The organism is Flavobacterium marginilacus (assembly GCF_026870155.1).
GTDB lineage: Bacteria > Bacteroidota > Bacteroidia > Flavobacteriales > Flavobacteriaceae > Flavobacterium > Flavobacterium marginilacus.
In genome coordinates this window covers 3,863,986-3,979,328 of the sequence record NZ_CP113975.1, presented here as the reverse complement: position 1 = coordinate 3,979,328, position 115,343 = coordinate 3,863,986, and the positions used below count along the sequence as shown (strand labels likewise).

Genomic DNA, 115,343 nt, shown 5'->3' with positions numbered 1-115,343 from the left:
GATAGAAAAATTATTGATTGACTCTTATATTTCGTCCAAAAACTATAAGGAAGCATTGGTTTTATTAGAAAAAAATAAAACTTCCGAAAATAGAGCAGTTTACCAAAAAGTAGCTTTTTACAGAGGATTGGAATTGTATACTAATAGTGATTATTTTGGTTCTATTGCAATGTTCGAAAAAGGATTGAAAGAACAGAAAGATGCTGTAATTACTGCCCGCACCACTTTCTGGAAAGCCGAATCCGAATATAATTTGGAAAATTTCAAAGACGCTTTAGCAAGTTATCAGCAGTTTGTGGATTTGCCAAAAGCGAAAGAAACGGCTGAGTTCAAAAACATTAATTACAATATTGCCTACGCCAATTTCAAATTGAAAGAATATGATACCGCAGGTGATTTTTTCCAAAAACAAATAGAAAACAACAAGGCAGATAAATTTCGTCTGAATGATTCGTATCTGCGCTTGGCCGATTGCCGATTTGTAACGACTAAATATCAGGTGGCTTTGGATGCCTACATTAAGGTAATTGAATCTAAAAGTGTCGATGCCGATTATGCGTATTTTCAAAAAGCGCTTTGCTATGGTTTCCTTTTGAAAAACAGTAAAAAGATCGAAGAACTGAATGCTTTTTTGACATTATATCCAAAATCAGATTATCAGGACGATGTTTTATTTGAACTTGGAAATACGTATGTAGCCGAGAACAAACAAGACTTGGCGATTAAGGCTTATGATAAATTAATTACAGGTTTTAAAAGCAGTTCTTATACGTCAAAATCTATTTTGCGTCAGGGATTGATTTATTATAATTCGGATAAAGATGATCTGGCTATTGCCAAATTTAAAAAGGTAGCTTCTGAATTTCCAAAAACTCCCGAAGCCTATGAGGCCGTTGCTACAGCCCGCTTAATTTATGTAGATAATGGTAAAGTAGATGAATACGCTAGTTGGGTAAGAACATTGGATTTTGTCGCCGTTACCGATTTGGAATTGGATAACGATACTTTTGAGGCGTCCGAAAAACAGCTTGGGCTGGGGAATAACAAACAGGCGATTTCGGGATACAGTGGTTATATTTCCAAATTTCCAAATGGAGTCAATATACTGAAAGCTAATTTTCAATTGGCACAGCTGTATTTTACTGAAGGTTCAGAGAGCAAATCGATTCCTAATTATGAATATGTAATCAGTCAGCCACGATGCGAATACACCGAACAGTCTTTGGTGCGATTGGCGCAGATTTTTTTGAAAGCTAAAAATTGCGACAAAACTATTTCTGTTTTGACCCGTATTGAAAATGAAGCCGATTTTCCGCAGAATAAAACTTTTGCGCAGGCGAACTTGATGAAGTGTTATTACGAAACCAAGAATTATACAAATTCAGTGGTATATGCTGATAAAGTTCTGGCTAATCCAAAAGCGGAAGAAAATGTAAAAAGCGACGCTCAGATTATTGTGGCACGTTCAGCAATGCAGACAGGTGATGAAGCGAAAGCCAAAACCGCTTACGCAAAATTAATGACCGTAAGCAAAGGAGAATTATCTGCAGAAGCATTGTATTATGACGCTTATTTTAAAAACAAAGACGGGAAATTTGAACTTTCGAATACTGCGATTCAAAAATTAGCCAAAAATTATTCGAGTTACCGTTATTATGGAGCCAAAGGTTTGATCTTGATGGCAAAAAATTACTATGGCTTGAAAGATAGTTATCAGGCAACTTATGTTTTGGACAATGTAATCGAAAATTTCACTGATTATCCGGATGTGGTTGAAGAAGCAAAAACAGAATTGAATAAAATAAAAGCAGAGGAGTCCAAAACAAATTCATCAATAACAAAATAGAAAGCAGTATGAAATTACCCTTTTATATAGTAGATGTTTTTGCTGAGGGAAAATATGTTGGGAATCAACTGGCAGTTTTTTTGAATGCCGATGGTCTGGATGCCGAAACGATGCAGAAAATTGCCCGCGAAATAAACTTTGCCGAAAGCACTTTTATCACTGCCATTCAGCCCGAAATGAGCAGTGCATCGATCCGTATTTTCACTCCTGAAAATGAAATGCAGTTTGCAGGCCATCCGGTTATAGGTACTTCTTGGGTTTTGATGAACAAAATAATAAAAGACCAGCCCCGTAATCTGAAACTAAAAGTTCCTATCGGTGAGATTCCAGTCCAGCAGTCCGGAGAATTGGTTTGGCTTCAGGCAGCACAGCCTCAGTTTTGGGATGTTTTCCCTAAAGAAGGACTGCTGTCATTCTGTAATTTAAGCCTTGAAGATTTTAATGATACATTACAAGTTCAGGAAGTGACCACGGGAAGCGCGTTTGTAATTGTGCCTCTCAAGAGTAAAAAAGCATTGGAAAATTTAAATCTGGAATTAATTAAAATGAAAGAATGGCTCTTGGCAAACTGCAGGACAAATCATAGATCACTGTATTTCTATTGTTTTGACGAAGGAAAGATTTTTAGCAGGATGCTTTGTATAGAAAATAATCAGATTACGGAAGATGCAGCTACTGGAAGCGCCAGTACCTGTCTGCAGGCTTACCTTTTGAAATATCATTTGCCGAAAATCAAAATTGTCAATCATCAGGGAGATTTTATAAGCAGACCTTCGAGTATTTATTTTGACGGGGAATTGTCGGGAGATTATTTTGATATTAAAATTGGAGGTAAGACCCAATATATTGCAAAAGGAGAATGGGAAGTCTAGGGACGAAAGCAGAATTCAGAAGTTAGAAATTAGAAAATACAAAAGATGAAAATCAGAAACATAAAAACATTCATAAATAAATTATCAGCGTCCTTAACTCCCTCCCCTTCGGGGAGTGCTGGGGTTGGGCTTCTTTTTTTATTACTTACTCAATTTTCATTTGCTCAGGATAAAAAGGATAATATTGGCACAGAAGTCGTGAATGTAGTAAAACCATATACGCCTACAATTTCGGATGCTTTCAAGGTAAAAGAAGTTCCAGCGAGCATTAATACTGATGAAAATGCTAAAAAAGAAAATGTAAATTATTCGATTCTGCCTTTTCCGGTTGCTTCGACATTTGCTCCCGCCAAAGGAAATGCACAAGGCGTGGAAAAAGGAAAACAGGAACGTTTGTTTAAGAATTATGCAACGCTTGGTATTGGAAATTATGGGCGTTTGAATGCAGAATTATACGTAAATGAAGATCTTAATAACAATGAATATGTAAGCGGAATGTTTCGCCATAATTCATCTCAAGGAGATATTAAAGATGTGCTTCTTGACAATTTCTATTATGATACCAAAATTGATTTGATGTATGGTTCTGATGAACAGGATATGACATGGAATATAAAAGCAGGCTATCAAAATCAGATTTACAATTGGTATGGATTACCTGCTAATTTCGGAAGTACTTTGACACCGCCGGCAGATATGGCTCTGATTTATGGCATAAAACCGCAACAATCTTATAATACATTAACTGCAGGCGGTTCCATGGCTTTTGAAAATGGAATTCTAAATGATGTGACTATTGATTTTACACATTTTACAGATGATTTTAGTTCAGCCGAGAATCGTTTTTTGCTGGCTCCGACTTTTAAGTTTGACGTTATGGACGAAGCCATAAAAACAAAGATTTTTGTCGATTATATTGACGGAAGTTTCAAGAAGGATTATTCGGGAACTAATACTGCCGATATTAAATATGGCTTTACTAATTTAGGAATAGTACCGAGTTTCGTGATGAAAAGAGATGATTGGACGATTGATATTGGTGCAGGCTTAGTATATAGTGCGGGGAAAGATAACACCAGCAGTAAGTTTTATGTTTATCCGTCAGTTAAAGCTTCGTATAATGTAGTGAGTGATTTGATGATATTTTACGCGAATGCAATTGGTAATTTACAGCAGAACACCTATAAAGATTTTGTAGATGATAACCCTTATGTTTCGCCTACGTTGAATATTAAACCAACGAATGAGCTGTTTGATATTCAGGCGGGGTTAAAGGGAAAATTGGCGAGTACTGTGAGTTATGACGTAAAAGCATCCTATATACATGATGAAAATAAAGCATTGTTTAGAAGTAATAATTATACTGAAAAGGACACGAACGCTAATTATGGATTCGGAAACTCATTTAAAGTAGTGTATGATGATTTGACAACAATGCGTTTTTATGGCGAAATAAAAGCCGATTTAGCCAAAGGTGTAACCGTTGAAGCTGATGTAACAGTGAGCAGTTATACGAAAAAGTCAGAGCAGGAAGCATGGAATTTACCAGAACTTCAATTGAATGGTAAAGCAGATTTTATGATTACTGATAAATGGTTTGCAGGTGTGAATCTGTTTTATGTTGGCGAGCGTAAAGATTATCAGCTGAATACCGATATTGTTTATGTTACTGCTCCAAGCCCAATTACACTTGATGGTTATTTTGATTTGAATGCCAATGTGCGATACAAACATAATGACAGATTTACTGCCTTTTTGAAAGCCAATAATATTTTGAATAATGACTATCAAAAATGGCTAAATTATCAAGTTCAGGGCTTTCAGGTAATGGTTGGAGGAAATTATAAATTTGATTTTTAAACTTTTTAACCACTAAGTAATCACTAAGGTCACAGAAATTAATTTTAAAACTTTGTGAACCTTCTGCTTTCTTTGTGCATCTTTGTGTTTAACTTTTTTAAAGATTAAATAAAAATCTGCGGAAATCAGTTTAATCCGTGTTATCCGCGTGCCATCATTATGACTTTCAAACAAAAAATACACCAATATTACCTACAACTAGTTCAGGATCGAATCGATGCTTTTTGCGACATGATTGTCGAATTGACCGAAGATTCTAAGAATGATGCTAAAGGCTCAGCAGGCGATAAACACGAAACGGCTTTGTCGATGATGCACATTGAGCAGGAAAAAATCAATCACAAACTGAAAGAAGTTTTGGCTCAAAAAAAAGTTCTGGACAAAATTGATCCTGCTACAATTGCCAAAACCATTATCGTCGGAAGTTTGGTCAAAGCCAACGGAATTTATTTGTATCTGTCTTTGGCTTTGCCAAAAATCAATATTGAAGGAATTAATGTCATTGCACTTTCTCCGCAATCTCCGCTGGGAAATAAGTTAATGGGGAATACTGTTGGTTTTACTTTTGAAATTAACGGAACGAAGTATTTGATTGAGAGTGTTGAATAAAATCAGCTTTAAATCTCAGTTGTTTAAAATCATAATTTGCGACCCGAGCGATAGCTAATAGGCAAAGCAATTTGCGGTGAAAAAATAATAACCGCGAATTCGCAAATGTTTTTATATGTTTCTTTAATATTTTGGCATTTTGCTCGGAATATTTCACAACACCATCATATATTATAACAAAATTAAACATAATGTTAAATCGATGTGTTCTTTCGTAGAAAACCGTTCAATTCATTAAAAAATAGAAATCCCTAAAAAAACTTTTTGTAATTTCGCGAGCTTAAAAGTTTGACTTTAAAACTACGTAAAATTATGAGTAAAATAATGACAGTCGACATCTTGTCGAGTATTAAGGGAGCACAGCCTTCGGAGAGCGTGAACAAATTATTTGATGTGATTAAAAATGCAAATTCATCAAATGATAATTCCTTAAATAATGTCAATCGTAATTGTGTGTCAGTAAATAATTTAAGAGAAGATGTTGTGATAGAGAGTTCGGCTATTGAGAAACAGATTATTTTAGAAAATTTCCCGAACAAGAAAAATGGTTTTTTAGTGGTTGCAAAAGTTATAGAAGGATAAAATGGATTCTCAGATAAAAAAAATACACCAGCAATTGGTGTCAAAACAGATAAGCTGTACGGCTCTTGTACAGGAAAAATTAGACTTACTTAAGCAAAATACATACAACTCTGTAAACTCAGTTTTAGATACTTTGGCGCTGGAATTAGCTTCTAAAGTAGATGCTAAAATTGCAAACGGAGAAACAATTGGTCTGCTCGAAGGGATTCCTTTTGGTATTAAAGATGTATTTATGGTGCAGGGAACTTATACGACTGCAAGTTCTGATTTGCTAAAAAATTATAAATCACCATACACAGCTACAGCTATTCAAAAATTATTGGATGCGGGTGCTATTCCGTTGGTAAAAGAAAACTGCGACAGTTTTGGTCACGGATCATCTAGTGAAAATACTATTTTCGGTGCTGTAAAAAATGCAGTTGATCCGGCTTTAGTTGCCGGTGGTTCAAGTGGAGGTTCTGCGGTAAATGTTGCCAAAGAATATACTGTTTTCTCAATTGGCGGTGATACTGGAGGTTCTGTTCGTCAGCCTGCCGGTTACAATCATATTTATGGTTTGAAACCAACTTATGGAAGAATTTCAAGATATGGTTTGATGGCGTACGCTTCTTCTACAGATTGTGTTGGTCCATTGGCAAAATCAATTGAAGACATCCGAATCGTGCTGAATGTAATGAGCGGAAAAGATCCAAAAGATCAAACTTCTATTGCTTCAAACGAAATTAGTGAAGAAGCAATCGCAACTTCAACTGTGAAAAAGGTAGGTTATTTTAAAAACTTTATCGAAAGCGAAGCAATTAATCCTGAAATAAAAGCCGATTTCTTAGCAAGTATCGAAAAGATAAAAGCTAAAGGAATCGCCGTAAAGGAATTGGATTTCTTTAAATCAGATATTTTGGTTTCGACTTATTATACTTTGGCAATGGCCGAAACAGCTTCGAATTTATCCCGCCTTGACGGAACAAATTATGGTAACCGAATTGAAGCAGAAAACTTAATTGAAACCTATGCAGTAACGCGTTCTGAAAACTTTTCGGAAGAGACGAAACGCAGAATTGTTGGTGGAAACCAAGTATTGTCTCAAGGTTTTTCAGATGAAATCTATTTGAAAGGACTGGCTTTGAGAGATCAGATTTCGGAGAACTTCAGTAAAGATTTCGAAGAAGTAGATATTATTTTATCTCCGGTTACGCCAGCATCTCCTCCGAAAATTGGAGACAGTTTAAAAGATCCGCACGCAATGTATTTGTCGGATGCTTATACGGTTGGTTTTAGTTTAGGACAATTGCCAACTTTAACAGTGCCACAAGGGACAATTACAGGACTTCAGGTTACTGGAGCAAAAAATAATGACGAATTAGTGATGCAGTTTGCTAACTTCTTAAAAGATACAATATAATGGAATTGGAACAATTAACATCGGCTTTAAAAGCCCACGATTTAGAATTGGTAATCGGACTGGAAACTCACGTTCGATTGAATACCAAAACCAAGTTGTTTTGTTCTTGTCCAAATCAAGAAATTGAAACACCTAACCAAAATATATGTTCGGTTTGTACCGGACAAATGGGGGTTCTGCCTGCCGTAAATAAAGAAGCAATTACAAAAGCGATTTATTTTGGAAAAGCGGTTGATTCGTCATTCAGCAATGAAATTATCTCTTGGGACAGAAAGCACTACGAATATCCGGATAACCCGAAAAATATTCAGATTACGCAGTTTCACAACCCGATAATTCCTGACGGACACGTTTCCTGCTACCGAAATGACGGTACGCAGTTTACGGTAAATTTAACTCAGGTTCATATCGAGGAAGATGCAGCCAAATTGATGCACGAAAAAAAGATTTCGTTAGTCGATTTTAACAAAGCGGGAGTGCCGCTGATTGAAATTGTAACAGAACCTTGTATTCGTAATATTGAGGATGCGTCAACTTATGCGCAGTACATTCAGCGTATTGTTCAGAACTTGGGAATCTCAGAAGCTAATTTGGAGAAAGGGGAATTCAAATCGGATGTTTCTGTGTCTTTGCGCAAAAAACACAGTTATGATTTGAATCCAAGAACGGAAATCAAAAACTTGAACTCGTTTAAGTTTATGGTGGAAGCTTTAAAAGAAGAAGTGGAGAAGCAATTTAATTACTTTATAGAAAACAAAGAGTTTCGACCTGATCAAACGACGGTGCTTTGGGATGCTGATTTGAAGCAGACTAAAACAATGCGTAAAAAAGAATTTGAAGCGGATTACCGTTTTATTTCGGAACCAGATTTACCTTTTGTAAACATTAAAGCCGAAATTGAAGCGATTAAAGTAGATACAAGTGCTTTGCCTTTTGCAGTGGAATCCATTCTGATTAATGGAGGTGTATTGCCACAGGATGCTAAATTTTTTACTGCAGATGCGATACGTTCCAAAACATTTGTAGAAATAAATAGCGAAATTAAAGACCCTTCGTTTGTTGCTAAAACTTTGGCTAATAATATAAAGGCTGAAGAGTATGCTGAAATTCATAGTGTTGCTCAGTTAACCGATATTTTTAAATTATTTAAAGCTGAAAAAATTACAGCGGTTTTAGTCCAAAATGCGATTACTGGTTATTTAAAAGATCGAACTTTTGATTACAACAAGTATTTTGAAGAAAACACGATTTCCGAAGATAAAATTCAGGAAGTTATTGCTAAAGTAATTGCAGAAAATGAGGCTGTTGCCAATGATATTGCTGCAGGAGATCAAGGAAAAGCAGGTATTTTGGTTGGTAAAGTTTTAGGGATTATTGGAAAAGGAGCTAACGGAAAAGTAATCCGCCAGATTATTTTAGATAAATTATCTGCAGGGACAAATCGCGATTTGTCCGTGGATACAGCAGGGACAAGTCGCGACTTGTCCGTACCATCATCCATATCAAATTCAGAATCGAAAGGAATTCAGGAAGAGGTTTTGCCTGAAATTCCGATTATTGTAAAAGATATTTACAGAACGCATAAAATCTCGCAATTATCAGAAGAGAGCATCAGTCAGGAAGTGATGTTGTCCGGATGGGTGGCGAGTGTTCGTGATCACGGTGAATTGATGTTCATTGATTTGCGTGATTCAAGTTATGAAATTTTTCAGGTTCGTATTAGTAGAGAATCGTTTCCCAATATTGACGAGCTGGTGAAATTAAAACCGGAATCGGTGATTTCTGTAACCGGTAAAGTGGTTGGACGTAATGAAGACGACTACAATGCAGGATTGCGTACAGGTAAAATTGAATTAGAAACTTCGGTATTGGAGATTTTAAACCTGTCTAAAACATTACCTTTTGAAATTAAAAGAGCGGCAAAAACAAATGAAACAGTTCGTTTTCAATACAAGTTTTTGGATCACAGAAATGATGAGGTAAGAAGAGCGATCGTGAATCGTCATAAAGTAATCAAGTTATTGCGAGACATTCTTGATGAAGAAGAATTCTTGGAAATCGAAACTCCAATTTTGAGCGCAGGAACCGATGAAGGTGCACGTGAATTTATTGTTCCGTCGCGTAAGCAGGCTGGAGCATTTTACACGCTGCCACAAGCGCCGCAGCAGTTCAAACAGATGCTGATGGTAAGCGGTTATGAGAAATATTTCCAAGTAGCACGCTGCTTCAGAGATGAAGATTCCCGTGGAGACCGTCAGCCGGAATTTACGCAATTGGATATTGAAATGGCCTACGCAAGTATGCAGCAGATTATCGATTTGAACACTAAAATGTTTAATGAAGTAGTTAAAAAGATATACGGAAATAAATGGGTTTTGAAACCATTTGAAGTGATTACCTATAAAGAAGCAATGGATTTCTACGGCTGTGACCGGCCAGATTTGCGTTACGGTTTAAAAATGCAGGATATTACCGATATTGTAAAAGATACTACTTTCCAAGTATTCAGCAAGCCAATTGAAGAAGGCGGAATCGTAAAATGTATTAAGGTTTCGGCCAAAGAGCAAGGCAATAAGCGTATGTCTAAGGGGCAGATCGAAAACCTTACCGCGATTGCACAACAGCACGGTTTGGGAGGGTTGGCTTATATTATTGTAAACGAAGATGAATTACAGTCGCCAATTATTAAATTCTTAGGTGAAGATATCGCTGCCGGAATAATAAAAGCGACCAATGCAGAAGTGGGAGATATTGTATTCTTCTCGGCAGCAGATTATGCAACAGCTAACAAAGCGTTGGATGCTGTTCGTCAGGAAATGGGTAAAATGTTACATTTGATTAATTCAAAGGAATTGCGTCCGGCTTGGGTGGTTGATTTCCCAATGTTTGAAAGAACTGACGAAGGAAGATGGACATTTACACACAATCCGTTCTCTATGCCGGCTGTTTATGATTTGGAAAAACATATGAAAGGTGATGACAGCGAAATAGGAACGATTATCGCACAGCAGTATGATTTAATTCTGAACGGCTACGAAATTGGTGGAGGGTCAGTTCGTGCACACAAATCGGAAATTCTGGAAGCAACTTATAGAAATATGGGGTACAACAAAGAAGAAATGATCAAAAGTGTTGGAACCATGTATAAAGCATTTCAGTACGGCGCACCGCCACACGGAGGAATCGCTTGGGGTATCGATCGTTTAATGATGATTTTGGAGAAAAAGACGTCTATTAGAGAAGTTATGGCTTTCCCGAAAACCGGAACCAGCGACGACTTATTATTTGGAGCGCCAACACTGCTTTCGGATAAAAAAGTGGAAGAAATGAATGTTAGAATTATTAGATAGTTTTTAATCTATATATTTTTTAAAAAGGGTTTGTATTGAAAAATACAAACCCTTTTTTTATGGCTTGAGACCTGACAGGTTTTTAAAACCTGTCAGGTCTGATTTAGACAGCTACATTTACTGGAAAAAAAGCAAAAATGTTGATTTTTAGCCCCGATAGAAACGAAAATCCTTGTGGACTGGGGTTTAGTCCACAAGATTGAAGTGAATAGCGGGAGGATTCTTGTAAGAAAGTACAATGTTCTGCTTCAAAAAAGAATAATCAGACTTAGGCTGTTGGGCAGAAATTGCATTTTGGGTTTGATTTTTGTAATTGAATCTGGTTTTTTTGTTGATACTGGAATTTAAACAGATATTTTCGTCTTTTTGTTAATAACTTAACAACTTAATATGTGATTTTAACCATTAAATCCTTTATGGTTTCTTATATTTGTTGTTAGACGAAAAACACATTTTTTAGATTAAATTATATGAGCGAAGAAATTAAGAAGGGCAATTATTCAGCAGACAGTATCCAAGCTTTAGAGGGAATGGAGCACGTGAGAATGCGTCCATCGATGTACATTGGAGATGTAGGTGTAAGAGGGTTACATCATTTAGTTTATGAAGTAGTAGATAACTCTATTGATGAGGCAATGGGAGGACATTGCGATTCAATCCGTGTTGATATCAATGAAGATGGTTCTATTACAGTTGAAGATAACGGCCGTGGTATTCCGGTAGATTTACATAAAAAAGAAGGGGTTTCTGCACTTGAGGTTGTAATGACTAAAATTGGTGCGGGAGGTAAATTTGATAAGGATTCTTATAAAGTTTCCGGAGGGCTTCACGGAGTTGGGGTTTCCTGCGTAAACGCGCTTTCGGTTCATATGAAATCGACTGTTTTTAGAGAAGGCAAGATCTATGAGCAGGAATACGAAAGAGGAAAGGCAATGTATCCGGTAAAACAAATCGGTGAAACTGATAAAAGAGGTACGCAGCAGACTTTTTACCCTGACCCGATTATTTTTACGCAGACAACAGAGTTTTCATACGATACGCTTTCGGCCCGTATGCGTGAGCTGGCTTTCCTGAATAAAGGAATCACTATTGTTTTTACGGATAAAAGAGAAAAAGATAAAGAGGGTAACTTCGTTTCTGAAACATTTCACTCTACAGAAGGTTTAAAAGAATACATCAGATATTTAGACGGAAACCGTGAGCCGATTATTGCTCATGTGATTTCTATGGATCACGAAAAGGGAGAGATTCCTGTTGAAGTGGCTTTGATTTATAATACCAGTTATGGAGAAAACATTTTCTCTTATGTAAATAACATCAATACGCACGAGGGAGGAACACACCTGCAGGGTTTTAGGACTGGTCTTACAAGATCATTGAAGAAATATGCGGATTCATCAGGGATGCTGGATAAATTAAAGTTCGATATTTCCGGAGATGATTTCCGTGAAGGTCTTACTGCGATTATTTCGGTAAAAGTTGCCGAGCCTCAATTTGAGGGGCAAACCAAAACGAAACTTGGAAACCGGGAAGTGGTTTCTCCGGTGAGTCAGGCGGTGAGTGAAATGATTGAAAATTATCTGGAAGAAAATCCAAATGATGCCCGAATTATTGTTCAAAAAGTAATTTTGGCTGCGCAGGCCCGTCATGCGGCTAAGAAAGCGCGTGAGATGGTACAGCGTAAAACTGTAATGGGCGGCGGTGGACTTCCAGGGAAATTATCAGATTGTTCTGAGCAGGATCCTGCAAAATGTGAGGTGTATCTTGTCGAGGGAGATTCGGCAGGCGGAACGGCTAAGCAAGGTCGTGACCGTGCTTTTCAGGCTATTCTGCCATTGCGTGGTAAGATTTTGAACGTTGAAAAAGCGATGCATCACAAAGTTTTTGAAAACGAAGAAATTCGAAATATTTTCACGGCACTTGGTGTAACTGTTGGGACAGAAGAAGATAGTAAAGCTTTGAATATTTCAAAATTACGTTACCATAAAGTGATTATCATGTGTGATGCCGATGTCGATGGCAGCCACATTTCAACTTTGATTTTGACATTCTTCTTCCGTTTTATGAAGGAATTGATTGAAGAAGGACACGTATATATTGCCGCTCCTCCTTTATATTTAGTTAAAAAAGGAACGAAGAAAGAATATGCCTGGACAGATGTACAGCGCGATCAGGCGAACGAAAGAATGGGCGGCAGTGCTGCTATACAAAGATATAAAGGTCTTGGAGAGATGAACGCGGAGCAATTGTGGGAAACTACAATGGATCCGAATTTCAGAACACTGAGACAGGTTACGATAGACAGTTTGGTTGAAGCAGACAGAGTTTTTTCTATGTTAATGGGTGATGAAGTGCCTCCAAGGAGAGAGTTTATCGAGAAAAATGCAGTTTACGCAAATATCGATGCGTAGTTTTTAGAATGAGCTGTATTTTTCGTTTTTTGATTTGAAATTAATAAAAAAACAAATAAAAATGAAAGTTACCATTGTAGGAGCAGGGAATGTGGGAGCATCCTGTGCAGATTCAATTTCTTATAGAGGAATTGCAAGTGAAGTAGTATTATTGGATATCAGAGAAGGTTTTGCCGAGGGTAAAGCTATGGATATCATGCAATGTGCTACAAACACTGGTTTTAATACCAATGTTTCTGGGGTTACCAATGATTATTCTAAAACAGCTAATAGTGATGTGGTTGTGATTACTTCGGGAATTCCAAGAAAACCTGGAATGACTAGAGAAGAATTAATCGGAATTAATGCAGGAATTGTTAAAACTGTTGCAGAGAATGTATTGGCTCATTCACCAAATTGTATTGTAGTTGTAGTTTCTAATCCGATGGATACAATGACATATTTGACATTGAAATCCACTGGTTTGCCAAAAAACAGAATTATCGGAATGGGCGGTGCTTTAGACAGCTCCCGTTTTAGATATTATTTATCTAAAGCATTGGACAAACCGTCTAATGATATTTCGGCAATGGTTATTGGCGGACACGGAGATACTACGATGATTCCTTTAACAAGATTGGCTGCTTATAATGGTATACCGGTATCTCAGTTTTTATCTCAGGAAGAATTAGATAAAGTTGCTGCGGCTACTATGGTTGGCGGAGCAACGCTTACGGGTTTATTAGGAACTTCGGCTTGGTATGCTCCAGGAGCTTCTGTTGCTTATTTGGTTGACAGTATTTTGAATGATCAAAAGAAAATGATTGCTTGTTCTGTTCTTGTAGAAGGAGAATATGGTCAAAATGATATTTGTATTGGAGTACCTTGTATTATAGGTAAAAACGGTGTAGAGCAAATTGTTGATATCGAATTGAATGATGCTGAGAAAGCAGCTTTTGCTAAAAGTGCTGAGGCAGTTAGAAACATGAATGCTGATTTGAAATCAGTTTTGGTATAATAATTTTCATAGGAAAAAAAGAAGACTGCAATTTTGCAGTCTTTTTTTTGATTTTAATTAATAAATTAATTGGTTAATCTTTCCGTTAATTATATATTTGCTCGGTTTAAAAAAAATGATATAAATCGTGAATCTCTTTTTTGTTTTTCAAAAATGACGTAATGGCTTATTTTATAGGGTTTAAAGCAAAAAATAATAAATAAAAATAATTAATTTTTAGTAGTAATGCAGAATAAAGGACTTATTAAATTTTTCGCAATTCTATTTGCATTGGTAAGTATTTACCAACTTTCTTTCACTTTTGTCTCGAGTAAAGTTAAAAGTGATGCAAAAACTTTTGCTGGCGGAAACCCGGAAAAAGAAGTAAAATATTTGGATTCAATTGGTAAAGAAAAAGTGTTTAGCTTAGGTTTTACTGATTTTACATTCAATGAGGTAAAAGATAAACAAATCAATAAAGGTCTTGACTTAGAAGGGGGAATCAACGTAACTCTTCAGATTTCTGTTAAAGACATTTTGAAAGGATTATCAAATAATTCGAAAAATCCAGTTTTTAATAAATCTTTGGCGGATGCTACTAAAAATCAACAAGGAAATCAGACCTATATAGATGCCTTCTTTGAAGCTTTTGAAGCGAATTCTAAAGGTTCTGTAAAATTAGCATCTCCAGAAATTTTTGCAAACAGAAGTCTGCAGGGTGACGGCGGTGTTACTTTTCAAATGTCAGATGCTCAGGTTCAAAAAGTAATCAAAAGAAAAGTTGATGAGTCTGTTGAAAGTGCTTTTAAAGTATTAAGAGAGCGTATAGACAAGTTTGGTGTTACACAGCCAAATATTCAAAAATTAGGTGAGTCAGGAAGAATTCTTGTAGAGCTTCCAGGTGCTAAAGATATTGACAGAATTAAAAAATTATTGCAGAGTACAGCTCAATTAGAGTTTTGGGAAACATATAAAATTGAAGAAATTGGTAATTTCATCATGGCAGCTAATGAGGCTTTGAAGAAAACTGAAGTTGCTAAAACTCAAACTAAAACTGTTGCAAAAGATTCATTAAGTGCTTTATTGACTGATGCAAAAGATTCTACCGCTACTAAAAAAGGAAATAATCCTATTATAGATAAAATTATTGCTCAAGGCGGAGGACCGGTTTTAGGTCTTTTCTCTCCAAAAGATACTGCTGTAATTAATTCTTATTTTAAAAGAGCTGATATCAGAATTTTGTTAGCCGGTGATCAGCGTTATGCAAAATTTGTTTGGGGAAAACCAACTACTATTAAAGATGCAAAAGAAAAAGAGGTTGAAGCTGTTGAATTATATGCTTTAAAAGGTAATAGGGATAACGTTGCCTCAATGGGTGGCGGAGTTGTAACAGATGCCAGCGATACATTTGACCAATTAGGAAAACCAGCGGTTTCTATGCAGATGAGCAACACTGGTGCAAAAGAATGGGAAGAATTAACAGGAAAAGCATATACTCAAAAAAGTAATATCGCTATCGTTCTTGATGATATTGTATATTCTGCTCCAGGTGTTTCCAGCGGACCAATTGCTGGGGGAAGATCTGAGATTTCTGGAAATTTTGATGTTACAGAAACTAAAGATTTAGCGAATGTATTAAGAGCTGGTAAATTACCGGCAGCAGCTGAAATTATCCAATCTGAAGTGGTAGGACCATCCTTGGGTCAGGAAGCTATTGATAATGGTACTAATTCTGCAGTTATTGGATTGCTTTTAGTATCTCTTTGGATGATTATCTATTATGGTAAAGCAGGCTGGTATGCAAATATTGCTTTGGCAGTCAACTTATTATTTATGTTTGGTATTTTATCAAGCTTGGGTGCTGTGCTTACATTGCCTGGTATTGCGGGTATCGTTTTAACAATGGGTACTGCGGTGGATGCGAATATCATTATATATGAAAGAGCAAAAGAAGAATTAAGGGCCGGGAAAACTTTAGACGAAGCAGTGAAAGCTTCTTACAGCTGGACTGGAGCTATGCGTTCTATCGTTGATGCAAACGTAACCCACATTTTGACTGGAGCCGTGTTATTCATCTTTGGGTCTGGACCAATCAAAGGATTTGCTACTACTTTATTAATTGGTATTATTACCTCTTTATTTACTTCTATTTTTATTGCCAGAATTTTTATTGATAAAAATATTGCAGGTAAAAACGATTTGTCTTTCGTGACTAATTTCTCGAAAAACTTCTTTACTAATTTCCACTTTGATTTCTTGGGAATCAAAAAATGGACTTATCTTTTCTCTATTATTGTTACTATTGTAAGTATTGTATCAATTGCTACACATGGTTTTGATCAAGGCGTGGATTTCGTAGGAGGAAGAACTTTCCAAGTTCGTTTTGCTAAATCTATGGAGCCTGAAGAGGTTAAAGCTGAGTTAACCGCTGTATTTGGCAGTGCCGAAGCTAAAATATTTGGTAAAGACGATCAGTTAAAAATTACGACCAAATATAAAATTCAGGAAACAGGAAGTGCAGTTGACGAAGAGGTGAACAAAATGTTGTACCAGACTTTGAAAAAACATTATGCTGCTGATATGACTTATGATAAATTTGTAAAGACTTTTGACGGTAAAAAATTAGGTATTGTACAAGCTTCAAAAGTTGGACCAACAGTTGCAGAAGATATTAAAACAAATGCTTACTGGGCCGTTTTAGGAGCAATGCTTATTGTAGGTTTATATTTAGTAATCAGTTTCAGAAAATGGCAATATAGTTTAGGAGCTATCGCTGCTGTTGCGCATGACGTTATCTTTGTATTAGGAGTTTATTCATTACTTTGGAAATACATGCCTTTCGGAATGGAAATTGATCAGCACTTTATCGCTGCTATCCTGACAGTTATTGGTTACTCGATGAATGATACTGTAATTGTATATGACAGGGTACGTGAATTCTTGGATGGTAAAACAAAAGGAACTTTTGGAGAAATCGTTAACAAATCGATAAACTCTACAATGTCTAGAACAATCAATACTTCATTAACAATGATTTTTGTATTGCTGATTATGTTTGTTTTTGGTGGAGAGTCTATCAGAGGATTTATCTTTGCAATGCTTATCGGTATTATCATTGGTACATATTCTTCATTATTTATTGCTACTCCTGTTTTGGTTGATACCATTTCTAAGGATGAGAAACATGATGTAGAAGTGAAACATCAGCAGGCATAATAAAACACTAAAGATTAATTATAAAAAAAAGATTCAGTGAAAACTGAATCTTTTTTTTGCTCATTACTGAAAAGTTTATATGTTGTCTTTTTGATAAAAAGCGCCTACATTATTTTTGTAAAAGTATCTTTTATCAATTGTATTTCATTTGTATAAATAGTTTTCTTTTTGCTGGCAAAGTAGAGTGTGTTTTTTAAAGGAGTTTTGCCTTCCCATAGAAGTTTTATTTTTCCGCTTTCTAATTCTGACTTACATAAGAAATCTGGAATTACTGCCAGTCCGGTGCTGTTGCTTAAACAGCGTACTATGGAGTTTAAATTTGGAACAATGTAATTTGGTCTGAAATCGGCATGTTTGTTGAAATTAAGCTGCCAAAAACGTCTTAAATGCTCCATGTCTCCTGTAGTACCATACCATCTTTGCTTTTTTAGCCATTCTTCGATTTTTATGGGATCATTTTGTTTTTTTAAAATATCAAAATCATTCGAATCAGTTTCACTGCCTGCAATTAGAATTATGGTTTCCGATGAGAAAGCCTGATACTCGATAGCATTTTTAGAAATCATCTGCGGCGTGATGATTAAGTCCAAAATACCTTTGTCGAGGTTTTCAATCATTTCCGGATATTCCCCAAATTGAATAATCACATTAAACGGAAAGGTTGCCAAATAGGGTTCTAACGTAATTTGAAAAGTTTCAAAACACATTCCGATGCTGATAGTCGGGGTGTTTTTTTCAGTACTTCGCTGGAAATTTTTTTCGGCTTCTTCCAGTTTGCAAAGTGCATCGGTTATAAAGTTGTAAAGTACTTTTCCTTTTTCGGTTGGAACCATTTTTCGGCTGGTTCTGTCAAATAGTTTATAACCGACATAGCTTTCAAGCGAACTCAAATGCAGACTGACTCCCGGCTGTGAAATAAATAATGCTTCTGCCGCGCCAGTTAAGGTTCCTGTTTTGTAAACATATTTGAAAGTTCGATACCATTCTAGATTTACCATTTCATGCAGTTATTATAATTATGATACAAAGGTATGAATTATGTTATTTTAATAATACTTATTAGTGCCGTAAATTTGTTTCATCGAATTAAATCTAATAAAAATGAAAAAGATATTTATAATAAACGGAGGTCAGAAATTTGGCCATTCAGGTGGAAAATTTAATCGGACAATTGCAAATGCAACTGCAGAATTTTTTCTAAATAATAAAGATTTTGAAGTAAGAAGCACAGATGTAAACGATGAATATGATCCTGCTCAAGAAGTAGAAAAATTTGTCTGGGCAGATGTTATCATTTATCATACGCCGATTTGGTGGTTTCAATTGCCACATGCTTTCAAGAAATATATAGATGTTGTTTTCACCGAAGGTCATGATAATGGTATTTACAAAAGTGATGGGCGTTCCTCTAAAAATCCTGCAGTCAATTACGGAACAGGAGGACTGCTGCACGGCAGAAAATACATGGTAACTTCATCTTGGAATGCGCCGAAGGAAGCTTTTACACTGCCAGGAGAATTCTTTGGAGAAACAAGCGTTGATGATGGAGTATTATTTGGTTTCCACAGAATGAATGCTTTTACAGGAATGGAGCCATTGGAAAGCTTACATTTCCATGATGTCATGAAAGGAGCTAATTTAAACAGCGATTTAGAGATGTATAGAAATCATTTAACGGAAGTTTTTTTGAACTAATTATGGAAATAAATTTGACGGTAATTATTAAAAGTAAATCTGAAAAGAGAGAAGAATTAAAAACAATCTTACTGAATTTGGTAGAGAATTCCAGAAAAGAGGCTGCCTGTCTACAATATGATCTGCATCAAAATATAGAAAATCCTAATGTTTTTATTTTTCATGAGATTTGGGAAAATAAAGAAGGATTGGATCTGCATATGAAACAATTATATTTCGTAAAATTTAGTGAGGTTTCTGATCTGTATTTAGATGGGGAAATGACAGTTTATAGCACTTCAAAATTAGGATAGCTATAAAAAATAAACAGCCACTGAATTTTCAGTGGCTGTTTATAAATTATTATTGAACGTGATTTATATTTCATTCGTCTTTTTTGCAGTAAATACAAAATACAATCCAACTAGTATAAACGGAATACTCAGCCATTGTCCTGTTGATAATACGTTTCCTAAATCGCTTTCAAAGCCTCCCTGGCTCTCTTTTACCGATTCGACTACAATACGTACCGTGAATAAAAGAACTAAAAATAATCCAAATAAAAATCCTGATTTTTTTCTTGCATCTGTTTTCCAATAAAGGAAAAATAATGCGGCAAATACAAAGATATAACAGAATGCCTCATATAACTGCGCCGGATGCTTTGCGGGAACCTGTTGAAGTAAATTTGCAAATTGAGGATTAGCAGCAATAGCGTCGTAGGCATCTTTTGGTGTTGGAAGCTGGGTTGCATTGACTGCCTCTCTTGGACTAAATTGGTCTCTAACAAAACGAACTCCAAATGCAGATGTAGTTTCTTTACCTACGATTTCAGAATTGAAAAAATTTCCTAATCTTACAAAAATAGCACCGCTGGCACAAGGGATAACCACTCTGTCTAATATCCATAAAACAGGTTTGTGGAGTACTTTTTTGCTGAAAAAATACATCGCCGCGATAATTGAAATGGTAGCTCCGTGACTTGCCAGTCCTTGATATCCCGTAAATTGAAATTTGGGAGTGAAACGGAAAGGTAATATTATTTCGGCTAAATTGTTGCGGTAATATTCCCAGTCGTAAAAGAAAACGTGTCCCAAACGCGCACCGACCAAAGTAGCTAACACTGTCCAAACAAATAAAGAATCTAATTTATCGATGGAAATATTCTCTCTTTCAAAAATATGTTTCATGATATACCAGCCCAATCCAAAAGCGATTACAAACATCAGACTGTAATAGCGAATAATGAAAAAACCTAAGTCAATACCTTCAGAAGGATTCCAGATAATGTTTAAAGCGTGTGTCATTTATTTTTTATTTTTTTTGTGAAAATATTACTTTCATTTAAATCGTTGTGTTAACAAAAAGGTAAGATTTTTATTTTTAATGATTATGCTTACATTCTTTGTTTTCTTTCTCCTTCTCCTTTGGAGAAGGCTGGGGAGAGGATGGCACCGGATCATAACCTTTTCCGCCCCAAGGATGACATCTCAATATTCTTCTTATACCCAAATAGCTTCCATAAAACAATCCGTGAATCTGCAGAGCCTGAATCATATAACTCGAACAAGTTGGCTCAAAGCGACAGGATGCAGGGGTAAAAGGCGAGATGGCTCCTTGATAAAACCGAACGAGTAAAATAAAAGGAGCTGTTAGAAATTTCATGATTTTTTGAAGTCAAAAATTGTTAATCAACAATCTAAAATCAATTTATACTAAAAGTTGTTCCTTCCTTTCCGTCTTTCAGCTGAATACCTAATGTTATTAATTGATCACGGATTTGGTCAGACATTGCAAAATCTTTATTGTCTCTTGCTTGTTTACGCATGCCGATAAGCATGTTCACGACACCTTCTAATTTATCAGTATTGCCATTTGATTTTTCTTCTTCCAATCCCAAAACATCAAATACAAAAGCCTGCATTGTTATGGTAAATAGTTTCAAATCTGCTGGATTTAAAGTTTCTTTTTCGTCTTTCAGTAAATTAATAAAACGAACGCCTTCAAATAACTGCGCAATAAGAATCGGCGTATTGAAATCATCATTCATCGCATCGTAGCACAATTGTTTCCAGCCAGAAATATCTAGTGAGCTGGTTTCTTTTGCCGAAATGGCTTTCAAAGTTTCCATCGCGTCCATCAGCCTTTTATATCCTTTTTCAGCAGCGATAATAGCTTCGTCAGAGAAATCAAGAATGCTTCTGTAATGTGCCTGTAACATAAAGAAACGCGCTACTGAAGCCGAAAAAGCTTTGCTTAAAAAAGCATTGTCGCCTGTTAAAATTTCTCCCGGCAGAATATTATTTCCAGTTGATTTTGCCATTTTTTTACCGTTCAAAGTCAGCATATTGGCATGCATCCAGTAATTTACGGGAGTATGACCTGTGCAGGCTTCGTTTTGTGCAATTTCGCACTCATGATGCGGGAATTTCAAATCCATTCCGCCACCGTGAATATCAAAATGGTTTCCAAGGTATTTGGTGCTCATTGCTGTACATTCCAAATGCCAGCCTGGAAAACCGTCGCTCCAAGGCGAAGGCCAGCGCATGATATGCTGTGGTTCGGCTTTTTTCCAAAGTGCAAAATCCTGCGGGTTTCTTTTGTCCGACTGTCCGTCAAGATCACGGGTATTGGCAAGCATGTCTTCGATGTTTCGACCGCTTAATACACCGTAATTGTTAGTTTCATTGAATTTAACCACATCAAAATAAACTGATCCATTGGCCACATAACCAATTCCTTTATCGATAATGGTTTTTATGATTTCGATTTGCTCGATAATATGTCCGGTTGCTGTTGGTTCGATACTTGGAGGTAAAAAGTTAAAAGCATTCAGGATATCATGAAAATCTACAGTATATCTCTGAACCACTTCCATCGGTTCCAATTGTTCCAAACGCGCTTTTTTGGCAATTTTGTCCTCGCCTTCATCTACATCGTCTACAATATGTCCAACATCAGTAATGTTTCGAACATAGCGTACTTTATAATCCAAATGCTGTAAGTATCTAAAGATTACGTCAAAAGACATAAAAGTTCTCACATTCCCAAGATGCACATTGCTGTAAACTGTAGGCCCGCATACATACATCCCCACATTTCCTTCGTTGATTGGCGTAAATGTTTCTTTTTCTCCCGAAAGAGAATTGTATATTTTTAAGGTTTGACTTTTATATAATGGCATTGTCTTATAATTAGGAAATGTGATAATTAGAAAATGTGATAATTAGAAAATTAAAGGCTTAAAAAGAATTAAGAATTTCAAGCCTTAATTTCCTTAATATCTTAATGGTTAAATTTTAAAATTAATTGTTTGAATTAATTAGAAACTAGTGTTCAATTTGATATAATCCAAAAACTCTCTTTTCGTTTGAGGATCTTTAAATTTTCCACCAAATTCAGAAGTTACCGTACTGCTTTCGATATCTTTGATTCCTCTAGAATTCACGCAAAGGTGCTTAGCGTCAATAACGCAGGCAACATCTTCCGTCCCTAAGGCCTGCTGAAGCTCCTGAACAATCTGCATTGTCAAACGTTCCTGAACTTGAGGTCTCTTAGCATAATGTTCTACAATTCGGTTCATTTTTGAAAGACCAATAACCCTTCCGCTCGAAATGTAAGCCACATGTGCTCTTCCGATAATTGGCAATAAATGATGTTCGCAGGTAGAGTAAAGCGTAATGTTTTTTTCAACCAGCATTTCGCCGTATTTGTAATTGTTTTCAAAAGTCGAAGCTTTTGGTTTTTTATCAGGATTCAATCCTCCAAAAATTTCTTTTACAAACATTTTGGCAACACGATTTGGAGTTCCTTTAAGGCTGTCGTCCGTTAAATCCATTCCCAGCGTCAAAAGGATATTTTCGACGTCTTTTTTTATTTTTTCAATCTTTTCGTCATCTGTAATCGCAAAAGCATCGTCTCTTACAGGGTTTTTAGCATTTGTACTAATATGATTGTTTCCTATTTCGTCCTGAAATTCTTCGTTGTTTATCATTAAAAGGTACTGTTATTATGATTGTCTATTTTTGAGGGGTAAAGATAATTAATAAAAAGGAAACATTTTCTATCAATTTCGGCTTTTAATTCTATCAATAAATAGGTATTTATTATTGTTTTTAGGAGCAGAACATTTGGCATTTTATAACAACATTTCTCCCGCTTTTCGTTACAATCTTGTATGCCGAACCCCGGCATACAAGTATTTTCACTGCAATCGGGGCTAAAGAACAACATTTTGTTTCATCAGAAATAAAAATCAAGAACTGAAATAACATTCTGTGATTCAGACCTAACAGGTTTTCAAAACCTGTTAGGTCTCTGCCGAAAAGCTAAACTTTATCCATTAATTACGTTTTACCATTCTAATATTCCACAATCTTGTCATTCCGTAGGAATCTCAGGTTGGTTACTCACGTCGCGTGAGATTGCTTCGCCAATTTGGTCTCGCTGGTGTCCTACGCAATGGCAATCTTGCGTAAATAATTTGCAAATTTGCGGTAAAACCTGTTTATCATAAAACAAAAAAAGCAATACCCTTAATTGATATTGCTTTTTGATATTTAAGATAAATGCTTTCTATTTCGAATTATAAACGCTAATTGCCTCTTTCAAAATTCGAACAGCATTAATCAAATCTTCTTTTTTCAAAACATAAGCGATACGAACCTGATTCAAACCAACACCCGGAGTCGAATAAAATCCTGCAGCAGGAGCAATCATTACCGTTTCACCATTCAGTTCGTATTTTTCCAAAAGCCATTGTGCAAAATCATCGGCATTATCAATAGGCAATTGGGCAATACAGTAAAAAGAAGCTTTCGGAGTCTTAACGATTACGCCGTCTATTTTGTTCAATTCGCTGATTAAAATATCTCTTCGTTCCTTGTATTCAACGATTACTTCGTCAAAATAACTTTGAGGCGTGTCAATAGCTGCTTCGCAGGCGATTTGTTCGATTGTAGGCGGACATAAACGAGCCTGTGCAAATTTCATAGCGGCAGCGATAACTTCTCTGTTCTTAGTAATCATACAGCCAATACGTGCGCCGCACATGCTGTATCTTTTGGAAACAGAATCAATCATGATCACATTCTGCTCGATTCCTTTCAGGTTCATTACCGAAAAGTGGTGATCTCTTTCATCATAGATAAATTCACGATACACTTCATCAGCAATCAAAAATAAATCGTGTTTTTTAACCAATTCTCCCAGCTGTTTAATTTCGGATTCCGAATATAAATAGCCTGTTGGGTTATTTGGGTTACAGATTAAGATCGCTTTTGATTTTGGCGTAATAGCTCTTTCAAATTCTTCAATCGTTGGCAGTGTGAAACCGCTTTCGATGTTAGAAATTACAGGAACCACTTTTGCGCTTGACTCTTCCGAGAAGGCACTGTAATTGGCATAAAAAGGCTCAGGAATGATAACTTCATCTCCTGGATCCATGATACTTCCAAGAGCAAATAAAAGTGCTTCAGAACCTCCTGTTGTTATCATTATATCTTCATAACCAACTTTTACATCCTGTTTAGTGTAAAATTTGGCCAGTTTTTTTCGGTAGCTTTCGTATCCGGCTGAAGGACCGTACTCGATGATAGCTAAATCTATATTTTTAATAGCATTTATTGCAACTTCCGGACTCTTTATATCGGGTTGTCCAATGTTTAAATGATAAACCTTATGACCCTTTTTTTTAGCTTGGTCAGCATAAGGAGCCAATTTTCGGATTGGCGATTCCGGCATTCTCCGGCCTCTGATTGAAATTTCAGGCATGATTATAAATTTGAGGTGCAAATTTGCAATTTATTTTCCATAATAACTGTAAACAATATGTCTATTTTGTTGTTTTTGATACATTATTATTGTATAATTGGGTAACAATATAGAAATATAACTAAATGAAGAAAAAAAGTGTATTTTTTCTTTTATTACTGACAATAATGCCTGTTTTTGCTCAGGAGGGTTTTGTATTTGATAAAGGAATTGAGAAAGTTACTGTTCCAATAGTTTTAATTAATAATTTAGTTTTTATACCTATAAAAGTAAATGGAGTAGAACTGAACTTTCTTTTGGATACAGGAGTTGAGGAAACTATTCTTTTTAGTCTGGAAGATAATCCGGAGGTTAGTTTTTTTAATTCCGAAAAAATAAGTCTGCGTGGTTTGGGAAGCGAAGAAGCTATTGAAGGATTGAAAACAACCAATAATATTTTGGAATTAGACGGGGTTAAAGCAACCCGACAGCTTATTTACGTAATTCTCGACCAGAGTTTCAATCTTTCTTCGCAAATAGGCGTTCCAGTAAATGGAATTATAGGATGTCAGTTTTTTAGAGAGAATTTGGTTCGTATTGATTATGCGAATAAAAAAGTTATCGTTTATAAAAATCTTGAAGCAAATCGGAAAAAAATAGAGAAAAGATTTGACAGGGTGCCAATCACAATTGAAAAATATAAACCTTATATAGTAGGAACAGTTGATATTGAGAACTCTAAAGTTCAGACTAAAATGTTATTGGATACCGGAAACAGCGATTCGGTATGGCTTTTTCAAAATTTATCGAGTGAAATTAAAGTCCCGTCTAAAAATTTTGATGATTTTTTAGGGAAAGGTTTTAGCGGTGAAATTGAAGGGAAAAGAGCCAGAGTTGCTAGTTATTCATTTGGTAATTATACTTTTAAGTCACCAATTGTAGCTTTTCCAGATTCTAGTTCTATAAAAAATGTTCGTATGGTTAAAGATCGGGCAGGATCGCTTGGGGGAGAAATATTGAAGCGTTTTTCGGTAGTTTTCGATTATAAAAACGAAAGCCTTTTCTTGAAGAAAAATTCAGGTTTTGGCGAACCTTTTAGTTATAATAAAAGCGGTATCGAAATAAAACACAATGGAATACAGTGGGTGAAAGAAACTGTCAAGCTGGAGACAGTGCCTTTGTCCGGCAGTGTCAGTTTTAATAGTGAGGGAAGAAATATCACGAATGATTTTAAATATAAATTTGAGCTCAAACCAATTTATGAAATAGCTAATGTTCGAAAAAATTCGCCAGCGGCAAAAAGCGGTCTTCAGACTGGAGATATAATTATTACGATTAATAAAGTGCCGGTTTATCATTATTCATTGCAAAAGCTAAATGAATTGTTTAAATCGGAAGAGGATAAAAAGTTTTATATGGAGGTTGAAAGAAATGGTAAGCCTTTTAAATTTTCATTTCATTTGACAGATGATTTGTAAAAAAAAACGCTTTTAAAAGCGTTTTTTTTGTAAATAGGTTGTCTAGTTTGTAAGGACTTCTCCTTTAATTTTGAGAGGAACACGGCCACCGTCATAATTTACGGCATTAGTTTCCAGTGTAATGGTTTTGCGTATCGGACCTGGCACCATATTGTATTTTATTTCAATTTTGTCTGATTTTCCAGGAGCAATAGGCTGATTAGGTTTGTACAGTATAGTGAAACTGGCAGTAGACTGGATTCCGGTTATGCTTAATGGTGCATCGCCGTTATTGGTAAATGTAAAGTTCCGGATTCCATTATCGGAAGACTTATTTACTTGTCCGTAATCAATAGTGTTGTTAGATTGCTGTATTTCAATCTTAGGACCATTTTGAGCAAATCCTATATAGCTTATAAAAAGCAGGACGATAAGTGCTGTAATTTTTTTCATTTTCTTTGGTTTTTTAGTAGGTATAGTAAATGTACTACCTTATTAATTAATGCACAATTTTTTATTTCGCTTTTTATACTGTGCTTAATTATTTACTTTTGCCGTTATATATAACATCAAAAATCAAACCAAAGCTTTTGCTGTTGATTTGTTTGACCGTTTAATCGTCAATTTGATTTGAAACACGATTAAACGAATCAACAATTCAACGAATCAACAATTCAACGAATCCATATAAAAATGACAATTCCTGCACAATTTGACGCTAAAACTATTGAAAATAAATGGTATGATTACTGGATGAAGAATAATTATTTTCATTCGGAGCCTGACCATAGAACACCTTATTCTATTGTAATTCCGCCACCCAATGTGACTGGAGTATTGCACATGGGACACATGCTTAATAATACTATTCAAGATGTTTTAATTAGAAGAGCACGTTTGAAAGGTTTTAATGCTTGCTGGGTACCTGGAACCGATCACGCTTCGATTGCAACAGAGGCAAAAGTAGTTGCCAAATTAAAATCGGAAGGAATCAATAAATCGGATTTGACCCGTGAGGAGTTTTTAAAACACGCTTACGATTGGACAGATAAATACGGAGGAACAATCTTAGAACAGTTGAAACAATTGGGCTGTTCCTGTGATTGGGAAAGAACCAAATTCACGATGGATCCAGATATGTCGGCATCTGTAATTAAATCTTTTGTGGATTTATACAACAAAGGATTGATTTACCGCGGTTACCGAATGGTAAACTGGGATCCAGAAGCCAAAACCACTTTGTCTGATGAAGAAGTTATTTATGAAGAACAACAAGGAAAATTATTTTTCCTAAAATATAAAATCGAAGGTTCAGAAGATTTCTTGACTGTCGCAACAACTCGTCCGGAAACTATTTTTGGAGATACTGCCATTTGCATTAATCCAAATGACGAGCGTTTCACTCATTTGAAAGGAAAGAAAGCGATTGTGCCAATTTGCGGTCGTGTTATTCCAATTATCGAAGATGAATATGTAGATGTAGAGTTTGGAACAGGCTGTTTGAAAGTAACGCCTGCTCATGATGTAAATGATAAAACATTAGGGGAGAAGCACAATCTGGAAATCATTGACATTTTCAATGAAGATGCTACTTTGAACAGTTTTGGATTGCATTACCAAGGGAAAGATCGTTTTGTGGTTCGTGCCGAAATTGCAAAAGAATTAGAAGAATCTGGAGCTTTGGTAAAAACCGAAATCCACTTAAATAAAGTAGGAACTTCTGAAAGAACAAAAGCGGTAATCGAACCACGTTTGTCCGATCAATGGTTTTTGAAAATGGATGATTTGGTAAAACCAGCTATTAAATCGGTTTTGGAAGACGGTGATATTAAACTGCATCCAAAACGTTTTGACAATACCTATGCACATTGGTTAAATAATATCCGTGATTGGAATATTTCCCGTCAATTGTGGTGGGGACAGCAGATTCCGGCTTATTATTATGGCGATGGAAAAGAGGATTTTGTAGTTGCTGAAACTATTGAAGAAGCTTTAGCTTTAGCTAAAGAAAGAACCAACAACCAGCAACTGACAACCGACAACCTTACTCAAGATGCCGATGCACTTGATACTTGGTTTTCTTCGTGGTTGTGGCCAATGTCTGTTTTTGGTGGAATTATGGATCCTGAAAACGAAGATTTCAAATATTATTATCCAACCAATGATTTAGTTACGGGTCCGGATATTTTGTTTTTCTGGGTGGCGAGAATGATTATTGCAGGTTATGAATATGCAGGAGAAAAACCATTCTCGAATGTGTATTTAACAGGTTTGGTTCGTGACAAACAAAGACGTAAAATGTCTAAATCGTTGGGTAATTCACCAGAACCTTTAGAATTAATTGAAAAATTTGGTGCTGATGGTGTTCGTGTAGGATTGCTTTTGAGCGCTTCTGCAGGGAATGATATTATGTTTGACGAAGAATTGTGCAATCAAGGAAAAGGTTTTACCAATAAAATCTGGAATGCCTTCAAATTGATCAAAGGCTGGGAAGTTTCAGATTCAATTACACAGCCGGAATCTTCAAAAGTGGCGATTGAATGGTACGAAGCCAAATTACAGCAGACACTTTTGGAAATCGAGGATAATTTCGAAAAATATAGAATTTCTGATGCCTTGATGGGAATTTACAAATTGGTTTGGGACGATTTCTGTTCTTGGTTTTTGGAAATGATAAAACCAGCGTACCAACAGCCGATTGACAGCGTTACTTTTGCGAAAGCAATAGAAATGCTGGAAAATAATTTGAAATTATTACATCCATTTATGCCATTTTTGACAGAAGAAATTTGGCAGCATATTGCAGAAAGAACTCCTGAAGAAGCTTTAATTGTTTCAACTTGGCCAGAATTGAAACCGTTCGATGCCAAATTAATTACTGATTTTGAAAATTCAATCGAGGTGATTTCTGGAATCAGAACCATTCGTAAAGACAAGAATATTCCATTTAAGGATGCGATTGAATTGAAAGTAGTAAACAATGACAAAGCTTCTGTTTATTTTGATTCGGTTGTAGCCAAATTAGGAAACATTACATCTTTAGAATATGTTTCGGATAAAGTGGACGGAGCGTTGTCTTTCCGTGTGAAATCAAATGAATATTTCATTCCGATTACCGGAAATATTGATGTTGAAGCCGAAATAACAAAGCTGACTGAAGAGTTAACTTATATTCAAGGATTCTTGAAATCGGTGCAGGTGAAGCTGTCAAACGAAAAGTTTGTAGCCAATGCAAAACCCGAAATTATCGAAAACGAACGCAAAAAAGAAGCCGATGCGCTTTCTAAAATTGCTACAATTGAGCAGAGTCTGGCTGGATTGAAATAAGTAAATTATCTTAAAAAATGAATCCCAATTCTGATACTGTTTCAGAATTGGGATTTTTTGTTTTCAGTCAAAAAAATGGTTTTATTTCTTGATTTAGTGTTTTGAAATTATATAATTTTAGTACGATTTTTACACTTTGATAAAATCCCTATTTCTATGAGAAAAATTGTTTTGTTTGCCTTTGTTTCTGTTTTGTTTTTGTCTTGTTCCAAAAAAGAAAATAAAGTAGAAAATGTTGAAAGAGCTTTTTATTACTGGAAAAGCAATACTTCTTTTGATGATGAATCCATTGAGAAAATTAACAAATTGCAGGTCAAAAAAGTCTATGTCAAATTTTTTGAAGTAGATTATAATGAAACGATGGGCAATTTTCCGTATGAAAAAAATAGGCCAAGAGAGTATGAATTTCGCAAGTTAGATTCGTTAACTATTGTACCTGCAGTTTTTATTAAAAACGAAATCTTTCAATACAATACTGAAAAATCGCTGGACAAATTAGCAGATAATATTGTTTTTCTGATTGACAGATATCATAAAGATTACAGTGATAAAAACATTTTTGAGTATTCGGAAATTCAGATTGACTGCGATTGGACTAAATCGACCAAAGAGAAGTATTTCTATTTGCTGAAAAAAATAAAAGAATTATCCAATAAGGAAATCAGCTGTACTCTTCGCCTTTATCCTTATAAATATCCAGATATTATGGGAGTTCCGCCTGTGGACAAAGCGATGCTGATGTGTTATAATCTTATAAAGCCTTTGTCCCAAAAAGATAAAAACTCTATTTTGGACATTGCCGAATTGGAATCCTATTTGGATGAAAGACGCAGTTATCCTATGCATTTAGATGTGGCACTACCTGTATTTTACTGGACCCAATGGTATGAAAACAATCGTTTTTCGGGATTGTTAAATATGAATTCGTCAGATATTGCCGGATTTACAAAACCAGTCAAGCCATTGTGGTACGAGGTGACAAAAGACAGCACTTATCAGTATGATACTTTTTTCAAAAAAGGAGACCAAATAAAATGCGAAGAAGTGAGTGCAGAAACAATCAGTAAGGCAATTTCGATAATAAAAAAGAATGTAGAATTAGATTCCAATGCAACTATTTCTTTATTCCATTTAGATGACAGCACTTTTAAAAAATACAGTAATGAAGAGATTTCTAGTTTTTATAGTTCTTTTAGTAAGTAGTTTTTACAAGGGAATCGCATGTGGTTATTCGCCTTATGGTGAGGATATTCGGTATTGTTTATTAAGACCCGAATATTTCAAATATTCACACTATATGGCATTTTACTATAATGCCAATTTATGGGGATTTGATTATGATCTAAATCCAAATAGTTACAAAACTAGTGTGGAAGCCAATATTTTGGATTGGTATAATTTTGCCAATAGAAAGGTTAGTATTGAATCTATTGAAGATTTTAATAACAATTTGACGCTGACTGATATTAACCCCAAATCCAATAATGATTTTATCCAATATCTTTATAAAAACAATAAACAAGATGCGATTGCCTATTTGAAAACAGCAAAGAACTGTGAAATCATTAATGGTTTTTTCGAACAGGATGTTTGGGAAAGAAATGAGGCTGTGAACACAAATAAGAGAGGTGATTTCCTGGATAAATTAGTTAGAATTACACAACAAGAACACAATCCCTATTTTAAACGCAAATATGCTTTTTTGGCAACTCGATTGGCTTATTATGCTGGAAAAACGGATGTTATAAAAACTGTTTTTGAGGATAATTTCAATGGAAACAAAAAAGATTATCTATATTATTGGAGTTTGTTTTTCTATAATTTTACAAAATCAGGTGGTGAATCTATGCTGAATACAGCTAACTTAATGGCTGACTGCCCTGAAAAAACATACGCTAGTTATTATTATTTTCACGATGGATTTAAAATTTCAGAAGCTTTAAAACATGCCAGAAGCAAAGAGGAAATTGCTAATGTTTATGCGTATGCTTCTGTTCAAAAAGTAGATAAAAATCTAGATTATCTAAAAGAAATTTATAAAAATAATCCAAAATCAGAGATTCTTGGTTTTTTGCTTTTGCGCGAGATAAATAAAATTGAAGATTGGGTTTATACACCTTATTATTCCAATTATTTGCCTTCAACGCAATTTGATTATTGGAGTGAAGATAATGATAAAATTACTACTGAAATATTAAGAGACCGTTCTGAAAAAGACCGATTCTATGCTCTGGAAGTTTTGGATTTTGTAGTATCAATTGATTTGAAAGCGATACAAAACCCTTTGGTTTGGGAAGCTTCTCAAATTAATCTGCTGTTTATGACCCGAAAATATGATGATTGTTTACAACAAATAGCTTCATTTGAAAAAAAGTTTAAAAACGATAAGTCTTTAGAAGAGATTGAAAAAATAAAAGCAATTTGTATTACGGCGAATCAAGAAAATGGGAAAGCAATTATCAAGCCTGAGATCCAAAATGTGATTTTGAAATACAAAAAAGACGTGCGTTTTATTTTTGCTTTGGGAAGAGAATTGGAATTTAAAGGAAATATTACTGATGGAATTGCTTTAATTTCTTTATTGGAATCAAATTTTGATAATGGTTATGATATTAGCGATGTTGAATGGCAAGGCAACCGCATTCAAACCTCGGGGAATTTGGAAGTGTTTTATACTTATTTCGACTATTTGGATTTTGTGTATTCGGCCAAGTATCTGCAGATTATTGTCAATAAACTGAAAGTAGGAAATTTAAGTCAATTCGAAAAAGCGATTTATGCCAAATTGCTAAAAGATAATGATTATTTGAAGGATTTATTGGGAACAAAATACATTCGGGAAAATCAATTGAGTAATGCTTTAATTACTTTTAAATCGATAGATGAAAGATACTGGGAAGACAATTATAATGCTTGGGAAAGAGGGAATTATGGCGACGATTATACTTTTGACCAGAATCCGTTTTATGATTTTAAACATACCGAAAACTTTATTGAACATAAAGAAAGGTTTTTGGTTACCAAACTTTCCATCACTGAACATTTGATAAAATACACCAATCTAGCCAATAATCCGAAAATCAAAAATAGAGATTATTACTATTTTCTTTTGGCAAACTGTTATTACAATATGTCAGATTATGGTAATTCATGGATGATGCGCCGTTATTCCAGCAGTACTTCTTATTTTGACCAAAACTATGAAAATGAGTCCTATATAGACGAAATAGAATACCGAAATAAACTCAAGGCAGTAGCCTATTACAAATTAGCTTTTCAAAATGCCAAAACAGCAAAATTCAAAGCGCTTTGTCTGAGGATGATGGATTATGCAGAAGAGAATGTATATAGTGATTCAAAAAGGGTTGCCACACAATTTCCGGAATATAGTGGTGATTTGTCGGGTTGTGAAAATCTAGCAGACTATTTTAAATCCAGAAGGTAAAAAAATCCCAATTCTGAAATTTTTCGGAATTGGGATTTTTTATTTGTAGGAGTAATGTCCCATTGCTGAAACTACATAAACTGTGACGATATCTTCATCAACTTTATAAACCAATCGGTCTTTTTGATTTATTCTTCTTGACCAATAACCACTAAATTGATGTTTTAGTTTTTCGGGTTTACCAATTCCTTGATAGGGTGTGTTCTCAAGTTCAAGTATTATTTTTCGAATAGTGTTTATGTTTGATTTATTGCCGGATTTAAAATGTTTAGCCAAATCTTTTTCGGCTTCTTGGGTTATTTCAATCCTAAACTTCCCCATACATCATTCGGATCAATAGTTTTGGTTTTTCCCTCTTTTATGTTTTTTTCGGCCTTCATTATTTTTTCAACAAATTCAGGGGCGTATGTGCTTTCCTCATTTATTTCCACACCTTTATTTGTAAGCGATAATAATTTTGCCAGTTCAAGCAATGCTTTGCCTGCCTTTGTACGCTCATTAATGGTTATGGTTGTCATGGTTTTATTTTTTGATAATTACAAAGATACAAAAAAAATTTGTCCAGATTTTGGACAAAACTTTTTCCACTTTAAAAGAAAATCCCAATTCTGATACTATTTCAGAATTGGGATTTTTTATGTTTTACAAATTCGCTTTAATTTTTTCGATTACCTCGGTATATTCGGCATCGGTTAAATACGTTTTCTGCGGGTTCATTTCGAATACCGTTCCAAAGCCGTAACCTTCTTTGTATTTTGGTACGATGTGAACGTGCAGGTGTGATAAAGTGTCGCTATAGGCGCCATAATTAACTTTGTCTGGATTAAAAGCTTTGGCAATTGCTCTTCCAACATTGGCAACATCTTCAAAGAATAAATTGCGCTGTTCGTCGCTTAACTCGTAAAGTTCTACACCATGATCTTTATAAACTACGTTACATCGTCCAGAATACGATTGTTCTTTGAAAAGGAAAAGCTGTGATACTTTTAAATCGCCTATTTTAATCATTAATTGGTTTAAAGTGTCATTGTTTTGGCAATACAGACATTCTGAAACTGGAGATGGCATATTTATTTTGGGGTTTGTTAGTTAAATTTAAAATGAATCCTGTAAAAGTAGTTCTTATTCTTAAAAACAAAAACTTTTTCTGTATTTCAAAATGATGAAAGGAACAGAAAAAGTTTTTGAAAAAAAATAAAAAGCTTAACTAACAGTATTTATAATTTGTATTTTAAACTTACCATTACTTGACGTGGAGCAATTGGGTTCACACTGTAGTTTTCGTGTACTGTATAATTCAATTCATCAGTAATATTAGATAATTTACAAAGGATGGAGAATTTTTTCCAATCATATCCTGCAGAAACATCCACTGTTGTATAACCCTCTAATGGAATATCACGATCTCTGATTGTTACAGTATAGTCATTTGGATTAGGAGTATTTGTGTTGAGTGCCCATTGATAGTCATCATTCCACCCACCCGTTCTGTCTCCAATATAGTTCCCGATAGCTCCAAAAGATAATCCTTTTAATACACCGCTAGGTAATTTATAGAAAAAACTTAAGTTCGCAGTGTGCTTTGGTGTTCTTGCAAGAACGTCTCCCACAACAAGGCTGCCACTTGTTCCTGAAGATTTTGATACTTTAGTTTCATTAAAGCTATATCCAGCATTAATATTTAAACCTTCAATGGGTCTGGCAGTAATGTCAATTTCAACTCCTTTTCCTTTTGTAGCACCTACTAATTCTTTTAAATTGGTGTTTACGTTTTCGGTAATTCCGTCAGCTTGGAATTGGGCGGTTTGAGCCAAGTTGTTGTTCTCAATTTGGTATACGGTTACATTTGTACTCAAAAGGCCTTTCCAGAAATCTGTTTTTATACCAGCTTCGTATTGGTCTATGATAGATGGATCTAAAGGCTGTAAATTAACATTAGTTCCTGTATTTGGAGAAAATGAGTTAGAGTAACTAGCAAATAATGATAAATCTTTGTTTGGCTGAATTACTAATCCTGCTTTTGGAGAAAATGCTTTATTTAATACTTTGTCAGCTGTTGTAGGGATTGCATCTTCTAAAGGAGTAGTTATAGTGTTAGATTTTTTATCTGCTGATGGTGTCAGTACCTCTTTGGTAGTTGTAACTTCTGCTTCTTGCCAAGACCAGCGTAGTCCTGCTAAGACTTTGATATATTTATTAATCGAAATTAAATCCTGAGCAAATGCTCCAAAACGTTGTGTATCTGTAGTAGCTAGCTGGGTTGCTCTGGTAGCGTATGGTGCATTTAAACTTTCTTTGCTGTAATCGTAATTGAAAAGATTTATGGCCTTAGTTTCGGTAGTCTGGGTGATATTTTTGTCGTCGTAAAATACAAAAGTATAACTTGGAGCAGAAGAATATTCATAATCAGCTCCTGTAAATATTTGATGTTTGATTTTTCCTGTATTGAAAGTTCCCTGCAGACTCAGTTGATTACCATATATTTTTTCGGCAGCATCTGCTTGTGTTAAACCACGCTTCCAATTCACTTCTTGAACGTTATCATTATCAATATCTGAATAAGCTAAATTAGATAATTGTGCTGTAGATTTTTGTGTTCTGCGGTAGGATTGATATGACGTGTTGAAACCTAATTTCCAGTTGTCATTAAAATCATGATTTACAAATACTGAAGCACTTGATGATTTTGTGTTTCCTGTTGACCAAAGTGCGCCATAATAAACATTTTTTGGAATATCTAATATCTGTTTATCTACAATTCCAGTTCCAAAATCAGGAGTCCAATCAGCACTTAAATAATCTCCCTGTGCTGTAATTTGAGTTTTATCTGAAATTTTGAACAATAAAGATGGGTTAAGATAAATACGATCGTTTTTTACAAAATCTCTAAAACTTTCTGAATTTTCGTAAGAGGCATTAAATCTATAAGCTATAGATTTGTTTATTGGTCCATAAAAATCAATAGATGGCTTATAAAAAGCATAGCTTCCCATTTGCATGCTTAATTGACCTCCTTCGGTAAATTTAGGCGTTTTGGTAACCAAGTTTAGTATTCCTCCAGGAGTAACATTTCCAAAAAGTAAGGCAGAACCACCTTTAAGAAATTCTACTCTTTCCAAAGAAGCTACATCTGGAATCGAACCTCCATTATAGCGGAACCCGTTTTTAAACATATTGTTAGCATCCATTGAGTATCCTCTGGACCATAATGATTCATTGGCACCGCCTCGGGCAGATCCTACATATACTCCATTTGCATTTTTGATAACATCACTCAAGCGGATAGCCTGCTGCTGTTCGATAATTTCAGCATCAATTATTTGTACACTTTGTGGTACATCCATTGGTTTTAATCCAGAACGTAAAGCGGTTACTGGTTTTGGCTGTTTATTTCCAGTTACTATAACTTCTTTTAATTGCTGGCCTTTTTTCTTTACTGTATCATTAACTGATTTTATACTGTCGGAAGCAAAATAGTAAAGGCTGTTATCTTTTGTGCTGTTTGAATTACTTGCAACGTCTTGGGCTTGACTGTTTAGGCAGAATGCTAAGAGCGTTAGGGGGAGGAAAATATATTTCATGTTGTTTATTTGGAATAATTAAAAATAACAATGCAAATATAAAACCTAAATTTAGATGTGACAACTTATTTAGACTAAATATTAATAATATTTTAATAAGTTTTTAACTATTTGTGAATCATTATTTTAGATTTTTTTATTGCTCTAAAAATTATGAATACAAGAAATATTTGCTAATAAATATTGTTCTAAGGCTGTAGGAATTGCTTCGTAACGTTGTTTGCTAATCTATTTCGTTTTGGAAAATTTAGAATGGAGCTTATAAAAAAGGATAGTTTTTTAAGAAAACTAAAGTTTAGATTTGATTTTTTTAATTTGGAAGTTTTTTGATTTCACTACTTTCCCTTCATCAGTAATCATCAGACAGCTGTAATCGGGGAATTTGTTGAGCAAAAGTAAACCTTCCTTTTGTCCTAAAATCATAAGGGAAGTACTCAATCCATTGGCGGTTTCGGCATTTGGACCTGCAACGGTAACACTGCAGAGACCGGTTACTGGATAACCAGTTGACGGATTTATGATGTGGGAATAGCGTTTGCCGTTAAAAACAACAAATTTTTCGTAGGATCCAGAAGTCGTAACCGCACCTTGTGTCAGCGGAATAGCACCTAATAAGTCATCCGGATGAAAAGGATTGGTAATGCCTATTTTCCAAGGTTTTCCGTTAGGCTGTTTTCCCCATGTGCTCATATCGCCGGTGCCGTTTACAATTCCTGCCTTGATTCCTTTGGCGAGCATCATTTCCTTGCATTTATTGGTGGCATAACCTTCACCGAGTGCTCCGAAACCAATTTTCATCCCTTTTAATTTTAGGAAAATGGTTGAGTTTATACTGTCCAGAATAATGTTTTTATAACCTACTTTTTCGACCGATTTTTTAATGACTTCCGCCGAAGGCATTTCGGTCATGGATCCGTCGAATTTCCAGATTCTGTCCATAGCAGCGAAGCTGATATCAAAACCGCCATTGGTTATTTCTGAGAAATGAATGGCTCTTTTCGTCAGTTCAAAAACTTCTTTATCGACTTTTACAGGCTGAATTCCGGCATTTCTGTTTACTTCGGATATTTGAGTGCTGGGTTTCCAGTCGGAGATTAGGTATTCGATCCTCGAAATTTCGGTGATAACTTCATCAATACTTTGCTCTGCTGTTAATGAATCTTTGGCAACAATTGTAATGTCAAAACGCCCGCCCATAAGCATTGTGGCTCTCTTGCGGAGGACTTGGCTGTTGACGGTCTGGATTAGAAAAAACAGTGATAATAGTGCTGTAAAGTATTTTCTTTTCATAATGATTTTGTATTCTGCTTTGATTCGATTGCTCTGTTTCAGTATTTCTTTCCTTAAACTTTGTCATTCATGACAATATTGTGTAAAAATGAGTCAAATAAAGTTTTCAATTCTTTCGAACCCCTAATTTTAGACCTAACAGGTTTTTAAAACCTGTTAGGTCTCGAATACTGAATAACAATTAATTCCAAAAAAGCAAAAATGCCTGTCTTTAGCCCCGATCGAAGTGGAAATCCTTGTGGGCTGGGGTTCAGCCCACAAGATTGAAACGAAGAGCGGGACCCATGTTTCTAAAAATGCCCTATCTTTCTGCTCCAAAAATTAATAACAATCTGTCAAAATCTGACCTTTGCTTATATAGCTGGAAAGAGTTGTGTTATTTTTTGACAGACAAATTGCGTCAAGTATATTTTCGACATCAAACTGCATTTTTAGTGCTCCGCAAATCATTATCGTGCCTTCGCTATTCAATAAATCAGCAAAAAATTCTTCGTCTCTCTTGATTAAATCCATTACATAATGATGATCCTGTTCACGGGAAAATGCCAAGTTGATGTTCTTTAATTGCTGTTTTTGAGTCATTTCGGAAGCAAATGTTTCGTAACTGGAAGTGATTTCGGTTTTTTGGCGGAAACCGCTATATAAGTAGATTTCGACTTTTTTCTTGTTCTGTTCAATCATTCCCAAGAAAGGAGCAATTCCAGTTCCATTTGAAATAAGAGCCACTTTTTTGGCTTTTTTAGGAAAATGAAAAGCATGGTTAGGAATTATTCTGGCTTTGATGATATCGCCGGCTTTTGCGTTGTATAAAAATCCGGAACCCAAACCGGAAGGGTGTAATTTTACCGCCAATTGGATGTTTCCGTTACTGTTTCCTATAGAGTAGAGACGTTCTCTATTGTCATTGGTGGGATAAATCGCCAATAAGTCTCCCGAGGTAAATCTGCTTCGCGTTCCAGCACGCAATGTCAGTAAAAAGGTTTGTTCATTTTCTGAAACTGTAGTTTTTTCTAACACCATTAATTTCTCTAAATCGTTCGGAATATGATTGTACAAAGATGGAGTAGTTGCCAATTGGAAACCAGTTTTGTGATTCCATTGTTTTACCCATTCGACAAATTCTTCGGCTGATTTGTCGTTTACTGTCTGCAGATCAATAAATCGGTGCGCCCATTCCTGATTTACAAGCAATAGGTCAATTTGTTTCGCGTAACCGCAAAAATCCGGATATGATTTGGAGCCAAAACCAATTACGGTATAGTTAATTTTTTGCTGTTGATTGTATTTATTCAAAAGTGATTCGAACTTGTCAGCATTTGACGGGGCATCGCCCAAGCCATAGGTTGATGTGAAAATTAATAAATGCTCGGCTTTTGGGTAAATAGTGTAATTATTAAGCTCTGCAATATGTGCTTTTTCTCCGCTATCAGTTAACTGCTTCAGGATTGCATTGGCAAATCGTAGGGAGCTTCCGTTTTCGGAACCGACGAGCAGAATGTATTTACTTTCTTCGGCTTTGAATTTGTTTTTGATTCGGCTTGCTCTTCTTTTGAAAGTCATTGCAAAACCGGAATAGATAAAAAACAATATGTTTAAACTGGCAAGTCCAAGGATGAAAGCCCAAATGGCATTGGTTCTGCCGGTATGCAGGTCAAGACTGAGATTTGACAAGAGAGTTGTTACAGGGAAAAGTTTTTCGCTTACAACGGCACCTGTAACTTGGTTGACTTCAATCTCTCGGTCTTTTAGGGTGATAATGTAATATTCTTCGGGATCGTCTGAAAAAGGGAATTCTATTTTTTCAACATCGGCTAAAAGTGTACTCTTAAATATCGAGGCTTTATCGGTAATTGGTGTAGGTTTTACGGTTTCCTGCTGTTCTTTCGAATCTGTTTTTGGAATGAAAAAATTGAATTTTTCCAATGTCAGATAAGTTCCGGTAACTGCTATTATCAGTATCGGAATCAGTGCCAATCGGCCTAAAACAACGTGATAATATTGAGCAAAATAGTCTTTTATGATTTTGGAAAAAAAGTTGCGGATACCTCTTTGTCTTTTAAGGATAAGAATAAAACCCGAAATTGAAATTAAAACTAAGATAAAAGAAATAAATCCTACGAAAAATCGCCCCGTTTCGTGAAGAAACAGTGAACGGTGAAGTCCTGTAATCCATTGAATAAATTCGCTTTTCTTGATGGGTTCTCCTAATATTTTTCCTGTCCGCGGATCGATGTAAGCGTTGACATCATTGTCTTTTTGATCTAGCCCTTCTAAAGTTACAAATTGGTTGTGGTCAACTGTTACTTCGGTTATTTCAGGATAGTTTTTTTTGAGTATCGGTAAGGTTTCGCCGAGCGTTATTGTATCAAAATTTTCGGCTCGGTAAGAAACTGTTTTTTCCTGAATGGCATCAACCGCGAGTATGGTTCCGGTTACGGATGCTAATAGTAAAAACAACGAAGAAAACACCGCCAAGGCCAAGTGGGAGTAACGCCAGAAAGAAAGAGTCATTGATGTAATTGTGTTATTGGGATTTTGTTTAAAAATCTGCAAAATCTGCGTAAAAAAAGAGCACGCAGATTTTGCAGATTTTCGCAGATAAAAATTATAATTTATTCAATCTTACATAGCGGATATATCCTTTGCCTTCGGTTTTATCAGCGATTCCTTCGGTAGTCAAAGGAACTTCAAGATCGGTTACATAATATTTTTGATCTTCGACCGCTGTTTCGAAACGAAGTTTGTATCCTTTATTGATTTTAGAATCTTCAATTTCCAGTGTTGTCATGCTGCGGTCGCCGCCTGTAACTGAAGCACCGGTTTTTGCACTAATATCAGTAGGTTTTTGTGAATAAAATTTATGCCATTCCTTTAGGGTTTTGTACCATTTTTTATCATCACCCATTACATAAAGCGTTTTGTCGTATTCACCTTTGGCATTGATAAGAGATACCACTATATAAGCCCCTTCACCTGTATAGTTAGACATTTGAAGCATGCATTTGTATTTGCTCGTCTGCGCTGTGGCTTGGAAAGATAAAAGGAAGATGAATGCTCCCGCAAGAGCTATTTTGAATATTGATTTCATATTTAATTATGAATTATGAATTATGAATTATGAATTATGAATTATGAATTATGAATTATGAATTATGAATTATGAATTATGAATTTAGCTTAAGACCTAAAGCTTACTGCTATTTTAAAAAAGTTAAATCTGTTTTGTTTTTTGTCAGTGTTTCATTTTCTTTTGCCAAGTCCAAAACACTTTCTTTAAAATCAGTTTTGATATCTTTTTTGGCACCAATAGAAAGCAGGTATTTCAAAATGGTATCGTCTTTGGCAATCATCGCGGCACGGTGTAAAGCCGTTAATCCGTCTTTGTTTTTAGCATTGATGTCGATGTTTAAATCGGCTAATTTTTTCAATAAAGCTAAATCATTTTTGGCTACTGCCAAATGATAAAGCGTATTTCCGTCATTTTGAGCTGCGGCCAAGTTTAAGCCTTTGTCCTGAAGCAGTTTTGCTTTAGCCGCAAAAGGATCTTGTTTTGGCGCGTTCCCGCCTTCCGGACGGCCACCCATTCCCTGCATTGGAGCTCTGTACGATTGAATTAGGTAATAACCCAGACCATTTCCTTGTTTGTCTAGTACTTTTACATCGGCACCTTTGTCTAAAAGCATAGTAACAGTTTCAGGAGTTCCTGATTTTATAGCCATTGTCAATGCAGATTCTCCATTTCCGTTCTGGAAATTTATTGTTTTTACAATCAGCAGTATTTGTTCCAATGCTGCAGAAGTTTCTCTTGCCGCAGCAGCTACCATCAAAGGAGTGTTACCTTCGTTATCGGCTTTGGCAATACTTACGCCTTTGCCCAAAAAGTAGTTAATGATATCTGCTTGTTTTGGTTTGCTGACAAGAAAATGAAATACATTTTCCCCAAATTTACTTGTCGCACTAGGATTGATTTTTAAATCTTCTACTAAATATTTGTAAACTTCGATTGTATTTGTTTCTCTTCTGGAACCTTGAGCAGCAAAAATCAGTGCATTGTCTGTAGGTTTTACTCCTTTTTCCAATAGTGTTTTTAAGAAAGGAATATTACCTGTTCTGGCTACATAATTGAAGGCGGTATTGCCGTTACTGTCTACATCTTTGAGTGACATTCCCTTGGTTGCGAAATAAGCTGAAAGTGCAAGGTCTTTGTCATAAGGAATTGCCAGCAGCAGCAGGTTTGCACCGTCCTGGTATTTTTTCATAGGTTCTACACCCGCTTTAAAAAAAGCTTCATAAACTGCAGTATTAGTTACACCGCTGCTTGCAGCTGCCGTGATAGGAAACGAACTGTGGCTGTCTTCCAGATTCACATCAGATTTCTTAGCAATCAAATATTCTATGATTTCAAGATTTCCTTTAGCTGCAGCCCAATGCAGATATATTCTGTTGTCGTGAGTTGTTTTTGTAACTTCATTTCCAGGCTGTTCCAGTAGGAATTTTATAGTAGCGTTTGGTGCATCATTATTTATAGCGAGAACTACTGGGTCGAAAGACCTTGAATTTAATTCAGATGGGCTGCTACCTTTTGCGATTTCAGCTTGAACTGTCGCTAAATCTGGTGATGTTTTCCAGAAAGACTGCTCTAAAAGCATATTTTTCTGCTGTGCACTAACGAATAATGCAGATACTAAGGCAAAAGCAATGAAAATATTTTTTTTCATAATTGTTTGTTGTTATAGGGTAGTTACGTTTGATTCTTTATTTCGTACTTAAATCGGGTATTATTTAGAATAAATAAAAATAGTGCAAATGTAAAAATAAATAGTGTAATACCAATTATTATACTCTTAAATATGGCTTAAAATGCACTTTTTTAGATTAAAAAAACAGTGAAAGGTTTAAACAAATTGTGTTAAAAATTTTATTTATTTTCAAATTTATGATTAAGCTGTTTTTTCTATTTGTTGCAAAAAAAAACAAAGATTCAGATGAGATTCCGAATCTTTGTTTTTTGTACAGTTTTTAGATTTATTAGTCTCAAATTTAGTTCAAAACTATGTTCTTTAGTGTATTTATCTTTCGGTTCCTAAAAATTTTGCCACAAATTGCACAAATTTTCACAAATTAATTAGTGCTAATTTGTGAAATTTGTGGCAAATAAATAGGGTTTAGCGTAGTATATTTTAAGTCTGACGCCATAGTGGTTTATTCAACTCTCAACGAGAGTACAGTTTTATTGACAGTATTATCAAATGCTTTATCCTTGAAAGTTCCTTTGGTGCTGTCGATCCATTCCAGATTGATGAGATAGAGCCCCTTTTTGTTTGGAACAAAAGATGCCTTACCTTTTTCATTTGTTTCTGTTGTTTTTACCCAGCCATCCGGATTGATAATTGTAATATTCAGATTGCCCTGCTGTTTTTTGTCTTTAAATGCAGTCAGCAAATAAGTGTCATTCTGTTTTTGTACAGTTAAATCTAATCGATGAACAGCATATTCTTTTGTTTCAGGAGTTTTTACTGTATAAACAGCTTTTAGATACGAGATGCTTCTTGCAAAACCTAGATGTTTTTTGGACATATCTCTAACTTCTCCTTGGTCATTTATTCCAATTATCTGATAGGTTCCAATGGTTTTTGCATCAAAAGAACCCTGCCAGTGCGTTTCTGTCTGTGTCATTGTAATTTCTGATTTTGTTCCGGAAGCATCAATCAGGAATATTTTGATGTCTTTTAAACGGTCTGGTTTCGCTCCTTTTTCTGGAGCTTCCTGACCGTATTCGCCAAAGTATAACTGCACCTGTACTTTATCATTGATTTTGCCCGATCCTTTTACTTCCAGCCAGATATTATGAGCATTTAGAGCCATTGGAACTAATAAAAGAACAAATCCCAGAGCTATTTTTGATAGTAATTTTTTCATTGTAATTGATTTTTAGTTGCTTTAAAATTGATTTTGACTTATATAAGAGCCTGTTTAAATTTTATTTAATAATAATTTTATAGTTGCAATTTTGACCATATTCTCGGATGTTTCAAAAAGTAGTTCATAATTTCTACATAATCTTCGGTCGTTGTCAAACCAAGAGAATGTTCTCTCTACAATCCATCTTTTATGTATAGGTTTAAACCCCATTTTTCTATCATCTGAACGCATTACCACTTGAATAATATAGCCAAATTTATTTTTTATGTTTTCAATCACTTCGCCTCTGTAACCACCATCGGCAAGGATTACTTTTATAGGACATAAAAAATAGTGAAGCGTCCTCATTAGTAAATCTGCCGCTTTACTATCATGGACATTGGCAACTGTTACCATTATTGCCAAAAGAAACCCATTTTTATCAACCACAATATGCCGTTTAATTCCTTTTACTTTTTTATTGCCATCAAAACTATTTAAGGAACGATTATTTCCCCATCGTACACTTTGACTATCCATTATTCCTAGACTTGGCATTGTATTTTGACCTCTATTAAACCTGACTTTTTCTCGCAATTTTGACAGTAATAAATCAAAACATTCCAAATTTGACCATTTCCAATAGTAATAATACACTAATTGCCATTTTGGAAAATCTTTAGGTAACATTCGCCACTGACAACCTGTTTTTACGAGATAATTAATCGCATTCTAAATGACTTTCAAATTATATTTCCGCTTTCTATCATCGAATCCTAAAATCTTTTTTATAAATTGCCACTGGGTTTCTGTCAAATCGGTTGGATACATCTTTTTATGGTTTGGTCACTACAAAAAGACAAATTTCAATCGGTTTCTTTAACCCATAACAATTATTTATTTTAAATTTTTAAACAGGCTCTAACTATCCGCAAATAATACCATGTAATTTTTTTGCCACTGATTACACAGAGTCTCACAGATTTCATTACTATTTTTTTAAATCTGTGTAAATCTTTTTAATCTGTGGATAATTCGATCTGTTTGGTATTAATTAGTTAAGGATAGGCATATAAATAAATCTTAGTAACTTTTAAATTGTTTCAGTAATGAGAAAACAGTTATTCATTATCAGTATTACATTATTACTAATTTCTCTCGGTTTTAATTATTTTCTAAAAACAGGATTTGTTTTTTCGGCTATAATGATAATCCTTATAATTGTTGGCTTTTATAATACCATTCAGCAAAAACATGCTATTTTAAGAAACTTCCCAATATTGGGATATTTTAGATATTTGTTTGAAATGATTGCTCCCGAAATTCAGCAGTACTTTATAGAACGCACCACCGACGGTAAGCCGTTTTCAAGAAACCAGCGTTCTTTAGTGTACCAAAGAGCTAAAAATATTGATGCAACTTCTCCTTTTGGGACGCAGTTAGTTTTAAACCAATCGAGTTACGAAGGAATAAAGCATTCGATGTTTCCAGCATCTGTCAATCATGAATTGCCGCGGGTTCTCGTTGGCGGTTCAGACTGTAAACAGCCGTATTCTGCTTCATTACTGAATATTTCGGCTATGAGTTTTGGTTCATTAAGCGAAAATGCTATTGTAGCACTAAACAAAGGTGCACAGAAAGGAAATTTTTATCACAATACGGGAGAAGGAGGATTGACCGAGTTCCATCAAAATGGAGGGGATATTACCTGGCAGATTGGTACTGGTTATTTTGGTTGCCGTAATTCCGAAGGAAATTTTGATGCTGATAAATTTGCAGAAAAAGCGAATCTTCCTGCTGTAAAAATGATTGAAATTAAATTATCACAAGGAGCAAAACCAGGTCACGGCGGTGTTCTTCCTGCGCAGAAAAACACAGCACAGATTGCAAAAATAAGAGGGGTTGAACCACACACGACTATTCTTTCTCCACCCAGCCATAATGCCTTTTCAGATGCAAAAGGTCTGATAGAATTCATTGCTCATTTACGTCAATTATCTAATGGAAAACCAATTGGTTTTAAATTGTGCATCGGTGAAACTTCTGAATTTGAAACGCTATGTCAGGAAATGATTCATCAAAACTGCTTTCCTGATTTTATTACTGTCGATGGTGCCGAAGGCGGTACTGGAGCCGCACCGCTCGAATTTGCAGACGGTGTTGGAATGCCTTTTGAACCAGCAATTATTTTTGTAAACAAAACATTGGTCCGTTTAGGAATAAGAGATAAGATAACAGTAATCTGCAGCGGTAAAATCATTTCGGGATATTCCATTTTGAGAGCTGTAGCTTTGGGGGCTGATATGTGTAATTCAGCCCGCGGTTTTATGTTTTCTTTGGGCTGTATTCAAGCTTTGCGCTGCAATAATAACGAATGCCCGACAGGAGTTGCCACTCAGAATAAAATGCTGATGAAAGGATTAGTCGTAACCGATAAATCTGAAAGAGTGTATCATTTTCATAAAAACACTCTTCACGCTGCTAACGAGCTTTTGGCAGCAGCCGGGAAAAACAGTTTTAGCGAAGTCGATATCAATATTTTTATGAGAGGTGATGAATTTACCAATTTATCAGATTCCTATTTTCCAGATAATTTAACGAATGTGACCAAATATTAAAAACACAGCTATTAATATTTCTATTACAGTTCTGTCTTTTTAGAAAATTATAAATTTCATCGATTATTTATTGTTTTCATTAATTTCAAAGTAAAGGCTAAATATCTAGTTTATTAATTTTTTTTGCAATCTGAACTGTTTCAGTTAGAACCGCAATTATTTTTTGGTATTGTGAAATGTCTTCAGGAGTAAGCTCGCATTCTTTTCGGTCTTGGAGCCACTTTTTTGCAGGCTGATAATCATCTATGCAAAAATTCCATACGGATTCGGGTATATTGTCAAAAAACTGATTTTCGCTGATGTACACGCGCCCTAAATTTCTGTCGGCACAATTTTCCTCTGATGGTGAAAAATGAGTTTCGGAAAATGTTTTAAATTTTGAATGTTTAACAATAGTATTGCCTTCATTTGTAAATTGTGCACTGGAGTTGACAGTATTATCATTTTTTAGCAAATGAATTTTACGTAATTCTCTGCCGAACTGCACTAGCTTCCAAAATTTAAGACTGTCAGTTTGTATTGGAATATTTTGGGAATCTGTTTTTAAATTTTTTTCCCTGTATTTTGATGAATGAATTACCGCGTAGATGTAATTGAATAAATCTTCAGAAGTAAATGTCTCTTTAAATTCAGGACGCACTTCATGACTGTCTGCCAGACAGACGCTGCCTTCCTGTTCTTTTTTACTGACAAATGTTAAACCTAAACCAGCAGCAGACTGCTTTATAATTTTTGGATTGATGTTAAACTGATTTTCAGCTGTATCAATAATTTTTTTCTGGGCAATCAGTTTTAGAATTGAAGAATAAAGGGAAAATGTTTTCATTGCCAGAAAGTATTGATTTGTCAGATGCATTATAGTACTTAAATCTGGATTTTTACTTCAAAAAAAAGGAGGGCTTTTTACGGCCCTCCAATTTTGTAGTTCTGATTTATCATTATCTAACTTATACGTTACTATAATTCGGTATAGCTGACTATTGAGATACTTTTTCTAATACTTAAATATTTGTGATATTATACCTCAAGTAATTAATCAAAACCACACTCAAATTTACAACTTTATTGTATTAAAAAGCTTAAAATAAGTATTTTAACTATGTTTTAACCTGTTTTTAACAGTCAGGACTTTATTAATAAAAATAGTAATATTAAAATTTGGGTTATACCAATACTTTTACAACTATTTTATCCAGATCATTTTCACTGATCATTGGCGCATGAACATCTTCAGGAAAAAATACAACAAACTGATTGGCCTTCAGTTCAAAATAAGTGTCTGGTTCATCGTTAAAAAAACGAACATCTTTTTCGGTGTTGTATTCTCCGTTTGGAGAAACGCATTTCGCTCTTGGTTTCCACAAAAAACCTTCGCTTCCGCTGATGCAGAACTGAATGTCAATATTTTTGTCATGGCATTCAAATGTTTCCAGACTTTTTGCTCTGCTTTTTCCTTCTCCTTTGTAAGCAAACATTTTTACACCTGCTTTTTCATCGATTAAACCATCCAAAGCGTCTTTGTCATCTTGCTTTAAATAATCAAAAGCAGTTTTAAATGACGGATGAACTGCTTCGTATCGGGCTGCATTTTCTATAAAATCTATAATCATAATTTCTCTTAGATTGAATTAATTGAATGGTAAAATTAATGCGAAAATTACAGAATTGAAAGGTATTTTTAATCTAAAATAAGTATTAAGATCAGCTTCGAAAATGATTTGCATTTCAGCAGATTTCTATGCAGTATATTTGATTATTTAAAAGCATGGCATTCGCATTTAAAAAAAGATAAACACGAATTTCACCAATTAACACTAATTCTTATCAAAATTGAAATCAAATTTTATAACTTTTTACAGTTTTGAATATTTTGTGTAATAAAATAGCAATCTTAATTCGTGCAAATTAGTGTAATTCGTGTTAGAAACTTTTAAAAGCGAATGCCGTGGTTTAAAAGGCAGTTTTCTTTATTGGTCAGTAAAAAAATGTATTTTTGGTTTCTCATTTTAAAAGTGCCATTATGAAAATCGTTTTTGCGACCAATAATAAAAATAAAATTAAAGAGATACAAAGTATGCTGCCACAAAGTATTGAAATTATCAGTCTGGAAAGTATCGGATGTAATGAAGATATTCCTGAAACTGCCGCTACTATTGAAGGGAATGCAGTCTTGAAAGCTGATTATGTGACCCAAAAATACGGTTATGACTGTTTCGCTGATGATACGGGACTGGAAGTTGATGCTTTGAACGGTGAGCCAGGTGTTTTTTCGGCACGATACGCCGGCGAACAAAAATCAGCTGCTGATAATATGGATAAACTGCTTTTGAATCTGGAAAATAAAACCAATAGAGATGCGCAATTCAAAACTGTTATTGCTTTAAATATAAAGGGAGAACAGTATCTTTTTACCGGAATTGCCCGCGGTACAATTACTTTAGAAAAATATGGCGACCAAGGTTTTGGTTACGATCCGATCTTTAAACCTGAAGGTTTTCAGGAAACTTTTGCACAGCTTTCATTAGAAACCAAAAATGCAATAAGCCATCGCGGTAAAGCTGTTAAGGAACTAATAGCTTTTTTAAACCAAGATTCTATTAATAATTTTTAACTATATTCATAAGTAATTTTTAACCGAATGATTGTTACGATAAAATATAGTACATTTGAAAAACGTTATCTATTTTCATTCAACTAATTCAGTATGTTCAATTTCAAAAAAGTTTTTTTAGTTTCCCTTTTTTTATTTCCAATAGCTCATTACGGTCAGCATACCGATGAGATTAATTCGAACAGGCCAGGCGAATCTATGTCGGCATTTGCTGTTGGAAAAACAGTTTTGCAGGTAGAAACAGGTGTGTTCGGTATTAAAGAAAATCATAGCCTGCTGCGGTATGATGCCTATGGTTTTGGAATGGATTTAGAAGTGCGCTACGGAGCATTTCTGGAAGAATTAGAGTTTATTGCTGATGCTCAGTATGTGCTTGAAACTTTCAATTATCCAATGAAAACTGTAGATAAATATGATTTTAAGCAAACTGTTTTTGGAGCAAAATATTTGCTGTATGATCCTAATAAGGGGTACAAAAAAGAACCTAATATTTACAGCTGGAAAGCCAATCATAAATTCAGCTGGCATCAGGTCATCCCTTCAGTAGCTGTTTTTGCTGGAGTCAATTTTGCAGGACATAACAATCCGTTTTATTTCTCTCCTAATTCTGAAATTTCTCCAAAAGTAGCTTTGATTCTGCAGAATCACTTAGGTGACGGTTCTTGGGTTTTTGTAGCAAATATTATTGGTAATTATATTACAACAGATTATCCAAGTTTGAGTTATATTTTGACGCTGACTAAAGGGATTAATAAAAACTGGTCTGCTTTTGTTGAAAATCAAGGAATTAAAAGCGATTTTTACAGTGATGCAATCGTACGAGGCGGCGCAGCTTATTTAATTAACAGAAACCTTCAGGTTGATGCTTCTATAAGCGGTAATTTTAAAGATACTCCTTCAGTGTTTTACGGAGGCGTAGGAGTTTCGTGGCGATATGACGCGCGTTATAAAGACGTATATCTTATGACCAAAGAAGAAAAGGCTGTTAAGGACATGGCTAAAAAGACAAATACCAAAGAATCACTTAAAAAATCGAAGAAATAAAATAATATTCCCCCACATAGACTGCAATGATTACCATACAAGAAGCTAAGACCAAAAACGAGTTAACAGAATTTATAAAATTTCCTTTTTCTTTATACAAGTGCAACGCATATTGGGTTCCTCCAATAATTTCAGATGAACTGGAAACATTTGATAAAACCAAAAATCCCGCTTTTGACAGTGCCGAAGCTGCGTTTTATCTGGCTCGTAAAAATAATGTTATCGTTGGCCGGATTGCAGTAATTATCAATTGGGATGAGGTGAATCAGCAGCAGAAAAAGAAAGTTCGTTTTGGCTGGTTTGATGTTATAGATGACATTGAAGTAACTAAAGCACTGCTTGAAAAAGTGTATGAAACCGGCCGAAAAAATAATCTGGAATATATGGAAGGTCCGATGGGATTTTCAAATCTTGACAAAGTAGGTGTTTTAACGGAAGGTTTTGATGAATTAGGAACAATGATTACTTGGTACAATCATCCTTATTATGCTGCACATTTTGAACAATTGGGATACGTTACCGAAAAGGAATATGTTGAAAATAAATTTCCGTTTGCAAATGCTAAACCGGAGTTTTTTGAAAAAATCAACGAATTAGTTAAAAAAAGATACCAGCTTAAACCGATTAATTTTAAATCAACAAAGGATGTAATGCCTTATGTAGATAAAATGTTTGATTTATTCAATGAATCGTATGCAAAGCTGTCTTCATTCGTCGCAATATCTGATATTCAGAAAGAATATTTTAAGAATAAATACATTAGTTTCATTAATCCAGAATACATAAAATATGTAGAGGATAAAGATGGTAAGCTTGTAGCATTTGCTATTGTGATGCCTAGTTTTTCAAGGGCACTTCAAAAAGCCAATGGAAAATTATTTCCTTTTGGTTTTTTACATTTATTAAAAGCAAAACGCAGCAGTAAAGATGTTATATTTTATCTTATTGGAGTGCATCCAGATTATCAGAATAAGGGAGTGACTGCAGTTATTTTTAATGAATATCACAAGACTTTTACTGAGAATGGCGTAGAAAACTGTTTTAGAACACCGGAGCTGGCTGATAATCTTGCTATACAGCTGATTTGGAAAAATTTTAATCCGGTAATTCACTGCCGAAGAAAAACCTTTAGAAAAGAATTGTAAGACAATTAATTTTCTATTTTAAATTTTCTCGCAGCTAAAACTGCCCTCGGAATTTATATTACTTCTAAATCAATGAAAAGACTAGTAAAAAGTATCGTTCTATCTGCATCTTTTATATGTAGCATAAGTAATGCGCAATCCAATTCAAAGAAGGAAAAATTTACCATTAACTGGCCGAAAGATGAGGGCTGGCATATAGTTGATCAGCAAGATGACGTTAGGGGCATGCTGACTGGGATACGATTTTTGAAAGGCAAAGAATTTATTGGAAATTCCAGCGAAATGGTGGCAACAGATATTTGCCGAGATTCTCTATATGTGCCATTAAGCAGGGTTGAAGCATTTTACCCGCCGTTAAAAAATATTCCAGCCACAAAAAGAACAATAATTGAGCGGGACGACAAGGCACAATATCCTTGGTTTATCCTTAAAATTGAGCATGTCTCTGAATCTCAGATCTGGTACGTTATACAAGGAAAAAATGAATTATTTTGTAATGTATGGTTAACTCAGCAAAAAGAGATAACGCCAGAATCTCAAGAAAAATGGGTCAAGGTCTTTAAATCTTCAAAAATAATGTTGGAGTAACAAGGTATCTGCCAGAAGCAAATTCAGTTAATTGACCCAAAAAAAAAAATTATAAATAAAAAAAGTCCAAAATCAATTCGATTTTGGACTTTTTTATTTTTTGTCTTTTAATTAAATATCGTCAAAATCGATATCAGTAAAACTAGAAGTGCTTCGTACACTTTCTTCATCTGTTTTGTCTGAAGCATATTCTTTTTTGAAATCTTTTTGGTGTCTTTCGGAGATTACTTCTTCACCTTTATGGTTTAAAACATAAGAAGTCATGTCTTCTAAAATTTCTGAAAATGCAGTAAAATCTTCTTTGTACAAATAGATTTTATGTTTTTTAAAATGAAAAGAACCGTCTTCTTCTGTGAATTTTTTACTTTCGGTAATTGTAATATAATAATCATCAGCTTTGGTAGCTCTAACATCAAAGAAATACGTTCTTCTTCCAGCTCTTAAAACTTTTGAGAATATTTCTTCTTTTTCTAACATATCATTTTCTCTCATAATCTTTTCGTCATTTTTTATTTAATAGCAATCAAAAATCATAAAAATATATGTATTATACAACAATTAAAGCAATTCTTTTTCTGAAAGCTGCTTTAAATAAAGAGAGGCATAATATCCTTCTAAGTTTATTAATTGATTATGAGTGCCTTGTTCGATTATCCTGCCTTCATCAAGAATTATGATTTTATCGGCATTTTTTGCAGAAGATACCCTATGGCTTATAATTATGGTAGTTTTATTCCTGCATATCTCAAAAAGGTTGTTCAGAATCGTTTCTTCGGTCTCTGTATCCACTGCTGACAAGCAATCGTCAAAAAGTAAAATGGGAGGATTTTTTATAATGGCTCTGGCGATAGATACACGCTGTTTCTGACCGCCGGAGAGCGTAATCCCTCTTTCGCCCAATATCGTATCATATCCATTCTTAAAACCTGTGATATTGTCATGAACAGCGGCGCTTTTTGCTGCCGATTCTACTTCATTATCAGAGGCATCTTCTTTTCCGAACTTTATGTTGTTTTTGATTGTATCCGAAAATAGAAAGGCATCTTGGGGAACAGCGCCAATATTATTTCTTAAATCAAATAAATTGACTTGGCTGATTTCATTATTGTCAATCAGAATCTGTCCGCTTGTGACATCATAGAGGCGAGAAAGCAACGCTAGAATTGTTGATTTTCCGGAACCGGTTTTCCCTAAAATCGCCAAAGTTTCTCCTTTGTTTACTGTGAAAGATACATTTTGAAGCGCTTTTATATTTGTATCTTCATAAGTAAAACTTACATTACTGAATGCAATATTTCCTTCTATTTTTGAACTGTTTGGGTTTTTGTTCTGTATTTCGGGGACTATTTTCAAGAACTCATTGAGTCTTTTTTGTGAAGCTTCTGCTTCCTGAACCATAGAGGAAACCCATCCTAATGAAGCAACCGGCCAAGTCAGCATGTTGACATACAAGATAAATTCTGCAATAGTTCCTATGCTTTTGATGGTGCCGTTTATGTACATTAAACCTCCAAAATAAATCACCACCAAGTTACTCACACCAATCAATGCAATCATTAGTGGGCCAAAAAGAGCCTGTACTTTGGCAAGACTCAAACTTTTGCTTTTGCTTTCATTAGCCAGATCGGCAATGTTGTCCTGATGCTGATTTTCTAATGAATATGCTTTTATAACTCTGATTCCTGAGAAAACTTCTTGGGTATAACTGGATACTTTTGATAAATACTGCTGGAAAGTGGTCGAACGTTTATTGATTTCAGAACTTAATTTAAAAATGCAGTACGACAATATTGGCAATGGCAGTATTGTGTAAAGAGTTAATCTTGGCGAAACATTATACATATAGCCAATCACAATCGCAAAGCGGATAAAGGTGTTTATTGAATACATAACAGCTGGTCCAACATACATTCTGACTTTGGAAACATCCTCACTGATTCTGTTCATTAAATCACCAGTTCTGTTCTGTTTATAGAAGTTTTGGGAAAGTCTTTCGTATTGATGAAAAACTTCATTTTTTAAGTCAAATTCAATATGGCGGGACATTACGATTAGTGTCTGTCTCATCAGAAAAGTTAAAAATCCTGCAACGATTGTAGTAGCAATAATTAATAAAATATTAGAAATCAGCTGCTGGCTGATAACGCTGGTATCGGAAGCATTGCTTTTGGCAAAAGCTTCAATTTCATTAAATGATTTACTAATGAGTTTTGGAGTAAATAAAGAAAATATTTGTGCGATTATGGTGATAATTATACCAAGTAAGAAGCTGAATTTATATTTGATAAAATATTTATTTAAATAGCGTAATTCTTTCATTTTATGAGGATTCAGTATGGAATTAATTTTGTTTTTTGTTTAATGTCTAAATTTTAACAATTATATTAAAATAAATATTTTCAATTATTATTAATAAATATTTATTTTTAAGTAAATTTATTGATGTATATTTATTTTTTACGTATGTTTGAAGTGTCTTTTTGATAAATTCGTATTTTTTAACTAATAAAAATAGTATTATGAATGCTACTGTTACAACTGGTAAAGATCTTCAAAAAATGGATCCTGTTTTTGGACAATTGTCTTTTAACGGTCATGAGCAAATTGTTTTCTGCAATGACAAAGATACAGGATTAAAAGCAATTATAGGTATTCATAATTCGGTTATGGGACCGGCTTTGGGAGGAACACGAATGTTTAATTATGCTAATGAATGGGAAGCTTTGAATGATGTGCTGCGTCTTTCGAGAGGTATGACTTATAAAGCTGCCATTACCGGATTAAATATTGGCGGCGGTAAAGCAGTAATTATTGGTGATGCCAAAACGCAGAAAACACCTGAATTGATGCGTAAATTTGGTGAGTTTGTACACTCGCTGAGCGGAAGATATATTACTGCAGAAGATGTTGGAATGGAAACTGCCGATATGGATATTGTAAGAGATGTGACTCCGTATGTCACCGGTATTTCCGAAGAAAGAGGCGGATCTGGAAATCCATCACCTGTTACCGCTTTTGGGGTGTACATGGGGATGAAAGCAGCCGCAAAACAGCAGTTTGATTCCGAAAAATTAGAAGGGAAAAAAATATTGGTTCAAGGAATTGGACACGTAGGAGAAACTTTGGTTGAATATTTGACAAAAGAAGGAGCGCAGGTTTTTATTACTGATATCAATGAAGAAAAATTATATCAGGTAGCTGCTAAATATAATGCTCAGATATTTACCGGAGAGGATTTGTACACTGCAGATGTTGATATTTATGCGCCTTGTGCAATGGGGGCAACTATCAACGAGAATACCGTAAATAAAATTAAAGCAAAAGTGATTGCCGGTGCGGCTAATAATCAATTGGCAAACGAAAATACTCACGGATTGATTCTGCAGGAAAGAGGTATTCTTTATGCTCCGGATTTCCTGATTAATGCAGGAGGTATTATCAATGTTTATGCTGAATTAGAACATTATGACAAAGCCGAAATTATGCGTAAAACTGAAAATATTTACAATACTACATTGGAAATCTTTGATTATGCCGTTGCAAATAGTATTACAACTCACCAGGCCGCTTTGACTATTGCTCAAAACCGCATTGATTTGAGAAAAATAGAAAACGCAAAATAATATTTTAAAACAAATTTTTGCCACTCATTCACTGATTTATTTTTAATCTGTGAATGAGTGGCATTTTTCTTTAAAGGTTTTAAAATCTAAAATAGCTGTACTGAAATTAAAAGACTATAAATTTTCATTTAAGACAAGAAAGTATTAATTTTGCAGACCTAATTTTAAAAGTTCTTACAAGGTGGTAAACAGAAGACACATCCGCGTTAAAGTCATGCAATCCATTTATGCAATGCATCAAAATGGTTCTGATAATTTAGAAAAAGAGGAAAAATTCCTTATGCATAGTATTGACGCCATTCAAGATTTATACCTTACCATGCTTTCTTCACTGATAGAGATCTGTAAAAAAGAAACTGTTTTTTTACATCTGTCAAGCCAGAAACATTTGGCTACCAAAGAAGAGCGCAATCCAAATGAAAAATTCATTAAGAACAGTATTTTTCAGATTCTTGCCGAAAATAATTCTCTTAGCATTGCTTTAGAAAACCGTTCAATAAACAATTGGACGCTGAATGACGATTATATCATTCTGCTTCTTAATGCTATCAAGGAGAGTGAATTGTATGCTAAATACATGACTAACAGGGTGAATACTTTTGAGGAAGATAAAGCTTTTATTGTAGATGTATTTTCGGATATTATTGTTCCAAATGAAAAATTATACGATTATCTGGAAGATGATAAGTTAACATGGATTGATGATATTCCATTGGTGAACACTTTTATCGTTAAGCAGTTAAAAGGAATAACACAAGGCGAAGATGATAATTTTAGAGTTCCAAAATTATACAAAGACAACGAAGATAAAGCTTATGTTAAAGATTTATTTAGAAAAACAGTTCTGAATGAATCTGAGCTGGCTAAAGAGTACATTGATAAAACGCCAAATTGGGACAGCGAACGTATCGCAGAAATTGATACCATTATTTTAAAAATGGCTATTTGCGAATTCCTGAAATTCCCTTCTATCCCTGTGAAAGTAACTTTGAATGAGTATTTGGAACTGGCCAAAGAATATTCAACTCCAAAGAGCAGTATTTTTATTAACGGAATTTTGGATAATTTGGTTAAAGAATTGGAAGGTAATAAAAGAATCGTAAAAATTGGAAGAGGTTTAATGTAGTTTTTTTGACACAGCTTCATTTCTATTAAATATAAAACAATTAACAAATATTAAATTTTTAAATTATGGGACAAATACAACAGTTTTTGCCGTTTTTATTGATGTTCGTAGTCATTTACTTTTTTATGATTCGTCCACAGCAGAAAAGAGCTAAAAGCGAAAAAGAATTTGAAAACGGCTTAAAAGTAGGTGATAAAATAATTACAAAAAGCGGTATTCACGGTAAAATAGCTGAGCTTGCAGATACAACAGTAATTATTGAAACAATGGCTGGAAAATTAAAAATGGAGCGTTCTTCAATTTCTTTGGAGTTAAGCGCTACTTTGAATAAAAAAGCTTAATCAGATACTGTTATTACAATAAAAAATCCCAAATTCCGATTTAGTAACTGGAATTTGGGATTTTCTTTTTATAAAAAGACTGTTATTTTTTCTTGCCTTTTTTGCTTTTTTTAGCTTTTGCTTTCGCTTTTTTCTCTTTGAGTTTGGCTTTCAGCTTTGCTTTTTTAGCTTTTTCTTTCTTGGCTTTTTTAGCCTTTTTTGCTTTCTTCTTCGCTTTTTCTTTGGCCTTAGCTTTTGCTTTTTTCTCTTTTTCTTTTTCTTTCATTTTTGATTTGTTTTTTTTCTTCTTTTTATCTTTTTTCTCTTCTTGAGAAACTACAGCAGTTTTTTCTGTTTTTATTTCTTCAGCAGCAGTTTCTGAAGTTAGTGGAGTGACACTAGCATTGATTGGTCTTGATGGTGTTTTTACAGCAGAAGGTCTTGAGACTGCTGGTTTTGCTGTAACTGGTTTTGTGGCTGCAGGTTTAACTGTTGCTGGTTTTGCAGCGACAGTTCTGACTGTTCTTGGTTTTGGTGCCGGTTTAGAAACAGCCGGCTTTGGAACTTCTTTGTTTTCATTTATTGGTGATTTTGGAAGTATCACTTTTTCCGGAGTGGGCTGATCTTCTTTTTTTTCTATCATAATTAGTTAATTTTAGGAATTATTTAATTTTATACTGATACTGAATTGGGAAGTTTTTCTGAAAATTACCTCAGTGTTACCAAATTGTTTTCGGTATATTAACAAATGTAATAAATATTTTAATGTTCCAATGTTAAGGTTTTACTGATTTAAAGGGTCTGTTTTGAATTGAAAGGCAAGAAAATTGATATTGTTTTTAATAAAAAAATCCCAAATTCCAATAGTGCTGGAATTTGGGATTTGTAATTTGGATTTTAATTTTTTATCTGTATTTATCATTTAGACCAATATTGTCTAAAATCATGGGCTTTATTTTTTCGATTCTCGATAGTTTGGTTTCTTCCCGTTTGGCAGTTTCAATAAATTCTATGAATTCCTTTTGTTTATAAGGGCTGAACTTTAGAAATGCATCCTTCAATTGGATATTGTCATTCAGTACCTTTTGCAGTAAATCAGGGATTATCGTTGGTTCTGTTACTTTTTTAGGTTTGATGATTTTACCTTCTTTTTCGTTTTGAATTGCTTCTAGAATATAGGTGATAATCTCCTCTTCATTGATTTCATCTTTGGATGTAAACCGCCATTGGCGCAATGATTTGGTAACTCCTTCATTTGCATTTACTAAATGTTTTTTTTCGTCTTTGAGATAAGCACCGTTAAAAAACCAAAGAGTGAAGAATTTTTTGAAACCTCCAACTCCAACAATATTTTTATTACCGAGTACATAGACACAGCCTCCCCATTTATTGGTTTCAACTAATGCTGTTTTGGCTATAATTGCTTTCAAAATGTCTAATTCATTAGCCCAATGGTTAATCATGTCCATATAGCAATGGTTTTAGTTTTACTTTTTCAAATAATCCCCGTTAGCAGTCAATTCAGCAATTCGAACAATTACTTCTACAGCTTTTTGCATGCTTTCAACAGGAACATACTCGTATTTGCCATGGAAATTATGACCGCCGGCAAAGATGTTTGGGCAAGGAAGTCCTTTGAACGATAGCTGAGATCCGTCAGTTCCTCCTCTGATGGGTTTGATGATTGGTTTAATGCCGAGTTCTTTCATTGCTTTTTCAGCAATGTTTACAATATGTTTTACAGGAACAACCTTTTCTTTCATATTGTAATACTGATCGTTTACTTCTGCAATAACAATATCTTCTCCAAACTGCTTAGCAAATTTTTTGTTGATTTTTTTTGTTATTTTATGAATCAGTTCTTTTCTTTTTTCAAATTTTTGTTTGTTATGATCACGGATAATTAGTTCCAAAACTGTTTCTTCAATACTTCCAGATAAATGATGTACGTGAAAAAAACCTTGATACCCTCTGGTTTCTTGAGGAGTTTCATCTTCAGGTAATTCATTGATGAAATCATTAGCAATAAGCATGGAATTGATCATTTTTCCTTTGGCATAACCAGGATGAACACTTTTTCCCTTGAAAGTGATTTTAGCTCCTGCGGCGTTGAAATTTTCAAATTCTAATTCTCCTACTTGACTTCCGTCCATTGTGTAAGCCCATTCTGCTCCAAATTTTTCAACGTCAAAATGATGAGCTCCCCGTCCAATTTCTTCATCAGGCGTGAATCCAATTCTGATTTTTCCGTGTTTAATGTCTGGATTTTGAACTAGGAATTCCATTGCAGTAACAATTTCTGTAATGCCTGCTTTGTCATCTGCTCCCAGTAAGGTTGTGCCGTCGGTAGTGATTAACGTTTGTCCTTTATATTGCAGTAAATCTTTAAAATAGGAAGGCGATAAAATGATGTTTTTTTCGGCATTTAAAACAATGTCTTTACCATTGTAATCGGTAATAATCTGTGGTTTTACATTGGCACCAGAAAAGTCGGGAGAAGTGTCAAAATGTGAAATAAATCCAATCGTAGGAACTTCATGATCAACATTGCTTGGCAGAGTAGCCATGATATACGCTTTGTCGTCTATGGTTACATCTTCCAGTCCGAGGTTTTTTAATTCGTCAGCTAATTTATTGGCTAAATCCCATTGTTTAGCTGTGCTGGGTGTTGTGTTTGAGTTAGGATCAGATTCGGTGTCTATCGTGACATAACTTATAAAACGGTCAATTATATGCTGCATGGTATTTATTTTTTGTAAAGATAGGTAATTTTAAAAAAGGCAGGTTAGGAGATTTGCTTTCAGGCTTTTAATTATATGGATTTTAAAACTAATAGAATTTGTACATAGCTTAAATAAAAAATCCGTTTTTCAACGGATTTTAGTTTAAAAATTGTTAATTAAGTAGGTTAGGTATTGTTTTATTATATGGGGCTAATTTGTTTTTACTGCTTTTTCAGCAGCTATTTTTGCTTCGGCAGCAGCGGCTTTTTCTGCTTCAGCACTTGCTTTGGCGATTTGCTCTTCTAGCATTTTTGATTTTTCTAAAGCTAATTTGGCTGACTCTACTAATTTTTGATCAGCTTCCTCTTTTTCCTTTTGCAGTTTCGCAACATCTTTTGCAAGTTTGTCCTGAGCTTCTTTTGCTGACGCAGCTTCTTTCTTAAAAGCGGCTATTTTTTCTTTGGAAATTTTTTCAGATTCTTCAGAGGCTTTTCTGTCCGCTTCTGCTTGTGCTTTTGCGGCAAGAGCCTCTTCTTTTGCAATTTTGTTAGCGGCGTCTTTTGCAGCTTCGGCAGCTTTTTTATCTGCATTGGCTTGGGCTTTGTCTGCAATGGCTTTCTCTTTAGCAGCTTTTTCCGCTGCATCCTTTGCTTCAGCTGCAGCTTTAGCTTCTGCAGTTTTTGCTTGAGCAGTTGCTTTTTCAGCTGATTTTTGAGCTTCTTCGCTTGCTTTTTTATCAGCTTCTGCTTTGATTTTGGCAGCTTTTTTATCGGCCTCCTGTTGGGCTAAATACGCTTTTTCCTGATCCTTTAAATCTTGTATTTGCTTTTTAAAATCAACAGGCGCTTTTGCTGTAGTGGTGATAGTTGTTTCAGTACTTGCTGTTTCATTTTTTGTTTCTTGGGCGAAAAAAAATTGCGAAAAAGCAATGAAAACAATGCTAAAAGGTAATTTTAGATTCATAGGTTAAGTGGTATTAGGTTGATTTAGGAAAAACAAATATAACTTTTTTTTTAAATTTTAAATTTTTTCCAAATGAAATATTTTAAATTTTTGTTAAAGTGGCGTTTAAATTTGTTTTATGAGTGAATTTAATTTAAATGTCTTACGTTTTACATAATGAAATTACTTATTTTTAATTGTAAAATATTGCTTGAGTGTTTATTAAGAAAAAAAATCTGCTGGTTTGCAGCAGATTTTTTGATAATGGATTGGAATTTATTCTCCCTTTTTTGAGATTCCTTTACTTTTATCGGTGTCCATGATTTCCATAAGCTTTAGTCCTAATAATCCGCTCATGGATCCATCGGTACCGCTGCTTCCGGAGATAAGAACATCTGGTATGACTTTGATTTTTCCTTTTCCGATTTCTTCAGTGATTTTATATTTCGTAAAGTTATCACCGCCCATTGCAGAAACCTGCAGCTGATAAGCCTCAGCAGTAGATTTACCAATAGCCATGATTTTTTCAGCTTCTGCAAGACCGGTTTTGGAGATTCTTTCGGCTTCGGCACTGGCGGTAAGTTTGGTTGCCTCGGCTTGTGCTCCTGCTCTTGCTTTTGTAGCTTCGGCTTCGGCATTGGCTCGCATTTTTGTAGCTTCGGCTTCGGCATTTACATTAAGTTTTAGACTTGTCGCATCTCCTTCGGCTTTTTTAACGGTTGCATCCGCAGTTCTCTGAGCAATTTCAACACTTTGCGAAGCTTTTACGATCTCTTTCTGCATATCGGCGATAGCTGTTTCTTTTTCCATTCCCTGACGCTGTTCCTGAGCCATTTTTTGGGTTTGGTAGGTTTTTTGTTCTTCTTCGGCAATTTTTCTGTCCGTTAATGTTTTCATCAGTGATTCAGGAGGAACAATGTCACCTATTAAAGTATCCACTGCATTCACATTGTATTCGTCCAAAACAACTTTGATGTGATTTTTGGCCGATTCCTGACGCTCTTTTCTGGTAGAAAGGAATGAAATCACATCGCTTTCCTGAGCTGAGTTTCTAAAGTAGTTACCAATGGTTGGTTCCAAAACCTGAGAAACTAAATTGTTCATGCTTCCAAAGCGGGCAATTACTTTTGGTGCTTCATTGGCAGGAACGTGAATGATTTGTGATACATCCAGATTGAAAGGGAAACCGTCTTTGGAACGAACCGTGATTGTAGAAAGGTTTTTATCCAAATTATGGGATTCGCTTCTGGCATCGGCCCAGTTCAATACTAAGTTCGTTGTAGGAACCGGTTCTAACTTGGTAGTGTATTTATTAAGAGCGTATTTTCCAGGTCCAAAAGGTTCCATCCAGACACCGCGCTGTCCTTTGGAGACAATATTTCCGTGTTTGAAATTGTCGCCGGTTACATCTTGACCGTCTTCTCCGATGTAGGAAATAACCACTCCTACATATCCAATAGGTACATCGGTCATGGGGGTTTGTTCAATTTGTACTGCCCATGAATTAATGTAATAGGAACCAGCAAGCATTACTTGCGGCTGTAATCCGCGGTTTCCTCCATTTTTTAAGAATTGATCAAAATCCTGAAAGTTATTGTGTCCTTCTACAAATTTACCGGCAATCTGCCCGATTGGGATCGGCTCACCGTCCATGGCGGTTACAATACCAACCATATTTTCAGAAATAACCACTTGAGGAGAAATTATTACTTCAAATAGATGTGTATTGATACGATAAGAACCAGTGGTAACAAAAGCAGATTGTCTTCCTTTCTGTCCTCCGTTATCAAGAAACATCGTTGCATCCTGAAAGTTGTCTGAGTTTACTTTTTGGGCGAGAATGCGTCCTGTTGGTATTTCAGCTCCGTCTTTACTTAATACCAAACCAATATTTCCTTCGGGAATAATGGTGAAAGAAGCCATGTCGATAGAAAACTGCCAAGGCCACATAGCCCAGTATAATCCGGGAGCCAAAGTTTTGGCCTGATATCCCGCCTCGCCTCTGGTGGCAATTATCCTGCCGTCTGGCAGTGATTTTTCAGAACCAAAAAGAACAAATTTCTTGGTAACCAATCCGATTTTGTTTTCAGGAACGATGACCATTCCAAAGAAAACACGCAAAACAAATTTGTAAAATAAGATGGATAAAACAATTAAGAATATCCACCAATAAGTAAAGATTAATTCCATAATGATAATGAGGGTTTAGATTGTAAACATCAACTCTTTAATGTAATTCTAACATATTCTGCTAGATTTCTATTGAATGTTTTGTCCTGATTAGTGTGTCGTTTTTATTTATTGTTACATTAGATTTATTAGTATTTTGCAGTCTATTTAATAAACAAAGTATGGCATTATTTCATCAATTTAATAGTAAAGCAAAAACACTGATAAATACTGGTTTCGGCAGTAGTGCATCCAATACAGGGGGACGATTTATTAATAAAGACGGATCGGTAAATGCTACCAAAAAAGGTATCGGAATTCTAGACAGGATTAGCTGGTATCACACTTTGTTAGATATGTCTTCTTGGCAGTTCCTTTCTGTTTTGCTGCTGTTTTATATCTCTATAAATTTTGTGTTTGCTATTCTTTATTTTGGTATCGGAATTGAACATCTTAACGGAATTGATACTGCTGATAATGAATGGGTGCAGTTTGGGCAGGCTTATTTCTTTAGTGCACAGACATTCACAACCGTTGGATATGGGCATGTCAGCCCGATAGGATTTTATACCAGCGCATTATCATCTGCTGAAGCATTAATAGGACTGTTGAGTTTTGCGATTGCTACTGGTTTGTTTTTTGGGAGGTTTAGCAAGCCTGCTATTTATTTAAAATTTTCTCATAATGCTATTATTGCACCTTTTAATAATGGAAAAGCATTGATGTTTAGGTTAGCTCCTTATAAAAACACAAATTACATAGATGCTGAAGTGAATGTAACTCTTGGAATGCGAATGGAAGAGAATGGGGTGATGGTTAACAAATTTTTTATATTGGATTTAGAATATCAAAAAATAAATTCACTTGCATTGGCATGGACATTAGTACATCCTATAACCAGTGAGAGTCCTTTGGATGGTTTTTTGGCGGCAGATTTTGAGTCAATTTCGGGTGAAATTATAGTGATTATAAAAACATTTGATGACATGTTTAGTACCACTGTTGCGACTAGAACCTCTTACACTTTTGAAGAAATTGTCTATGGAGCTAAATTTAAGCCAATGTATACCAAAAGTGAAGATAATCAAAGCACGGTTCTTGATATGGGATTATTAAATACTTTTTATCCTATTGCTGTAGATTAGCAAGAAGCTTTTCTTTTAAAATTTTGACTCCTTCTGACGCGATATTTGGAATTACGTTAAGCGGGTTTCTAAGATTTGGGATTTTTGCTGGTTTTGGGTCAATATAATAAATGGGCGTTGATTTTGGTGTAAAATTAATTAATCCTGCAGCGGGATAAACCTGCAGTGAAGTGCCAATGACTGCAAAATAATCGGCTTGTTCGGTTATTGTAATGGCATCTTTCAAAGCAGGAACCTGCTCACCAAACCAAACGATATGCGGACGAAGCTGATTTCCTTTAGGGTCTATATCTCCAAAATTCAAATCAGCATGCCAATCCAAAATGTAGCTTTCATTTTTGGAACTTCTCACTTTTAATAATTCGCCGTGTAAATGGGTGATGTTGGAGCTGCCGGCACGTTCATGTAAATCATCCACATTTTGGGTAATGATGTAAACGTCAAAATCATTCTCAAGTTCAGCTAAAATCTGATGGCCTAAATTAGGTAGTACTTCTTTTAACTGCTGACGTCTTTGATTGTAAAAATCCAAAACTAATGCAGGATTTTTGTGCCAGCCCTCGGGAGTGGCAACATCCATTACATTATGGCCTTCCCATAGACCGTCGCTGTCGCGAAATGTTTTGATACCGCTTTCGGCACTGATACCGGCTCCGGTAAGAACGACTAATTTCTTTTTCATGTTTTTTATGGATTACAATCTTAGATTATAAAACTACTCTTTTTTAGTATTTTTGCCAAAAACAATTTGTAATGATTGATACTGATTATCTGGAATTTTTAGAAAATATTTTAACTGATAACCGAAAAGAAAAATTTTTAAAGGTTTTGAAAGACAGAACCAAACATTTTACGATTGCTGTTGAAGATGTTTTTCAGATGCATAATGCCAGTGCAGTGATGCGCAGCTGTGAAGTTTTTGGGATTCAGGAACTGCATGTAATCGAGGAGCGTTACGGAAAAAGAATCGATAAGGAAATAGCAATGGGAGCACAAAAATGGGTTGACATTTCGACTTATCACAGTGTTACGAATTGTATTGATACTTTGAAAAATAAAGGCTATCAAATCATTGCGACTACACCTCATGAAAATGACTGCCTGCTGGAAGATTTTGATATTTCGAAACCTAGTGCGCTGTTTTTTGGAACAGAAAGAGACGGGTTGTCGGAAGAGATTCTTCAAAAAGCGGATGGTTTTCTTAAAATTCCGATGGTGGGTTTTACAGAGAGTCTTAATATTTCGGTTTCGGCGGCAATTATTATTCAGAACCTGACGAACCGATTGCGTAATTCGGATATTGATTGGAAATTGACAGATGATGAAATTTTGGAGAAACGATTGGATTGGGCGAAGAAGTCTATTAAGGATATTAAGCGCATTGAAGCGCGGTATTATGGTGATGAGAAGTAATTATACAGAATTCAGATAACAGATTTTCTGATTACATGCTAAATTTTCTCGTTTGTTCGAGTGAGGAATAGGATCATGCTGCCGAAGTAGCGCGGATAGCCCGACCGCGTTAAGGAAAGGGGCTTTGTAAGCGATACTAAAAGAAAGCCCCTTTTCTCAACGGGGGCACTTCCAAATAATATTGAAATAGGATTATATCTAAATTCTGTTACTAAATTTAAAAGCTATCAGCTATTTCTTTTTTAGGATTTTGTATTGCTCATAACAGCCGCTTATGGCATCCATAATCTGCAGATCATTAGCGGATTTAATAAAGGCTTCAGAATAACTGCAGCGGTTTAATATTTCGGAAATTTCAGATTGAGAAACGCCTAAAAGTAATGAGATGGTTTCTCGGTCATATTTTGTTTCCAATAATTTCCTAACAGTATCATCTTTTCGCATTTCACGGAGTTTTTTGAGCTGCTGCGGTCTTTTTCCAAAGAAATTATAGAGCATGTCTGCCGGATTGAAGATGGATCCTAATACTTTTCCGAAAGCTTCGGGAGCGTATTGTCCTGCTTCATAGCCTTGACCTAAACCAGAAATACTGTATCTATAGTCTTCTTTTATAGGTATTAATTTAGCGTCAATTTCAAGATAGCCTGTCAGGTAATATGGGCTGATAACTACTTCGTTTAATGGAATTGCTTTTTGGGTAAGCTGTATTGTAGTTGTTTTATTTTTAATCCAGTCATTAGTTACACGAACACGTAACGATTCGAAGCCAAGAAGGGTGATGTGTAATGTATCGCTTTGGGTTACTGCCAGTTCAAAATGACCTTTATTGTCTGTTGTTGTTCCTGTTACTTGATTGATATTTATGATGTTAACATCTGCCAAAGGAGTGCCTGTATTGTCACTGATAATAGTACCAGATATTTTTGTGGGTATTTCAGTGTTTTGGGCAGCTGAATTTAAAGAGGTAACAAAGAGTAAAAAAAGTATAAAATATTTCATAAACTGATTTAAAGCTTTAAAAGTAGTAAAACGGCATTAAATATTTTCTTGTTCGTTTATAATTATAAGAAAATTAACAATCTGTAATTTTTTATGCCTTGTTTATTGTGGAATTTGTTATTAAAAACATAAATTGTTAGACTAAGTATCTTTTAAATAGTTTAACGGCTTTTTGAAAAATAATATTTTGATAATACTAATGGCTTTTAAAAAAAAACTCCCGAATGTTCGGGAGTTTTATATAAGAACTGCTAATTAAATTAGTCTCTTCTTGGTCTTCTTGGTCTTGATGAATCACCAAAACTTTCAGAACGTCTTGGAGCTCTTTCTGAAGAACCTTCTCTTGAACTTCTGTCAGATGAAAAACCGCCTTCTCTTCTTGGAGATGAGCTTCTTTCAGATCTGAAACCGCCTTCTCTAGGAGCTCTGTCGCCTCTAAATCCGCCTGATCCTTCTCTTCTTGGAGCAAAATTCCCTTCTCTTCTCGGAGCTGAGCTTCTTCCGCCAAAACCACCGCCAGAATTTCTTCCGTTGTGATCACGTCTTCCGCCACCGTCATTTTTAGAGATTTCAACATTGATGCGGCGTCCTTCTAATTGTACGTTGTTCAATATTTCCATTACTTTGTCAGTGTGCTCAGGGTCTGTGTTAAAGAAAGAGAATCCTTCTTTTACATCTACTTTGAATACATCATCACGACCTAAGTCTAATGTTTCTTTCAAGTAGTCTTTTAATGACATCCAATCGAAATTGTCTCTTGAACCAATGTTTACAAAGTATCTTGTAGCACCGCCATTATTGTTTTCTCTTGATTCTCTGTCATCACCACGTTCACGTCTTTCAGAACCAGAAGATTGAGATGAGATATCTCTGTTTTTCTTGTAGTAAGCAATAAAACGGTTAAATTCTACTGATACCATTTTTTTGATTAGTTCCTCTTTAGATAAACCTTCCAATACATTATTGATAGCTGGCAAGTAGTTGTCAATTTCGTGATCAACTTCAGTATCTTTAATTTTAGTTGCTAAGTGCAATAATTGGATTTCGCAGATTTCAATTCCAGATGGTATTGTTTTTTCTTCGAATCTTTGTTTGATGATTCTTTCGATAGAAGAAATTTTGCGTAATTCACTTTTGGTTACAATTACGATAGAAGTTCCTAGTTTACCAGCACGTCCAGTACGTCCAGAACGGTGGTTGTAAGTTTCGATTTCGTCAGGCAATTGATAATTCACTACGTGAGTTACATTGTCAACGTCAATTCCACGAGCAGCAACGTCTGTTGCAACAAGCATTTGAATTTGTCTTCCTCTGAAAGATTTCATTACACCGTCGCGCTGTGCTTGAGATAAGTCTCCGTGCAATGCCGCTGCACTGTATCCGTCTTCGATTAATTTTTCGGCAACAGCCTGAGTGTCTCTTTTTGTACGGCAGAAAACCACAGAGAAAATATCTGGGTTAGCATCAGCCAGTCTTTTTAAAGCTTCGTAACGGTCACGTGCGTTAACTAAGTAAAATTCGTGAGAAACTGTTGCAGAACCTGAATTTTTAGTTCCTACAGTTATTTCTACCGGTTCGCTCATGAATTGTTTTGCAATTCTGGCAACTTCCTGCGGCATGGTTGCAGAGAACAGCCAAGTGCTTTTTTCGTCTGGAGTATCTGATAATATAGAACAGATATCTTCATAGAATCCCATGTTTAACATTTCGTCAGCCTCATCAAGAACACAGTAATCTATGTTTTTAATGTTTACCAAACCTCTGTTGATCATGTCCTGCATTCTTCCTGGAGTAGCTACAATGATTTGTGCACCTCTCTTTATTTCTCTGGCTTGCTCTGTAATACTAGCCCCGCCGTAAACTGCTACCACATTAATACCTTTTTCGTATTTTGAGTAGTTTTTAAGTTCGTTGGTAATCTGTAAACAAAGCTCCCTTGTAGGCGATAAAACTAATGCTTGTGTATTTCTGTTGTCGGCATCAATTTTTTGGATTAGCGGAAAACCGAAAGCTGCTGTTTTCCCTGTCCCTGTCTGAGCCAACGCAACCATATCTGTGTCTTTTTCCAATAATAGGGGAATCGCTTTCTCCTGTACTTCTGACGGATTCTCAAATCCTAGATCGATAATCGCCTTCAGTAACGACTCATTCAATCCTAATTGTTCAAATTTATTCATATGTATTTTTAAAATAGGGTGCAAAATTACTGTTTATAATCCATATAAACTAATGCAATTTTAAGAATTAGTTTTTTATTATGTTTTGAAAATCAAAATGTTATGAATTTGTTTTTCCTTTTTTAATTTTTAATTTAGTTTTTGATGTGAAATTATGTCGTGAATGTAGTGTTTTTGTTAAAAAAAAGAATATAAAAGTGTTTTTGAAGTATATCTGGCTTTTTGTCTTTTTAAAAATGTTTTTGGAACGGTTTAGAATTTGTATTTTATTCTTAATTTTGGAAGTTTATCGGCTTTTTTTATCATTTCTTTAAGAATGATATTTTTAAATTCCTCCAAAGTTTCAATATTGATTTATTAATTTTGCCTAAAAATTATTTGATTATGCAGACAGCCTCTTTTTCGGGTTTTATAGAAATGGTATTCTTTATGATTGCCTTCTATTATATTTTTAAATTTTTGGCTCGATTGTTTTTGCCTTTGGTAGTAAAAAAGGTGGTAGAAAAAGCGGGACAAAATTTTCAGCAGCGGCAACACAGATATCAGCAGCAGTCTTCTTGGCAGAGAACGTCTAATAATGATGAAATTATAATTGATACAGCCAATAGTAAAAATCCCCGCGAAACTAAAAAAGTTGGGGATTATGTTGATTATGAAGAGATTGATTAGTAATCTCTAAATATATGGTTTTTGATTTCTATAGACTTCTTAAAGTATTCAAAAATCAATTTCAAAATCAATTTCCAAAAGCTGAAAAATCAAAAACAGTTAATCCTTAAATCTAAAATCATTTTAATGAAGCAACTTCAAAAGTTCTTTCCGCACGCACTTGCCATTCTTGGTTTTGTTCTCGTATCTACTCTTTATTTTTTTCCAGTATTACAAGGAAAGCAGATTTTTCAATCGGATATTGCCCAGTATACGGGTATGGCCAAAGAACAAAATGATTTTAGAGCTGCCCATAATGAAGAACCGTATTGGACAAATTCAGCTTTTGGCGGTATGCCTACTTATCAGTTAGGAGCAAAGTATCCTCATGATTATGTTGGTGCTATTGATGATGTACTTCGTTTTTTACCACGTCCGGCTGATTATTTGTTTTTATACTTTTTGAGTTTCTACATTTTAATGCTGGTTTTAAAAGCCGATCCGCTAAAAGCTTTTTTTGGAGCAGTGGCTTTTGGTTTTTCTACCTATTTAATAATAATTCTTGGAGTCGGGCATAATGCCAAAGCGCATGCTATAGCTTACATGCCGATGGTTGTTGCCGGTTTTATAATGGCTTTTCAGCGAAAATATATTTGGGGTGGATTGCTTACTATGTTTGCTGTAGCATTGGAAGTAAATGCGAATCACTTTCAAATGACCTTTTATCTGTTGATATTACTCTTAATTCTTTCAGGTTATTTTATTTACGAAGGAATTAAATCAAAAGAGTATAAGCCTCTGCTGCTTTCTATCGGAACACTTATTGGTGCAGGGATTTTTGCGATTGGTTCTAATGCAGGTAATTTATTGGCAACTGCTGAGTATGCTTCTTTCAGTACTCGCGGGAAAAGTGATTTGAGCTTCAATCCTGATGGTACCAAAAAGGTAACTGATATGGCTATGACCTATGATTATATTACGGAATACAGTTATGGAATTGCCGAAAGTTTCAATTTGATAGCCCCTCGATTGTTTGGCGGTTCTAATAATGAGAGTTTAAGTGAGGATTCTAAAATAGTTGATTTTTTACAGCAGCAGCAAGTAGGGCAAGGACAATATATTACACAAGAGCAGGCTGTTGAGTATGCTAAGGGAGGAATGCCAACGTATTGGGGCGATCAGCCAATAGTTTCAGCTCCTGCATATATTGGTGCTGTAGTTTTCTTTTTAGGGATTTTGGCTTTATTTACAGATGAAAGAAAGATTAAATACGTTTTCTTAGGTGGAGCTGTATTAACTTTAATTCTTTCCTGGGGGAAAAACTTTCCTTTATTGACTAATTTTTGCATCGATCATATCCCTATGTATAATAAATTTAGGGCAGTATCATCTATTCAGGTTATTCTCGAATTGTGTTTTCCAATATTGGCCATTATGGGATTGCAGTCTTTCTTCAAATTAGAAAAAGAAAAACAGTTAAAGCCATTATTACAGTCAGGTGCCGTAGGTTTGGGATTGATTATATTTTTATTTTTATGTAAAAGTATGTTCAGTTTTGCGGGAGCAGGTGATAGCGGTTTAATGCAAAATTATGGGCCAAATTTTGTCGATGCGCTTAAAGAAGACAGAAGAACATTGTATAGTGCCGATTTACTGCGTTCTGGATTTTTTATCCTGATTTCGGCAGGCGCTTTGTGGCTGTTTGTCAAAAATAGAATTGCACAGAATACAGCAATTATTTTAGTTGGTTTATTTATGGTTACCGATTTGTTTTTTGTAGATAAAAACTATGTGTCCAATAAAGATTTTGTAAATGCCAGAGATGTAGAAGTTCCATTCCAAGAAACTCCTGCGGATGCTAAGATTCTTGAAGATCCTACTAATTACCGAGTATTTGACGTTCAAGGGCTGATGCAGGGAAGAACATCTTATTTCCATAAAGCGATAGGAGGATACAGTGCTGTAAAACCTCAAAGAATGCAGCAGCTTTTTGATTACCAAATTGCCAAAAACAATATGGAAATTCTTAATATGCTAAATGTTAAGTATGTAATACAAACGGATAAAGAAGGTAAGGAGCAGCCAATTATTAATACAGATGCCAATGGGAATGCCTGGTTTGTAAGCAAAATACAATTTGTAAAAAATGCTGACGGCGAGATGAAGGCATTGGATAAGTTTAATTCTAAAGAAACGGCAGTAATTAACGAAAATGAGTTTTCAGCTATTAAAGGTAAGGCTTTTGCCAAAGATAGTTCGGCGGTAATAACTTTAGATTCCTATCAGCCTAATGATTTAAAATATACTTCTGTTAATTCAAAAGAAGGTTTAGCTGTTTTTTCCGAAATGTATTATGAAAAAGGCTGGACAGCACTTATAGACGGTAAAGAAACTTTTATTATGAGAGCAGATTATACATTACGAGCCATAGTAGTTCCAGCTGGAAAACATAGTATTGAGTTTAAATTTGATCCTCAGGTAGTAAAAACAGGAGGTACAATTACATTAGTTAGCTGTATTGGAATGTTATTTCTTTTAGCAGGCGGATTGTATGTTGAGAGAAAGAAAGAAGTAATAAATAGTAAAGATATGTAGAAATATGAATTATGGAGTTATACAGCTGAATAACTCGATAATCCATATTTACATATAATAACAAATTAAAAAATTGAAACCAGAATTAAAAAAAATTCTTATCATAACTTATTACTGGCCTCCAGCTGGAGGTCCAGGTGTGCAGCGCTGGCTTAAGTTTGTCAAATATCTGCCTGATTTTGATATCGAGCCGATTGTTTATATTCCTGAAAATCCAACATATCCGATTATTGATGGCAATTTAGAAAAAGAAGTTGCCGATAATGTTATTATTTTAAAAAATAAGATTTTTGAACCCTATCAGTTAGCTTCGGTCTTTTCTAAAAATAAAACTAAAAAAATCAGTTCGGGTATTATTCCTAATAAGAAGAAGCAGACTTTTTTGGATAAAGCTTTATTATGGATACGCGGGAATCTTTTTATTCCGGATGCTCGTGTTTTTTGGGTTAAACCTTCTGTTGCTTATTTGGAAAAATACATTATTGAAAATAATATTGATACTATTATTACTTCGGGTCCGCCTCATAGTCTGCATTTAATCGGTTTGGTTTTAAAACAAAAAATTAAACTTACTTGGTTTGCCGATTTTCGTGACCCTTGGACGACAATTGGATATCACAAATCATTGTGTTTATCTGTGAGAGCAGAAAGAAAGCATAAAGCTCTTGAATATAGAGTGCTTAATACTGCAGACCGGGTTATAGTAACCAGTAAAACTACAAAAACGGAGTTCAAAGAAATAACTGGTAAACCAATTAGCGTTATTACCAATGGCTATGATAATGAACCAGGAACTGAAGTGGTTCTTGATTCTAAGTTTAGCCTTGCACATATCGGTTCATTTCTTTCTGAACGGAATCCTGTTGTTTTATGGGGAACTTTGGCTGAATTAATTCTTGAAATTCCTGAATTTAAATCACATTTAGAATTAAAATTAATTGGAGCTGTCAGTCAGGAAGTATTAGATACTATTTCTCAATATAATCTTGATTCCTATCTGAATAATATTGGATATGTTTCCCATTCAGAGGCTGTTGCTCATCAAAGAAATTCTCAGGTGCTGCTTCTTATCGAAATTAATTCTGAAGAAACTAAAAGCATTATTCCAGGCAAGTTATTTGAATATATGGTTTCGAATAGGCCTATAATTGCCATTGGACCAAAGGATTCAGATTTTGCAGAGATAATAACGGGAACAAATACAGGTGTCTTTTTTGAATATAACGAGAAAGAAAAATTAAAAAACACCATCATATCCTATTACAATCAGTTTTTAGAAGGGAAATTACAATCCTATGGTGTAGGTTTGCAAAAATATTCCAGAAAGAATTTGACCAAAGAACTGGCGCAATTAATTCATTCAAAAAGTTAAGGTATTTCAGCCTTAAACTTTTTAACATTAAACTTTAAACTCCAATTAATGGGTATAGTATTAAATCAGTCATTAAAAAACACTATAATAACATATATCGGTTTTGGAATTGGAGGAATAAGCACTCTTTTTTTATTTCCTCATATTTTAGGTAAAACATTTTATGGATTGTCTAATTATATTTTGTCTTGTGCCAATGTAATAATGCCTTTATTTGCTATTGGTATGCAAAATACATTGGTTAAGTTTTATTCCCAATGCAAAACGGAGAAAGAACGTAATGAGTTTTTATCATTTACTGTATTATTTCCTATTATATTAATTGTCCTGATCATTTTGATTGGTTTATTTTTTTATGATGAGATTTCTTTTTTTGTCACTAAGAAGAATTCAATAGTAAAAGATTTTATCTGGCTGATTCCTTTCATTGGAATTTGTATGGCTTATTTCGAAATTTTTTATGCTTGGGCAAGAGTTCATATGCATTCCGTATTTGGTAATTTCATTAAAGAAGTAGGACTGCGATTGTTTTCGTTAATAGCTCTTTTAGGGATTTATTTTAAATGGATTACAGTGGTCGATTTTATTTATTTGACTGCGGGTATTTACTTTGTGGCTTTTTTGGTAACGATGTTTTATGCATTCCGAATTAAAAAACCAGTTTTTCAGTTTACGATTCCTTATAACGTAAAAGAGATTTTAGAATATACATCGTACATTATTTTATCAGGCAGTGTTGCTAATCTGCTTTTGGATGGTGATAAAATTATGCTTAATCAGTATATGGCGATTGGAAATATTGCTTATTATTCGGTTGCTACATATATAGCTTTGGTGATTTCTGTGCCAAGCCGTGCCATGCATCAGATTGTATATCCAATTACTGCGAAATTAATGCATGAGAATAAGCATGATGAGCTGAATGATTTATATAAAAAAACTTCGATAAACCTTCAAATTGTTGGGGGATTTGTGATGCTTTGTATTTTTGTTAATATCAATCAGCTGTATGAGATTGTACCAAAAGATTATGCAGGCGGAATAGTTGTCGTGTTTATTATTGGGCTTTCAAAATATTTTGATCTGATTTTAGGGAATAACAATGCGATTATTTTTAACTCTAAGTATTATCGCGCAGTATTGTTTTTAGGAGTAGGACTGGTGGTTTTGACAGTTATTTTGAACATGATTTTTATTCCTTTATATGGGATTATAGGTTCTGCATTTGCAACTTTATTATCGATTACTTGTTATAGTGTTGCCAAATTGCTTTTTGTTGTGAAAAGGATGCATTTGTATCCATTTACAAAGCAGACACTTCATTCTATCTGGATAACCTTTATTGTTTTTTTATTGTTTTATTTTTGGAAGTTTCCAATTAGTCCTATTATAGCAATAGTTTTGAAATCTATTCTGGTGACTCTTGTCTATGTATACATTAATTATAAATTTGTAGTTTCTCCTGAAATAAATCAGGCTTTGGATAAAATTATTTTGAAAACCAGAAAAAAATAAATAAAATCCTGTTTCAAAATCAGATTTGTTTTTTATACTGTCGTTTTTGATGTACTCTTTAAAAATGGGTTATTAGAGAAAACTTGATAATACTTTGCTTTAACAGCTTTAAAATATTTTATTATTAAGTTGTGAATTAGTTTTTTATAGTAAATTCTCTTCTTTTGCCGCTTTTAGCGAATGTTTATTTTCCATATTAAAATTAAACTTCATATCAAATCTTGATTTATGCCATTCTTCTTCCTGATTTAAATTACTGGAAAACGAGAATTTAAACTGTTTGTAGAGAATATGTGTATTTCTTGCAATAATCATGTAGGTAAAGTATTGTTTATTTTTTATTGTAAGACATTATAACGATTATTTATGCTTTTCTTAATTTTATTAAAAATATAATTATATGAATATCAGTAACTTGTGTTGTTTTCTTTTTGAATATCACTAAAAGTAGGTATTGCGGAGTTTTAAAATGCATCTTATCTTTGGTGCTAGAAATATGACATAAATCCTTATTAATTTAAATAACAAAAAGAATGAAAAATCATTTTATTAAACCGGATAAATTCAATCTGTTTACAAAAGTTATTGCTGATAAGATTCAAAATGGTTTTGTAGTTATAGAAAAAAACGAAAAAACACCTTTCACGGTATTATATAAAGAAGGCAAAAAAATTAATCACAGTATGAATTTTTTGATTTGCTGTGCTACATTAGGAACATGGTCATTTGCTTGGTTATATATGTCACTTGTTACTGCGAAAGATAAAAAGGTTTTGATTGCGATAGACGAGGAGGGAATTGTTTTTGAGGAAAATTGCTACTTGGGCTAATTTTTTTATACCTGAATAGTTTTTTAAAGATTGATAAGTGTCAATTAAAAAAGTTAACAGCAAGGAATTTAGAATTTTTAGATTGATATAGACACTTTTAGTACAAATATAAAGGGAGTACAAAATAAAGCCATGACATAATAAAATGTTATGGCTTTTTAGCTGGATAAAAGATTGTTATGTTTTAAAGTTTTTCTTTTAGATACTCGGCAATAACAGATTTTTTGTCTTTTATAATTTCTTCCGGTGTTCCTTTAGCTAAGAGCAGTCCGCCGTTTTCTCCTCCTTCTGGACCAAGATCAATTATCCAGTCTGCACATTTGATTAAATCAAGATTATGCTCTATAACCAGTATTGAATGTCCTTTCTCAATTAAGGCATCAAACGAAGCCATTAGTTTTTTGATATCATGAAAATGCAATCCAGTTGTAGGCTCATCAAAAACGAAAAGAGCTTTTTCTTTTATAGTTCCTTTTACTAAAAATGAAGCAAGTTTGATTCGCTGTGCTTCACCGCCAGAAAGTGTAGATGAGGATTGTCCCAGCTGTACGTATCCCAAACCAACATCTTGTAAGGGCTGCAGTTTTTGAGTGATTTTTGTCTGTTTATTTTTTTCGAAGAAAGAAATAGAGTCATCAATTGTCATCGTTAGGATGTCATTGATGTTTTTGCCGTCAAAAAATATTTCTAAAACTTCTTTTTTGAAACGTTTTCCGCTGCAGGTTTCGCAAGGTAATTGGACATCGGCCATGAAAACCATTTCTACGTTTATTGAACCTTCACCTTTGCAGGTTTCGCATCTTCCGCCGTCAACGTTAAAAGAAAAATGTTTGGCTTGGTAGCCTCTTACCTTGGAAAGTTTTTCTTTGGCATATAATTCCCGAATATCATCATAAGCTTTAATATAAGTAACAGGATTAGATCTAGAACTTCTTCCGATAGGATTCTGATCTACATATTCAATATGTTTTATATGCGAAAAAGACCCAGATAATTCGCTAAACTGTCCCGCTTTTTCACCTGCATTATCCAGTTTTTTCTGCATGGCGGGAAAAAGAATTTTCTTGACAAGCGTACTTTTTCCGCTCCCCGAAACTCCTGTAATGACAGTTAAAACGTCGAGAGGGAAGGTAACATCTATATTTTGTAAATTGTTTTCTCTGGCTCCTTTTATTTCGATGAAATTTTTTGATGTTCGTCTTTTCTTTGGAACACTAATTTCGAGTTCACCATTCAAGTATTTTGAGGTTAACGAACTCGATGTAAGGATTTCATCATAAGTGCCCTGTGCAGCCAGATTTCCGCCCAGTGTTCCTGCTTCGGGACCTATGTCAATAATCATGTCAGCTGCTTTCATGATATCTTCATCATGTTCGACAACAATTACTGTATTGCCTAAATCACGCAGTGAAAGCAGTACTTTTATCAATCTTTCTGTGTCCTTTGGATGTAGGCCAATGCTTGGCTCATCTAATATATACATAGATCCTACAAGACTGCTGCCTAGTGAAGTGGCCAGATTGATACGCTGTGATTCGCCCCCGGAAAGTGTTGATGAATTTCGGTTTAATGTTAGATAATTCAATCCTACTTCGGATAAAAAGGATAATCGGTTGTTGATTTCGATTAATAATCTTTTTGCAATCTGCTTTTCATATTCGTCTAATGTAATGTCTTTGAAAAATGCAGCTAAATGCCTGATTGGTAAATCTACTAAATCAGAAACCGTTTTTCCATTTATTTTAACGTATGAAGCCTCTGGTCTCAAACGCTTTCCTTTGCAGACATGACATTTAGTTTTACCTCTGTAACGGGAAAGCATTACTCGGTTCTGGATCTTATAATTTTTCTCTTCGAGTTCTTTAAAAAAGTCATTCAGCCCCTGAAAATATTTATTTCCTGTCCAAATCAGTTCCTTTTGTTCTTCAGTCAGCTGGAAGTAAGGTTTATGAATAGGGAAATCAAATTTATAGGCATGGTTTACTAATTCGTCCCTAAACCAGCTCATGCTTTCACCTCTCCATGGAAATATGGCATTTTCAAAAATAGAAAGTGAAGTATTTGGAATAACTAATTCACTGTCGATTCCAATAATATTTCCGTAGCCTTCACAGGCAGGACAGGCACCGTAAGGATTATTGAAACTAAACAGATGTACGTTCGGTTCGAGAAAAGTAATACCGTCCAATTCAAAATTATTAGAAAACGAAAGTCTTTTATCCGTGTTTAATTCCTGTAAATAGCAGATACCTTTACCTTCAAAAAAAGCAGTCTGCACAGCATCCGATAATCGGTTGTAGAATTCTTCTTCATCTTTTACGATAATCCTGTCAATAACAAGTAATATATCTTTATGGTCTAATGAATGTTGATTTTCTGCTGTAAAATCATCCAAACGAATCATTTCATTGTTGATCAGAATCCTTGCAAATCCTTGCTGCAGTAATACTTTCAGTTTGTCTTCTAGCTGTCTTCCTTCTTCGAGATGAATAGGTGCGAGGAGGAGCCATCTGCTGTCTAATTCAAATTTTTTTACTTCACTGACAACATCGGTAACCGTATTTTTTTTGACCTCTTGCCCTGAAACAGGGGAATAAGTTCTTCCTATTCGGGCAAATAATAATTTTATGTAATCATATATTTCAGTCGAAGTTCCTACAGTAGAACGTGCATTAGTGGTATTTACTTTTTGCTCAATAGCAATAGCAGGAGCAATTCCTTTAATGTATTCTACTTTTGGTTTGTCCAAACGGCCCAAGAATTGTCTGGCGTAGGAAGACAGACTTTCTACATAACGGCGCTGTCCTTCGGCATACAAAGTATCGAATGCTAAACTGGATTTTCCCGAACCGGAAAGCCCTGTAATAACAACGAGTTTATTTCTGGGAATTGCTACATCTACATTTTTTAAATTATGTACTTGTGCTCCTTTTATTATGATGTTCTTCTTTGGATCGAGTTTGGAAATGTCAGCTGGCATACTAAAAATGAATTTTCACAAAAGTACTCAATTTTAGTATGACTGTCTCTAAAGAATTAGAATCAAAACTTACTTTTAAGTATGTATTTGTTCTGAAGTCTATATTTGATGCTTGTCAAATTAATGTCAAGCTGTTTTTTAAAACAGTTAAAAAAAGATAGATTTTTTTATGAGAAGCTATTAAATTTTTTTCGAAATAGAAATTGTTTTTTGCTTGTTGTATAATGTCTAAAAAAATTATGAAGCTTCTGTTTATCCAGCTTATTTTGATGTAAAACAATGTTTTGTCTTTTTTTATCAAGTGTAATTTGTTAAAAAAAGAAGTTTTAATTTTTAAAAATGATATTTATCATCTTTTTTCTTGCTTCTTTTAATAAAAAATTGTTAAATTTGACAAATGTTTAACTTTATTAAAACTTTGTAAGCCTATAGCATAGAACTACTTTTTAGAAAGACTACCCCCAAGAATTAACCTAAAAAGGAATAGCTATGGCAATTATACAAAAAACAGATGCTTTATTAGTAAAGGATTATATGGCTGGTGATGAAAATGCATTGGCTGTATTAATAAGAAGACATGAATCCAAAGTGTTTGGATTTATCTATTCTAAAGTTTCAGATAAAGATGTTTCCAATGACATTTTTCAAGATACTTTTATCAAAGTAATCAAAACCTTAAAGCTAAATTCGTATAACGAAGAAGGAAAATTTCTGCCTTGGGTGATGCGTATTGCCCACAACTTAATCATTGATCATTTTAGAAAATTAAAAAAGATGCCGCTGTACCGAGAGACAGAGGAATTTTCTATTTTTTCTATAATGTCTGATAATTCTCTTACTGTCGAAAATCAAATCATAGCAGATCAAGTCGAAGTTGATATCCGCAGACTTGTTGATGAGCTTCCTTTGGACCAAAAAGAGGTTTTAATCATGCGTATGTATCAGGATATGAGTTTTAAAGAAATTTCTGAAACCACAGGTGTTAGTATCAATACAGCTTTGGGAAGAATGCGGTATGCCATAATGAATTTGAGAAAAATTATCGACAAGCATCAAGTTATTTTGACTAACTGACAATAAATGACAGATTCCTCCGTTGTAATATAAAATAAAATTTATATTCATATGGAAAAGAATTACTCTAAAGAATTGAAAATTACTAAAAAAATGAAACCTGATAAAGAAGTTGTTTCTTTTTTATTAAACTACTCTAAAGCATTGAAAATGGTTAAAATAGAGAAGAAGGTTTTTGAAATTATAGCAAATTAATTCTTGCAAGTAAAAAGTGTTTCAATCTGTATGGGCTGAAACAAGTGCAAATTTCACTAGTTTATTTATGAAACTAGTGAAATTTGTTGTTTATAATTGCGATTATTTTTTTGCAAACTCATCCAAAACTGATTTTCTGCCAATTGTTTTGGTGATAATATCTTTCTCCAGACTCCAGCCTCTTGCCGGCGAATATTCGCGTCCGTACCAAATAATCTGAAGGTGAAGATCATTCCATAATTCTTCAGGGAAAATACGTTTGGCATCTTTTTCAGTCTGAACTACATTTTTGCCATTAGTCAGATTCCAGCGGTACATCAACCGATGAATATGGGTGTCAACTGGAAAAGCCGGTACTCCAAAAGCCTGTGACATCACCACACTCGCTGTTTTATGCCCCACTGCAGGCAATTCTTCGAGAGCCTCAAAACTTTGTGGTACCTGCCCATTGTGTTTTTCGATCAAAATTTGGGACAATCCATGGATTCCTTTCGATTTCATTGGAGACAGACCACAGGGACGAATAATTTCTTTGATTTCCTCAATAGACATTTTGATCATATCATACGGATTGTCGGCTTTGGCAAAAAGTAAAGGCGTGATTTGGTTCACGCGTACGTCTGTACATTGAGCCGAAAGCAAAACTGCAATTAATAAAGTATATGGGTCTTTGTGGTCTAGCGGAATCGGGATAGTTGGGTATAACTCGTTTAAGGTATTTATAACAAATGTTACGCGTTCTTGTTTGGTCATTTTTTCTCTAAGTTACTAAGATTCTAAGTGGCTAAGTTACTAAGTTTTTAAAATTAAACTAAAGAACATTCTTCATATTAACTCTAAATAATCTTAGTAACTTAGCAACTTAGTAACTTAGAATCTTAAAACGAATGACAACATTGCAAAAAGGAGATAAGGCACCTCAATTTTCAGGTGTTGACCAAGACGGAAAGTCACGTCAATTATCAGATTATAAAGGAAAAAAATTAGTTGTATTTTTTTATCCTAAAGCTTCTACACCAGGCTGTACTACAGAAGCTTGTGATTTAAGAGATAATTTTGAGCGTTTTCAGGCTAATAATTATGCTCTTTTGGGTGTAAGTGCCGATAGTGCAAAAGCGCAGGCTAAATTTAAGGATAAGTATGAATTTCCTTTTCCATTACTGGCTGATGAGGACAAATCGGTGATAAATGCTTTTGGTGTCTGGGGACCAAAAAAGTTTATGGGAAAAGAATACGACGGCATTCACAGAACTACTTTTGTGATAGACGAAAACGGAATCATTGAAGATGTTATCACCGCTGTGAAGACAAAAGAACATGCAGGGCAGATTTTGGGATAATTTTATTCAAAAGATGTCATTTTACAATTAAAAAAATCCAAGAAAGAAATTTTCTTGGATTTTTTTAAGCTATTAACCTCTATTTACTCGTTTCTAAAAGCGGATTGGACTGATAGCCAAAAAGACCTTTTTCTTTAATGATTTCTGGAACTCCTGGTGGCAGCATTGGTTCCCATCCTGGTTTTCCGGCACTAATCATTTTTAATACTTCACGGGAGAATACTTCCAGGATTTCTGGATTATAATCTTCGATATCAACTACTTTTCCATTAAATTTAAAGAATTTGTATAATTCTTTCATTCTTGGATGTACTTTTAGATTTTTGGAAGTAATGATTTCTCCTTCTTCCCCCAGCATTGGGTACAAAAAGACTTTCATGTCGCGGTAAAATAATTTACCAAAGGCTTCCAGTATTCCGCCGCTCAGATGACGGTAATATTTTTCGTCAAATATGTCTACTAAGTTGTTGACACCCATTGAAAGCCCCATTCTGGCTTTGGTATAATTGGAGAAATATTCGACTACTTTATAATATTCCTGAAAATTAGAGATCATTACCGTTTGTCCCAATGAACATAGCAGTTCGGCACGGTCCATGAAATCTCTTTCGTCAATTTCTCCGTCAGATCGGAGGTTAGATAATGTGATTTCGAAAATAACCAAGGTGTTTTCTTTCTCTACTTTGTTCTCTTCCAGAAACATTTTCAGGGATTCTTTGTACATGTCCATGTTTACCTTAGTAACCGGACGGAAACTTCCTCTAAAAGCAAGGATGTTTTTTTTGTAAAGAACTGCAGCCGGCAGGACATTTTTGCCTTTTGGATTGAACATTACGGCATCAGTCATTCCGTTTTTTACCAATTGTAAACTCATCAGACGATTGTCAACATCGGCAAAACGAGGACCTGAAAAGTTAATAGTATCAATTTCTAATTGGTCTTTGTCAAGGTGGTCATATAAATAACGGAGTAATTTTTTTGGATCATTGTATTTGTAGAAGGCACCATAAATAAGGTTAACTCCTAAAACTCCTAGTGTTTCCTGCTGTAATCGGGAATCAGTTTCTTTGAAACGGATATGGATGATAATTTCGTTATAGTCTTCGGCTGGATCCAGCTGGTATCGGATTCCAACCCAGCCATGGCCTTTAAATTGTTTTGCAAAATCTATGGTAGCAACTGTATTAGCGTAACTGAAAAACATTTTGTTAGGATGTTTTGTCCGGCTTAACCGTTCTTCGATTAATTCTCCTTCAAAAGTCAGCATTTTTTTTAATCTGCTTTCAGTTACATAGCGGCCGTCTTCCTCAGTTCCATAAACAGCATCGCTAAAATCTTTATCGTAAGCAGACATTGCTTTTGCAATTGTTCCAGAAGATCCGCCTGATCTAAAAAAATGTCTGACTGTTTCCTGACCAGCTCCAATTTCAGCAAAAGTTCCGTATATGTTTTCGTTAAGATTAATACGAAGTGCTTTATCTTTGAGGGAAGGAATCTGCTCGATAACCTTGTCTCCTTTTAGTTTTATCTGTTTGGCTTCCATTTTTTTTATTTAAATTCGGCAATTATGTTACAAAGTTAATTAATTAGGCTCTTAATGAAAGAGAAATTAATCCTATTTTTGTAAAAAAAACGAAGCAATTGAAGGTATATTTTTTAGGTACTGGTACGTCTCAGGGAATTCCAATTATTGGGATTGATCATGAAGTTTGCAAAAGCACTGATTTTAAGGATAAAAGACTACGGGTTTCCGTTTGGATTACATGGGAAGACCACTCTTATGTAATCGATTGCGGACCCGATTTTAGACAGCAGATGCTTTCGTCGAATTGCCGGAAATTAGACGGAATCCTGTTTACGCATGAACATGCTGACCACACAGCCGGTTTGGATGACATTCGTCCTTTTAATTTTAAGCAGGGAGCCATTCCGATATATGCTCATAAAAGAGTACTTACCGATATCGAAAAGCGCTTCAGTTATATATTCGAAACGGTGAATAGATATCCGGGAGCACCTTCAGTAAAAACTTTTGAGATTGAAAATAATATGCCTTTTTCAATAGGCAGCAAAACTGCTGTTCCAGTAAGTGTCTGGCATGGTGATCTGCAGGTCTTTGGTTTTAGAATCGATGATTTTGCTTATTTAACAGATGTAAAAACCATTGATAAAGAGGAAACAGCGAAGCTGAAGGGACTCAAGGTTTTAGTTGTTAATGCATTGCGGGAACAGCCTCATGATACACATTTTAATTTGCAGGAAGCCCTTGATTTTATAGCTTTGCTGAAACCTGAAAAAGCTTATCTTACACATATTAGCCACATGCTTGGTTTTCACGAGGAAGTTCAAAAAAAGCTGCCTGACAATGTTTTTCTGGCCTATGATAATTTAGAAATTACAATTTAATACAATGAAAAAATCACTACTCCTTTATGCTTTAATTTTGTCTTTAGTTTTTAATGTTTATACCTATATGTATTTGAGCAAAGAAGTAACTTTTGAGCAGGATAAATATAAAAAATCAACCACTAAATTAAAAGACAGTGTGCAGGCGGTTACCAATAAAATGGCTGATATAAATTATTTTTCTTTAGAGAAAAATGAAAATGCACAAAATTATTTTGAATCGGCTAAGTCTGATAAAATCAGAAATCATGAGACTTTAATTCCTTACGTTACCGAGCAGCTTCTGGATTTAAATGCCAATCCAAAAGGGAATCCTTATACTGGTCAAGTGCAGTTAGGAGCTAATAAATTTTCGATTAATAAAGTAAAAGTACTGAACCACCGATGGATAATTGCTGATTACAGTGATGGCGAATACTGGGGCGAAGTGCTGCTGAAATATTTCATCAATGATGATGAAAGCGTTTCTTTCGAAATAATCCAATCGGTTATTTATCAGAAATAAAAAAAAACACCGCAAATTCGCAGATTATTACAATTGAAAGTCATTTAAAAAATTTGCGAATTTGCGGGCAAGAAATAAATATTAATTTTCAGTTATCCAATTCTTGAAATCAAAAAAGTTTTGCGGTGCCACACCGTGGCCTACGGGATATTCTTTGTAAGTGATGGCTACCCCTAATTTTTCTAAAATTCCGGGCGTTTTTCTAGCCCATTCCACTGGAATTACCTGGTCGGCTGTTCCGTGGGAAGCAAATATTTTAAGTTTGCTTAAATTGTTTTTCAAGTAATCTTCCGCAACGATTTCCAAATTGAGGTAACCGCTCATAGCAACTACTTTGTTCACTTTTTCTGGATAGGAAAGTGCCACCGCATAACTCAAAATAGAACCCTGGCTAAAACCAATTAGAGTTACTTCATTGGTATCAATAGGGTAACTGGCTGTCAATTCATCAATAAATCCAGCAATAATATCTCTTGAAATCCGGGCTTGGTCGTTGTCCGAAAATTTGTTTTGGTCAGCATCAAAATTAATGGCATACCAGGCATAACTGCCGTATTGTAAATCATAAGGTGCTCGAGCAGATATGATGTAATATTCGTTCTGCAGTTCGCTGGCAAAGGAAAATAAATCCGATTCATTACTGCCATAGCCGTGAAGCAGAATCAATACAGGGTTTTTGTCAAGTATGACTTTGGGTTCACGTATTTTATATTCTAAAGATAGATTCATTTTTTTAGTAATCAGTGTTCAGTTTTGACTATTTGATTTTTTACGAGATGCTTTTAAGCCATTTTTGAAAATATTCACCAAGCAGCGGAACCGGTTTTGTTTCGCCTTTTATTGCGCTAAATATTCCATAAGTCCATAAAACAGAAATGAAAATCCACATAGGAGCAGAAATCATAAGGCTGTCAAAATTGCCTATGATTAATCCCAATGAAAAAAAAGTAATTGTGAGTCCTAATCCCTGGCGGATATGAAAAGAAGCAAATTCGTTTTTGTCTTCTCCGCTATTCATGGACATGGCAATAAATACGCCAATTCCTAAAATATAGCTGGTGATTGCGGTTGTTTTTCCAGCTTCGATTGTATTATTGTTCATTTTTGTATGAATTAGGCTTGACAGGTTTTAAAAACTTGTCAGGTCTTGTTTTTATCCTAAAATTAATTTCCCTTGGTTCAAAATCCCGTATGCTTTTCCTTTTAGAGCGGTGCCAAGGAATGCTGAGTTTTTGGATTTTGAAAGTATATTTTCATTTGTGAAAACACTATTGCCTTCGGGGTTGAATAAAGAAATATTGGCAGTTTCTCCTTCGCTGATGCTGTGGTTTGGAATACCGAAAACTGCTTTTCCAGCGGTGAATTTTTCAATTACCGTTTCTAGCGGAAGTACGGTCATCAAAGCTCCGAAAGCGCTTTCTAAACCAATAGTTCCGTTTTTAGCCAAATCAAATTCCATTTTTTTATGTTCAATATCGATTGGATTGTGGTCAGAAGTGATTAAATCGATGGTTCCGTCAAGGACTCCATTAATCAATTCCTGTCTGTCACTTTCTGTTTTTAGCGGCGGGGTTACTTTATATCTAGTATCAAATTCTTCCAGTTTTTCATCGGTTAAAACCAAATGATGTACGCTTACACTACACGTTACGTTCAATCCTTTTGCTTTAGCTTCTTTAATCATTTGGACTGATTTTGGAGAGGAAACAGTCGGAATGTGCATTTTGCCGCCGGTGTATTCCAATAAAAATAAGTTTCTGGCAATTTGAAGTTCTTCGGCCAAATCTGGGATTCCTTTCAGTCCCAATCTTGTGGAAACAATTCCCTCATTGGCAACGCCGTTACCTTTTATTTTTTCGTCCTGTGCAAAAGCAATAACCAGTCCGTCAAAATCCTGTACATATTGCAGGGCTATTTTCAGCAGATTGGCATTATCCAGACTTTTAGCATAATCACCAAAAGCCACCGCACCAGAGTTTTTCATATCATACAGTTCAGCCATATCTTTACTCTCGCTTCCTTTGGTTAAAGCTCCAATTGGGTAAAGTTCTGTGGCAGAACCATTAGCCTTGTTTTTTACAAAATTAACCTGCGCCTGATTGTCTATAATAGGGAAAGAGTTGGGCTGCAGTGCAATTCCCGTAAAACCGCTTTTTCCTGCAGTTTCTAGTCCGTTTGCGATGGTTTCTCTGTCTTCAAAACCAGGTTCTCCAAGGGAAACACTGCTGTCGAACCATCCTTGTGAAATATGAAGATTTTCTAATTTCAGTTCTTCAAGATTGTCTGTATTTGGAAGTGCCGTTCCTATTTTTTTAATAAAACCATCTGCAATTAAAAGATCTACAGTCTGATTATGAAAAGGACTTTTCGAATCAATAATTTTGGCACTTCGGATGATTATTTTCATATGTAGGGAATTTACTTTAATTGAAATAATAAAAAAATATGTTTATAACATTAGAACTTAATTTCTTAATGGTAAAAAATTATTTCATGAACTTGATAACTGCCATTTCCAATGCTAAAAATAACATCGCAAAGATAATAAACCATTTCCAAATCTGATTGTCTGTCCGGCTGGTTTGTAAGGTGTCAAAAATCGTTGCGATTGAATCGCTGGTTTTATATCCGGATAGGAGGTTATCGTTTATCTGATCGAGATTGCTCTCGGTTCTTGGGTAATTGAAGCTGATGTTTTCTATTGGATTTTTGGAATCGTAAATCGTGTAATTACCTGCTTTTTCAGGATAGTCATTAAAGAATAATTGTACTTTATTATTCAGTAACTGCTGTACTGGAATAAATTGTTCCTCCTGATTTTTTACAGTCAGAATTTCATCTTTGGACAATAAAACAGAAACAAGATAGGAACTGCTGTTGCCAATTATATTGGCGTTTATGCCGTTATTTAACTGGCTCAAAGCCATTTTGTAAAATACGGGAACAATCAAAGGTGACTGCTGAAAATTGGAATTTGAAATATTTATCGGTGCAGAAAATACATAAACTGAGGAAACGGCATTTCGGATTCCCGTTAAAAACGGAGATTGATCCTCAAAATTTAAAACCGCAGGACTTGTACCCGAAACAGTGAATTCTTTTTTCGTTTTTGGATATTGAAAATTATTGGTCTTACTTTCGAAAACACCTGCAAATAATGGATGGCTGAAATTGATTTTGGTAATCAGTTTTTCGTTTGTTTCTAATGATTGAAATTGTGTAGTGCCAAATTGGTTCAGCAGCGTATTTAAATTCGAAATTGAAGCCGTTTCAGATGGAATTACAATCAGATTTCCGCCTTTGTTTACAAATGATTTTAATGTAGTCTGCAGAGCCTGCGGAATTTCATCAAGCTCGTTCAAAATAATAGCGTCCTGTTTTTCTATGCTGTTATAATCCAAAGTGTTCAGCGCAAATGAATTATAATTAAATTCGTCATTAGTGTAAATTCTGGAGAGGAAATTGTTTTTTTCTGGAGTTCCAATGCTGATGATGTTCGTTTTTTTAATTTTTGAAATACTAAAAAACAACTTGTTGTCATAAGTCAAGTCATTGTCTTCTATCGAAACGTATCCATGAAAAGCCTGTTTTGGAATCGTGAAATTGATGGTTTCCTTTTTGTTTTTAAAATTGATAATTGTTTTAGCAGCCAATTTGTTTTGGTTGTACAAAGCCACAGAAATGGGTTTGAAATCATCACTGTAATTTGTTGTGTTGATACTTAATTCGTAAAAATCATCAAGTGTCTGGCGGATAAATACACTATCGATTGACACGTTATTTTTTTGTTCCGCTTTTGGAATAATAAAATACGGAATGTTATCGGTTCCAATGTTTTTTAACTGGTTTACCGTTAAGCCAACCGCATCGGTAATGATAACGATGTCTTTTTTGAAAGCTGATTTATGCGCTTTTACCTTTGCGAGAATATTATCCAATTGAAAAGGAACTGCGCTGTATTTTAGATTTTGCAGTTCGCTTCGAATGGTCTTTATATCGGTATTCCAATAGTTTTCATTATTGGTAAGCAAAGAAAAATCGGCACTTTCAGGTGTTTCTTCCAGCAGTTCCTGAACGGCACGTTTTAGCAGTTCGCCTTTTTTTCCTTTGGCCTGCATACTAAACGAATTATCGAGTATAATGTACATTTCGTTGCTGGCATTTTTACTGTCTTTGGATTCAAAAAAAGGCTGTGCAAACGCAAGAATAATAAACGCAAGTAAAAGCAGCCGGCACGCCAAAAGCAGCCATTTTTTAATTTTGGAGCTTTTTCGGGTCTGAATCGAAAGAGCTTTCAGAAAACGGACATTGGTGAAATATTCTTTTTTAAAACGCCTTAATTGAAATAAATGCACCAAAACTGGAACAATCAATAAGAACAAAAAATATAGAATTTCGGGGTGTTTAAAATGCATTCTGAGATTTTGTTTGCTTCACGGAGTTAATGAAAATGGGCTTCGCCGAATTTTGTGAGTCAAAAATACAAATTTGTTGACAGTTTCTTATGCAGTTGTTATTATTTTTCAAAATAGCCTGTAAATAGGGCAATTCTGAAAGAAAATAAGTATTTTAGCTTTTTACAAAAATATAAGCCAAATAAATTATTGTTTTTTAATGTGTTAAATGTGGAATTTCCTCTTTTATATTCAATTTAGAAAAATGAAAAAAGAAACAGCATTGTATTTTGAAAGTGGCACAGCAGGAGGTAATGTTGCTAGCCAAAAAACTTTTAGACAATAAATAATAACGACAAATAATAATGTCAATAACAAATACAATTATAAATTTAAATCAATATCATAAATAAATGAAACAAGCTTTTCTTTTTTTTCTTCTTGTTTTTTCTTTTTTTTCAATAAAAGCGCAAAAAAACAAAGTCAATCTTCTTGTTGGGACTTACACCAATTCGTGTTCGAGCAGAGGGATTTACGTATATGAATTTGACACCAATAATGCCCAGATACGATTAAAAAAATCATCAGACAGTATTGTTAATCCAAGTTATCTGTCGCTTTCCAAAGACGAAAAATTTGTGTATGCAGTAAATGAAAACGGCGGAGAAAGTACTGTGAGTTCTTTTTCGTTTGATCCGGTAAGCGGAAAACCACTTCTTATCAATAGTGTAAGTTCCAAAGGAGCCGATCCGTGCTATCTTATCAATGATGATAAAAATGTTATTACGGCTAATTATTCGGGTGGAAATATATCGGTTTTTGGAAAAAATGCTGACGGCAGTCTGACAGAAGCCAAGCAGGTTGTTCAGCATTATGGTAAAGGGCCGAATACTGTTAGACAGGAAAAACCACACGTGCATATGGTTTATTTTTCGCCTGATAAAAAATACGTTTTGAGCAATGATTTAGGAAACGACAAGGTATATGTTTATAGTTATAACCCAACTGCTACGAATGATGTTTTAGTTTTAAAAGACAGTGTTTCGGTAAAAGCAGGAAGCGGGCCAAGACATTTAATATTTAGTAAAAAAGGGAAATATGTTTATCTGTTACAGGAATTGGACGGATCGCTGACTACTTTTAGCTATAAAGAAGGAAAGCTGACTCAAATAGGCGAAACTACCATTTTAGCAAAGGATTACAGCGGCACTTTCAGTTCAGCTGATATTCACGTTTCGCCAAGCGGAAGATTTTTATACGCTTCAAACAGAGGTGATGCTAATAACATTTCTATATTTAAAATTTCAGGAAAGGGAAAGAAGTTAACACTGAAAGGGCAGGTAAGCACTTTAGGTAAAGGCCCAAGAAATTTTACGATTGACCCAACGGGCAAATTTCTTTTGGTTGCACATCAATACACCAATGACATTATTATTTTTAAGATTAACAAAAGTAAAGGAACGCTTACTGATACTAAGAAAAGATTTGATTTGTGTTCACCCGTCTGTTTGGTGTTTGCTAAATAAGTGTATAATTATGGAGACTGAATTATCACAGTTCTTATCCCAAAAATCAGTTTTAGGAGCTGATTCAGTTGAGATTTTATTAGAATTTTGGAAAAAGGGCAAAAGGCTTAAATCCAAAGAGTTATTGTTGAATTTTAATCAGCAGGATTCTAATTTATACTTTGTGAAAGAAGGCTGTGTGCGCTTGTTTGTAATTGATAAAAATGGAGAACAAATTAATTTGGGTTTTGGTTATGAAAATTCATTAATTACCTGTTTTCAGGCTTTTATAGAAGGGAAACCTTCGTTGATGAGTATTGAAGCCATTTTGGATACTGAATTGATTGCCATTGCCAAAGCTGATTTAATGCGGTTAATTCATGCGAATTCTGAAATTGCATTATGGTATCAGTCAATGTTAGAATATACTTTGACAGGACATATTCAGAGACAAGTGGAGCTGCTTACATTAAAACCCCACGAGCGATATTCGGTATTTATTAAAAGAAGCGGACATCTTATTAATAGAATACCTTTGAAATATATTGCTTCTTACCTTATGATGAAACCTGAAACCTTGAGTAGGATCCGAGCCAAGATTTCTTGATTTTAATCAAGAAGAATGGATTTTTAAAATTTCAAATTTGTGATTGTAAAATTTAAAAATCATTGATTATGAAATTAGTTTCAGGACAAAAAGCGCCTTTGTTTGTTGCCAAAGATATTTTTGGAAATACTGTAGATTTGGCTCAGATCCAAAATCAAAAAATTCTGTTGAGTTTTTTTCGTTACGCTGAATGTGCAATGTGCAATCTTCAAATTTCTAAAATTATGAAGCATAAGGAGGCAATTGATAAAAAGGGAATAAAATTGATAACTGTTTTCGAATCGCCTGCAGAAAGTCTAAAAGTAAGTATTGCAGATCGTCACAATTTTAACTTCACAATCATTGCTGATACTAATAGGGATTTGTACAATCTTTATAAAGTACGTCCATCTTGGTTAAAAACAATGCAAACAATGTCTGTTAAGGGATTTCAGCATTTGTCAGAAGCAATTCAATTAGGTTTTAAGGCAGGAGGAAAAGTGGAAGGAACGTTTCATCAAATTCCAGCTGATTTTTTAATTGGTAAAGACAAAGAGATTCAAATAGCACATTATGGGAATAGTGTAATTGACCATTTTCCGCTAGAGGAGTTACTTTTAAATATCTAAATTCCAAAGCCTAAAAATGTAACTCATTTTTAGGCTTTGGAATTTACTTTTTATGACTGTCCGCTAAGCGAACCAAAAAAAGTAATATATTTTTAACCATTAAGATATTAAGAAAATTAAGTTTTTAGGCTTAATGAACCTTAATTACTTAATGGTTTTAAGGGAAAAACTTTTGTTTTTTAATAAACCGACAAAATTTTGGGTTGGTATTATTAACGGATAGTCATATTACTTTTTATTCTTACGCTTCTTAGCTTGGTTTTTCAGCATGTTTCTATTGACAGAACCATGTGTTTTTTTCTTGGTAACGCCAGGGCCGCCTAAATTGACTTTTTGGTTCTTCTTGCTTTTTTCATGAAAAGCGCCGTCTCCTTCCAGTTTTTGTTTTTTGAATAGGAGTTTAATCGGCTGTCTGTCTTTTTCAGGGCCAATTAGTTTATCCGAAACTTCGACTTCTTCAGGGAAAGTTTCATAAACCACTTCCATATCCATTAAAATTTCGATCGCGATTTTTGATTCTTCCTCGCGGGGAGCGATGAAACTGATGGCAGTTCCTGTTGCATCGGCACGACCAGTTCTACCAATACGGTGCATGTACAATTCTGGTAATTCCGGCATTTCGAAGTTGATGACGTGCGTGATGTTTGAAATATCCAAACCTCTTGCCATAATATCAGTGGTGATTAATCCGCGAAGATTTCCTTCCTGAAATTCAGCCATCGTACTCAAACGGTAATTCTGCGATTTATTAGAGTGAATTACTCCAAACTGATTTGGAAAATCTTCCTCAATTTGGTCAAAAACCATATCCGAAATCTTTTTGTTATTCACAAAAACCAAAACACGGCTCATGTCTTCATTGTTTTGTAATAAGTGTTTTAAAAGATTTATTTTGGTATTGAAATTAGGAACCTGATAAGTAATTTGTGTAATATTTTCTAAAGGTGTTCCCGATGGTGAAAGAGTCACTTCTTCCGGATAATCAAAATAGTCATTCAAAACAGTATCTACTTCATCAGTCATGGTAGCCGAGAAGAGAATATTTTGGCGTTTTTTTGGCATCATAGCCAAGATCGCTGTCAGCTGTGTACGGAAACCTAAATTCAGCATTTCGTCAAACTCATCGATTACCAGTTTTTGCATTTCTTCAAAACGAATCACATTGTCTAATGTCAAATCCATAACCCGTCCAGGCGTTCCAACCAAAATATCACATCCTTGATAAACTGTAGTTTTTTGGGTATTAATATTAACTCCGCCAAAAATACCAATAGTACGAACCGACATATATTTAGTCAGTTTTTCGACTTCTTCCACAACCTGAACAACAAGTTCGCGGGTTGGTACCAAAATTACAATTTTTGGAGTATGTCCCGGAGTAAATTTGTATAATTTTAAAAGAGGCAATAAATAGGCAAATGTTTTACCAGTACCTGTTTGGGCAATTCCCATCATATCACGGCCTGACATTATTACAGAAAAAGTTTTTTCCTGAATAGGAGTTGGCGATGTAAAACCTAAATCGTCTATTGCTTTTTGTACAGATTTAGGGAGATTGAATTGTTCGAAAGTACTCATTTGTATTTAAATTTTGTGCAAAGATAGGTTTTTTGAAACTAAGGAGGCAAAACTCTTATTGATTAGCACAGCATTTGCATTTAAAAAAAGATAAACACGAATTTCACCAATTAACATTAATTCTTATCAAAATTGAAATCAAATTTTACAACTTTTACAGTTTCGAATATTTTGTGTAATTAAATAGCAATCTTAATTCGTGCAGATTAGTGTAATTCGTGTCAGAAACTTTTAAAAGAGAATGCCCTGATTGATTAGGAATGAGATATAATATGTTTTTGAAAGATGGCTGGCAGATTTTAGCAATTTACGATTACAGCTATCTATATAAAACATACGAGTCTTATGTCGTCTTTTTTGAACGAGACAAAACCCGCAATATTTTCTTTTTATTGAGACAAAAGGGATATTATTTATAAATATTTGGAAAAATCCTAAATCACATAAAACGAATAAACCTCTATAATCGTTTTTTTTTGATAAAAAGGCGAGAAAGGAAAGCTGGCCTGTGAGGGCAAGCCCAAATTAATTTTATTTGATTACCTGACTAAACCGCAAAATGCTTTGCAAAAATGTACCAATGTTATTACCTAAATCGGATTTCCCATGACAATGAAAGCGTCGAAATCCAGAAAAAATTGCCTTGGTCGAATGGAATTTCCTGATGAATAATTCCAAGCTGTGCTCCCCATGCATTTTGTTTATTGCTGGTAGAAAAGTAATACCCAACATTCAGTTTTTGGGATTTAAGATTCACAATTCGTTTATCATTTGCATAGAAATAATTCTGATTAAGTTCTGGTGAAATTCCAATTCCGGCATTGATTCCGAAATAATTATCAGCATCACTTCTGTATTTTCTGAACGAAAGTGTTCCTGAAGTGCTTAAACCGTTGTCCCCGGGAGTAAAATAAGGACGAAAGGACCAATAGTTATTCCCGTTGTACCAAGTTACAGAACCTGTATAAATCATAGTGGTCGTGTCGTATTGTAATGCTCTAAGTCCTATAGAAGCTTCAAAACTTTTGGGAAGCGATTTAAAAATTTCGGCGCCATATCTATAATCAGGAAATAAATCCGAACCTGATACACCAAAGTTTAAATAGGCGTACATTCCTTTTGCAATTTTTGGATATAAATCTACCTCGAACTGAGTCCCGTATTCACCAAGTCTTCTGTCGATATTTGCTCTGGCAATGATACTTCCGTACTTGGTTTGCCGTCCATATTTTATAGCATTGTAAATCATAGGATCATACACTTCCGAGTAAATATCGATTTCAGAAGAAACACCGATTGTATTATTTCGAACTGTCTTTTCTAAATTCGATTTAGTTTCCTTGGGTATAGAATCGTTTGGAATCTTACTTGATATCGTTTGTACTGCGCCAGCGGCAACAGTAGGAAGCATGGTGCTTTCTTGAGCACTTTTTTGCAGGTTCAGTATTTCTGTATCTTTTGGGAAATGTTTCAATGCTTTTTGGGATAACTTTAAAGCAAGAAAAGGATTGTCTGCCCACATTTCATTTTTAATGGCTGCTGCCCATGTGGTTTTTCTTTTTGAATCTTTTCCTAAAATTTTTTGAAATTCGGCCCTTGCTTTTTCATAATTTCCATCCCAAGCATAAGTAGAGGCTAAAAATTCACGTACATCATGATAATCGGGATATTTTGTCAGGATATGGAGCAGTGTGTCTTGTGCCTGCTTTCGATTTTTACTGAAAGCCAGATCACGAGCCGTTTTAAACGACACATCGGGGTCGCCTTTGAATGCTTTTTCTTGTCCAATCATTAAAAACGTGCCTGAAAATAACGTTACAATAAGAAAAATATAAATTTTCCGAAAATTTTTATATTCGCTTTTTATATGATTACTCATCTACTTTTGTTTTTTTGATTTGTTTATTATTTCTTGAGACCTTGCCATTTTTGTCTTGATATTAGGGTCTTTTATGCCTTTTGATAATGCAAGTTTACCTATTTCTATGGTTTTTTGGTTTTGATTGTCCCACCAATAGACATCCATCAAAGTTAAATAACCCTCGTCATAAAATGGCGCATTTTTGATTACAATAAGCAATTGTTCTTCTGCTTTTTTAAAGTTTCCTTCCCAGCCCAATGTTTTGGCTTTTAATATTTGTGCATCAGTATAATTAGGCAGTTCATTGAGTATAAAATCGCAAAGTAACCGAGCTGTTTTGTAGTCTTTTTTGCCAGCCAAATCTCTGGCGGTTATGAAAATTTGGTCACTATTCAGCCCTTTTGTCAATTTATTAATAGTGATCTGCTCTTCTTTTGAAAACTGATAATCTTGCTGCTTGTTTAAATCCAATGATTTTGGAATGATTTTATTTTTCTTTGTTAAGTAGGCATTCAGTTGTTTGAAAGCATTAAATTTTTCAGATATTGTGTTTAAAACAGCATCATCACTGATTTTTTCGGTATCAAAGTTCTCTTTTATTTTGTACAGTCCGCCTCCTGAATACATGTAATCTTTGTAAATGAAATCATCAATAGTTCCTTTGTTTCGAGTCAAAGGAATGTCTTGGGAATTTCTAAATTCTTTTGCAGTGTCAAGTCCTTTACCCATCCAGGCAGTTTGATCCAGTTTGTTGAATTTGTAATTATTAAATAAAAAAGAGATCAAACTTGGCGTAACGTCCCAGTGTGAAGAAACCGATTTAAAAGATTCAGCCTTCTTGAGCATTGGGCTGAAAATATATAAAGGCACGTGAAAACGGCATATTTTATCTTTTTGTTCAATCGGTATCAAACGGTGGTCGCCGGTAATTATAAAGATCGTATTTTTATAATCGGGTCTTTTGGCATAGGCTTCCATATATTCTTTGATTGAATTATCGGTATAATTCAAACAGGCAAAAATGTCTTTATAAGAATTGATATTTTCTTTTTGAGAGCTGAGATTTGGATGCGCAGCAATTATGCCGTCAATTTTTTTCAAATATTCATTTTTTGTCGGGAAATCAAAAGGTTCGTGATTGGTAAGTGTCTGTATAATATCCAGTCGGGGTGATTTTATTTTATCAGTTTCGATCAATGCTTTCTTGAAAATTTCGGCATCAGGATATCCCCAGGAGAAACCTTCAGAATTTGCTTTGGTTTGAGTATATCCAGTACCATACTTATTTTTATCGGTTATATTATCAATACCGTTTTTCTCTAAAAAAAGAATTTTTCTATCAAAACTGGAATCATCGCCAGAATAGAAAGAGGTGGTGTATTTATTGGCTTTCAGTATATTTATTACAGACAAATGTGAAGGCAGCGGATTTAGTTCCAAAAATCCTTTTTCGCCATAGGTTAGTGAACCCAATAATGATGAAAGGACAGCGTAAGTCCTTCCTCCGTTGCTTAAAAAATTTTCCCAATATAATGATTTTGAAATCATTGAATCCAAATAAGGGGTGAATCCTGCGTATTTATTTTTACCAATAAATTCATCTCCTAAACCTTCAACGATAATAAAAACAATGTTTGGTTTTTCATCGGTAATGTTAAAATAAGGAGCCAAAACATCTGGTGTCGATTTGAAAGGTTTCAGCATTGGATATTCCGATTTGAATTTGATTTTCTGTCCATTGCCGGCTAAGTTTTTATCTTTTTCAAGCCGAATAATATCCTTTGTTAGAAACGCTAATTTATTTTCATATCTGCTATCGGATAAATCAGGAAGAAATAATTTTAAACTGCCTGCAATAAGAAGTAATGTCAGCATAATAATTAAAACCGGACGTTTGCTGTCTAATTTTGTAAAAGCAAAATTGATTCCTAAATATAACAGCGGAATGATAATAAATGGCAAAAAGAATATAAAAGAGATTGATTCTGATGCTGTTACCGTGAGATACATGTCCGAAAATGAATAGCCTAATAAATCGGCACCCAAGTTGACAAGCGTAGTAGAACTGTATTTTATCAATGCAAATTGAATGAGTACAATTAGAGTAAAAAACACCTTCATAAATGGTATGGAAAATGTTTTTCGTATATATCCAATTAGCAGAAATAATGGCAAAAGAATTACACTTATAATTATGACAGACCAAAAATCATTAATTAGTTTGTAGCAGATATCCGTACCAATATTAGGAATTTCAATCCCATTTGATACTTTTGAATATATTTCAAACAAACTCGACAGCCAAAAGGCAGCTATTAGCGAAGTAGTAAGATATAAGTATTTTAAGTAGTGAGATTTCATTTTGATTTTAGTTATTGAGACTGGGTTCTTCTTTTCTATATTAAATTGTTTTTCAGGTTTTTTACTAAAGCCCTGTCGCTGCATATTTCCCCAGTTTTGTTCTTTTTGTTTTATAAAATGGTAATAACCTTTCAGGGAAGCATAGGTGTTTACGGGATGATAAAACAAGGGTTCGATAATGGACATTAAAATTAAAACGATTATTTCTTTAGTATTGGCGTAGTTTTTATAAATGACGTCATCCAGAAAAATCGAAACAATCGTGAGTATCAGATAGAATATGAAAACCAGAGATGTAATATAAAAAAAGAACAAAAAGTTGACCTCAAAAAATATGAAAAAGAGAATGGTAGCAAGGATTCCAACAACTTCCATAATTGGAATCATAAACTCAAAAATAATAAAATAAGGCATTATGAAGAAAGCCGTTTTTTTATATTTTGGGTTAAAAACCAAATTTCGATGCAGGTATAAAGTTTGAATCAATCCTCTGGCCCAGCGCATCCGCTGACGGATTAAGATGGTTTTGGTCGAAGGAACTTCGGTCCAGCAGAGTGATTCTGGGATGTATTTTATTAAAAACGGAAGTTTGTTATCGTACATATATTTCCGCATTCGGATCACGAGTTCCATATCTTCACCCAATGATTTGTGCCAATAACCGCCAGCCTTGATTACAATTTCTTTGTCAAACATTCCTAAACCTCCCGAAACCAATAGTAAACTGTTGATTTGGCTCAAAGCCATACGCCCAAACAGGAATGCTCTTACATATTCCAGTTCCTGAAAACGCGGATACCAGCCTTTTGGGAAATGAACTTTTACCAAAAAACCATCCTTTACTTCACAAGAATTGGAACTTCGGATGCCGGCTCCGGTTGCAATTACCCTTTTTTCGCTTTCAATAAAAGGTTTTGCTAGTTTTATTACGGCATCATTTTTTAAGATGCAGTCTACATCGGTGCATAATATCAGCGGGTATTTGGTTGAATTTATTCCTGTATTTGAGGCATCGGCTTTGCTTTTTCTATTTTCTTTATCAACCACCAAAAGTTTTGAATACAGTGGATTGGTCGATTTGTAATGCCCTCGAACTGGCCCGGTTGGGATTTTGGCTTCATAGTAGAAATCGACTTTGACTAACTCAAATTCGCGTATCAGTTTTTCTAGTGTATCATCGGAACTTCCATCATTAATCAAGACCACTTCATATTTTGGATAAGTAAGTGAGAGCAGTGATTTTACATTATAAACCACCGTTGCTCCCTCGTTGAATGCAGGCGCAATTACGGACACTCCAGGTATGTGATTCGATTTTATCAATACGTTGGACGGAATGAAATGCTGGGTGTTGAGGTATGTTTTTATGGCATAATAGGATAAAAAAGCAAATACTATATAGCACAAAATATATGTGATGGAAAAAAATCCAACAAATATTTCATACATATCTAATAGTGTTTTCATCATAATGTCTGTTTAAAAAGAGTGAATTTTGACTTGTAATTTTGCAATGCAGATGACACAGGTAAACGAAAAAGCGCCTATGAAATAAATGTATATGTTCAGGATATCATTCCGCATTATAAATAAGGGGTTTTTACGTGTTTTACCATTTGCAGTACATCTTCGTTATCCAAAAAGTGATTTTCAAAATAATTACTGTTTATTTTATTGAGACAATATACCGCTTCCAGTTTGATATTTTCGTCTGTTTTATTTTTTAATAACTGTGAAATGAAATTCTCAGAATCGGCGGCTCCAATAATGGAAAGAGCATTGAAAATTTCTAATTTGTTTTGGGTATCTTCGCTTTGAAACCGTTCAATCAAAACGTTTTCAGCTTCATAAATGTATAAAAAGTTAACAGCAGCAATAGCTTCAAAACGCACCGATTTATTTGGATGCTTTAATAATTGAATTATGGTTTTATTCTTATTCGTGTAATTGTAAAACATCATTAGTTTAAGTCCTAATTTTATGATGGTGTCATTATCCGAAATAATCCATTGATCCAAATTGGCTGGCATTTTTGTTTTTTTCTGATGTAAAATATCCATTATGTTTATCTCTTCGGCAATCGTGATCTGATGCGAAAAATTGATTAGAGTTTCCAGTTTATCCGGTTCCAATGATATTAGCGATAGAAAAGCACTTGATTTTACATCTCTGTTTTTATGGTTTAGAAAAGGTGTGACGTATGAAATTCCTTTTTTGTATTCCAAAGATTCCAGCTGGTACATTCCAGAACATTTTAAATAAAACCAATGGCTGTTCAAGAGTCTTTTGGTATATTCAAATAAATCAAACTGTTCATATAAAAAATGGAAAGTGTTGGTTACTTCACCTTTTAAATTCAGTTTCAAAAAAATAATTTCATTAAGGATTAATTTTCTGCACCATTTTTTTTCAAAAGGAATTGTTTTTTTGAACTGTTCAATTTCGGCTTTAAACTGTGCTTCGTCAAAAGGAGAAAAAATCATTTTGGTTAGAAAACTGCCTATGTCGCTTTTGACGGCATCAAATTTTGGTTTGAATAAATCGTATCGAAACCTATTGATGATTAATACAGATATTAATAGAATAAATCCACATATCAATACGGATAAAACGATTAGGACAAAATAATATATTAATACATCCATTAAATGAGTTTGTGTTTTGGTAAGATACAAAAACTAAGACATTACTGGTTTTTGGTATTTAATAAAAAAAAATCTACATAAAGATAATGATTATTCCAGATGTTTTTTAATAAAATAATATAAAAACACTTTGTTAGAGGATGTATGTTCGGATTCCTGTGAGTAGCACAATTCCTAATATTGGAAAGAACGACAAGTATTTCTTGAAGGTTAAAAGAAGGAGAGGGAATGGAATTTTTTTTTCAAAAAAAATGTAATTAAATTTTTATAAATAAATTTTTGTTTATTGAAAAAATAATTAAATCGGTGGCGTGAACACGGCATTCGCTTTTAAAATTTTTTGACACTAATTACACTAATTTGCACGAATTAAGATTGCTATTCATTTACAAAATCTTCTAAGCTGTAAAAATTTGTAAAATTTGGTTTCAATTTTGATAAGAATTAGTGTTAATTGGTGAAATTCGTGTTTATTTTTTTTTAAATGCGAATGCCGTGTGGTCTGAATTAATGTCTTATAGAATATGTTGGAGTACTGGTAATATGACAGATGAAATAGTGAATCAATATTTGGAACATTACAGAAAACCAAATGAGAATGATAACTTCATAATTGAAGACTATCTGCATGCAGGCTTTAAGTCCGATAGCCAAATCTATGTATTTTTAGTCCATAGATTTAGTTTGAAGAAAAAAAATTAAAATCCCTCAAACACGCCCAATCCAAATAAAGCAAAGTCATATTTAACTGGATCATTTGGATCTAGTTCCCGTAATTTTACATCCAATTCGGATAATGCTTTTCCATCGTTTTGTTTTCGGGTTAATAAGCCTAGTTTTCTAGCAACATTTCCGGAATGCACGTCGAGAGGACATGACAGGAGTGAGGGCGAAATGTTTTTCCAGATTCCTAAATCTACACCTTTATTGTCCTGACGGCACATCCACCGAAGGTACATGTTAATCCTCTTAGCCGCAGAACCGTTCATTGGGTCTGAGATGTGTTTTTGGGCTCGGTTTTGATGCTGGATTTCGAAGAATATTTTCTTGAATTCAGAAATGCTTTTTTGCATAGAATCGGTTTCCCTGTATTTTTCGAAAACGGATTCTAAACCGTCATGGTTTTTATAAATGTGCTGTAATCCTTTTATAAAACTAACAAAATCCTGCCCGTTGAAGGTTCTGTGTACAAATGATTCCAGCTGTTCCAGATCATTTTCGGTATGTGACATCACAAAATCATAAGGAGAATTCCCCATCAGTTCCATCATTCTATGGGAGTTTTTTATAATCATTTTGCGGTTGCCCCAAGCAATAGTTGCACTCAAAAAACCAGCAATTTCGATATCTTCTTTTAGAGAAAACAAATGCGGAATCTGGACAGGGTCGCTATCAATAAAATCAAGCGTATTGTATTGAATGACTTTTTCTTCAAGGAAGGATTTGAGTTCGGTTTTAGTCATTTTAGCTATGGATTGCTGATTTGACCATCAACCATAACTAATTTTCTATCAGCCATATTGGCCAATTCTTCATTGTGAGTTACTATGACAAATGTCTGTCCGAATTCATCCCGAAGCTGAAAAAATAATTGATGCAGATTTTCGGCAGAATGGGTGTCTAAATTTCCAGAAGGCTCATCGGCAAAGATAACATCGGGTTTATTGATTAATGCTCTTGCCACAGCTACGCGCTGCTGTTCTCCTCCCGAAAGTTCGTTTGGTTTGTGGTTTATTCTGTGAGCCAAACCTAAATATTCTAGAAGTTTTATGGCTTCTTTCTCGGTTTCGGTTTTGGATTTATTGGCAATAAAAGCAGGGATGCACACATTTTCTAATGCAGTAAATTCAGGCAGTAACTGGTGAAACTGAAAAATAAACCCCAAATTCAAATTTCTAAACCTGGACAATGATTTGTCGTTCATTTTTAGGATGTCTTCACCATTTATACTTAATGAAATGGCGTTTTTATCGATTTCAGTTCCTTCTTTTGGAGTTAACGGAATACTTGGTTTGTCAAGTGTTCCCAATATTTGCAATAGTGTCGTCTTTCCTGCACCTGAAGCTCCAACAATAGAAACAATTTCGCCTTTTTTAATATGTAAATCTACTCCTTTTAATACTTCAAGCTGATCGTAAAACTTATGTATATTTTTTGCGTGTATCATTGTTTGAAACTGTTTCCGCAAAGAAACAAAAGTTTCTGTCGATATTATAATGGCTTTGGCAATTTTTAACTTATGACTTCGGCCACGATTTTAGTATGATTAGAATATTTCTGCAGACAAAATATTTTTCTGGTGAATACTCCCGATAATAGAATTTTAGTCAATTTGTATAAGTATTAGTATTTTTTAGTAATTATTTATCTGTTTTAAATTCAGGTATTTATACGCTTTGTTGATATTATTTTTTTTCAGAAATTTCCTAAATTGAAAAATATTTCAAAATGTTTTAAGACAGCATAAGGTCAAAAAAAATTTGCTTTTAGAAACTAATCAATAAATAAATAGGATGGATTTTAAACAAAAACTAGAAAAAATAGGTCCAAAACCAGACCTGATTCTCATCATAACCGATGAGCAACGTGCAACCCAGCATTTTCCACTAGGATGGGAAGAGCAAAATCTCCAGACACTTACATTTCTTAAGAAAAATGGCTTTAGTTTTGACAGGGCTTTTTGCAACACCTGTATGTGTTCTCCCAGCCGTACAACTTTGTTTACAGGTATTTATCCTGCAAAACATGGTGTAAGCCAGACACTTACAGAAGGCGGTTTATTATCTCCTCAGGAACCCACACTTAGTACTTCTTTGCCTAATATAATGAATACGCTTTGGGCAGATGGCTATGATGTACAGTATCGGGGTAAATGGCACATGAGTAAAGGTGTAGCTCCAAACGGGACTAAAACGAATTATGAAGACCTTACAGCTGCCGATATTTCCTTGTACGGTGCTATGGGCTGGGTAGCTCCTGATGCGGGAGAAGATGTTAACCCTCTTAATTTTGGCGGTGGCTTTGCTAATCATGATGCTAAATATACTGCAGAAGCTATTGCATATTTGAAACAAGTAAAAGAGAAACGAAAAAATGGTCATCATCAGCCTTACCTCTTAGTATTGTCTCTTGTAAATCCGCATGATGTTCTTGCGTATCCTAAGACAGCCGGAACCTCTGGATATTATCCTGAAAGCTGGTTAAAAAGAGAGGTTGGATTGCCGGATACTGTTGATGAACATTTGCTTCTTAATAAAAAGCCAATGGTACAAGAACAGATTTTATTAAATATGGCAGTTAGTTTAGGCGAAATTAATTCTACAGAAGACAAACTAAATTACATCAATTTTTATGCATCCCTTTTGACCAAAGTAGATAAAGAGATCGGTCTTTTTATTGATGAATTATACAAAGAAGATTCAAATGGGCAAAGGTTGGCAGATACTGCTATTGTAACCTTTACATCAGATCATGGCGAAATGGGATTAGCACATGGTGGATTGCGTCAAAAAACTTTTGTAGCTTATGAAGAAGCCCTGCGTGTACCTTTAGTAATTTCAAATCCAATTTTGTTTGATAAGCCAGAAGAACAAAATTCGATGAACTTAGCCACACTTGCAGATATCATGCCCACTTTCTTAGAGTTGGCCAATGTTTCAAATCCGCCTGATGGACTTGCAGGAACCAGTTTGCTTCCGATTATTGAAGACGGAAAGCCAATACAAGACAGTATACTGTTTACTTATGATGATATAAAGGCAGGATCAAATAGTAATTGGAACATCGTAAAAGCGGCCAATCGTATTCGCTGTATCAGAACAGAAAACTGGAAATATGCCTATTATTTTGATGCCTTTAATGCTTATTTTCAGCAATATGAGCTATATGATTTAGTACATGATCCTTCAGAGTATACGAATCTTGCTTATGATCCTGACTACGATGAAGTTAAAAAGGAATTAGCGAAACAATTACATGATCTCGAAATTGAAAAATTAAGAGTAAACACTCCTTCATCCTAAACAATGAATAACAAATAAATAGTATAGCAGAATAAATATTCTTTTCTAAAACACAAACATTATGTCACATACAAAAAGTAATATAACAGTACAAGAGGTTAATTATATCCCTTTTAACTATCCCTCATTAGGTATAACATCAAGACACACTATAATTGAAGGCATCAGAGCCGTATCCGGATCACAGCATGAAGTCTATATTTCTGGTGGACTGGTTGGTATTGATTTGCCTCAGGAAGTTCAGACAGAAGTTAAAAACATCTGGCAGGGATTTATTTATAAAGGCAGACTGGAAGATGCAGACAAGCTTGAAAACTGGCATCTGCTGCAATACAAACTCGAAGAAGATGATGATGATATTGTTTTTAATACTTCCTGTTATGGACCCAACAATGGAGAAAATGGTACTGTAGAAATTGTGGGGGCTTATATTAAAAGTTCAAGTCCAAAAAATAATCTTGGTTTTTATTATAATGGTCCGATAGATGGCAGCGGTACATGGAGAACTGTGACACCTAATAATGGGAATAACAAAAATGTTTTTATGCACAGTGTTATGGGAAGGCTGGCTGTTGGTAATTATCAATCTGATGCAGCAGATGAAAATACAATTAATGTTAATGCTTTTATTTATGATGTCAAAACACAAGAATGTATCGACTTTATTGTTGATGATTTAAAGGCTCCTACATTGTATGGCATTTGGCATAATGGAGGTAATAGTTACACTATGGCGGGAGGTAATTCAGCCCGTAAAATTGGAGATACAGTATCACAAGCCTTTCTGGTTGATTATGATTACCTGACAAGAAAATTCAGTAATTTACAATTCTTCAGCTATCACAACGAAAGTACACCTACAGTAAATGTTCATTTTGAAGGTATTACTCTAAATAAAACTAATGATGGTTATAATATGCCTAGCGATTGGATGCAAGGCACTCAAGAAGGAGCCTCATTTGTTACAGTAAAGCGAAATAAAAATGGCTCTTTTGGTTTTGCAGAATGGAAAGATATTGCTTATCCAGAAGAGAATGTAAAAATAACAAGTGCCAATACTGTTTATTTGAATAAGGTACTTGGTATTTATGTTTCAAAAAACAGTGAGCAAAAAGAAACATTGATTTCTTCATATTGTGCTACAATTATAGATTAAAAATGTTAAAACAAAAAGTTTGATAAAAAATACTGTAATTTGAAGAATAAAAAACCTCGAAAGCATTTTGCTTTCGAGGTTTTATGTAACTGAGCTAATGCACTAAAGATGCTTTAATTAGTTTGGTGGTTAGCCGCAAACTCTGTTTTTGCATTTGGTTTTCTTCAAGCAATTAGTTTTTACAAGGGCTGATGATAATTCTGTTTTTCAATATTATGTATTTTATTAGCGTATATTGTTTTCTGCATGCATGGACAGAAGGAGACAATAATGTTTCTGTTTTTAACATATTTTTCTTTGTACTTGATTAAGCATTTAATCCAGAAATAGTTAAAAAATACAAATTTCAAGGTTTATGTAATACGAATTGGATTTTGTAATTTTATATCTGAATCAATTTTACGCAAATGAATAATTTAAAAACAGTAGCAGCTTTTGAAAAACAGAAAACAAACAAACTGTTATTGGGACTGCTTTTTGATGCTGTCGGAATGGTTTCATATGGAATTCCAGGGCTTGCTGAATACATTGATATAGTCTGGGCACCATTGGCGGGTTTTTTAATGACAAGAATGTATCAGGGCCGGGTAGGTAAAATGGCTGGTGTTTTAACTTTTCTGGAAGAAATAATTCCGTTTACCGATGTGATTCCATCCTTTACATTAACCTGGATATATGTGTATTGGATTAAAAGTGGCGGTGATAAAGCTTAAAGACTGATTTTTTATTACTTAAAAATAAATCCCAGCCCCATACTTCTGAGCATTTTTTTTTCAAAAGCCCAAAAGAATTTAAATTGTCCAAAAACAAAACCTATTGCAACTAATAAAACCTGATAAATAGGGAAAATCAGTAATAGCCGTAGAGGAGTGTACCAATGGCCTAAATCTTCTTTGGCAATTCCCAGCCATACACAAAAAGGTTTAGAAAGCCACGCAGATGCTGATCCTGTAATTGCAAAAACCACAAATATTATTGCCAATTGCCAATTGGATGTGAGCCCCCAGCGCTGTTTTAATCCTTTCATTATTAATTTAATTCCTTTTTACAAATATAGCAGGTTTTGGTATTTAAAACAGTATTACACGCGAAAAACAATATCATTTTTTGTGGCTAAAATAGGAATATCGCTGAAGTGATTTTAAAACTTCGGTAATTTAAACAAAACTGTTTTTTTATAATAAATTTTAGAACCGCTTACTCTATCTGGGAGGAACTCGTCCATAAAGTCTCTGGTTGTATTTGTTTTGGAAATAAATCATATAATTGTAAATAAGATAGTTTACTTCATATCCGTAATTGATTGTCGGATCATAATCAATGGTCATTTCATATAAATTAGGCGGATAGATTTGCGGCTGGCGCACGCGGCTGTTCCATTCCAAAATATAAAAATTGTTTTTGTTTTCCATATAGCCTTGAGAATAATAACCTCTGGGATATGCTGTTGACTGCAGCCAGAAATCAAAACCAGGTTCTATGATAATGACTTCATATTCTAATTCTTCATTAACTATTTTTATAGTGTCATTACTGCTTGCGGCTTTTGGTTTCTCTGCCGTGGAAACATTAGATTTGGAAGTACTGCACGCAATTATTATACTGAGTAAAAGTAATATGCAGATAGAATTTTTCATAACCTATTTTTTAAGTGTTATAAAAATGTGTTTAAGGTTTTACAGCTGTTTTTTATAATAAGTTTTAGGATAGCATAAACCTTATTTTCCAAATAACTTTCCTAAAAGTCCGCCAATACCGCCTTTACTTTGTGTTGCTGCAACAGCATCATTTAAATCCAGTTTTCCGTCGGCATTTTGGTCTAATCCAAATTGAGTTCCGTATTTTGAAATGGCATCCATTATTCCAGAGGTTTGCGCACCGCCTCCAGAAATAGCTCCGATTAAATCCGTCAGCTGAAAACTGTCATTAGGATCATTGGCCTTACCTACTAGTCCTCCAAGTATTTTTGGAATCATACTGCCGGCAACCCCTGCCGCATCACTGCTGCTTAAGCCAAATTTTTCTCCCAAGCTTCCTGTAAGCTGTTGGGTAATCTGCTGAACTGCTGGATTCGAAGAGTCCTGTGCATTATTTCCTTGGAGTAATCCGGCAAGTTTCTCGGCACCTCCTTCGGAAGCCATTTGTTGTAAACTCGAAAAGATAGAATTTCCGGCTTCTTCCATTACAGCTTCATTATGTTCATTAGGAACTGCACTGTTTTTAACAACTGCATCCTGGCCAAACTGCTGTACTAACTGAGTTAATTGTTCAAACATCATTTTTTGATTAAAGATTCATATCAAATATAATCAAAAAAGGAGCGGTAAATTATTAATTGAGAGTTAATAATTTACCGCTATGTGGTTTTAAATTAAATGTTTAGTTTAATAAATGAATAATCTGATGTGCCAGTTCAATGCCTATTCTGTCTTGAGCTTCTGCAGTTGCAGCACCAATATGCGGCGTCAATGAAATTTTTGGATTCATTAAAATTGTAATTTCTGGATTAGGTTCATTTTCATAAACATCCAGTCCTGCAAACAATACTTTATCGCTGTCCAAAGCTTCTATCAAAGCAACTTCGTCGATAGCACCGCCGCGGGCACAGTTAATAATTCCAACGCCGTCTTTCATCAATTTAAAATCTTTCTCACCAATCACATACCCGTCTTGAGCAGGAACGTGCAAAGTGATAAAATCAGACTCTTTAAATAACGATTCAAGAGATTGGGAGGTAAGTGATATGCTGATGGTCTGTCCGTCAAAAAAATGGATTTTTAAGTCCTTATGAGGAACATCCATATCGCTGTAGATAACTTTCATGCCAAAGCTTACAGCCATTCTTGCAACCGCTTTACCAATACGTCCCAAGCCAATTATCCCAAGGGTTTTACCTCTAAGCTCAATACCATTGGCATAGGCTTTTTTCAGCTGTTCAAATTGGGTGTCACCTTCAAGAGGCATGTTTCTGTTCGAATCATGCAGGAATCGTACGCCTGTAAATAAATGTGCAAAAACCAGTTCAGCTACAGATTCTGACGAAGATGCCGGAGTATTTATGACATGAATTCCTTTGCTTTTGGCATATTCAACATCAATATTGTCCATTCCGACACCGCCGCGTCCAATAATTTTCAAACTCGGACAGGCATCAATAATATCTTTCCGAACCTTAGTAGCACTGCGTACTAATAGGACTCCAATGTCATTTTTGTTTATAAAATTAGCAACTTGTTCTTGTGCCACTTTTGTAGTAATAACTTCAAATCCAGATTTTTCTAAAGCATCAATACCGCTTTTAGAAATTCCGTCGTTTGCTAATATCTTCATTTAGTGTTTATTTGGTCAACCGTTTAATCGTTTAGATGATGGTTAACATAAATTATTATTTTGAGAATTGAATTAAAATGTTTGATTATTTCGATTAAACAACTAAACGATTAACCGATTAAACTTTACTTTCCAAATCTTTCATTACATCAACAAGAACCTGTACACTTTCCAGGGGAAGCGCATTGTACATAGAAGCTCTATAGCCCCCAACAGAACGATGTCCTGGCAATCCATTTATTCCAGCAGCTTTGCACATTTCGTCAAATTTAGCAGCATGGGATTCATCATTCAATAAAAAGGTAGCATTCATATTAGAACGGTCTTCAACAGCAGCAGTTCCTCTAAATAATGGATTTCTATCAATTTCATTATAAAGTAAAGCGGCTTTAGCATCGTTTATTTTTTCGATAGCCTCAATACCGCCTATTTTTTTTAACCATTGTAAAGTTAGTAAAGACGCATAAACAGGAAAAACGGGAGGTGTATTGTACATGCTGTCTGCTTTGATATGTTTTGCATAATCCAACATACTTGGAATGGTACGGCCGGTTTTACCAAGAATTTCTTCTTTGATAACAACCAAAGTAGTTCCTGCAGGTCCCATATTTTTTTGTGCTCCTGCGTAAATAATATCAAATTTTGAAAAATCAATTTTTCTGGAAAAAATATCAGAACTCATATCACAAACAACTGGAATATCTGTTTCTGGAAATTCCTTCATTTGAGTTCCGAAAATGGTATTATTACTTGTACAGTGAAAATAATCTGCATCAGCAGGTATTGTATATCCTTTTGGAATATGATTGAAATTTTCTTCTTCTGATGAAGCAACAACAGTAGTTGTACCGAAAAATTTTGCCTCTTTTATTGCTCCAGAAGCCCAAGTACCAGTATTCAAATAAGCTGCTTTACCGTTTTCTTTCATTAAGTTGTAAGGAACCATCAGAAATTCTAAACTCGCTCCTCCTCCAAGAAAAATGGCTTGATATCCTTTGTCTTTTAAATCCAAAAGTTCTAAAACTAAAGCTCTCGCTTCTTCCATTACGGCGACAAAATCTTTACTACGGTGCGAAATTTCTAAAAGTGATAAACCAGAATCATTAAAATTTAAGATAGCCTGAGCTGATTTTTCAAAAACTTCTTGTGGTAAAATGCAAGGTCCTGCGCTGTAGTTGTGTTTTTTCATGGTGTTGTAACTTTTTTTAGTTGTTTTCAATTGATAACTATTGAAAATATGTCAAATTTCAATTAATTATTAAAATAAGACAAATTACTATAGTTTAAAGTGAATTTTAAGACTGCAAATTTCGGAAATAGGAGACGAATAATCATTAAATTTTTCGTAATAATATAATAAGATTGAATTATATTGTTAATAAGAAAGAAATGGTGTCAATGTTATCTGCATAATCCCATAAATTTGGTTTTTGTGTAGTTCCAAATTGGATGCTGTTTTTTACAAGATTATTGCTTACAATGCATTGAATCTGTTCGTTTTCATCGTCTAAACGCTTTTGTAAATCCTCCAGATTTTCATAATATTCATAAAATACACTCGAAATAGGGGAGCTGTAACTTGAATCTTCTTTGATGGTCAAAAATCCATTGTCGAGCAATTTGAAATTACTCATTAGGAAAACCGCTTTATTGTAATCATAATTATTAGCGTATTTTTCATAATGAATCACATCCTGATATTCAAAAACAGCTTCAAAAAAGGGTTCGAAAGAATAGCCCTTTGGAACAAATAATTTGGATACATTTCGGCATCCTAATCCAAAATATCTAAAAATGTCTTCTCCCAGTGCTATTAGATGTTCTTTGGTTTCTTCCCCATTTAATACTGCAGCAGAATTTCTGTTTTTTCGTATGATAGAAGGTTTGTCTTTGAAATAATATTCAAAATAACGGGCAGTGTTATTGCTACCGGTTGCAATTACGGCATCAAAATTTTCCAGTTTTCCTTCAATAAATGTGATTTTGTTTTTAAAATCTGGTTCAGCAGCGATTAAATAATTGGCCAAAAATGGCAATAAGTGCTGATCGTTTGATGATGTTTTAACCAAGACATTATGTCCAGACAGTAAAACACACAAGAAATCATGAAATCCTACCAGCGGAATATTTCCAGCTAATATCAAGGCTACATTCTTAGTTTTTACAGTGCTGAAATCATATTTAGAAAGCCATTTTGTTAGATTTTCTTCCGTTAATGCTTCTGCCCAAGAGGCAATTGCAAAATGAACTTGTTCTGGGGTATACCAGCCATTATGAGATTGAGAAAGCTGAATTAAATCGGTAAATTTGTCAAAAAATAAATCATTGCCAAATACAGTTTCATTCTTGCTGCAGTTTTCATCTTTAAATTGGCTTAAGAATTCTCCTAGTTTAACAAATGTACTTTTTTTTGTATCTAATGTCATAATGTTTGTTTATGAAAAGTTTTGATTGTAATTTTGCACAAAAATAAGTTTTTTTAGCATTAGGCACTAGGCTTTATGCAATAAGCTTTAGATTAAAAATTAGATATTAAAAAAATAGCTTAAAGCATAAAGCTTAAAGCATAAAGCTAAAGAAGATGGCAATTATAATAACTGACGAATGCATCAATTGCGGGGCTTGTGAACCAGAGTGCCCAAATACAGCAATATATGAAGGTGCTGATGACTGGAGATATAAAGATGGTACAAAATTAAGAGGGAAAGTAATTTTGCCAGATGGTACCGAAGTGGATTCAGATGAGGCACAAACGCCGATATCTGATGAAATCTATTACATTGTTCCAGGAAAATGTACAGAATGTAAAGGTTTTCATGATGAACCTCAATGTGCAGCTGTTTGTCCTGTTGACTGCTGTATTCCAGATGATAATCATGTTGAATCTGAAGAGACTTTGTTAAACAGACAGTCTTTTCTGCATAACGAATAGCAGCAGTCAGATTATACAAAATATATACCTGTGTTTTACGCAGGTATTTTTTTTTAGATAAAAAACTTACTTTTTGATTTCTTTTCTTCTGGAAATGTTAAGCTTATGATTTATTTTTTATATTTTTAGAATATCTTTCAGCAATTAGTTATTTATATTGAATAAATATGAGAAGAATACTTGTTTTGCTTCAGTTTGTAATAAGTTTTACTGTTTTTTCACAAATTAATGAAAAAAGAATAATACTATTGGATTTGGACACCAATCAGCCAATTGATGAGGCTGTTGTTTTGGTTTTAAAAACAAAACAGGTTTTAATGACTAACGCTGAAGGTACTGTGGTGTTTGAAATTAAGGGAGGTTCAAATTTAAAAGTTACTCATTCCTCTTATCTGCCAATTACAATAAAGTGGGCTTCATTAAATCAGCCGGAGAATATTTTTTATCTTAAAAGTAAACTAAATACACTGGATGATATTGTAATAACTAACAAAGATCCTCAGGAAATTATTAAAGATCTAGTTAATAATTCTACTAAAACACTGAATGTACCTGCAAGACTGAAAGTGTATTCCAGAGAGTTTTTTAAATTAAATGGAGATTATGCCTATTTTAATGACGGACTCATTAATTTTCAATTATATAAAGATCAAAAAAAGGTAAAATCAGTTTTATTATTAGAGCAAAACAGATCTTTTGGTTTGGTAGATGATGATATTTCTTCAGATCTGCTAGGATATAATTTAAATTCCATGATGGAAAAATATTATGTTTTTTCTGTTTTGAGACCATTATTAGATGATAAAATAAGAAAAAAGTACAATTTTATTGTAAAAGTAAATACTTTAAATCAAGACTATAACAATATAATAGCTACTCCAATTCCTGACGAAAAATCTAAAGAGCTGTTAGACGATTTTAAAATTGTTTATGATGTTAAAAGAAAACTCATAATAGAAGTGACGGCGGTTATATCACCAGAAGCTTTGGCGGCAGTTGAGGAAAACACAGCCAAAGGTGCCAAAAATATAATCAAGTCTAAGTTTAAAACAAATTACAGAGCAGATTTTGAAAACTATTATTTAGTCAGTTCCAATGAGGAGATTAATTACAGCGTTAACACAGGGAATGAAATAAAAAACATTGAGATATTGAATAACTTAGTTACGACTAATTTTAATATTCAGAATTTTACTTATAAAGATAGTCAGGTTTTTAAAGACAAAACACTCTTTAATGCAAAAAATTCTATTCTGACAGAATATTGGAATTTTTCAGGTTTGACTCCTACGGCTAAAGAATTAGAGATAATTAATAAAATTAGTAAATAATCAAGTTTTTTTTGAACATAATAACATAAGTGTTATAAGCATAAGTTTTTTTGTCAATGACTTTTAGGATTTTAAAATTTGAAAACAAAGGACTGCTTTTTCGACAGCCCTTTATTTTTTATTGCCTTAGAAAGTGAAACCTAGCCTCGTGTAGTAATAAGCTCCGTTGAATCCCATTTGTACAGCATCCCAGTATCCTCCAGCTTCGGTATTACCAGTTTCATCCTGTTTATCCGGATAAACATTGAAGAGGTTATTACTGCCGACTGTCAGTTTTAATTCTTTTGTTATTTGGTATCCAATTGTTAAATCAGTTATAGTTTTAGGGCTGTACACATCTTCTTCGCCTGAATAGTCAATTAAAATAACTTCGCTGAAATGGGTAAAAGCTAATCCAGCATCGAATTTATTTCGAGAATAATTAAGATTTAAACCAAATTTACTTTTTGGAGCAGAAGCTAATAAAAAGTGCTGTTCACGTGTACCGAAAAAAGTTTCTGCATCAAGATTCCCGTTATTAACTTTTGTAATTTCCATATGATTAATATTGCCTACAAGGGCAGCACTAAGGTTTGTGTCGCCAAATCTTTTTTTCCATGCAAGAACAGCGTCCAACCCAAGTGTTTTTGTATCAGCTGCATTTGCAAAAAATTGTGTCTGATCGACTCCTAATCCTAAACCCGATGCGTCAAAATAACTTGTCAATACAATTCGGTCCTTTATCTTAATGTAATAGCCGTCTATTGTAGCTGTGAAATTTCCAAAGGAACCTGTTGCTCCCAATGAACCATTTAAAGCAGTTTCTTCTTTTAGTTTTTGAATTCCAAAAGATTTTGTTATAGGACTGTTGTTTGGTGAAAGCAATATCTCTGTTGCTCCATTTGAATCTATGTTAGTAAAGTGAAGACCATAATACGATTGAGCCAATGAAGGAGCTCGAAAACCAGTACTGATGGATCCTCTTAAATTAATCTGATCCGTGATTTTAAGTCTCGAAGCTAACTTTCCATTGATAGTACTGCCAAAATCACTGTAATTTTCATAGCGGACGGCACCGCTCAGCATGAAACTGTTTGTAATATCCAATTCGGAATCAGCATATAATGAAAGATTGCTGCGGTTTTTATCGACTGCATTATAAGGGCTGTAACCTGGAAAACCCTGTGAACTTCCTGGTCTTGGATCACCGGAAACAGGATCCACAGGAGGAGACTGGGTAGCTGGGTTAGTAATAACCTGCCGATCGGTGTCGTAAGTTGAATAAGATGCTTCCTGACCTGCAAAAATGATAAAATTTTCCGTTCTGTATTCGGCTCCAAAGGCTAAATTCAGTCCCTTTAAAATTTTACTGTAATTTTTTGTTAAGTCAAAATTGGTTGTATTCTGAGCCAGACTATGTCCGCCTGCATCGAATTCTAAAGGTGATGCTTCTAATAAAGAAGGATTCATTGTTCCTTTAATTGTATAATGGAATTTATTTATTCCGTATGTGTTGCTGATATCAATTTTCCAGCCACTTTCAGTTTCTGTTCTAACCCCGGTTGTTATTGAATTGTCTAAGACTATAGAAGTGATTCTGGGAGTATATCCTCCAGGATAAACAGATTCTACCACATTGGCATTACCGCTGTTTCTTGTAAAAGCATAGGCATCAGTATCTCTGTAATTTCTTCCTGCAAAAGCATAAACACTGGTTTTGTCTGATACGGGAACAGATAAATTTCCGCTAAAGTTGAAACTGTCCATTGATGCTTCGCCAAAACCTTTTCGGAAATCATACCCAGGACGTAATACTTTGTCTTTACTGAAATACTCTGTGGTAAAATTAGCAAAACCACCATTTTTGCCAAGAGCAACACCATAATTTGCACCTAATTTTACCGCATTGCCATCAAAGGTTTTGTTTTTGCCATAAGTGTTGCCATTTCCATTTTCATCTAATCTAAAATCTTTCGTATTTGGAGTTCCTGGTAAAAAATCACCTTTTGCATTGGTATTAAATGCGCCATAAGTAATAGAGCCATTCAGTTGGTCAACATTATCATTTAAAACAATATTGATTACTCCGGCAATAGCATCCGAACCATATTGTGCTGCAGCGCCATCCCTTAAAATTTCAATTCTTTTGATAGCAGATGCTGGAATAGCATTCAGGTCGGTTCCTGTATTTCCTCGGCCGCGAGTACCGTAAAGAGTAACAAGAGAGGATTGATGTCTTCTTTTTCCGTTAATTAAAACTAAGGTCTGGTCCGGCCCCATTCCTCTTAAAGATGCAGGATCCACGTGATCGGCTCCATCAGATCCAGATTGTTTATTAGCGTTAAAGGAAGGTGCGACGTATTGAAGCAGCTGGTTAACTTCTATCTTTCCGCTTTGAGTAGTAATCTCTTTCATGCTTATAACATCGATGGGTACAGCAGAATTTACAACGGTTCTTTTACTGTTTCTGGAACCCACGACCTGTACTTCTTTCAGCTCTTGTTCTCTTTCTTCAGATAAATCTGCGTCAATTATAGGCCCGGTGACCGGTTTAGTAATAGTTTTGTAGCCAATATAGCTAAATACCAAAGTTGCTCCTTCGCTTACGTTTAGTTTATATGTACCATTGAGATCAGTAGGTACACCATTCTTAGTTCCTTTTTCAAGAACGTTAACTCCTGGAAGCGGATTGCCTGTTTTGTCTTTTACGACTCCTGATACTTCCTTTTGTGCAAACATAAATGTGATGTTTAGCAAAAAGAATAATTGAATAATTTTTTTCATAATTGGTTGTATTGTTTGGTAATTGGTTGTTTATTGGTATAAATATAGTCATTTTTAACATAAATACTGTAAAATGTTAAAAATAATATTAAGAAATACATGACAGCTTTTAATTTCAAAAAATTGCTTTACTAGCATTTTTAAATATTATATTTGCACACTTTAAAAAAGAATTTCAAAAAAATAAGTAGCAGTTCGCTGTTATTTGTAAACAGACATACCATGAAAGCAGGAATTGTAGGGTTACCAAATGTTGGAAAATCAACATTGTTCAATTGTTTATCAAATGCAAAAGCGCAGAGTGCAAACTTTCCGTTTTGTACTATCGAACCAAATATTGGTGTTGTAAACGTTCCAGATCCAAGAATTAATAAATTAGAAGAATTAGTAAAACCAGAACGTGTTCAGATGGCAACTGTAGATATCGTTGATATTGCAGGTTTGGTAAAAGGAGCAAGTAAAGGGGAAGGTTTAGGAAATCAATTTCTTGGAAACATTAGAGAATGTAACGCTATTATTCACGTTTTGCGCTGTTTTGATAATGATAATATTGTTCACGTTGACGGAAATGTAAACCCTATCCGCGACAAAGAAACAATT

At 34.5% G+C, this 115,343-nt stretch carries 96 protein-coding genes and 1 pseudogene (2 of these 97 only partly in view); 47 read left to right on the top strand and 50 right to left on the bottom strand.

Annotated elements, in window-relative coordinates:
• From OZP07_RS16440 to secDF, 10 genes are all read left to right on the top strand, one after another.
• A protein-coding gene (locus tag OZP07_RS16440; RefSeq protein WP_281635962.1) for a tetratricopeptide repeat protein crosses the window boundary here: on the top strand, window positions 1-1,846 show its 3' portion. It extends 1,169 nt beyond the left edge of the window; the window shows 1,846 of its 3,015 coding nt (coding positions 1,170-3,015); the start codon falls outside the window, past its left edge; the stop codon is at window positions 1,844-1,846.
• Window positions 1,847-1,854: 8 nt separating this feature from the next.
• Window positions 1,855-2,718: a PhzF family phenazine biosynthesis protein gene (locus OZP07_RS16435; RefSeq protein WP_281635961.1), complete on the top strand. Its 864-nt coding sequence runs from the start codon at window positions 1,855-1,857 to the stop codon at window positions 2,716-2,718.
• A gap of 45 nt (window positions 2,719-2,763) precedes the next feature.
• The gene (locus tag OZP07_RS16430; RefSeq protein WP_281635960.1) at window positions 2,764-4,578 is read left to right on the top strand and encodes a TonB-dependent receptor; all 1,815 of its coding nucleotides are present in this window, start codon (window positions 2,764-2,766) and stop codon (window positions 4,576-4,578) included.
• Window positions 4,579-4,737: 159 nt separating this feature from the next.
• The gene (locus OZP07_RS16425) at window positions 4,738-5,187 is read left to right on the top strand and encodes a hypothetical protein (protein WP_281635959.1); all 450 of its coding nucleotides are present in this window, start codon (window positions 4,738-4,740) and stop codon (window positions 5,185-5,187) included.
• 312 nt (window positions 5,188-5,499) lie between these two features.
• Window positions 5,500-5,769, top strand: coding sequence for an Asp-tRNA(Asn)/Glu-tRNA(Gln) amidotransferase subunit GatC (locus tag OZP07_RS16420; RefSeq protein WP_194642964.1), 270 nt, complete (start codon window positions 5,500-5,502; stop codon window positions 5,767-5,769).
• Between the two features lies 1 nt (window position 5,770).
• Window positions 5,771-7,168, top strand: coding sequence for an amidase (locus OZP07_RS16415; RefSeq protein WP_281635958.1), 1,398 nt, complete (start codon window positions 5,771-5,773; stop codon window positions 7,166-7,168).
• Entirely contained in the window at window positions 7,168-10,518 is a 3,351-nt protein-coding gene (gatB/aspS, locus tag OZP07_RS16410) for a bifunctional amidotransferase subunit GatB/aspartate--tRNA ligase AspS (RefSeq protein ID WP_281635957.1), read from the top strand. The genes OZP07_RS16415 and gatB/aspS overlap by 1 nt, the downstream gene beginning before the upstream one ends.
• Window positions 10,519-10,988: 470 nt before the next feature.
• The gene (gyrB, locus tag OZP07_RS16405) at window positions 10,989-12,929 is read left to right on the top strand and encodes a DNA topoisomerase (ATP-hydrolyzing) subunit B (RefSeq protein ID WP_281635956.1); all 1,941 of its coding nucleotides are present in this window, start codon (window positions 10,989-10,991) and stop codon (window positions 12,927-12,929) included.
• Window positions 12,930-12,990: 61 nt separating this feature from the next.
• Complete coding sequence (locus tag OZP07_RS16400) at window positions 12,991-13,926, top strand: malate dehydrogenase (RefSeq protein ID WP_281635955.1); 936 nt, start codon at window positions 12,991-12,993, stop codon at window positions 13,924-13,926.
• A gap of 225 nt (window positions 13,927-14,151) precedes the next feature.
• Window positions 14,152-17,121, top strand: coding sequence for a protein translocase subunit SecDF (gene secDF, locus OZP07_RS16395; RefSeq protein WP_281635954.1), 2,970 nt, complete (start codon window positions 14,152-14,154; stop codon window positions 17,119-17,121).
• A 104-nt stretch (window positions 17,122-17,225) separates the two neighbouring features.
• On the opposite strand, the gene OZP07_RS16390 is transcribed toward secDF, so the two are convergent.
• Window positions 17,226-18,119, bottom strand: a complete 894-nt coding sequence (locus OZP07_RS16390; protein WP_281635953.1) for a LysR family transcriptional regulator — start codon at window positions 18,117-18,119, stop codon at window positions 17,226-17,228.
• Between the two features lie 103 nt (window positions 18,120-18,222).
• On the opposite strand from OZP07_RS16390, the gene OZP07_RS16385 reads away from it, so the two are divergent.
• Both OZP07_RS16385 and OZP07_RS16380 read left to right on the top strand, forming a co-directional pair.
• A complete protein-coding gene (locus OZP07_RS16385; protein ID WP_281635952.1) occupies window positions 18,223-18,816 on the top strand; it encodes an NAD(P)H-dependent oxidoreductase in 594 nt (197 codons plus the stop codon).
• A gap of 2 nt (window positions 18,817-18,818) precedes the next feature.
• Complete coding sequence (locus OZP07_RS16380; RefSeq protein ID WP_281635951.1) at window positions 18,819-19,109, top strand: putative quinol monooxygenase; 291 nt, start codon at window positions 18,819-18,821, stop codon at window positions 19,107-19,109.
• A 63-nt stretch (window positions 19,110-19,172) separates the two neighbouring features.
• Here the strand turns inward: OZP07_RS16380 and lgt are convergent, their stop codons facing one another.
• The 5 genes from lgt to OZP07_RS16355 form a co-directional block, all read right to left on the bottom strand.
• Window positions 19,173-20,102 carry a prolipoprotein diacylglyceryl transferase gene (lgt, locus tag OZP07_RS16375; protein ID WP_281635950.1) on the bottom strand — a complete coding sequence of 310 codons (930 nt, stop codon included), beginning with the start codon at window positions 20,100-20,102 and terminating at the stop codon, window positions 19,173-19,175.
• Between the two features lie 76 nt (window positions 20,103-20,178).
• Window positions 20,179-20,460: a membrane protein insertion efficiency factor YidD gene (gene yidD / locus OZP07_RS16370; protein ID WP_281635949.1), complete on the bottom strand. Its 282-nt coding sequence runs from the start codon at window positions 20,458-20,460 to the stop codon at window positions 20,179-20,181.
• A gap of 40 nt (window positions 20,461-20,500) precedes the next feature.
• Window positions 20,501-21,979 carry a cysteine--tRNA ligase gene (gene cysS / locus OZP07_RS16365; RefSeq protein ID WP_281635948.1) on the bottom strand — a complete coding sequence of 493 codons (1,479 nt, stop codon included), beginning with the start codon at window positions 21,977-21,979 and terminating at the stop codon, window positions 20,501-20,503.
• Between the two features lie 138 nt (window positions 21,980-22,117).
• On the bottom strand, window positions 22,118-22,789 hold the full coding sequence (folE, locus tag OZP07_RS16360) for a GTP cyclohydrolase I FolE (protein WP_281635947.1): 672 nt from the start codon (window positions 22,787-22,789) through the stop codon (window positions 22,118-22,120).
• A 581-nt stretch (window positions 22,790-23,370) separates the two neighbouring features.
• Window positions 23,371-24,567, bottom strand: a complete 1,197-nt coding sequence (locus OZP07_RS16355; protein WP_281635946.1) for a pyridoxal phosphate-dependent aminotransferase — start codon at window positions 24,565-24,567, stop codon at window positions 23,371-23,373.
• Between the two features lie 125 nt (window positions 24,568-24,692).
• Here OZP07_RS16355 and OZP07_RS16350 point away from each other — a divergent pair, with 125 nt between their 5' ends.
• Window positions 24,693-26,024, top strand: a complete 1,332-nt coding sequence (locus tag OZP07_RS16350; RefSeq protein WP_281635945.1) for a PDZ domain-containing protein — start codon at window positions 24,693-24,695, stop codon at window positions 26,022-26,024.
• A gap of 42 nt (window positions 26,025-26,066) precedes the next feature.
• On the opposite strand, the gene OZP07_RS16345 is transcribed toward OZP07_RS16350, so the two are convergent.
• Window positions 26,067-26,456: a DUF1573 domain-containing protein gene (locus OZP07_RS16345; protein ID WP_194642996.1), complete on the bottom strand. Its 390-nt coding sequence runs from the start codon at window positions 26,454-26,456 to the stop codon at window positions 26,067-26,069.
• A 240-nt stretch (window positions 26,457-26,696) separates the two neighbouring features.
• Here OZP07_RS16345 and OZP07_RS16340 point away from each other — a divergent pair, with 240 nt between their 5' ends.
• From OZP07_RS16340 to OZP07_RS16330, 3 genes are all read left to right on the top strand, one after another.
• A complete protein-coding gene (locus OZP07_RS16340) occupies window positions 26,697-29,330 on the top strand; it encodes a valine--tRNA ligase (protein ID WP_281635944.1) in 2,634 nt (877 codons plus the stop codon).
• 156 nt (window positions 29,331-29,486) lie between these two features.
• Window positions 29,487-30,533, top strand: a complete 1,047-nt coding sequence (locus OZP07_RS16335) for a hypothetical protein (RefSeq protein WP_281635943.1) — start codon at window positions 29,487-29,489, stop codon at window positions 30,531-30,533.
• Window positions 30,493-32,775: a hypothetical protein gene (locus OZP07_RS16330; protein WP_281635942.1), complete on the top strand. Its 2,283-nt coding sequence runs from the start codon at window positions 30,493-30,495 to the stop codon at window positions 32,773-32,775. The genes OZP07_RS16335 and OZP07_RS16330 overlap by 41 nt, the downstream gene beginning before the upstream one ends.
• A gap of 39 nt (window positions 32,776-32,814) precedes the next feature.
• Here the strand turns inward: OZP07_RS16330 and OZP07_RS16325 are convergent, their stop codons facing one another.
• From OZP07_RS16325 to OZP07_RS16280, 10 genes are all read right to left on the bottom strand, one after another.
• The gene (locus OZP07_RS16325; RefSeq protein WP_281635941.1) at window positions 32,815-33,096 is read right to left on the bottom strand and encodes a Txe/YoeB family addiction module toxin; all 282 of its coding nucleotides are present in this window, start codon (window positions 33,094-33,096) and stop codon (window positions 32,815-32,817) included.
• The gene (locus tag OZP07_RS16320) at window positions 33,072-33,293 is read right to left on the bottom strand and encodes a DUF2683 family protein (protein ID WP_194643014.1); all 222 of its coding nucleotides are present in this window, start codon (window positions 33,291-33,293) and stop codon (window positions 33,072-33,074) included. Before OZP07_RS16320 ends, OZP07_RS16325 begins: the two co-directional genes overlap by 25 nt.
• A 124-nt stretch (window positions 33,294-33,417) precedes the next feature.
• Entirely contained in the window at window positions 33,418-33,843 is a 426-nt protein-coding gene (locus OZP07_RS16315) for an HIT family protein (RefSeq protein WP_281635940.1), read from the bottom strand.
• Between the two features lie 149 nt (window positions 33,844-33,992).
• Window positions 33,993-36,356 carry a TonB-dependent siderophore receptor gene (locus tag OZP07_RS16310; protein ID WP_281635939.1) on the bottom strand — a complete coding sequence of 788 codons (2,364 nt, stop codon included), beginning with the start codon at window positions 36,354-36,356 and terminating at the stop codon, window positions 33,993-33,995.
• A gap of 288 nt (window positions 36,357-36,644) precedes the next feature.
• A complete protein-coding gene (locus OZP07_RS16305) occupies window positions 36,645-37,646 on the bottom strand; it encodes an FAD:protein FMN transferase (protein ID WP_281635938.1) in 1,002 nt (333 codons plus the stop codon).
• Between the two features lie 321 nt (window positions 37,647-37,967).
• Window positions 37,968-40,157: a PepSY domain-containing protein gene (locus tag OZP07_RS16300; protein ID WP_281635937.1), complete on the bottom strand. Its 2,190-nt coding sequence runs from the start codon at window positions 40,155-40,157 to the stop codon at window positions 37,968-37,970.
• Window positions 40,158-40,251: 94 nt separating this feature from the next.
• Entirely contained in the window at window positions 40,252-40,734 is a 483-nt protein-coding gene (locus tag OZP07_RS16295; protein ID WP_281635936.1) for a DUF2271 domain-containing protein, read from the bottom strand.
• 109 nt (window positions 40,735-40,843) lie between these two features.
• The gene (locus OZP07_RS16290) at window positions 40,844-42,364 is read right to left on the bottom strand and encodes an ankyrin repeat domain-containing protein (protein WP_281635935.1); all 1,521 of its coding nucleotides are present in this window, start codon (window positions 42,362-42,364) and stop codon (window positions 40,844-40,846) included.
• 484 nt (window positions 42,365-42,848) lie between these two features.
• The gene (locus OZP07_RS16285) at window positions 42,849-43,565 is read right to left on the bottom strand and encodes a hypothetical protein (protein WP_281635934.1); all 717 of its coding nucleotides are present in this window, start codon (window positions 43,563-43,565) and stop codon (window positions 42,849-42,851) included.
• Between the two features lie 54 nt (window positions 43,566-43,619).
• A complete protein-coding gene (locus tag OZP07_RS16280) occupies window positions 43,620-44,237 on the bottom strand; it encodes an IS5 family transposase (protein ID WP_281635933.1) in 618 nt (205 codons plus the stop codon).
• A 419-nt stretch (window positions 44,238-44,656) separates the two neighbouring features.
• On the opposite strand from OZP07_RS16280, the gene OZP07_RS16275 reads away from it, so the two are divergent.
• On the top strand, window positions 44,657-46,165 hold the full coding sequence (locus tag OZP07_RS16275; RefSeq protein WP_281635932.1) for an FMN-binding glutamate synthase family protein: 1,509 nt from the start codon (window positions 44,657-44,659) through the stop codon (window positions 46,163-46,165).
• A 97-nt stretch (window positions 46,166-46,262) separates the two neighbouring features.
• Here OZP07_RS16275 and OZP07_RS16270 read toward each other — a convergent pair whose 3' ends face one another.
• Together OZP07_RS16270 and OZP07_RS16265 are read right to left on the bottom strand one after the other, a co-directional pair.
• Window positions 46,263-46,991, bottom strand: coding sequence for a type ISP restriction/modification enzyme (locus OZP07_RS16270; RefSeq protein WP_281635931.1), 729 nt, complete (start codon window positions 46,989-46,991; stop codon window positions 46,263-46,265).
• A gap of 337 nt (window positions 46,992-47,328) precedes the next feature.
• Complete coding sequence (locus OZP07_RS16265; RefSeq protein ID WP_281635930.1) at window positions 47,329-47,775, bottom strand: NanQ anomerase/TabA/YiaL family protein; 447 nt, start codon at window positions 47,773-47,775, stop codon at window positions 47,329-47,331.
• A gap of 410 nt (window positions 47,776-48,185) precedes the next feature.
• Between OZP07_RS16265 and OZP07_RS16260 the strand changes: the two genes are divergently transcribed.
• From OZP07_RS16260 to OZP07_RS16245, 4 genes are all read left to right on the top strand, one after another.
• Window positions 48,186-48,776, top strand: a complete 591-nt coding sequence (locus OZP07_RS16260; protein ID WP_281635929.1) for a non-canonical purine NTP diphosphatase — start codon at window positions 48,186-48,188, stop codon at window positions 48,774-48,776.
• 93 nt (window positions 48,777-48,869) lie between these two features.
• Window positions 48,870-49,820 (top strand): transporter, encoded by a 951-nt coding sequence (locus OZP07_RS16255; RefSeq protein WP_281635928.1) that lies wholly within the window; start codon window positions 48,870-48,872, stop codon window positions 49,818-49,820.
• 26 nt (window positions 49,821-49,846) lie between these two features.
• Window positions 49,847-50,965: a GTP cyclohydrolase gene (locus tag OZP07_RS16250; protein ID WP_281635927.1), complete on the top strand. Its 1,119-nt coding sequence runs from the start codon at window positions 49,847-49,849 to the stop codon at window positions 50,963-50,965.
• A gap of 72 nt (window positions 50,966-51,037) precedes the next feature.
• Window positions 51,038-51,553: a hypothetical protein gene (locus OZP07_RS16245; protein WP_281635926.1), complete on the top strand. Its 516-nt coding sequence runs from the start codon at window positions 51,038-51,040 to the stop codon at window positions 51,551-51,553.
• A 111-nt stretch (window positions 51,554-51,664) separates the two neighbouring features.
• Here the strand turns inward: OZP07_RS16245 and OZP07_RS16240 are convergent, their stop codons facing one another.
• Both OZP07_RS16240 and OZP07_RS16235 read right to left on the bottom strand, forming a co-directional pair.
• Entirely contained in the window at window positions 51,665-52,045 is a 381-nt protein-coding gene (locus OZP07_RS16240) for a PUR family DNA/RNA-binding protein (RefSeq protein ID WP_194639460.1), read from the bottom strand.
• Between the two features lie 66 nt (window positions 52,046-52,111).
• Window positions 52,112-53,872 carry an ABC transporter ATP-binding protein gene (locus OZP07_RS16235; protein ID WP_281635925.1) on the bottom strand — a complete coding sequence of 587 codons (1,761 nt, stop codon included), beginning with the start codon at window positions 53,870-53,872 and terminating at the stop codon, window positions 52,112-52,114.
• 200 nt (window positions 53,873-54,072) lie between these two features.
• Here OZP07_RS16235 and OZP07_RS16230 point away from each other — a divergent pair, with 200 nt between their 5' ends.
• From OZP07_RS16230 to yajC, 3 genes are all read left to right on the top strand, one after another.
• On the top strand, window positions 54,073-55,176 hold the full coding sequence (locus OZP07_RS16230; RefSeq protein WP_281635924.1) for a Glu/Leu/Phe/Val family dehydrogenase: 1,104 nt from the start codon (window positions 54,073-54,075) through the stop codon (window positions 55,174-55,176).
• Window positions 55,177-55,390: 214 nt separating this feature from the next.
• Entirely contained in the window at window positions 55,391-56,302 is a 912-nt protein-coding gene (nusB, locus tag OZP07_RS16225) for a transcription antitermination factor NusB (RefSeq protein ID WP_281638484.1), read from the top strand.
• 65 nt (window positions 56,303-56,367) lie between these two features.
• Window positions 56,368-56,643 carry a preprotein translocase subunit YajC gene (gene yajC / locus OZP07_RS16220; protein ID WP_281635923.1) on the top strand — a complete coding sequence of 92 codons (276 nt, stop codon included), beginning with the start codon at window positions 56,368-56,370 and terminating at the stop codon, window positions 56,641-56,643.
• Between the two features lie 82 nt (window positions 56,644-56,725).
• Here the strand turns inward: yajC and OZP07_RS16215 are convergent, their stop codons facing one another.
• On the bottom strand, window positions 56,726-56,908 hold the full coding sequence (locus OZP07_RS16215; RefSeq protein ID WP_194639454.1) for a hypothetical protein: 183 nt from the start codon (window positions 56,906-56,908) through the stop codon (window positions 56,726-56,728).
• A 106-nt stretch (window positions 56,909-57,014) separates the two neighbouring features.
• Here OZP07_RS16215 and OZP07_RS16210 point away from each other — a divergent pair, with 106 nt between their 5' ends.
• Complete coding sequence (locus OZP07_RS16210; protein WP_281635922.1) at window positions 57,015-57,245, top strand: hypothetical protein; 231 nt, start codon at window positions 57,015-57,017, stop codon at window positions 57,243-57,245.
• 282 nt (window positions 57,246-57,527) lie between these two features.
• Here OZP07_RS16210 and OZP07_RS16205 read toward each other — a convergent pair whose 3' ends face one another.
• The 4 genes from OZP07_RS16205 to OZP07_RS16190 all read right to left on the bottom strand — a co-directional run bounded on the left by OZP07_RS16205 (window position 57,528) and on the right by OZP07_RS16190 (window position 62,477).
• The gene (locus OZP07_RS16205; RefSeq protein WP_281635921.1) at window positions 57,528-58,091 is read right to left on the bottom strand and encodes a YdeI/OmpD-associated family protein; all 564 of its coding nucleotides are present in this window, start codon (window positions 58,089-58,091) and stop codon (window positions 57,528-57,530) included.
• Window positions 58,092-58,109: 18 nt separating this feature from the next.
• On the bottom strand, window positions 58,110-59,363 hold the full coding sequence (gene pepT, locus OZP07_RS16200; RefSeq protein ID WP_281635920.1) for a peptidase T: 1,254 nt from the start codon (window positions 59,361-59,363) through the stop codon (window positions 58,110-58,112).
• A 192-nt stretch (window positions 59,364-59,555) separates the two neighbouring features.
• Window positions 59,556-60,308 carry a hypothetical protein gene (locus OZP07_RS16195; RefSeq protein WP_281635919.1) on the bottom strand — a complete coding sequence of 251 codons (753 nt, stop codon included), beginning with the start codon at window positions 60,306-60,308 and terminating at the stop codon, window positions 59,556-59,558.
• Between the two features lie 255 nt (window positions 60,309-60,563).
• Window positions 60,564-62,477 (bottom strand): SPFH domain-containing protein, encoded by a 1,914-nt coding sequence (locus tag OZP07_RS16190; protein WP_194639445.1) that lies wholly within the window; start codon window positions 62,475-62,477, stop codon window positions 60,564-60,566.
• Between the two features lie 161 nt (window positions 62,478-62,638).
• Between OZP07_RS16190 and OZP07_RS16185 the strand changes: the two genes are divergently transcribed.
• Window positions 62,639-63,601 carry an ion channel gene (locus OZP07_RS16185; RefSeq protein WP_281635918.1) on the top strand — a complete coding sequence of 321 codons (963 nt, stop codon included), beginning with the start codon at window positions 62,639-62,641 and terminating at the stop codon, window positions 63,599-63,601.
• Here the strand turns inward: OZP07_RS16185 and OZP07_RS16180 are convergent.
• Window positions 63,585-64,283, bottom strand: coding sequence for an SIR2 family NAD-dependent protein deacylase (locus tag OZP07_RS16180; RefSeq protein WP_281635917.1), 699 nt, complete (start codon window positions 64,281-64,283; stop codon window positions 63,585-63,587). The two genes, OZP07_RS16185 and OZP07_RS16180, sit on opposite strands and share 17 nt — an antisense overlap.
• A gap of 71 nt (window positions 64,284-64,354) precedes the next feature.
• Between OZP07_RS16180 and OZP07_RS16175 the strand changes: the two genes are divergently transcribed.
• Window positions 64,355-65,014, top strand: a complete 660-nt coding sequence (locus tag OZP07_RS16175) for a TrmH family RNA methyltransferase (RefSeq protein ID WP_194639439.1) — start codon at window positions 64,355-64,357, stop codon at window positions 65,012-65,014.
• Window positions 65,015-65,245: 231 nt separating this feature from the next.
• Here OZP07_RS16175 and OZP07_RS16170 read toward each other — a convergent pair whose 3' ends face one another.
• Both OZP07_RS16170 and OZP07_RS16165 read right to left on the bottom strand, forming a co-directional pair.
• A complete protein-coding gene (locus tag OZP07_RS16170) occupies window positions 65,246-66,013 on the bottom strand; it encodes a carboxypeptidase-like regulatory domain-containing protein (protein WP_281635916.1) in 768 nt (255 codons plus the stop codon).
• A gap of 260 nt (window positions 66,014-66,273) precedes the next feature.
• Window positions 66,274-68,190 (bottom strand): DEAD/DEAH box helicase, encoded by a 1,917-nt coding sequence (locus OZP07_RS16165; RefSeq protein ID WP_281635915.1) that lies wholly within the window; start codon window positions 68,188-68,190, stop codon window positions 66,274-66,276.
• A 384-nt stretch (window positions 68,191-68,574) separates the two neighbouring features.
• Here OZP07_RS16165 and OZP07_RS16160 point away from each other — a divergent pair, with 384 nt between their 5' ends.
• The 4 genes from OZP07_RS16160 (at window position 68,575) to OZP07_RS16145 (ending at window position 74,320) form a co-directional block, all read left to right on the top strand.
• Window positions 68,575-68,859 (top strand): DUF4834 family protein, encoded by a 285-nt coding sequence (locus OZP07_RS16160; RefSeq protein ID WP_281635914.1) that lies wholly within the window; start codon window positions 68,575-68,577, stop codon window positions 68,857-68,859.
• A 126-nt stretch (window positions 68,860-68,985) separates the two neighbouring features.
• Window positions 68,986-71,433 (top strand): YfhO family protein, encoded by a 2,448-nt coding sequence (locus OZP07_RS16155; RefSeq protein ID WP_281635913.1) that lies wholly within the window; start codon window positions 68,986-68,988, stop codon window positions 71,431-71,433.
• Window positions 71,434-71,506: 73 nt separating this feature from the next.
• The gene (locus OZP07_RS16150) at window positions 71,507-72,805 is read left to right on the top strand and encodes a glycosyltransferase family 4 protein (protein WP_281635912.1); all 1,299 of its coding nucleotides are present in this window, start codon (window positions 71,507-71,509) and stop codon (window positions 72,803-72,805) included.
• Between the two features lie 48 nt (window positions 72,806-72,853).
• Complete coding sequence (locus OZP07_RS16145; RefSeq protein ID WP_194639420.1) at window positions 72,854-74,320, top strand: oligosaccharide flippase family protein; 1,467 nt, start codon at window positions 72,854-72,856, stop codon at window positions 74,318-74,320.
• Between the two features lie 144 nt (window positions 74,321-74,464).
• Here OZP07_RS16145 and OZP07_RS16140 read toward each other — a convergent pair whose 3' ends face one another.
• Window positions 74,465-74,635 carry a hypothetical protein gene (locus tag OZP07_RS16140; RefSeq protein WP_281635911.1) on the bottom strand — a complete coding sequence of 57 codons (171 nt, stop codon included), beginning with the start codon at window positions 74,633-74,635 and terminating at the stop codon, window positions 74,465-74,467.
• Between the two features lie 218 nt (window positions 74,636-74,853).
• On the opposite strand from OZP07_RS16140, the gene OZP07_RS16135 reads away from it, so the two are divergent.
• The gene (locus OZP07_RS16135) at window positions 74,854-75,150 is read left to right on the top strand and encodes a hypothetical protein (RefSeq protein WP_194639419.1); all 297 of its coding nucleotides are present in this window, start codon (window positions 74,854-74,856) and stop codon (window positions 75,148-75,150) included.
• A gap of 184 nt (window positions 75,151-75,334) precedes the next feature.
• On the opposite strand, the gene uvrA is transcribed toward OZP07_RS16135, so the two are convergent.
• Window positions 75,335-78,130: an excinuclease ABC subunit UvrA gene (gene uvrA, locus OZP07_RS16130; protein ID WP_281635910.1), complete on the bottom strand. Its 2,796-nt coding sequence runs from the start codon at window positions 78,128-78,130 to the stop codon at window positions 75,335-75,337.
• Window positions 78,131-78,619: 489 nt separating this feature from the next.
• Between uvrA and OZP07_RS16125 the strand changes: the two genes are divergently transcribed.
• Together OZP07_RS16125 and OZP07_RS16120 are read left to right on the top strand one after the other, a co-directional pair.
• Window positions 78,620-79,204: an RNA polymerase sigma factor gene (locus OZP07_RS16125; RefSeq protein ID WP_194639415.1), complete on the top strand. Its 585-nt coding sequence runs from the start codon at window positions 78,620-78,622 to the stop codon at window positions 79,202-79,204.
• A 51-nt stretch (window positions 79,205-79,255) separates the two neighbouring features.
• Window positions 79,256-79,399, top strand: a complete 144-nt coding sequence (locus OZP07_RS16120; RefSeq protein WP_281635909.1) for a hypothetical protein — start codon at window positions 79,256-79,258, stop codon at window positions 79,397-79,399.
• A gap of 102 nt (window positions 79,400-79,501) precedes the next feature.
• On the opposite strand, the gene OZP07_RS16115 is transcribed toward OZP07_RS16120, so the two are convergent.
• Window positions 79,502-80,152, bottom strand: coding sequence for an endonuclease III domain-containing protein (locus OZP07_RS16115; RefSeq protein WP_194639411.1), 651 nt, complete (start codon window positions 80,150-80,152; stop codon window positions 79,502-79,504).
• 134 nt (window positions 80,153-80,286) lie between these two features.
• Between OZP07_RS16115 and bcp the strand changes: the two genes are divergently transcribed.
• On the top strand, window positions 80,287-80,739 hold the full coding sequence (gene bcp, locus OZP07_RS16110) for a thioredoxin-dependent thiol peroxidase (protein ID WP_281635908.1): 453 nt from the start codon (window positions 80,287-80,289) through the stop codon (window positions 80,737-80,739).
• 79 nt (window positions 80,740-80,818) lie between these two features.
• Here the strand turns inward: bcp and OZP07_RS16105 are convergent, their stop codons facing one another.
• Window positions 80,819-82,282 (bottom strand): TonB-dependent receptor, encoded by a 1,464-nt coding sequence (locus OZP07_RS16105; protein WP_194639405.1) that lies wholly within the window; start codon window positions 82,280-82,282, stop codon window positions 80,819-80,821.
• A 98-nt stretch (window positions 82,283-82,380) separates the two neighbouring features.
• On the opposite strand from OZP07_RS16105, the gene OZP07_RS16100 reads away from it, so the two are divergent.
• Both OZP07_RS16100 and OZP07_RS16095 read left to right on the top strand, forming a co-directional pair.
• Window positions 82,381-83,145 carry an MBL fold metallo-hydrolase gene (locus OZP07_RS16100; RefSeq protein WP_281635907.1) on the top strand — a complete coding sequence of 255 codons (765 nt, stop codon included), beginning with the start codon at window positions 82,381-82,383 and terminating at the stop codon, window positions 83,143-83,145.
• Window positions 83,146-83,149: 4 nt separating this feature from the next.
• Window positions 83,150-83,650 carry a hypothetical protein gene (locus OZP07_RS16095; protein WP_281635906.1) on the top strand — a complete coding sequence of 167 codons (501 nt, stop codon included), beginning with the start codon at window positions 83,150-83,152 and terminating at the stop codon, window positions 83,648-83,650.
• Between the two features lie 81 nt (window positions 83,651-83,731).
• Here the strand turns inward: OZP07_RS16095 and OZP07_RS16090 are convergent, their stop codons facing one another.
• From OZP07_RS16090 to OZP07_RS16075, 4 genes are all read right to left on the bottom strand, one after another.
• Window positions 83,732-84,379, bottom strand: a complete 648-nt coding sequence (locus tag OZP07_RS16090) for an alpha/beta hydrolase (protein WP_194639400.1) — start codon at window positions 84,377-84,379, stop codon at window positions 83,732-83,734.
• Window positions 84,380-84,419: 40 nt separating this feature from the next.
• Window positions 84,420-84,752 (bottom strand): hypothetical protein, encoded by a 333-nt coding sequence (locus OZP07_RS16085; RefSeq protein WP_194639398.1) that lies wholly within the window; start codon window positions 84,750-84,752, stop codon window positions 84,420-84,422.
• A gap of 51 nt (window positions 84,753-84,803) precedes the next feature.
• Complete coding sequence (locus tag OZP07_RS16080; RefSeq protein ID WP_281635905.1) at window positions 84,804-86,057, bottom strand: dihydroorotase; 1,254 nt, start codon at window positions 86,055-86,057, stop codon at window positions 84,804-84,806.
• Window positions 86,058-86,136: 79 nt separating this feature from the next.
• Window positions 86,137-88,065 (bottom strand): BatA domain-containing protein, encoded by a 1,929-nt coding sequence (locus OZP07_RS16075; protein ID WP_281635904.1) that lies wholly within the window; start codon window positions 88,063-88,065, stop codon window positions 86,137-86,139.
• A gap of 392 nt (window positions 88,066-88,457) precedes the next feature.
• Here OZP07_RS16075 and OZP07_RS16070 point away from each other — a divergent pair, with 392 nt between their 5' ends.
• The 3 genes from OZP07_RS16070 (at window position 88,458) to OZP07_RS16060 (ending at window position 90,764) form a co-directional block, all read left to right on the top strand.
• On the top strand, window positions 88,458-89,570 hold the full coding sequence (locus OZP07_RS16070) for a lactonase family protein (protein WP_281635903.1): 1,113 nt from the start codon (window positions 88,458-88,460) through the stop codon (window positions 89,568-89,570).
• A gap of 10 nt (window positions 89,571-89,580) precedes the next feature.
• A complete protein-coding gene (locus tag OZP07_RS16065) occupies window positions 89,581-90,156 on the top strand; it encodes a Crp/Fnr family transcriptional regulator (RefSeq protein ID WP_281635902.1) in 576 nt (191 codons plus the stop codon).
• 68 nt (window positions 90,157-90,224) lie between these two features.
• On the top strand, window positions 90,225-90,764 hold the full coding sequence (locus OZP07_RS16060; protein WP_281635901.1) for a peroxiredoxin-like family protein: 540 nt from the start codon (window positions 90,225-90,227) through the stop codon (window positions 90,762-90,764).
• A 228-nt stretch (window positions 90,765-90,992) separates the two neighbouring features.
• Here the strand turns inward: OZP07_RS16060 and OZP07_RS16055 are convergent, their stop codons facing one another.
• From OZP07_RS16055 to OZP07_RS16040, 4 genes are all read right to left on the bottom strand, one after another.
• A complete protein-coding gene (locus OZP07_RS16055) occupies window positions 90,993-92,342 on the bottom strand; it encodes a DEAD/DEAH box helicase (RefSeq protein ID WP_281635900.1) in 1,350 nt (449 codons plus the stop codon).
• A 586-nt stretch (window positions 92,343-92,928) separates the two neighbouring features.
• Window positions 92,929-94,221 (bottom strand): YaiO family outer membrane beta-barrel protein, encoded by a 1,293-nt coding sequence (locus OZP07_RS16050; RefSeq protein ID WP_281635899.1) that lies wholly within the window; start codon window positions 94,219-94,221, stop codon window positions 92,929-92,931.
• Window positions 94,222-98,034: a sulfatase-like hydrolase/transferase gene (locus tag OZP07_RS16045; RefSeq protein ID WP_281635898.1), complete on the bottom strand. Its 3,813-nt coding sequence runs from the start codon at window positions 98,032-98,034 to the stop codon at window positions 94,222-94,224.
• 113 nt (window positions 98,035-98,147) lie between these two features.
• On the bottom strand, window positions 98,148-99,209 hold the full coding sequence (locus tag OZP07_RS16040; protein ID WP_194639388.1) for a HEAT repeat domain-containing protein: 1,062 nt from the start codon (window positions 99,207-99,209) through the stop codon (window positions 98,148-98,150).
• Between the two features lie 525 nt (window positions 99,210-99,734).
• On the opposite strand from OZP07_RS16040, the pseudogene OZP07_RS22275 reads away from it, so the two are divergent.
• Window positions 99,735-99,827: pseudogene (locus tag OZP07_RS22275) on the top strand (IS200/IS605 family transposase); the annotation flags it as partial.
• Window positions 99,828-99,907: 80 nt separating this feature from the next.
• On the opposite strand, the gene OZP07_RS16035 reads toward OZP07_RS22275, so the two are convergent.
• Window positions 99,908-100,672: a TIGR02757 family protein gene (locus OZP07_RS16035; protein ID WP_194639387.1), complete on the bottom strand. Its 765-nt coding sequence runs from the start codon at window positions 100,670-100,672 to the stop codon at window positions 99,908-99,910.
• Between the two features lie 5 nt (window positions 100,673-100,677).
• On the bottom strand, window positions 100,678-101,376 hold the full coding sequence (locus tag OZP07_RS16030; RefSeq protein WP_194639386.1) for an ABC transporter ATP-binding protein: 699 nt from the start codon (window positions 101,374-101,376) through the stop codon (window positions 100,678-100,680).
• Between the two features lie 346 nt (window positions 101,377-101,722).
• Between OZP07_RS16030 and OZP07_RS16025 the strand changes: the two genes are divergently transcribed.
• The 3 genes from OZP07_RS16025 to OZP07_RS16015 all read left to right on the top strand — a co-directional run bounded on the left by OZP07_RS16025 (window position 101,723) and on the right by OZP07_RS16015 (window position 105,100).
• On the top strand, window positions 101,723-103,231 hold the full coding sequence (locus OZP07_RS16025; protein WP_281635897.1) for a sulfatase family protein: 1,509 nt from the start codon (window positions 101,723-101,725) through the stop codon (window positions 103,229-103,231).
• Window positions 103,232-103,292: 61 nt separating this feature from the next.
• Window positions 103,293-104,387, top strand: coding sequence for a hypothetical protein (locus tag OZP07_RS16020; RefSeq protein ID WP_281635896.1), 1,095 nt, complete (start codon window positions 103,293-103,295; stop codon window positions 104,385-104,387).
• A 407-nt stretch (window positions 104,388-104,794) separates the two neighbouring features.
• Window positions 104,795-105,100 (top strand): hypothetical protein, encoded by a 306-nt coding sequence (locus OZP07_RS16015; RefSeq protein WP_194639384.1) that lies wholly within the window; start codon window positions 104,795-104,797, stop codon window positions 105,098-105,100.
• Window positions 105,101-105,114: 14 nt separating this feature from the next.
• On the opposite strand, the gene OZP07_RS16010 is transcribed toward OZP07_RS16015, so the two are convergent.
• The 6 genes from OZP07_RS16010 to OZP07_RS15985 form a co-directional block, all read right to left on the bottom strand.
• Window positions 105,115-105,414 carry a DUF6787 family protein gene (locus OZP07_RS16010; protein ID WP_281635895.1) on the bottom strand — a complete coding sequence of 100 codons (300 nt, stop codon included), beginning with the start codon at window positions 105,412-105,414 and terminating at the stop codon, window positions 105,115-105,117.
• Window positions 105,415-105,589: 175 nt separating this feature from the next.
• The gene (locus OZP07_RS16005) at window positions 105,590-106,024 is read right to left on the bottom strand and encodes a DUF6146 family protein (RefSeq protein WP_194639380.1); all 435 of its coding nucleotides are present in this window, start codon (window positions 106,022-106,024) and stop codon (window positions 105,590-105,592) included.
• An 81-nt stretch (window positions 106,025-106,105) separates the two neighbouring features.
• Window positions 106,106-106,666, bottom strand: a complete 561-nt coding sequence (locus OZP07_RS16000) for a DUF937 domain-containing protein (RefSeq protein ID WP_281635894.1) — start codon at window positions 106,664-106,666, stop codon at window positions 106,106-106,108.
• 100 nt (window positions 106,667-106,766) lie between these two features.
• Complete coding sequence (locus OZP07_RS15995) at window positions 106,767-107,717, bottom strand: D-2-hydroxyacid dehydrogenase (RefSeq protein WP_281635893.1); 951 nt, start codon at window positions 107,715-107,717, stop codon at window positions 106,767-106,769.
• A 118-nt stretch (window positions 107,718-107,835) separates the two neighbouring features.
• Window positions 107,836-108,906 carry a 3-phosphoserine/phosphohydroxythreonine transaminase gene (serC, locus tag OZP07_RS15990; RefSeq protein WP_194639374.1) on the bottom strand — a complete coding sequence of 357 codons (1,071 nt, stop codon included), beginning with the start codon at window positions 108,904-108,906 and terminating at the stop codon, window positions 107,836-107,838.
• Between the two features lie 178 nt (window positions 108,907-109,084).
• Window positions 109,085-110,143 (bottom strand): acyl-CoA reductase, encoded by a 1,059-nt coding sequence (locus OZP07_RS15985; RefSeq protein ID WP_281635892.1) that lies wholly within the window; start codon window positions 110,141-110,143, stop codon window positions 109,085-109,087.
• Window positions 110,144-110,298: 155 nt separating this feature from the next.
• On the opposite strand from OZP07_RS15985, the gene OZP07_RS15980 reads away from it, so the two are divergent.
• Both OZP07_RS15980 and OZP07_RS15975 read left to right on the top strand, forming a co-directional pair.
• On the top strand, window positions 110,299-110,649 hold the full coding sequence (locus OZP07_RS15980) for a 4Fe-4S dicluster domain-containing protein (protein WP_194639370.1): 351 nt from the start codon (window positions 110,299-110,301) through the stop codon (window positions 110,647-110,649).
• Window positions 110,650-110,816: 167 nt separating this feature from the next.
• Window positions 110,817-111,980, top strand: coding sequence for a hypothetical protein (locus OZP07_RS15975; protein ID WP_281635891.1), 1,164 nt, complete (start codon window positions 110,817-110,819; stop codon window positions 111,978-111,980).
• Window positions 111,981-112,106: 126 nt separating this feature from the next.
• On the opposite strand, the gene OZP07_RS15970 is transcribed toward OZP07_RS15975, so the two are convergent.
• Window positions 112,107-114,743 carry a TonB-dependent receptor gene (locus OZP07_RS15970; RefSeq protein WP_281635890.1) on the bottom strand — a complete coding sequence of 879 codons (2,637 nt, stop codon included), beginning with the start codon at window positions 114,741-114,743 and terminating at the stop codon, window positions 112,107-112,109.
• A gap of 222 nt (window positions 114,744-114,965) precedes the next feature.
• On the opposite strand from OZP07_RS15970, the gene ychF reads away from it, so the two are divergent.
• A protein-coding gene (gene ychF / locus OZP07_RS15965) for a redox-regulated ATPase YchF (protein ID WP_194639365.1) crosses the window boundary here: on the top strand, window positions 114,966-115,343 show its 5' portion. It continues 717 nt past the right edge of the window; only the first 378 of its 1,095 coding nucleotides appear in the window; its start codon is at window positions 114,966-114,968; its stop codon lies beyond the right edge, outside the window.

Coding starts and splice junctions, on each gene's coding strand:
- OZP07_RS16435 (WP_281635961.1), top strand. CDS start 1,855: ATGAAATTACCCTTTTATATAGTAGATGTTTTTGCTGAGGGAAAATAT.
- OZP07_RS16430 (WP_281635960.1), top strand. CDS start 2,764: ATGAAAATCAGAAACATAAAAACATTCATAAATAAATTATCAGCGTCC.
- OZP07_RS16425 (WP_281635959.1), top strand. CDS start 4,738: ATGACTTTCAAACAAAAAATACACCAATATTACCTACAACTAGTTCAG.
- OZP07_RS16420 (WP_194642964.1), top strand. CDS start 5,500: ATGAGTAAAATAATGACAGTCGACATCTTGTCGAGTATTAAGGGAGCA.
- OZP07_RS16415 (WP_281635958.1), top strand. CDS start 5,771: ATGGATTCTCAGATAAAAAAAATACACCAGCAATTGGTGTCAAAACAG.
- gatB/aspS (WP_281635957.1), top strand. CDS start 7,168: ATGGAATTGGAACAATTAACATCGGCTTTAAAAGCCCACGATTTAGAA.
- gyrB (WP_281635956.1), top strand. CDS start 10,989: ATGAGCGAAGAAATTAAGAAGGGCAATTATTCAGCAGACAGTATCCAA.
- OZP07_RS16400 (WP_281635955.1), top strand. CDS start 12,991: ATGAAAGTTACCATTGTAGGAGCAGGGAATGTGGGAGCATCCTGTGCA.
- secDF (WP_281635954.1), top strand. CDS start 14,152: ATGCAGAATAAAGGACTTATTAAATTTTTCGCAATTCTATTTGCATTG.
- OZP07_RS16390 (WP_281635953.1), bottom strand. CDS start 18,119: ATGGTAAATCTAGAATGGTATCGAACTTTCAAATATGTTTACAAAACA.
- OZP07_RS16385 (WP_281635952.1), top strand. CDS start 18,223: ATGAAAAAGATATTTATAATAAACGGAGGTCAGAAATTTGGCCATTCA.
- OZP07_RS16380 (WP_281635951.1), top strand. CDS start 18,819: ATGGAAATAAATTTGACGGTAATTATTAAAAGTAAATCTGAAAAGAGA.
- lgt (WP_281635950.1), bottom strand. CDS start 20,102: ATGACACACGCTTTAAACATTATCTGGAATCCTTCTGAAGGTATTGAC.
- yidD (WP_281635949.1), bottom strand. CDS start 20,460: ATGAAATTTCTAACAGCTCCTTTTATTTTACTCGTTCGGTTTTATCAA.
- cysS (WP_281635948.1), bottom strand. CDS start 21,979: ATGCCATTATATAAAAGTCAAACCTTAAAAATATACAATTCTCTTTCG.
- folE (WP_281635947.1), bottom strand. CDS start 22,789: ATGATAAACAACGAAGAATTTCAGGACGAAATAGGAAACAATCATATT.
- OZP07_RS16355 (WP_281635946.1), bottom strand. CDS start 24,567: ATGCCTGAAATTTCAATCAGAGGCCGGAGAATGCCGGAATCGCCAATC.
- OZP07_RS16350 (WP_281635945.1), top strand. CDS start 24,693: ATGAAGAAAAAAAGTGTATTTTTTCTTTTATTACTGACAATAATGCCT.
- OZP07_RS16345 (WP_194642996.1), bottom strand. CDS start 26,456: ATGAAAAAAATTACAGCACTTATCGTCCTGCTTTTTATAAGCTATATA.
- OZP07_RS16340 (WP_281635944.1), top strand. CDS start 26,697: ATGACAATTCCTGCACAATTTGACGCTAAAACTATTGAAAATAAATGG.
- OZP07_RS16335 (WP_281635943.1), top strand. CDS start 29,487: ATGAGAAAAATTGTTTTGTTTGCCTTTGTTTCTGTTTTGTTTTTGTCT.
- OZP07_RS16330 (WP_281635942.1), top strand. CDS start 30,493: ATGAAGAGATTTCTAGTTTTTATAGTTCTTTTAGTAAGTAGTTTTTAC.
- OZP07_RS16325 (WP_281635941.1), bottom strand. CDS start 33,096: ATGGGGAAGTTTAGGATTGAAATAACCCAAGAAGCCGAAAAAGATTTG.
- OZP07_RS16320 (WP_194643014.1), bottom strand. CDS start 33,293: ATGACAACCATAACCATTAATGAGCGTACAAAGGCAGGCAAAGCATTG.
- OZP07_RS16315 (WP_281635940.1), bottom strand. CDS start 33,843: ATGCCATCTCCAGTTTCAGAATGTCTGTATTGCCAAAACAATGACACT.
- OZP07_RS16310 (WP_281635939.1), bottom strand. CDS start 36,356: ATGAAATATATTTTCCTCCCCCTAACGCTCTTAGCATTCTGCCTAAAC.
- OZP07_RS16305 (WP_281635938.1), bottom strand. CDS start 37,646: ATGAAAAGAAAATACTTTACAGCACTATTATCACTGTTTTTTCTAATC.
- OZP07_RS16300 (WP_281635937.1), bottom strand. CDS start 40,157: ATGACTCTTTCTTTCTGGCGTTACTCCCACTTGGCCTTGGCGGTGTTT.
- OZP07_RS16295 (WP_281635936.1), bottom strand. CDS start 40,734: ATGAAATCAATATTCAAAATAGCTCTTGCGGGAGCATTCATCTTCCTT.
- OZP07_RS16290 (WP_281635935.1), bottom strand. CDS start 42,364: ATGAAAAAAAATATTTTCATTGCTTTTGCCTTAGTATCTGCATTATTC.
- OZP07_RS16285 (WP_281635934.1), bottom strand. CDS start 43,565: ATGAAAAAATTACTATCAAAAATAGCTCTGGGATTTGTTCTTTTATTA.
- OZP07_RS16280 (WP_281635933.1), bottom strand. CDS start 44,237: ATGTTACCTAAAGATTTTCCAAAATGGCAATTAGTGTATTATTACTAT.
- OZP07_RS16275 (WP_281635932.1), top strand. CDS start 44,657: ATGAGAAAACAGTTATTCATTATCAGTATTACATTATTACTAATTTCT.
- OZP07_RS16270 (WP_281635931.1), bottom strand. CDS start 46,991: ATGAAAACATTTTCCCTTTATTCTTCAATTCTAAAACTGATTGCCCAG.
- OZP07_RS16265 (WP_281635930.1), bottom strand. CDS start 47,775: ATGATTATAGATTTTATAGAAAATGCAGCCCGATACGAAGCAGTTCAT.
- OZP07_RS16260 (WP_281635929.1), top strand. CDS start 48,186: ATGAAAATCGTTTTTGCGACCAATAATAAAAATAAAATTAAAGAGATA.
- OZP07_RS16255 (WP_281635928.1), top strand. CDS start 48,870: ATGTTCAATTTCAAAAAAGTTTTTTTAGTTTCCCTTTTTTTATTTCCA.
- OZP07_RS16250 (WP_281635927.1), top strand. CDS start 49,847: ATGATTACCATACAAGAAGCTAAGACCAAAAACGAGTTAACAGAATTT.
- OZP07_RS16245 (WP_281635926.1), top strand. CDS start 51,038: ATGAAAAGACTAGTAAAAAGTATCGTTCTATCTGCATCTTTTATATGT.
- OZP07_RS16240 (WP_194639460.1), bottom strand. CDS start 52,045: ATGAGAGAAAATGATATGTTAGAAAAAGAAGAAATATTCTCAAAAGTT.
- OZP07_RS16235 (WP_281635925.1), bottom strand. CDS start 53,872: ATGAAAGAATTACGCTATTTAAATAAATATTTTATCAAATATAAATTC.
- OZP07_RS16230 (WP_281635924.1), top strand. CDS start 54,073: ATGAATGCTACTGTTACAACTGGTAAAGATCTTCAAAAAATGGATCCT.
- nusB (WP_281638484.1), top strand. CDS start 55,391: ATGCAATCCATTTATGCAATGCATCAAAATGGTTCTGATAATTTAGAA.
- yajC (WP_281635923.1), top strand. CDS start 56,368: ATGGGACAAATACAACAGTTTTTGCCGTTTTTATTGATGTTCGTAGTC.
- OZP07_RS16215 (WP_194639454.1), bottom strand. CDS start 56,908: ATGAAAGAAAAAGAAAAAGAGAAAAAAGCAAAAGCTAAGGCCAAAGAA.
- OZP07_RS16205 (WP_281635921.1), bottom strand. CDS start 58,091: ATGGACATGATTAACCATTGGGCTAATGAATTAGACATTTTGAAAGCA.
- pepT (WP_281635920.1), bottom strand. CDS start 59,363: ATGCAGCATATAATTGACCGTTTTATAAGTTATGTCACGATAGACACC.
- OZP07_RS16195 (WP_281635919.1), bottom strand. CDS start 60,308: ATGAATCTAAAATTACCTTTTAGCATTGTTTTCATTGCTTTTTCGCAA.
- OZP07_RS16190 (WP_194639445.1), bottom strand. CDS start 62,477: ATGGAATTAATCTTTACTTATTGGTGGATATTCTTAATTGTTTTATCC.
- OZP07_RS16185 (WP_281635918.1), top strand. CDS start 62,639: ATGGCATTATTTCATCAATTTAATAGTAAAGCAAAAACACTGATAAAT.
- OZP07_RS16180 (WP_281635917.1), bottom strand. CDS start 64,283: ATGAAAAAGAAATTAGTCGTTCTTACCGGAGCCGGTATCAGTGCCGAA.
- OZP07_RS16175 (WP_194639439.1), top strand. CDS start 64,355: ATGATTGATACTGATTATCTGGAATTTTTAGAAAATATTTTAACTGAT.
- OZP07_RS16170 (WP_281635916.1), bottom strand. CDS start 66,013: ATGAAATATTTTATACTTTTTTTACTCTTTGTTACCTCTTTAAATTCA.
- OZP07_RS16165 (WP_281635915.1), bottom strand. CDS start 68,190: ATGAATAAATTTGAACAATTAGGATTGAATGAGTCGTTACTGAAGGCG.
- OZP07_RS16160 (WP_281635914.1), top strand. CDS start 68,575: ATGCAGACAGCCTCTTTTTCGGGTTTTATAGAAATGGTATTCTTTATG.
- OZP07_RS16155 (WP_281635913.1), top strand. CDS start 68,986: ATGAAGCAACTTCAAAAGTTCTTTCCGCACGCACTTGCCATTCTTGGT.
- OZP07_RS16145 (WP_194639420.1), top strand. CDS start 72,854: ATGGGTATAGTATTAAATCAGTCATTAAAAAACACTATAATAACATAT.
- OZP07_RS16140 (WP_281635911.1), bottom strand. CDS start 74,635: ATGATTATTGCAAGAAATACACATATTCTCTACAAACAGTTTAAATTC.
- OZP07_RS16135 (WP_194639419.1), top strand. CDS start 74,854: ATGAAAAATCATTTTATTAAACCGGATAAATTCAATCTGTTTACAAAA.
- uvrA (WP_281635910.1), bottom strand. CDS start 78,130: ATGCCAGCTGACATTTCCAAACTCGATCCAAAGAAGAACATCATAATA.
- OZP07_RS16125 (WP_194639415.1), top strand. CDS start 78,620: ATGGCAATTATACAAAAAACAGATGCTTTATTAGTAAAGGATTATATG.
- OZP07_RS16120 (WP_281635909.1), top strand. CDS start 79,256: ATGGAAAAGAATTACTCTAAAGAATTGAAAATTACTAAAAAAATGAAA.
- OZP07_RS16115 (WP_194639411.1), bottom strand. CDS start 80,152: ATGACCAAACAAGAACGCGTAACATTTGTTATAAATACCTTAAACGAG.
- bcp (WP_281635908.1), top strand. CDS start 80,287: ATGACAACATTGCAAAAAGGAGATAAGGCACCTCAATTTTCAGGTGTT.
- OZP07_RS16105 (WP_194639405.1), bottom strand. CDS start 82,282: ATGGAAGCCAAACAGATAAAACTAAAAGGAGACAAGGTTATCGAGCAG.
- OZP07_RS16095 (WP_281635906.1), top strand. CDS start 83,150: ATGAAAAAATCACTACTCCTTTATGCTTTAATTTTGTCTTTAGTTTTT.
- OZP07_RS16090 (WP_194639400.1), bottom strand. CDS start 84,379: ATGAATCTATCTTTAGAATATAAAATACGTGAACCCAAAGTCATACTT.
- OZP07_RS16085 (WP_194639398.1), bottom strand. CDS start 84,752: ATGAACAATAATACAATCGAAGCTGGAAAAACAACCGCAATCACCAGC.
- OZP07_RS16080 (WP_281635905.1), bottom strand. CDS start 86,057: ATGAAAATAATCATCCGAAGTGCCAAAATTATTGATTCGAAAAGTCCT.
- OZP07_RS16075 (WP_281635904.1), bottom strand. CDS start 88,065: ATGCATTTTAAACACCCCGAAATTCTATATTTTTTGTTCTTATTGATT.
- OZP07_RS16070 (WP_281635903.1), top strand. CDS start 88,458: ATGAAACAAGCTTTTCTTTTTTTTCTTCTTGTTTTTTCTTTTTTTTCA.
- OZP07_RS16065 (WP_281635902.1), top strand. CDS start 89,581: ATGGAGACTGAATTATCACAGTTCTTATCCCAAAAATCAGTTTTAGGA.
- OZP07_RS16060 (WP_281635901.1), top strand. CDS start 90,225: ATGAAATTAGTTTCAGGACAAAAAGCGCCTTTGTTTGTTGCCAAAGAT.
- OZP07_RS16055 (WP_281635900.1), bottom strand. CDS start 92,342: ATGAGTACTTTCGAACAATTCAATCTCCCTAAATCTGTACAAAAAGCA.
- OZP07_RS16050 (WP_281635899.1), bottom strand. CDS start 94,221: ATGAGTAATCATATAAAAAGCGAATATAAAAATTTTCGGAAAATTTAT.
- OZP07_RS16045 (WP_281635898.1), bottom strand. CDS start 98,034: ATGATGAAAACACTATTAGATATGTATGAAATATTTGTTGGATTTTTT.
- OZP07_RS16040 (WP_194639388.1), bottom strand. CDS start 99,209: ATGGATGTATTAATATATTATTTTGTCCTAATCGTTTTATCCGTATTG.
- OZP07_RS16035 (WP_194639387.1), bottom strand. CDS start 100,672: ATGACTAAAACCGAACTCAAATCCTTCCTTGAAGAAAAAGTCATTCAA.
- OZP07_RS16030 (WP_194639386.1), bottom strand. CDS start 101,376: ATGATACACGCAAAAAATATACATAAGTTTTACGATCAGCTTGAAGTA.
- OZP07_RS16025 (WP_281635897.1), top strand. CDS start 101,723: ATGGATTTTAAACAAAAACTAGAAAAAATAGGTCCAAAACCAGACCTG.
- OZP07_RS16020 (WP_281635896.1), top strand. CDS start 103,293: ATGTCACATACAAAAAGTAATATAACAGTACAAGAGGTTAATTATATC.
- OZP07_RS16015 (WP_194639384.1), top strand. CDS start 104,795: ATGAATAATTTAAAAACAGTAGCAGCTTTTGAAAAACAGAAAACAAAC.
- OZP07_RS16010 (WP_281635895.1), bottom strand. CDS start 105,414: ATGAAAGGATTAAAACAGCGCTGGGGGCTCACATCCAATTGGCAATTG.
- OZP07_RS16005 (WP_194639380.1), bottom strand. CDS start 106,024: ATGAAAAATTCTATCTGCATATTACTTTTACTCAGTATAATAATTGCG.
- OZP07_RS16000 (WP_281635894.1), bottom strand. CDS start 106,666: ATGATGTTTGAACAATTAACTCAGTTAGTACAGCAGTTTGGCCAGGAT.
- OZP07_RS15995 (WP_281635893.1), bottom strand. CDS start 107,717: ATGAAGATATTAGCAAACGACGGAATTTCTAAAAGCGGTATTGATGCT.
- serC (WP_194639374.1), bottom strand. CDS start 108,906: ATGAAAAAACACAACTACAGCGCAGGACCTTGCATTTTACCACAAGAA.
- OZP07_RS15985 (WP_281635892.1), bottom strand. CDS start 110,143: ATGACATTAGATACAAAAAAAAGTACATTTGTTAAACTAGGAGAATTC.
- OZP07_RS15980 (WP_194639370.1), top strand. CDS start 110,299: ATGGCAATTATAATAACTGACGAATGCATCAATTGCGGGGCTTGTGAA.
- OZP07_RS15975 (WP_281635891.1), top strand. CDS start 110,817: ATGAGAAGAATACTTGTTTTGCTTCAGTTTGTAATAAGTTTTACTGTT.
- OZP07_RS15970 (WP_281635890.1), bottom strand. CDS start 114,743: ATGAAAAAAATTATTCAATTATTCTTTTTGCTAAACATCACATTTATG.